120 protein-coding genes, 1 tRNA gene and 2 pseudogenes (1 of these 123 running past the window's edge) are annotated in these 115,343 nt (G+C 33.7%); 8 read left to right on the top strand and 115 right to left on the bottom strand.

Going from position 1 to position 115,343, the window contains the following annotated elements; all coding sequences use genetic code 11:
• The 58 genes and pseudogenes from ACY2U7_RS02710 to argS form a co-directional block, all read right to left on the bottom strand.
• Nucleotides 1–732, bottom strand: the 5' portion of a protein-coding gene (locus ACY2U7_RS02710; protein ID WP_461812029.1) for a segregation and condensation protein A. It extends 18 nt beyond the left edge of the window; 732 of the gene's 750 nt are visible here — the first part of the coding sequence; it begins with the start codon at nt 730–732; its stop codon lies beyond the left edge, outside the window.
• A 10-nt stretch (nt 733–742) separates the two neighbouring features.
• Complete coding sequence (locus ACY2U7_RS02705; protein WP_461812028.1) at nt 743–1,612, bottom strand: metallophosphoesterase; 870 nt, start codon at nt 1,610–1,612, stop codon at nt 743–745.
• A 54-nt stretch (nt 1,613–1,666) separates the two neighbouring features.
• The gene (locus tag ACY2U7_RS02700) at nt 1,667–2,824 is read right to left on the bottom strand and encodes a D-alanyl-D-alanine carboxypeptidase family protein (RefSeq protein ID WP_461815811.1); all 1,158 of its coding nucleotides are present in this window, start codon (nt 2,822–2,824) and stop codon (nt 1,667–1,669) included.
• Between the two features lie 114 nt (nt 2,825–2,938).
• Nucleotides 2,939–3,127: a hypothetical protein gene (locus tag ACY2U7_RS02695; protein WP_461813186.1), complete on the bottom strand. Its 189-nt coding sequence runs from the start codon at nt 3,125–3,127 to the stop codon at nt 2,939–2,941.
• Between the two features lie 12 nt (nt 3,128–3,139).
• The gene (locus ACY2U7_RS02690) at nt 3,140–3,727 is read right to left on the bottom strand and encodes a putative ABC transporter permease (RefSeq protein ID WP_461813187.1); all 588 of its coding nucleotides are present in this window, start codon (nt 3,725–3,727) and stop codon (nt 3,140–3,142) included.
• A 71-nt stretch (nt 3,728–3,798) separates the two neighbouring features.
• Nucleotides 3,799–3,975 carry a 30S ribosomal protein S21 gene (gene rpsU / locus ACY2U7_RS02685; RefSeq protein ID WP_006864570.1) on the bottom strand — a complete coding sequence of 59 codons (177 nt, stop codon included), beginning with the start codon at nt 3,973–3,975 and terminating at the stop codon, nt 3,799–3,801.
• 143 nt (nt 3,976–4,118) lie between these two features.
• Nucleotides 4,119–6,758 carry an alanine--tRNA ligase gene (gene alaS / locus ACY2U7_RS02680; protein ID WP_461815810.1) on the bottom strand — a complete coding sequence of 880 codons (2,640 nt, stop codon included), beginning with the start codon at nt 6,756–6,758 and terminating at the stop codon, nt 4,119–4,121.
• A gap of 148 nt (nt 6,759–6,906) precedes the next feature.
• Nucleotides 6,907–7,029 (bottom strand): hypothetical protein, encoded by a 123-nt coding sequence (locus ACY2U7_RS02675; RefSeq protein WP_459639590.1) that lies wholly within the window; start codon nt 7,027–7,029, stop codon nt 6,907–6,909.
• Nucleotides 7,030–7,091: 62 nt separating this feature from the next.
• Nucleotides 7,092–8,600 (bottom strand): 4Fe-4S dicluster domain-containing protein, encoded by a 1,509-nt coding sequence (locus ACY2U7_RS02670; protein ID WP_461813189.1) that lies wholly within the window; start codon nt 8,598–8,600, stop codon nt 7,092–7,094.
• A gap of 11 nt (nt 8,601–8,611) precedes the next feature.
• The gene (locus ACY2U7_RS02665) at nt 8,612–10,990 is read right to left on the bottom strand and encodes a homocysteine S-methyltransferase family protein (RefSeq protein ID WP_461813190.1); all 2,379 of its coding nucleotides are present in this window, start codon (nt 10,988–10,990) and stop codon (nt 8,612–8,614) included.
• 3 nt (nt 10,991–10,993) lie between these two features.
• On the bottom strand, nt 10,994–11,638 hold the full coding sequence (locus tag ACY2U7_RS02660) for a Vitamin B12 dependent methionine synthase activation subunit (RefSeq protein WP_461815809.1): 645 nt from the start codon (nt 11,636–11,638) through the stop codon (nt 10,994–10,996).
• Nucleotides 11,639–11,646: 8 nt separating this feature from the next.
• Complete coding sequence (gene metF / locus ACY2U7_RS02655; protein ID WP_461813192.1) at nt 11,647–12,513, bottom strand: methylenetetrahydrofolate reductase [NAD(P)H]; 867 nt, start codon at nt 12,511–12,513, stop codon at nt 11,647–11,649.
• 18 nt (nt 12,514–12,531) lie between these two features.
• Entirely contained in the window at nt 12,532–13,968 is a 1,437-nt protein-coding gene (gene glgA / locus ACY2U7_RS02650; protein ID WP_461815808.1) for a glycogen synthase GlgA, read from the bottom strand.
• Nucleotides 13,969–14,036: 68 nt separating this feature from the next.
• The gene (gene spo0A, locus ACY2U7_RS02645; protein WP_461815807.1) at nt 14,037–14,825 is read right to left on the bottom strand and encodes a sporulation transcription factor Spo0A; all 789 of its coding nucleotides are present in this window, start codon (nt 14,823–14,825) and stop codon (nt 14,037–14,039) included.
• A gap of 188 nt (nt 14,826–15,013) precedes the next feature.
• Nucleotides 15,014–15,526 (bottom strand): helix-turn-helix domain-containing protein, encoded by a 513-nt coding sequence (locus ACY2U7_RS02640; RefSeq protein ID WP_461815806.1) that lies wholly within the window; start codon nt 15,524–15,526, stop codon nt 15,014–15,016.
• Between the two features lie 151 nt (nt 15,527–15,677).
• On the bottom strand, nt 15,678–16,052 hold the full coding sequence (locus ACY2U7_RS02635) for a DUF3795 domain-containing protein (RefSeq protein ID WP_461815805.1): 375 nt from the start codon (nt 16,050–16,052) through the stop codon (nt 15,678–15,680).
• A 127-nt stretch (nt 16,053–16,179) separates the two neighbouring features.
• Nucleotides 16,180–16,740 carry a 50S ribosomal protein L25 gene (locus tag ACY2U7_RS02630; RefSeq protein ID WP_461813197.1) on the bottom strand — a complete coding sequence of 187 codons (561 nt, stop codon included), beginning with the start codon at nt 16,738–16,740 and terminating at the stop codon, nt 16,180–16,182.
• A gap of 193 nt (nt 16,741–16,933) precedes the next feature.
• Nucleotides 16,934–17,230 carry a DUF4298 domain-containing protein gene (locus tag ACY2U7_RS02625; protein WP_461813198.1) on the bottom strand — a complete coding sequence of 99 codons (297 nt, stop codon included), beginning with the start codon at nt 17,228–17,230 and terminating at the stop codon, nt 16,934–16,936.
• A gap of 105 nt (nt 17,231–17,335) precedes the next feature.
• On the bottom strand, nt 17,336–17,854 hold the full coding sequence (locus tag ACY2U7_RS02620; protein WP_461815804.1) for a ClbS/DfsB family four-helix bundle protein: 519 nt from the start codon (nt 17,852–17,854) through the stop codon (nt 17,336–17,338).
• A gap of 165 nt (nt 17,855–18,019) precedes the next feature.
• Nucleotides 18,020–18,286, bottom strand: coding sequence for a PH domain-containing protein (locus ACY2U7_RS02615; RefSeq protein ID WP_461815803.1), 267 nt, complete (start codon nt 18,284–18,286; stop codon nt 18,020–18,022).
• A gap of 154 nt (nt 18,287–18,440) precedes the next feature.
• Entirely contained in the window at nt 18,441–19,418 is a 978-nt protein-coding gene (gene rsgA, locus ACY2U7_RS02610) for a ribosome small subunit-dependent GTPase A (protein ID WP_461815802.1), read from the bottom strand.
• Nucleotides 19,411–20,667, bottom strand: a complete 1,257-nt coding sequence (locus ACY2U7_RS02605) for an MFS transporter (protein WP_461815801.1) — start codon at nt 20,665–20,667, stop codon at nt 19,411–19,413. The genes rsgA and ACY2U7_RS02605 overlap by 8 nt, the downstream gene beginning before the upstream one ends.
• 385 nt (nt 20,668–21,052) lie before the next feature.
• A complete protein-coding gene (locus tag ACY2U7_RS02600; protein ID WP_461815800.1) occupies nt 21,053–21,823 on the bottom strand; it encodes a nucleoside phosphorylase in 771 nt (256 codons plus the stop codon).
• An 87-nt stretch (nt 21,824–21,910) separates the two neighbouring features.
• Nucleotides 21,911–22,024 (bottom strand): annotated as a pseudogene (locus tag ACY2U7_RS02595) (SpoIVB peptidase S55 domain-containing protein); the annotation flags it as partial.
• Between the two features lie 66 nt (nt 22,025–22,090).
• Nucleotides 22,091–22,606 carry a DUF3841 domain-containing protein gene (locus ACY2U7_RS02590; protein WP_461812451.1) on the bottom strand — a complete coding sequence of 172 codons (516 nt, stop codon included), beginning with the start codon at nt 22,604–22,606 and terminating at the stop codon, nt 22,091–22,093.
• A gap of 129 nt (nt 22,607–22,735) precedes the next feature.
• Complete coding sequence (gene spoIVB / locus ACY2U7_RS02585; protein WP_461815799.1) at nt 22,736–23,791, bottom strand: SpoIVB peptidase; 1,056 nt, start codon at nt 23,789–23,791, stop codon at nt 22,736–22,738.
• Between the two features lie 89 nt (nt 23,792–23,880).
• Complete coding sequence (gene recN / locus ACY2U7_RS02580) at nt 23,881–25,557, bottom strand: DNA repair protein RecN (protein ID WP_461815798.1); 1,677 nt, start codon at nt 25,555–25,557, stop codon at nt 23,881–23,883.
• 9 nt (nt 25,558–25,566) lie between these two features.
• Nucleotides 25,567–26,019: an arginine repressor gene (gene argR, locus ACY2U7_RS02575; RefSeq protein WP_461812444.1), complete on the bottom strand. Its 453-nt coding sequence runs from the start codon at nt 26,017–26,019 to the stop codon at nt 25,567–25,569.
• A 5-nt stretch (nt 26,020–26,024) separates the two neighbouring features.
• Entirely contained in the window at nt 26,025–26,834 is an 810-nt protein-coding gene (locus ACY2U7_RS02570) for an NAD(+)/NADH kinase (protein ID WP_461812443.1), read from the bottom strand.
• A gap of 14 nt (nt 26,835–26,848) precedes the next feature.
• Nucleotides 26,849–27,658 carry a TlyA family RNA methyltransferase gene (locus ACY2U7_RS02565; RefSeq protein WP_461812442.1) on the bottom strand — a complete coding sequence of 270 codons (810 nt, stop codon included), beginning with the start codon at nt 27,656–27,658 and terminating at the stop codon, nt 26,849–26,851.
• A gap of 3 nt (nt 27,659–27,661) precedes the next feature.
• Nucleotides 27,662–29,527 carry a 1-deoxy-D-xylulose-5-phosphate synthase gene (gene dxs, locus ACY2U7_RS02560; protein ID WP_461812441.1) on the bottom strand — a complete coding sequence of 622 codons (1,866 nt, stop codon included), beginning with the start codon at nt 29,525–29,527 and terminating at the stop codon, nt 27,662–27,664.
• Nucleotides 29,528–29,539: 12 nt separating this feature from the next.
• On the bottom strand, nt 29,540–30,430 hold the full coding sequence (locus ACY2U7_RS02555) for a polyprenyl synthetase family protein (RefSeq protein ID WP_461812440.1): 891 nt from the start codon (nt 30,428–30,430) through the stop codon (nt 29,540–29,542).
• On the bottom strand, nt 30,420–30,623 hold the full coding sequence (xseB, locus tag ACY2U7_RS02550) for an exodeoxyribonuclease VII small subunit (RefSeq protein WP_461815797.1): 204 nt from the start codon (nt 30,621–30,623) through the stop codon (nt 30,420–30,422). Before xseB ends, ACY2U7_RS02555 begins: the two co-directional genes overlap by 11 nt.
• Nucleotides 30,592–31,827, bottom strand: a complete 1,236-nt coding sequence (xseA, locus tag ACY2U7_RS02545; protein WP_461812438.1) for an exodeoxyribonuclease VII large subunit — start codon at nt 31,825–31,827, stop codon at nt 30,592–30,594. Before xseA ends, xseB begins: the two co-directional genes overlap by 32 nt.
• Nucleotides 31,828–31,837: 10 nt before the next feature.
• On the bottom strand, nt 31,838–32,236 hold the full coding sequence (gene nusB / locus ACY2U7_RS02540; RefSeq protein ID WP_461812437.1) for a transcription antitermination factor NusB: 399 nt from the start codon (nt 32,234–32,236) through the stop codon (nt 31,838–31,840).
• 131 nt (nt 32,237–32,367) lie between these two features.
• The gene (locus ACY2U7_RS02535; protein WP_461815796.1) at nt 32,368–32,748 is read right to left on the bottom strand and encodes an Asp23/Gls24 family envelope stress response protein; all 381 of its coding nucleotides are present in this window, start codon (nt 32,746–32,748) and stop codon (nt 32,368–32,370) included.
• A gap of 73 nt (nt 32,749–32,821) precedes the next feature.
• On the bottom strand, nt 32,822–34,414 hold the full coding sequence (locus tag ACY2U7_RS02530) for a peptide chain release factor 3 (RefSeq protein ID WP_461812435.1): 1,593 nt from the start codon (nt 34,412–34,414) through the stop codon (nt 32,822–32,824).
• A 69-nt stretch (nt 34,415–34,483) separates the two neighbouring features.
• A complete protein-coding gene (locus tag ACY2U7_RS02525) occupies nt 34,484–35,086 on the bottom strand; it encodes a SpoIIIAH-like family protein (RefSeq protein ID WP_461812434.1) in 603 nt (200 codons plus the stop codon).
• 10 nt (nt 35,087–35,096) lie between these two features.
• Nucleotides 35,097–35,651 (bottom strand): SpoIIIAG-related protein, encoded by a 555-nt coding sequence (locus tag ACY2U7_RS02520; RefSeq protein ID WP_461812450.1) that lies wholly within the window; start codon nt 35,649–35,651, stop codon nt 35,097–35,099.
• Nucleotides 35,635–35,940: a stage III sporulation protein AF gene (locus tag ACY2U7_RS02515; protein WP_461812433.1), complete on the bottom strand. Its 306-nt coding sequence runs from the start codon at nt 35,938–35,940 to the stop codon at nt 35,635–35,637. Before ACY2U7_RS02515 ends, ACY2U7_RS02520 begins: the two co-directional genes overlap by 17 nt.
• A 10-nt stretch (nt 35,941–35,950) precedes the next feature.
• On the bottom strand, nt 35,951–37,096 hold the full coding sequence (locus ACY2U7_RS02510) for a stage III sporulation protein AE (protein WP_461815795.1): 1,146 nt from the start codon (nt 37,094–37,096) through the stop codon (nt 35,951–35,953).
• A 5-nt stretch (nt 37,097–37,101) separates the two neighbouring features.
• The gene (locus ACY2U7_RS02505; RefSeq protein WP_461812431.1) at nt 37,102–37,488 is read right to left on the bottom strand and encodes a SpoIIIAC/SpoIIIAD family protein; all 387 of its coding nucleotides are present in this window, start codon (nt 37,486–37,488) and stop codon (nt 37,102–37,104) included.
• A 10-nt stretch (nt 37,489–37,498) separates the two neighbouring features.
• Complete coding sequence (gene spoIIIAC / locus ACY2U7_RS02500) at nt 37,499–37,693, bottom strand: stage III sporulation protein AC (protein WP_461811278.1); 195 nt, start codon at nt 37,691–37,693, stop codon at nt 37,499–37,501.
• A gap of 12 nt (nt 37,694–37,705) precedes the next feature.
• A complete protein-coding gene (locus ACY2U7_RS02495) occupies nt 37,706–38,224 on the bottom strand; it encodes a stage III sporulation protein AB (RefSeq protein ID WP_461812430.1) in 519 nt (172 codons plus the stop codon).
• A gap of 14 nt (nt 38,225–38,238) precedes the next feature.
• Nucleotides 38,239–39,162 carry a stage III sporulation protein AA gene (gene spoIIIAA / locus ACY2U7_RS02490; RefSeq protein WP_461812429.1) on the bottom strand — a complete coding sequence of 308 codons (924 nt, stop codon included), beginning with the start codon at nt 39,160–39,162 and terminating at the stop codon, nt 38,239–38,241.
• Between the two features lie 110 nt (nt 39,163–39,272).
• Complete coding sequence (locus ACY2U7_RS02485) at nt 39,273–41,363, bottom strand: polyribonucleotide nucleotidyltransferase (RefSeq protein WP_461812428.1); 2,091 nt, start codon at nt 41,361–41,363, stop codon at nt 39,273–39,275.
• Between the two features lie 206 nt (nt 41,364–41,569).
• Entirely contained in the window at nt 41,570–41,980 is a 411-nt protein-coding gene (locus ACY2U7_RS02480; RefSeq protein WP_461815794.1) for a peptide deformylase, read from the bottom strand.
• Nucleotides 41,980–42,429 carry a YaiI/YqxD family protein gene (locus ACY2U7_RS02475; protein WP_461812449.1) on the bottom strand — a complete coding sequence of 150 codons (450 nt, stop codon included), beginning with the start codon at nt 42,427–42,429 and terminating at the stop codon, nt 41,980–41,982. The genes ACY2U7_RS02480 and ACY2U7_RS02475 overlap by 1 nt, the downstream gene beginning before the upstream one ends.
• Nucleotides 42,426–42,767: an arsenate reductase family protein gene (locus tag ACY2U7_RS02470; protein ID WP_461815793.1), complete on the bottom strand. Its 342-nt coding sequence runs from the start codon at nt 42,765–42,767 to the stop codon at nt 42,426–42,428. Before ACY2U7_RS02470 ends, ACY2U7_RS02475 begins: the two co-directional genes overlap by 4 nt.
• A gap of 95 nt (nt 42,768–42,862) precedes the next feature.
• The gene (locus tag ACY2U7_RS02465) at nt 42,863–43,249 is read right to left on the bottom strand and encodes a (deoxy)nucleoside triphosphate pyrophosphohydrolase (protein ID WP_461815792.1); all 387 of its coding nucleotides are present in this window, start codon (nt 43,247–43,249) and stop codon (nt 42,863–42,865) included.
• 14 nt (nt 43,250–43,263) lie between these two features.
• Nucleotides 43,264–46,215: a DEAD/DEAH box helicase gene (locus ACY2U7_RS02460; protein ID WP_461815791.1), complete on the bottom strand. Its 2,952-nt coding sequence runs from the start codon at nt 46,213–46,215 to the stop codon at nt 43,264–43,266.
• Between the two features lie 282 nt (nt 46,216–46,497).
• Nucleotides 46,498–47,418, bottom strand: coding sequence for a translation elongation factor Ts (tsf, locus tag ACY2U7_RS02455; RefSeq protein ID WP_461812423.1), 921 nt, complete (start codon nt 47,416–47,418; stop codon nt 46,498–46,500).
• A gap of 83 nt (nt 47,419–47,501) precedes the next feature.
• Nucleotides 47,502–48,248 (bottom strand): 30S ribosomal protein S2, encoded by a 747-nt coding sequence (rpsB, locus tag ACY2U7_RS02450; protein WP_459639553.1) that lies wholly within the window; start codon nt 48,246–48,248, stop codon nt 47,502–47,504.
• 165 nt (nt 48,249–48,413) lie between these two features.
• Complete coding sequence (locus tag ACY2U7_RS02445) at nt 48,414–49,643, bottom strand: C40 family peptidase (RefSeq protein WP_461812422.1); 1,230 nt, start codon at nt 49,641–49,643, stop codon at nt 48,414–48,416.
• A gap of 153 nt (nt 49,644–49,796) precedes the next feature.
• Nucleotides 49,797–50,861 (bottom strand): C40 family peptidase, encoded by a 1,065-nt coding sequence (locus ACY2U7_RS02440; protein WP_461812421.1) that lies wholly within the window; start codon nt 50,859–50,861, stop codon nt 49,797–49,799.
• A gap of 103 nt (nt 50,862–50,964) precedes the next feature.
• Nucleotides 50,965–51,816 carry a CPBP family intramembrane glutamic endopeptidase gene (locus ACY2U7_RS02435; RefSeq protein WP_461815790.1) on the bottom strand — a complete coding sequence of 284 codons (852 nt, stop codon included), beginning with the start codon at nt 51,814–51,816 and terminating at the stop codon, nt 50,965–50,967.
• Nucleotides 51,817–51,842: 26 nt separating this feature from the next.
• Nucleotides 51,843–53,006, bottom strand: a complete 1,164-nt coding sequence (locus tag ACY2U7_RS02430; RefSeq protein ID WP_461815789.1) for an alanyl-tRNA editing protein — start codon at nt 53,004–53,006, stop codon at nt 51,843–51,845.
• A 2-nt stretch (nt 53,007–53,008) separates the two neighbouring features.
• Nucleotides 53,009–54,775: an arginine--tRNA ligase gene (gene argS, locus ACY2U7_RS02425; protein ID WP_461815788.1), complete on the bottom strand. Its 1,767-nt coding sequence runs from the start codon at nt 54,773–54,775 to the stop codon at nt 53,009–53,011.
• A 182-nt stretch (nt 54,776–54,957) separates the two neighbouring features.
• Here argS and ACY2U7_RS02420 point away from each other — a divergent pair, with 182 nt between their 5' ends.
• Together ACY2U7_RS02420 and ACY2U7_RS02415 are read left to right on the top strand one after the other, a co-directional pair.
• Complete coding sequence (locus tag ACY2U7_RS02420; RefSeq protein WP_461812417.1) at nt 54,958–55,596, top strand: flavin reductase; 639 nt, start codon at nt 54,958–54,960, stop codon at nt 55,594–55,596.
• A gap of 16 nt (nt 55,597–55,612) precedes the next feature.
• Nucleotides 55,613–56,518, top strand: coding sequence for a deoxyribonuclease IV (locus ACY2U7_RS02415; RefSeq protein ID WP_461815787.1), 906 nt, complete (start codon nt 55,613–55,615; stop codon nt 56,516–56,518).
• A gap of 63 nt (nt 56,519–56,581) precedes the next feature.
• On the opposite strand, the gene pepV is transcribed toward ACY2U7_RS02415, so the two are convergent.
• The 3 genes from pepV to ACY2U7_RS02400 form a co-directional block, all read right to left on the bottom strand.
• Nucleotides 56,582–57,952, bottom strand: coding sequence for a dipeptidase PepV (pepV, locus tag ACY2U7_RS02410; protein ID WP_461812415.1), 1,371 nt, complete (start codon nt 57,950–57,952; stop codon nt 56,582–56,584).
• A 200-nt stretch (nt 57,953–58,152) separates the two neighbouring features.
• Nucleotides 58,153–58,224, bottom strand: a tRNA-Arg gene (locus ACY2U7_RS02405).
• Nucleotides 58,225–58,290: 66 nt separating this feature from the next.
• Nucleotides 58,291–59,166, bottom strand: coding sequence for a DUF5688 family protein (locus ACY2U7_RS02400; protein WP_461812414.1), 876 nt, complete (start codon nt 59,164–59,166; stop codon nt 58,291–58,293).
• A gap of 210 nt (nt 59,167–59,376) precedes the next feature.
• Between ACY2U7_RS02400 and ACY2U7_RS02395 the strand changes: the two genes are divergently transcribed.
• Nucleotides 59,377–60,156, top strand: coding sequence for a hypothetical protein (locus ACY2U7_RS02395; protein WP_461815786.1), 780 nt, complete (start codon nt 59,377–59,379; stop codon nt 60,154–60,156).
• A gap of 223 nt (nt 60,157–60,379) precedes the next feature.
• Here ACY2U7_RS02395 and efp read toward each other — a convergent pair whose 3' ends face one another.
• The 15 genes from efp to ACY2U7_RS02320 form a co-directional block, all read right to left on the bottom strand.
• Entirely contained in the window at nt 60,380–60,937 is a 558-nt protein-coding gene (gene efp, locus ACY2U7_RS02390; RefSeq protein WP_459639539.1) for an elongation factor P, read from the bottom strand.
• Between the two features lie 93 nt (nt 60,938–61,030).
• Entirely contained in the window at nt 61,031–61,531 is a 501-nt protein-coding gene (locus ACY2U7_RS02385) for a YqeG family HAD IIIA-type phosphatase (protein ID WP_461815785.1), read from the bottom strand.
• Nucleotides 61,532–61,533: 2 nt separating this feature from the next.
• A complete protein-coding gene (locus tag ACY2U7_RS02380) occupies nt 61,534–62,502 on the bottom strand; it encodes a carbohydrate kinase family protein (protein WP_461812411.1) in 969 nt (322 codons plus the stop codon).
• Nucleotides 62,503–62,528: 26 nt separating this feature from the next.
• Nucleotides 62,529–63,203: a peptidoglycan recognition protein family protein gene (locus ACY2U7_RS02375; protein WP_461812410.1), complete on the bottom strand. Its 675-nt coding sequence runs from the start codon at nt 63,201–63,203 to the stop codon at nt 62,529–62,531.
• A 173-nt stretch (nt 63,204–63,376) separates the two neighbouring features.
• The gene (guaB, locus tag ACY2U7_RS02370) at nt 63,377–64,831 is read right to left on the bottom strand and encodes an IMP dehydrogenase (RefSeq protein WP_461812409.1); all 1,455 of its coding nucleotides are present in this window, start codon (nt 64,829–64,831) and stop codon (nt 63,377–63,379) included.
• Between the two features lie 133 nt (nt 64,832–64,964).
• Nucleotides 64,965–65,453 (bottom strand): DUF6106 family protein, encoded by a 489-nt coding sequence (locus ACY2U7_RS02365; RefSeq protein ID WP_461812408.1) that lies wholly within the window; start codon nt 65,451–65,453, stop codon nt 64,965–64,967.
• 114 nt (nt 65,454–65,567) lie between these two features.
• Nucleotides 65,568–67,190: a chaperonin GroEL gene (groL, locus tag ACY2U7_RS02360; protein WP_461812407.1), complete on the bottom strand. Its 1,623-nt coding sequence runs from the start codon at nt 67,188–67,190 to the stop codon at nt 65,568–65,570.
• A 30-nt stretch (nt 67,191–67,220) separates the two neighbouring features.
• Nucleotides 67,221–67,505: a co-chaperone GroES gene (locus ACY2U7_RS02355; RefSeq protein ID WP_461812406.1), complete on the bottom strand. Its 285-nt coding sequence runs from the start codon at nt 67,503–67,505 to the stop codon at nt 67,221–67,223.
• Nucleotides 67,506–67,585: 80 nt separating this feature from the next.
• Nucleotides 67,586–67,912 (bottom strand): hypothetical protein, encoded by a 327-nt coding sequence (locus ACY2U7_RS02350; RefSeq protein ID WP_461815784.1) that lies wholly within the window; start codon nt 67,910–67,912, stop codon nt 67,586–67,588.
• A 74-nt stretch (nt 67,913–67,986) separates the two neighbouring features.
• Nucleotides 67,987–68,769: a GTP-sensing pleiotropic transcriptional regulator CodY gene (codY, locus tag ACY2U7_RS02345; protein WP_461812404.1), complete on the bottom strand. Its 783-nt coding sequence runs from the start codon at nt 68,767–68,769 to the stop codon at nt 67,987–67,989.
• Between the two features lie 143 nt (nt 68,770–68,912).
• Nucleotides 68,913–70,979, bottom strand: a complete 2,067-nt coding sequence (gene topA / locus ACY2U7_RS02340) for a type I DNA topoisomerase (protein ID WP_461812403.1) — start codon at nt 70,977–70,979, stop codon at nt 68,913–68,915.
• A 33-nt stretch (nt 70,980–71,012) separates the two neighbouring features.
• On the bottom strand, nt 71,013–72,095 hold the full coding sequence (gene dprA / locus ACY2U7_RS02335; RefSeq protein WP_461815783.1) for a DNA-processing protein DprA: 1,083 nt from the start codon (nt 72,093–72,095) through the stop codon (nt 71,013–71,015).
• Nucleotides 72,096–72,100: 5 nt separating this feature from the next.
• Nucleotides 72,101–73,615 (bottom strand): YifB family Mg chelatase-like AAA ATPase, encoded by a 1,515-nt coding sequence (locus tag ACY2U7_RS02330; protein ID WP_461812401.1) that lies wholly within the window; start codon nt 73,613–73,615, stop codon nt 72,101–72,103.
• Between the two features lie 165 nt (nt 73,616–73,780).
• Nucleotides 73,781–74,818, bottom strand: coding sequence for a hypothetical protein (locus tag ACY2U7_RS02325; RefSeq protein ID WP_461815782.1), 1,038 nt, complete (start codon nt 74,816–74,818; stop codon nt 73,781–73,783).
• A gap of 2 nt (nt 74,819–74,820) precedes the next feature.
• A complete protein-coding gene (locus tag ACY2U7_RS02320) occupies nt 74,821–75,390 on the bottom strand; it encodes a YARHG domain-containing protein (RefSeq protein WP_461815781.1) in 570 nt (189 codons plus the stop codon).
• Nucleotides 75,391–75,525: 135 nt separating this feature from the next.
• Here ACY2U7_RS02320 and sigK point away from each other — a divergent pair, with 135 nt between their 5' ends.
• A complete protein-coding gene (gene sigK, locus ACY2U7_RS02315) occupies nt 75,526–76,146 on the top strand; it encodes an RNA polymerase sporulation sigma factor SigK (protein WP_461812398.1) in 621 nt (206 codons plus the stop codon).
• Between the two features lie 16 nt (nt 76,147–76,162).
• On the opposite strand, the gene ACY2U7_RS02310 is transcribed toward sigK, so the two are convergent.
• From ACY2U7_RS02310 to mtaB, 8 genes are read right to left on the bottom strand one after another with little or no spacing between them, the layout of a single operon-like run.
• Nucleotides 76,163–77,392 (bottom strand): peptidase U32 family protein, encoded by a 1,230-nt coding sequence (locus ACY2U7_RS02310; protein ID WP_461812397.1) that lies wholly within the window; start codon nt 77,390–77,392, stop codon nt 76,163–76,165.
• 14 nt (nt 77,393–77,406) lie between these two features.
• Nucleotides 77,407–78,048 carry an O-methyltransferase gene (locus ACY2U7_RS02305; RefSeq protein WP_461812396.1) on the bottom strand — a complete coding sequence of 214 codons (642 nt, stop codon included), beginning with the start codon at nt 78,046–78,048 and terminating at the stop codon, nt 77,407–77,409.
• A 56-nt stretch (nt 78,049–78,104) separates the two neighbouring features.
• The gene (locus ACY2U7_RS02300; RefSeq protein WP_461812395.1) at nt 78,105–79,772 is read right to left on the bottom strand and encodes a ribonuclease J; all 1,668 of its coding nucleotides are present in this window, start codon (nt 79,770–79,772) and stop codon (nt 78,105–78,107) included.
• A 13-nt stretch (nt 79,773–79,785) separates the two neighbouring features.
• Nucleotides 79,786–80,262 carry a Fur family transcriptional regulator gene (locus tag ACY2U7_RS02295; protein ID WP_461812394.1) on the bottom strand — a complete coding sequence of 159 codons (477 nt, stop codon included), beginning with the start codon at nt 80,260–80,262 and terminating at the stop codon, nt 79,786–79,788.
• A 23-nt stretch (nt 80,263–80,285) separates the two neighbouring features.
• On the bottom strand, nt 80,286–80,546 hold the full coding sequence (locus ACY2U7_RS02290) for a DUF1292 domain-containing protein (RefSeq protein ID WP_461812393.1): 261 nt from the start codon (nt 80,544–80,546) through the stop codon (nt 80,286–80,288).
• A 20-nt stretch (nt 80,547–80,566) separates the two neighbouring features.
• Nucleotides 80,567–80,995 (bottom strand): Holliday junction resolvase RuvX, encoded by a 429-nt coding sequence (ruvX, locus tag ACY2U7_RS02285; RefSeq protein WP_461812392.1) that lies wholly within the window; start codon nt 80,993–80,995, stop codon nt 80,567–80,569.
• 4 nt (nt 80,996–80,999) lie between these two features.
• Nucleotides 81,000–81,263 (bottom strand): IreB family regulatory phosphoprotein, encoded by a 264-nt coding sequence (locus ACY2U7_RS02280; protein WP_461812391.1) that lies wholly within the window; start codon nt 81,261–81,263, stop codon nt 81,000–81,002.
• 56 nt (nt 81,264–81,319) lie between these two features.
• Nucleotides 81,320–82,612, bottom strand: a complete 1,293-nt coding sequence (gene mtaB, locus ACY2U7_RS02275) for a tRNA (N(6)-L-threonylcarbamoyladenosine(37)-C(2))-methylthiotransferase MtaB (RefSeq protein WP_461815780.1) — start codon at nt 82,610–82,612, stop codon at nt 81,320–81,322.
• Nucleotides 82,613–82,743: 131 nt separating this feature from the next.
• Here mtaB and ACY2U7_RS02270 point away from each other — a divergent pair, with 131 nt between their 5' ends.
• Nucleotides 82,744–82,974, top strand: a complete 231-nt coding sequence (locus ACY2U7_RS02270) for an HPr family phosphocarrier protein (RefSeq protein WP_009757235.1) — start codon at nt 82,744–82,746, stop codon at nt 82,972–82,974.
• A 51-nt stretch (nt 82,975–83,025) separates the two neighbouring features.
• Here ACY2U7_RS02270 and thiI read toward each other — a convergent pair whose 3' ends face one another.
• The 23 genes from thiI to ACY2U7_RS02155 form a co-directional block, all read right to left on the bottom strand.
• Nucleotides 83,026–84,210, bottom strand: a complete 1,185-nt coding sequence (gene thiI / locus ACY2U7_RS02265) for a tRNA uracil 4-sulfurtransferase ThiI (RefSeq protein ID WP_461812389.1) — start codon at nt 84,208–84,210, stop codon at nt 83,026–83,028.
• A 35-nt stretch (nt 84,211–84,245) separates the two neighbouring features.
• The gene (locus ACY2U7_RS02260) at nt 84,246–85,403 is read right to left on the bottom strand and encodes a cysteine desulfurase family protein (protein WP_461812388.1); all 1,158 of its coding nucleotides are present in this window, start codon (nt 85,401–85,403) and stop codon (nt 84,246–84,248) included.
• A gap of 43 nt (nt 85,404–85,446) precedes the next feature.
• On the bottom strand, nt 85,447–86,184 hold the full coding sequence (locus ACY2U7_RS02255; RefSeq protein ID WP_461815779.1) for a 16S rRNA (uracil(1498)-N(3))-methyltransferase: 738 nt from the start codon (nt 86,182–86,184) through the stop codon (nt 85,447–85,449).
• 10 nt (nt 86,185–86,194) lie between these two features.
• Nucleotides 86,195–87,148: a 50S ribosomal protein L11 methyltransferase gene (gene prmA, locus ACY2U7_RS02250; RefSeq protein ID WP_461812386.1), complete on the bottom strand. Its 954-nt coding sequence runs from the start codon at nt 87,146–87,148 to the stop codon at nt 86,195–86,197.
• A 36-nt stretch (nt 87,149–87,184) separates the two neighbouring features.
• A complete protein-coding gene (locus ACY2U7_RS02245) occupies nt 87,185–88,462 on the bottom strand; it encodes an L-cysteine desulfidase family protein (protein WP_461812385.1) in 1,278 nt (425 codons plus the stop codon).
• A 72-nt stretch (nt 88,463–88,534) separates the two neighbouring features.
• Nucleotides 88,535–89,689 (bottom strand): flagellin lysine-N-methylase, encoded by a 1,155-nt coding sequence (fliB, locus tag ACY2U7_RS02240; RefSeq protein WP_461812384.1) that lies wholly within the window; start codon nt 89,687–89,689, stop codon nt 88,535–88,537.
• A gap of 9 nt (nt 89,690–89,698) precedes the next feature.
• The gene (locus ACY2U7_RS02235) at nt 89,699–92,425 is read right to left on the bottom strand and encodes an AAA family ATPase (RefSeq protein WP_461815778.1); all 2,727 of its coding nucleotides are present in this window, start codon (nt 92,423–92,425) and stop codon (nt 89,699–89,701) included.
• 3 nt (nt 92,426–92,428) lie between these two features.
• Complete coding sequence (locus tag ACY2U7_RS02230; protein WP_461812382.1) at nt 92,429–93,559, bottom strand: exonuclease SbcCD subunit D; 1,131 nt, start codon at nt 93,557–93,559, stop codon at nt 92,429–92,431.
• Nucleotides 93,560–93,573: 14 nt separating this feature from the next.
• Nucleotides 93,574–94,101 (bottom strand): hypothetical protein, encoded by a 528-nt coding sequence (locus tag ACY2U7_RS02225; RefSeq protein ID WP_461812381.1) that lies wholly within the window; start codon nt 94,099–94,101, stop codon nt 93,574–93,576.
• A gap of 22 nt (nt 94,102–94,123) precedes the next feature.
• Nucleotides 94,124–95,173 (bottom strand): 16S rRNA (cytosine(1402)-N(4))-methyltransferase RsmH, encoded by a 1,050-nt coding sequence (gene rsmH, locus ACY2U7_RS02220; protein ID WP_461812380.1) that lies wholly within the window; start codon nt 95,171–95,173, stop codon nt 94,124–94,126.
• A gap of 19 nt (nt 95,174–95,192) precedes the next feature.
• The gene (locus tag ACY2U7_RS02215) at nt 95,193–95,594 is read right to left on the bottom strand and encodes a hypothetical protein (RefSeq protein ID WP_461815777.1); all 402 of its coding nucleotides are present in this window, start codon (nt 95,592–95,594) and stop codon (nt 95,193–95,195) included.
• On the bottom strand, nt 95,566–95,856 hold the full coding sequence (locus tag ACY2U7_RS02210; RefSeq protein ID WP_461812377.1) for a hypothetical protein: 291 nt from the start codon (nt 95,854–95,856) through the stop codon (nt 95,566–95,568). Before ACY2U7_RS02210 ends, ACY2U7_RS02215 begins: the two co-directional genes overlap by 29 nt.
• 256 nt (nt 95,857–96,112) lie before the next feature.
• Nucleotides 96,113–96,352 carry a hypothetical protein gene (locus tag ACY2U7_RS02205; RefSeq protein WP_461815776.1) on the bottom strand — a complete coding sequence of 80 codons (240 nt, stop codon included), beginning with the start codon at nt 96,350–96,352 and terminating at the stop codon, nt 96,113–96,115.
• A 136-nt stretch (nt 96,353–96,488) separates the two neighbouring features.
• Nucleotides 96,489–96,887, bottom strand: a complete 399-nt coding sequence (locus ACY2U7_RS02200; protein WP_461815775.1) for a hypothetical protein — start codon at nt 96,885–96,887, stop codon at nt 96,489–96,491.
• A gap of 83 nt (nt 96,888–96,970) precedes the next feature.
• Nucleotides 96,971–97,438, bottom strand: coding sequence for a hypothetical protein (locus ACY2U7_RS02195; RefSeq protein WP_461815774.1), 468 nt, complete (start codon nt 97,436–97,438; stop codon nt 96,971–96,973).
• 40 nt (nt 97,439–97,478) lie between these two features.
• Nucleotides 97,479–97,961 carry a hypothetical protein gene (locus ACY2U7_RS02190; RefSeq protein WP_461815773.1) on the bottom strand — a complete coding sequence of 161 codons (483 nt, stop codon included), beginning with the start codon at nt 97,959–97,961 and terminating at the stop codon, nt 97,479–97,481.
• Between the two features lie 113 nt (nt 97,962–98,074).
• Entirely contained in the window at nt 98,075–99,439 is a 1,365-nt protein-coding gene (gene rlmD, locus ACY2U7_RS02185) for a 23S rRNA (uracil(1939)-C(5))-methyltransferase RlmD (protein ID WP_461815772.1), read from the bottom strand.
• Nucleotides 99,440–99,459: 20 nt separating this feature from the next.
• Nucleotides 99,460–100,026 (bottom strand): CDP-alcohol phosphatidyltransferase family protein, encoded by a 567-nt coding sequence (locus tag ACY2U7_RS02180; protein WP_461815771.1) that lies wholly within the window; start codon nt 100,024–100,026, stop codon nt 99,460–99,462.
• 55 nt (nt 100,027–100,081) lie between these two features.
• The gene (locus ACY2U7_RS02175) at nt 100,082–100,324 is read right to left on the bottom strand and encodes a DUF4366 domain-containing protein (RefSeq protein ID WP_461812175.1); all 243 of its coding nucleotides are present in this window, start codon (nt 100,322–100,324) and stop codon (nt 100,082–100,084) included.
• Nucleotides 100,325–100,474: 150 nt separating this feature from the next.
• Entirely contained in the window at nt 100,475–102,700 is a 2,226-nt protein-coding gene (gene pcrA, locus ACY2U7_RS02170; RefSeq protein ID WP_461815770.1) for a DNA helicase PcrA, read from the bottom strand.
• 77 nt (nt 102,701–102,777) lie between these two features.
• Nucleotides 102,778–103,299 carry a cysteine hydrolase family protein gene (locus ACY2U7_RS02165; protein WP_461812177.1) on the bottom strand — a complete coding sequence of 174 codons (522 nt, stop codon included), beginning with the start codon at nt 103,297–103,299 and terminating at the stop codon, nt 102,778–102,780.
• Nucleotides 103,300–103,307: 8 nt separating this feature from the next.
• Complete coding sequence (locus ACY2U7_RS02160; protein WP_461812178.1) at nt 103,308–103,628, bottom strand: hypothetical protein; 321 nt, start codon at nt 103,626–103,628, stop codon at nt 103,308–103,310.
• Nucleotides 103,625–104,554, bottom strand: a complete 930-nt coding sequence (locus ACY2U7_RS02155) for a PH domain-containing protein (RefSeq protein ID WP_461815769.1) — start codon at nt 104,552–104,554, stop codon at nt 103,625–103,627. Before ACY2U7_RS02155 ends, ACY2U7_RS02160 begins: the two co-directional genes overlap by 4 nt.
• Before the next feature lie 122 nt (nt 104,555–104,676).
• Between ACY2U7_RS02155 and ACY2U7_RS02150 the strand changes: the two genes are divergently transcribed.
• The 3 genes from ACY2U7_RS02150 (at nt 104,677) to ACY2U7_RS02140 (ending at nt 106,425) form a co-directional block, all read left to right on the top strand.
• Nucleotides 104,677–105,282: a DUF1836 domain-containing protein gene (locus ACY2U7_RS02150; RefSeq protein ID WP_461812180.1), complete on the top strand. Its 606-nt coding sequence runs from the start codon at nt 104,677–104,679 to the stop codon at nt 105,280–105,282.
• Nucleotides 105,283–105,342: 60 nt separating this feature from the next.
• A complete protein-coding gene (locus tag ACY2U7_RS02145) occupies nt 105,343–106,068 on the top strand; it encodes a phosphatase (RefSeq protein WP_461812181.1) in 726 nt (241 codons plus the stop codon).
• Between the two features lie 69 nt (nt 106,069–106,137).
• Nucleotides 106,138–106,425, top strand: coding sequence for a YerC/YecD family TrpR-related protein (locus ACY2U7_RS02140; RefSeq protein WP_459639488.1), 288 nt, complete (start codon nt 106,138–106,140; stop codon nt 106,423–106,425).
• Between the two features lie 64 nt (nt 106,426–106,489).
• Here the strand turns inward: ACY2U7_RS02140 and ACY2U7_RS02135 are convergent, their stop codons facing one another.
• The 8 genes and pseudogenes from ACY2U7_RS02135 to ACY2U7_RS02100 all read right to left on the bottom strand — a co-directional run.
• Complete coding sequence (locus tag ACY2U7_RS02135) at nt 106,490–107,044, bottom strand: ABC transporter substrate-binding protein (protein ID WP_461815768.1); 555 nt, start codon at nt 107,042–107,044, stop codon at nt 106,490–106,492.
• A complete protein-coding gene (locus ACY2U7_RS02130; protein ID WP_461815767.1) occupies nt 107,034–108,983 on the bottom strand; it encodes a recombinase family protein in 1,950 nt (649 codons plus the stop codon). The genes ACY2U7_RS02135 and ACY2U7_RS02130 overlap by 11 nt, the downstream gene beginning before the upstream one ends.
• A 160-nt stretch (nt 108,984–109,143) precedes the next feature.
• Entirely contained in the window at nt 109,144–109,341 is a 198-nt protein-coding gene (locus ACY2U7_RS02125) for a hypothetical protein (RefSeq protein ID WP_039930522.1), read from the bottom strand.
• 39 nt (nt 109,342–109,380) lie between these two features.
• Nucleotides 109,381–110,223, bottom strand: coding sequence for an ATP-binding protein (locus ACY2U7_RS02120; protein ID WP_461815766.1), 843 nt, complete (start codon nt 110,221–110,223; stop codon nt 109,381–109,383).
• Nucleotides 110,220–110,747 carry a replication initiator protein A gene (locus ACY2U7_RS02115; protein WP_461815765.1) on the bottom strand — a complete coding sequence of 176 codons (528 nt, stop codon included), beginning with the start codon at nt 110,745–110,747 and terminating at the stop codon, nt 110,220–110,222. Before ACY2U7_RS02115 ends, ACY2U7_RS02120 begins: the two co-directional genes overlap by 4 nt.
• Before the next feature lie 633 nt (nt 110,748–111,380).
• Nucleotides 111,381–114,536 carry a type I restriction endonuclease subunit R gene (locus ACY2U7_RS02110; RefSeq protein WP_461815764.1) on the bottom strand — a complete coding sequence of 1,052 codons (3,156 nt, stop codon included), beginning with the start codon at nt 114,534–114,536 and terminating at the stop codon, nt 111,381–111,383.
• A gap of 21 nt (nt 114,537–114,557) precedes the next feature.
• Nucleotides 114,558–115,151: a restriction endonuclease subunit S gene (locus ACY2U7_RS02105; RefSeq protein ID WP_461815763.1), complete on the bottom strand. Its 594-nt coding sequence runs from the start codon at nt 115,149–115,151 to the stop codon at nt 114,558–114,560.
• A gap of 2 nt (nt 115,152–115,153) precedes the next feature.
• Nucleotides 115,154–115,343, bottom strand: a pseudogene (locus ACY2U7_RS02100) (restriction endonuclease subunit S); the annotation flags it as partial.

The raw sequence follows: 115,343 nt of genomic DNA, 5'->3' as shown, positions 1-115,343 counted from the left end.
TGTAATCATAATTTCAGAAAAAGTATCTTCTTGCACAACTTGTATTTCTCCTGTTTTCATCATTTCAAGCACAGCTAAGAATGTAACGATAATATGTATTTTGGATTTCTGTTTTTCTAAAAGTTGACGGAAACTAAACCTTTTATGCATTTTTGCATATTTCTGCAAAAATGACATCTTTTCTGGCAATTCTACTTCTTCTTTTTCTATTTTCCCAAACTTACTTCTTATCGGATCAATTTTACTTTCCTGACGTTTTAAAACCTCATTATATACTAATTTCAATTTTGCTAATGTCGTTCCATCTAATAATGCATCTAAATCTACCGGCTCAGAATACGCCAATACTTCTTGTGGAATATCAGGTTCTCTAAACATCAACCTTTCTCCTTCTATTTGGCGATCACGCAGTTCATATGACATATATTTATACATTTTATATTGTAACAACTGTTCTACTAATTCCTGCCGAGGATCTTCTTCCTCTCCTTCTTCATTCACTTCTTTTGGTAGTAACATTCTACATTTTATATCTAGCAAAGTGGATGCCATTAACAAAAATTCACTCATTATATTTAGATCTTTTGTTTCCATTTCACGAATATAATCCATATATTGATTTGTAATTTCTACAATCGGAATGTCATAAATATCTATTTTGTTTTTTTCAATCAAATGCAGAAGCAAATCCAAAGGACCCTCAAACGCTTCCAATTTTATAGGTATTCCCATATTATCCCCTTTATCCTTTTCCCTTTATATGAAGCACAATAACTTCTGCTTCATTGAACAATCGTATAGGAATCGAATGAATTCCCAAGCCTTTACTAACAACTATTCTTTTTTCACCAATTTCATACAATCCACCTGAATATTTAGGAAAGAAACACATCTGCGGCGTGATAATTCCACCCAAAAAAGGAATGCGCACTATTCCTCCGTGAAGATGACCTGATAAAATTAAGTCTGCTCCCCATTCGGCATAAACCTCTGCGTGGACTGGATTATGCGCTAACAAAATTTCAAATACATCTTTATTCGATTTTCCCAAGCAAACTTCTATTTCTTTCAAGCTTAACTTTTTTCTAGAAAACTTTCGGTAATATGACAACGGAATCTCAAGACCGTTAATTCTCACTTTTTTCCCTTCCCATTCAAGCAAAACAGAATCATTTTCCAATAAATTTACCCCTGATTTTATTATACTTTCTCGATATTCTGCGTATTTTTTCCCGTATACCTCCATTTCCTCTTTCATTCTTTGCTCATGATTTCCATTTATGCAGTATATTGGAAATCTTTTTGCTAAAGATTCAATGAATTCTTCCGCTGGTTTTGTCGATTTATTTTTCTTTCCCACAAGCAAATCACCTGCCGAAAAGATTATATCTGGATTTTCTTGTTCAATTGTCCCAATTAATTTATTATTCCTTTTCCCATAAGAATAATTATGTAAATCACTTATAAAGACAATTTTTTTCTCTTTCATATTCTTGCTCAATTTCCGAGAAATAATTTCATAATGAGTGACTTTAAATGTACTAATTTCTCGAAGAATTTCTAAAAGAATTAGAAAAAAAACAATACTACATATAATAATTAAATTCTTCATTTCTTTACATCCTTTTTCGTCTTTCCGTATTATTATATAGTTTTTCCAACTTATTTACAAGAAAAAGCTTTTTAACACAAAAGAGGCTGCATAAAAATAATCTATCTTTGCAATTTTTTCTTTGGCTAAAATTGGAAGATAACCGATTTCTTTCTTATTTAAAGAATACGAAATTTTTCCTAGCTTCTCCCCCTTTTTTATTGGTGCAGTTATTGTTTTCTTTATCTCTATTTTTTTCTTTATATTAGAAACATCTTCCCCTGATACACTCACATACTCAAATCCCTTTTTCACATATACCTTTACTTCTTCCTTTTTTCCTTTCTCCACTTTTATTTTTCTTTCCTTCATTGGCATTTCATCTTCGTATTTTTTACATTTTCCAAAACCATAATTCATTAACATAACCGTATCTTTTACTCGTTGTTTTGCATTTGGCGAAGACATTACAACCGAAATTAATTTTATTTTTTCTTTTTCTGCTGTAGCTGACAAACAAAATTTTGCTTTTCCTGTCGAACCCGTTTTTAACCCTGTTGCATATGGATATTGTCGAATGAATTTATTTGTATTTGTCAATCCAAACTCGGATACTCCTTTTTTCGTTTTGTGTGTAATATTTTCCTGCCATATTTTTGTATATTTATATATTTCTGGATATTTGGAAATTAATTCTTTTGACATGATAGCTATATCTCTAGCTGTTGTTAAATGATCTTTTTCGTCTAAGCCATTACAATTCACAAAATGTGTATTCCTCATTCCCAATTTCTTTGCTCTTTCATTCATTTGATGAACAAAAGTTTTTTCGTCACCACTAATATATTCTGCCATAGCTACACATGCATCATTCGCAGACGAAACTATTATACACTTCAACATAGTTTCCACTGATTGTGTTTCTCCTGGCTCTAAAAAGACCTGAGATCCTCCCATGGATGCCGCAAACTCTGATACAGTAACCGTATCTTCTAATTTGATTTTACCAGCATCAATAGCATCAAAAATCAAAAGAATCGTCATCACTTTCGTAACACTAGCTGGTGGCAATTTTTCATCTGGATTTTTCTCATAAATTATTTTCCCTGTAGATTCCTCCATCAAAATTCCAGATTTCGCCTCAATTTCTATTGTATTTTTGGGGGCTGGGGCTGCAAAAACACACTGTCCAAACAGGAGAAAACTCATCAATACAGATATAATCCCTTTCATCATCTTACTCCTTATCTATATTCTGTTATCATTATAAGCAAGAAAATCCAGAATTATGTCATCTGTTACAAAGCAAAAAGCATAGTCATCCTCTCCAATAACTATGCTTTCTTTTTATTTGTCTTTTTTGTTTCCACGTCTTGATAATATATCTGCCGGAAATGCTGCCCCTACAAGAATAATATAGTATAACATCGTATTATCCTTAACCCATTGCGGGAACATCTTTCCGAAAATAATAATAATAATCGACATAATTCCATAATATATCAAAAATTTCTTTACGTCCATTTTTGAGTCCATTCTGCTCACTTCCTATCTTCGTATTCTGAATGAAATATTTTCTTTTATCTCTAATACACGCTTAGAAAAACTTTCTTTCTTTTGTTTATACATCACAATTGTATAATCCACTGCCACTAGTGCTAAGATAATTGTTCCTACTGTTCTTCCTACACTAAAAGGAATACGGTTTACCAACCCATCCACAAAGCCATGCAAAAATGTAAATAAAATAACTGTATAAAATCCCCACGCAATCGAACTTTCCAAACAAAGAATTCCTTTATAATTAAACGGCTTATCGGTATAATCCCACCAAATCTCTCCAAACATCTTATTCATAATAATTGCTGTTATATATTCAAGAGTAGTTGCCAACACTGACCCTAACAAGAAAAGTAACAACAAACTATGGCTATATGGTCTCAAAATAACAAACACTGTCAATGCACCTACTCCGTAAATCGGACAAATAGGCCCTTTTGCAAACCCTCTATTTGTTAATTTGCGATTACAAATAGACATATAAATAGATTCGACTATCCATCCTAAAATACTGTAAGTCAAAAACCATAATATCATCTTATAACTTTCAATTCCAAATAACGTTGCATTCCACATTCATCTTATCCTCATTAATACTAGTATAAAAAGGGAGCATTTTTCAATACTCCCTTCACTTTTTGCACATATTAGTTAAATTTACGTTTTCTAGCAGCTTCAGATTTCTTTTTACGTCTTACGCTTGGTTTTTCGTAATGTTCTCTTTTACGAATTTCTTGTTGAATACCAGCTTTTGCACAGTTTCTTTTGAATCTGCGTAAAGCACTATCTAACGTTTCGTTTTCTTTTACGATTACATTTGACATAGTCTCACACCTAACCTCCCCTCCAGCCCTATATTGTGCATCATACGACTGTTCGGGTATTTTTATTGCACTACACTGTATTATAGCATATTTTATCGTTTCGTCAACTGTTTCTTACCAAAAAAAACATTTTTTTGATTTTCTTAAGAAATTTGTTCTTCTAACACTTCCTGCACTTTTGCAATTGCTTCTGGAATTCCCGCCGGATTTTTTCCTCCTGCCTGTGCCATATTTGGACGACCTCCTCCGCCGCCACCTACAAGTGCTGCAATCCCTTTAATCAAATTACCAGCATGAGCACCCTTTTTCATTGCTTCCTCAGTTGCCATAGCAATCAAGTTCACTTTTCCATTTGATGATGACGCAATAACAACTACACCTTCTCCTAATTTTTCTTTTAACTGATCTCCTAAATCACGAAGGCCGTTCATATCTACATCTTCAACTGCAGTTGCAAGCAATTTAATTCCTTTCACATCTACAATCTGATTCATAACATCTCCAAGTGCATCTTTAGCAAGTTTACTCTTCAATGCTTCCACTTCACTCTGTAACGCTTTAATTTCAGATAACATATGTTCTACTTTATCTTTCAACTGTGCCGGTGTTGCTTTTGCCACTTTTGCTACTTCATTTAATTCTTTTTCTATCTCACGATAATACGAAAATACTCCATCACCTGTAATTGCTTCTATACGGCGTACACCGGAAGCAACTCCTGATTCTGAAAGAATTTTGAATGTTGTAATCATACCAGTGTTAGCAACATGTGTTCCACCACAAAGTTCTTTTGAAAAATCTCCCATAGATACAACACGAACATCTTCTTCATATTTCTCACCAAACAACGCCATTGCTCCTGTTGCTTTTGCCTGTTCAATATTCATCACTTCTGTAATGACCGCGCTATTTTTTGCTATCTCAGCATTAACTAACTCTTCTGTTTTTAAAATCTCTTCTGGTGTCATTGCTGAAAAATGTACAAAGTCAAAACGAAGTCTATCTGGTGTAACTAAAGATCCTTTTTGCTCTACATGTGACCCCAAAACAGTTTTTAGTGCTTTCTGAAGTAAATGTGTTGCACTATGATTTTTACAAGTATTAACACGTCCACTTTGTTCTACAGAAAGTGTTACTTTTTCTCCAACTGCAAAGCTTCCTTTTGTGACCTTTCCAACATGACCTATTTTTCCGCCCAACAGTTTAATTGTTTCTTCTACAACAAACTCTGCATTTTCTGTCTTAATAACACCTTTATCTCCTTCTTGTCCACCCATTGTTGCATAAAATGGTGTAGCATTTACAAGAATCGTTCCTTTTGTACCTTCTAAAAGTGTATTTACAATTTCATTTTCTGTTGTTAAAACAGTAATTTCTGAATCATATGATAAATGATCATAACCAACAAATTCTGTTGTAATAGAAGGATCAATTTCATCATAGACAGTTGCATCTGCACCCATATAGTTACTTACACCACGTGCTTTTCTTGCTTTTACACGTTGCTCTTCCATAGAAATTTTAAAACCTTCTTCATCTATTGAAAATCCCTTTTCTTCTAAAATTTCTTTTGTTAAATCAAGTGGAAAACCATATGTATCGTATAATTTAAATGCATTATCTCCAGATAATGTTGTTTCATTTTTGTCTGTCATTTCTTGAATCATTTCAGACAAAATACCTAATCCCTGATCAATTGTTTTATTGAACTGTTCTTCTTCTTGACGAATCACATTGAAAATCATGTCTTTTTTCTCTTCTAATTCTGGATAACCGTCTTTAGATCCATTGATAACTGTTTCGCACAATTTTGTTAAAAATTGTCCCTCTATACCTAAAATACGTCCATGACGACAAGCTCGACGAAGTAGACGGCGAAGTACATATCCTCTTCCATTATTTGAAGGCATAATTCCATCTGAAATCATAAATGTCACAGAACGAATATGATCTGTTACAACACGAATAGATACATCTTTGCTATATTCTTTTCCATATTCTGTTCCTGCAAGCGCACAAATATGTTCACGAAGTGCTTTCAATGTATCCACATCAAAAATAGAATCTACATCCTGCACAATCGATGCAAGACGTTCTAATCCCATACCTGTATCAATATTCTTTTGTTCTAACTCTTCATAATGTCCTTTTCCATCATTATCAAATTGCGTAAATACATTATTCCAAATTTCCATATATCTATCACATTCACAACCCACTGTACAATTTGGATCACCGCAACCGTATTTTTCTCCTCTATCATAATAAATTTCTGAACAAGGACCACAAGGACCTGAACCATGTTCCCAAAAATTATCTTCTTTTCCAAATTTAAAAATACGTTCTGCTGAAATACCCATTTCTTTATTCCAAATCTCATAGGCTTCATCATCTTCTTCATATACAGATGGATAAAGTCTATCGGCATCTAATCCAACAACTTCTGTAAGGAATTCCCACGACCATTGAATTGCTTCTCTTTTAAAATAATCACCAAACGAGAAGTTACCTAACATTTCAAAAAATGTGCCGTGTCGTGCCGTCTTTCCAACATTTTCAATATCTCCTGTACGAATACATTTCTGACAAGTTGTCATACGATTTCTTGGTGGAATCTCCTGACCTGTAAAATATGGTTTTAATGGTGCCATTCCTGAATTAATTAATAAAAGACTATTATCATTGTGTGGCACTAACGAAAAACTCTTCATTGCTAAATGTCCTTTGCTTTCAAAGAAATCAAGGAACATTTTTCTCAATTCATTTACTCCATATGGTTGCATTATTGTCCTCCTGCTCATAAAATATTAACAATCATTTCTGATTAATTTGCTAACAACTAATTATAAAGTTACTTTCTCCTTTTGTCAAATAAGTTTCTCCCCTTCTTATACGAAAAAACGAGATGGAAAATCCATCCCGTCCTCACGACTATTTATCTTTTTCATTCTTTCTTTTGCGTAACGTTTTTCCTAACATAATGCCACCAAAGGCTGCCGCACCAACGATGACCATCTTTATAATAGTTTGAATTAATGTTGCCCAAAATGCCATAATTTATGCACCTCCATACATTAAACTTATCACTTTTCATCTATCATAACACAAAAAAAGACTTATTTCAATTCTATTTCTTCTAGTTCTTTTGCCGGTAAATTTTTTGAGGATTTTGCCACAAAATCACCTAGCGCTTTTTTTGCTTTTGGAATTTCAATGTTCGTTCCTGCACCAGCTATACACCCTCCAGGACATCCCATTCCTTCAATTAAACATCCGTTCATTTTCCCGGCTTTTGCTAGAACAAGCATCTTTTTACATTCTGCAAGGCCTTCTGCATGTTCAATGTTCACTTCCACATCTGGATAATATTCATTAATGCATTTTTCAATTGCTGCTGCAACGCCACCTGCTGCTGCATACCCTCTTCCTGCTCCTGTTGCATCATGGAAAGAAGATTCCGCTTCATATTTCTCTAAATTAATTTCTTTTGCATCAAACATACCTTGTAATTCTTCAAAAGTAATAACAAAGTCCACATCGCTTCTTACTGTTCTTCGTGATGCTTCTAATTTTTTAGATGCACACGGTCCAATAAATACTACCTTTGCATTCGGGTGTTCCTGTTTAATTGTTCTTGCTGTAGCAACCATAGGTGTTAATTCTTGTGAAACCTGATCTACCAAATCAGGAAAATATTTTTTTGTTAAAACAGACCAGGATGGACAACATGATGTTAACAAGAATGGTAATTCTCCAGTAACGACTTTTTCCACATAATGATGGGCTTCTGAAATCGCCCCTATATCAGCACCAAGTGCAACCTCATACACTTCTTTAAATCCTAATTCATGTAATGCTGCCTTAATATTTCTTGGAGTAATATTCGGTCCGAATTGTCCTACAAACGCTGGTGCAATTTCTGCTATAATTTCTCCACCTTCTCTTAATGCTCTAGCCAATTGAAAAATCTGAGATTTATCAGAAATCGCTCCAAATGGACAGGAAACCATGCACATCCCACAGGAAACACATTTATCATTATCAATTTTAGCACGACCATATTTATCTGAAACAATCGCATTTACACCACATGATTTTTGGCATGGACGCTCTTTTTTTGCAATTGCATCATATGGACAATTCGCTTTACATTTACCACATTTAATACATTTACTTTGATCAATAAACGAATGACCGTTTTTCATCGAAATTGCACCAACGGGACAGACTTCTTTACATGGATGAGCTAAACATCCTTTACACATATTGCTAACCTCATATTCTTTTTCTTCACACGAAGCACAAGCAGATGGAATCACTTGCATAAGAGGTGGCTCGTAATATTTAGCTGAAATATTGCTTTCTTCAATTCCGGCTGTTAAATGAACCGGTTTATCTTCTGGACGAAGCGACATCCCCATCGCAAGACGAAGTCTCTCTCTTACAATTGCCCGAGAACGATATACACTTTCCCTAAATTTTTCTGTATCTTCATTTACAAGACGATATGGAATTTCTTCAATATCCTCAATCAATGTTTCTGGCGTAGAGGTAAATCCTACTCTTGCCACTTCCTCAAACACTTTTCTTCTAATGTATCTTACAGGTGTTTTTAATCCTCGCATTTTTTCTCCTCCTAATGTTTTAATACTTTCTGTGCATAATATACTGACTGCATCGCATCTTTTCCATAAAAATCTGCCCCTATCATATCTGCATATTCTTGATTAAGGACAGCACCTCCTACCATTACTTTGCAATCTGGCACTTCTTTTCGCAACCGCTTTATAGTTTCTTCCATACTAACTACAGTTGTTGTCATTAATGCACTTAATCCCACTAATTTTACCTTCTGTTTTTTTGCTGTTTCTACAATAAGTTCAGGGTCTACATCTTTTCCTAAATCAATTACATCAAAAGCATAATTTTCCATGAGAACTTTCACTATATTTTTCCCAATATCATGAATATCACCTTTGACAGTTGCTAAAATAACTTTTTCTTTTTTATTATTATTTTGTCCTGACTTAGATAACTCCTCTTTCAAAATAGAAAAAGCTTCTTTCGCCGCTTCTGCACTCATTAAAAGTTGTGGAAGAAAAACGGTCCCTTTTTCAAATCCTTTTCCTACTGTGTCCAAGGCTGGTATCAAATATGTATTAATAATATCCAATGGTTTCTTTGTTTTTATCAATTCTTTAACAGATTGCGCAGCTTCCTCTCGCAATCCCTTTTCAATTGCTGTTTTAAGCGTAACTATTGAAATTGACTTTTTTTCAGTTTCCTTTGGCATACAATTTGTTATGTATTGTTCACAATTTTTATCTAAATTCATCAACGCACAAAAAGCATAATACGAATTCATCATTGCCTCAGAAGAAGGATTGATTATCCCTGCACTTAATCCTTTTTGCATTGCCATCGTATAAAAATTTGCATTAATAATCGGTCTTGTAGGTAATCCAAAAGAAATATTAGACACGCCCAAAATTGTATGTACTCCACACATTGTTTTTACCATTTCCAATGCATCTAAAGTTGTTTTTGCTCCTTCTGGCTCTGAACTAATTGTCATTGTCAAGACATCAATAATAATATCTTTTTTTTCTATTCCATATTTTTTCGCTTCACAAATAATCTTTTTCGCAATTTCTACTCTTCCTTGTGCTGTTTTTGGGATCCCTTGTTCATCAAGTGTAAGCCCTACTACAACTCCTCCATACTTCTGGATAAGCGGAAACACTTTATCCATGGATTCTTTTTTACCCGTAACCGAATTTACCATAGGTTTTCCATTATATAAACGCATTGCTCCCTCTAAAGCAACTGCGTCCACAGTATCTATTTGAATTGGAAGATTTGTTACACTTTGAATCTCTGGTATAACTTTTTTCATCATCTCAGATTCATTTATATCCGGAAGTCCAACATTCACATCAAGTATATCTGCACCTTTTTCCTGTTGCATAATCGCTTCTTTCAAAAGATAATCTAACTGATTTTCTTTCAGTGCCTGTTTCATCTTACTTTTTCCAGTTGGATTAATTCTTTCCCCAACAATAATCGGTTTTTGACCAAAAACAACCGCCTTTCCATAAGAAGATACAATTGTATCACTTTTCTTTTTCAAAGGTTTTATGTCTTTATTTTTACATATATTTTTCATCTCAAAAATATGCTTTGGTGTTGTCCCACAACATCCACCAATTACACATCCGCCTTCGTCCACAATTTTTCCCATTGCATCCGCAAATTCTCCAGAAGATACATCATAATATGTTTCTCCATTTTTTTGTTTAGGAAGTCCTGCATTCGCTTTAACAATAATAGGAAGGGATGTATATTTTTTCATTTCTTTTAAGATAGGAATCATTTGTTTAGGTCCCATTCCACAATTCATTCCAATCGCATTGACGCGTAAACCTTCTAGCATTGCAACTACCGAAGGAACATCTCCTCCTGTTAGAAGTTTTCCATTTTCATTGAAAATCATCGTTGTAAAAATAGGTAAATTCGTATTTTCCTTTGCAGCAAGAACAGCAGCCTTCAACTCATATGTATCACTCATTGTTTCAATATATATCAAATCAGCCCCTGCATTCTCTCCATAACGCATTACTTCTGCAAAAGCATTGTACGCCTCTTCAAATGGTAAGTCACCCATTGGTTCTAAAAGTTTTCCAGTAGGTCCAATATCTAAGGCAACACAATAATCATTCCTGTCCCTATTACATTTTTTAGCTCCTTCGTGTACATTTGCCACTGCCTCTTCTACAATTTGCTTTAAATTATAAGAATCATCATGAAATTTAATTGCATTTGCACCGAATGTATTCGTTAGGACAATATCGCTTCCCGCTTCAAAATATTTACGATGAATATCTATCACAATTTCTTTGTTTTTTATATTCCAAGTTTCCGGAAGTTCTCCTGGTAAAAGTCCTCTTTCTTGTAAAAGTGTCCCCATACCACCATCTAAAAAGAGTAATTCTTTTCCTAAACGTTCTAATACCATTGTCTATCCCCTTCTATAATCGCAATCTGTTTTTTCACATAGTTCACACCCTTCTCGATGGCAGAATATGTTTTTATCACTTATTCCTATTACAGCCGTAATGGATTTTATTGGTGTCAACATACCTCCCTTTGTCATAGTAAGTCCAATTTTCTTGGATGAATCCAACATATTTAAAATTTCTCCTTGATGTGAAATAGAAAAGTCTCCATATCCAGGACTAAATCGTGGACGCAAATATAATTCACTCTTTTTTAATTCCTCAGAAATCGCACCGACACATTTATCACAAAACTCTTCTAATATCGCTGCTGCACACGCTTGCAAAACAACCACACTCGCCATATCTGTAATTGCTCGACGTTTCATTAACATATCCACACCCGTACCTAATGTTGCCCCAAAAAGAATAACTTCCTGACATCCTTTTAAGTTTTTGCTTAATGCGGCACTATTTATTACCATATTTCCAATTGTTATCTGATTCGCCGCTTCTGACTTCAATGAAAAAATACGATATATAACTCGTTCATCTGCCACCTCTTCCAATTCTTTGAAAGAATTTATAACAAGAGCAAATGTACGGTCATCTACCGTATTCTTACCAAAACCAAGATAACGAATTGCTTCTTTTATTCGTTTCTCCATACTTTCTCCTACTTTATAATTTCTTTCAAATTCGACATAATTGCCTTTGCAACTTCTGGTTTATTCATGGAGTAAATATGAATATTTTCAATACCATTGGCAATCAAATCAATAATTTGATCAGTTGCATAGGCAATTCCGGCTTGTTGCATCGCCTTTGGATCATCTCCAAATCTATCTACAATCGCCTTAAAACGTTGTGGCAACACTGTCCCTGATAATGCACAAATACGCTTCATCTGTTTACCATTTGTCACTGGCATAATTCCAGGTAATACTGGAACTGTAATATCTTGCTCGCGAATTCTATATAAAAAATTATAAAGAATACTATTATCAAAAAACATTTGAGTTGTAAGAAAGTCTACACCACTATCCACCTTCTCTTTCAAATACCTTATATCATCTTTTTTGTGTTCATTTTCCACATGACCTTCTGGATAACAAGCTGCTCCAATACAAAAATCACCATTTGCTTTTATCTCTTGAATAAGTTCACATGCATATTGATATCGACTTATAGTAGGAAATGTTGTTTCATTTGGAATATCTCCTCGAAGTGCTAATATGTTTTCAATGCCATTTTCCTTTAATGTAGAAATAACTTGTTGCACCTCTTCCTTAGTTGAAGAAGCACATGTTAAATGTGCTAAACTTTCCACCTGCAAATCATGTTTAATATGAGAGGCAATGTGAACTGTATTGCTACTAGTGCCACCACCAGCACCATAAGTCACACTAATAAAAGCTGGTTTTAGCACTGCCATCTCATTTACTGCATTTACCACACTATCAAATCCTGCTTCTGTCTTAGGCGGAAAGACCTCAAAAGAAATATTTATTCTGTCTTCCTTTAATCTGTCGATAATCTTCATGTTCTACTCCTTTGTCAATTACATTTCTTCGTATAGTTTTTCATATTGTTTAGCAGAATTTTTCCAAGAAAAATCTTTTCTCATTCCACGTTCAGCAATTTTATTCCATTCTCGTTTTCTTTCATAATAAATCTTTTCCGCATAACGAATGATGCCTAACATTTCATGCGCATTATAATTTGAAAAACTGAACCCTGTACCCGTTTTTTCAAATTCATTATATGGTTCCACAGTATCTCGAAGTCCACCTGTTTCACGCACAATCGGAACAGTTCCATATCTAAGACTCATCAATTGACTCAACCCGCAAGGTTCAAATAAAGACGGCATCAAAAATGCATCACAAGAAGCATACACTTTATGAGACATTTCTTCTGAATAATAGATATTTGCAGAAACTTTTTTATCATATTTCCAAGCAAAATGCCTAAACATATTTTCGTATCGTTCTTCTCCCGTTCCTAAAACAACAAGTTGAATATCATCTTGACATAATTCATCCATAATATATGCAATTAAATCAAAACCTTTTTGATCTGTAAGTCGAGATACAATTCCAATCATCATCTTCTTTTCATTTACTTCCAACCCTAATTCTTCTTGAAGAGCAAGTTTATTCTTTTTCTTATCTCTTCTGAAAGTATCTACAGAATATCTCTTGTGAATCATTTTGTCTGTTTTCGGATTATAGACTTGATAGTCAATTCCATTCACAATTCCTGATAAGCAGTTTGCCCTCGCATTCATTAAGCCATCCAACCGTTCTCCATAAAATTCCGTTTTAATTTCTTCTGCATAAGAACAACTAACTGTTGTCACCTTATCTGCATAAACGATACCACCTTTTAAGTAGTTGGCATCCTCATAAGCCTCTAACTTATCAGAAGTAAAATAATAATCTGGCAATCCCGTAATATCCTGAATTGTCTTCTTATCCCATACTCCTTGGAATTTTAAATTATGTATAGTCATTACCGTCTTAATTCCTTGATAAAATTCTCCACCAAAACGGAAGTTATCTAAATATACAGGAATTAACCCTGTTTGCCAATCATGGCAATGAATAATATCCGGTCTAAAATCAATTAATGGCAAAGCACTTAAAACAGCTCTAGAAAAAAAGGCAAATTTTTCTACGTCTTCATAAATATTGCCATATGGTGTTGAACCTGCAAAATAGTATTCATTATCAATAAAATAAAATGTAACACCATCTAATTTCATTTCCAAAATGCCCACATATTGTTTTCTCCAGGATAAATCCAAATAAAAGTGAGTCTTGTATTCCATCTTATCTTTCCATTCCTGTTTCATACACATGTATTTAGGTAGCATTACCCTAACATCATATTCTTTTTTATTGAAATACTTTGGTAAACTTCCTACTACATCTGCCAATCCACCTGTCTTGATAAACGGAACACATTCCGATGCTGCAAATAAGATTTTTCTCATACTCGTTTCTCCACCTTTCATATAATAACTCTATTATAGCGCAATTACATCTCAATGAAAAGGATTTATCAGTGTTTGTATTTTAATTGAATTGTATCTGCAATCAGCGCAATAAACTCAGAATTTGTTGGTTTCCCCTTTCCGTTACTAATTGTATATCCAAATAACTCTTCTAATGTGTCCAATTTTCCTCTTCCCCATGCAACTTCAATTGCATGTCGAATCGCTCTCTCCACACGGCTTGCTGTCGTCTGATGTTTTTTTGCTACTGATGGATACAGAATCTTTGTAATTGCATTTAATACATCCATATCCTCTACCGCCATAATAATAGAATCGCGTAAATAGTGATATCCTTTAATATGAGCAGGAATTCCAATTTCATGGAGCATATCCGTTACACACTCCTCCAATCGTTCTTCTGGCAAAATTTGTGGTTGTGAAACAGATAATACCTGTTGTTTACCCGTCTTTATTTGTCTTCCTGCAGTACTCTTTATTCGATTAATAATCATTTCATTATTAAACGGTTTCATAATATAATAGTTAGCGCCTTTCCTGAACGCATCTTCTGTAATTCTTTCTTGTCCTACTGCTGTAACTACAATAAAATCTGGTTTCTTCTTTATACTCACATCTGTATTTATTTTCTCCAGTACGCTAATTCCATCCATTTTAGGCATAATCAAATCTAATAACACTACATCCGGTTCTTTATTTTTAATAATTTGACACATATCTTCCCCATTGTTTGCTTTTCCAACAACAGTAAGCTCATTATCTGTACTTATAATTTCATCTAAAAGTTCCAAAATTCTCTCATTATCGTCAGCAATTGCTACATTTAAGTTTCCCATAAATCGAAACCTCCTATTTTTATGACCCTCTAACTACCCGCACATTATATCCGACTCATTTTGCAGATACAAGAAAATATTGTCGGACGATTTCGACATTTTCCTCCTTATTTTACATTTCTCATCATATAAAAACAGATGATATAATTTTATTCCATTACATCATCTGCTTAAAAATATTTTTTTAATTATCTTCTTTTTTCTTTTGTCAAAAAGAAACCAACAATCCCACCAATCAAAACAAATGGGGCCACTCTAACAAACACCCATTCAAACGTATGAAAACCAACACCGATTATGGCTGTTTCGATATCATTATAGTTCCAATTTAAATACGGACTATTTAATACAATTGTAATAGCAAAAATAGTTGCTACAATTGCACATATTGAAATAAAAAACCAATGTAATATCTTTTGTTTTACTACTTTCTTTTGTGCCAACTGCAAATTAATAATCTCTAGCTTTTCAGAAATTACTTTTAAATCATCCACCGTATTTTCTACAATAGTTTCTCCCAACAGCGTACTAACAGGTGTTTCCAATATTTCTGATATAGAAAGCAACATATCAGAATCAGGCACCGACAACCCCGTTTCCCATTTCGAAATCGTTTGACGAACTACATTGAGCTTAATTGCAAGTTCTTCTTGCGAAAGTCCTTTTGACTTTCTAATTGCTTTGATATTTTCATTTAACATAACATGCACCCCTTTCTTTTCGTACCTACATGATATGATAACCTCCCCGTTGCTACAAGCAACGCATAATAACAATTATCCAATCATACATAGACCCTTGGCAATTTTTCCCTTTTTTAAATCATAACTCCTATATTTATTTCATCAGTACTTATCGTACTCCAGTTAGAATAAATTCCATCAACTTTTCTACATCATCAAATTCATCATAATCTCCATTTATTCCATCACGATGATATACAACTCCCTTTTCTTCATTCTTCTCTAAACAGTCTAATAATTTTTCCTCTCCATATTTTTTAGCAAATAAAGTAAATGTATATGGTTTGATTTTTTTCAATAGTCCTTTTTTGCAATCCTCTTCACATTTATAGCAATGTGTCAGCTCTTTTGAAATCGAACATTTTTTATTCTCACAATACTCATTGTCTGGGCAACCATTTGAACCACATCCATTACATTCCACATTTTCCGAGCATAAACAACACGCAAGACCACATCTAGCAATTCCCAACTCTCGTTTCATAAACATTTCCACTCTTTCTAATTTTCTGAAAAACTTTTTTATCTAACAAAATTATATCATATACACTCAAAAACGGTAGAGAAAATCTTCCTCTACCGTTTTTTGTTATGTTCTTATATCTTTACACCTATTCATTGCTTACAACAGTATGTGGCTCTACGATTCTTACAACAGACTCGTTCAAGTTTGTTTTTAAAGTAATCTTTTTATTTGATGCAATCGGAAGATCCTTAACTAGAATCTCATCCCCCACTCTCATCTTTTCCAAATCAATTTCAATTTTTTCTACCAATGCCTCAGGAGTTGCTACATAAGCGATTTCTGGTAGATCCAATTCAACAATTCCATTGACAACTTTATCATGATTTAGCAAAACAATCTCTGCTACAGAATGTACCTGTTCCCCTTTTACAAGCATCTGAAAATCAATTTCAAGAATCTGATGTTTCATGGAGTCAATATCAATTTCCTTGATTAAAACATTCCTCTTTTCACCTTCCAACTCCATAATAACTTGGCTTCCTTTTTGACAATTTTTCAATAATTCTTCTGCATCATGTTTGCCCATCTGAATTGGAATAGAATTTTTTAACTCTTTGCCAAATACATTTCCAGTAACAAATCCTTCTCTTCTCAGTTTTTTAGTTTTTGTCTGCATGTTTCTTTTTTCAACTTTTAAAGTATTCATATATCTTTTCCTCCAAAAATCATTATTTAACATGCTTAGCGGACTTTGCTTTCGTTGGTCTGTTAAGTAGTTATTTTGTTCTACAATTATTATAACACATATATTAAAAAATAATTCAACAAACAATCCTACTTCTTCACTTAAAAATATGTGCATTTTTTAAAGATAAGTGTTCTTTTACCCTTTATTCTCTTTATGCCTTTAAACCTTTCAAAGCTATTTCCATCATATGTATCATTAAATCACGATTGTCACAAATAACATCATAAAGTTCATCTTCTGATAACGCCCCTCTATTTAGTGATGTTGGAATATTGCCTTTTTCATCCTCTTCAATGTCCTGCATCCTCTGTTCACTTCCGAAATATTCATTAAGAATTTCAAAGTCTTTTTGTTGTAAATCCAATTCATTTAATAGTGCTTCCATATTTTCTATCAATTTTCTACGGTTTGCCATTAAATTTGACATCTGTTCTACATGTTCGTACAATCATCTTCACCCCTTAGCTTTATTTTTATAAAATAATAAATTTTATCCAAAAATATCTCCATTATTAGTAATATCAGCAGTAGATCCATCAATATCAATACTACTTTACATCATGAACTTCTTCCACTTTCTAATCTTTGTTCGAAAAGTACCGAAGGGAGCCACTGTGTTGACATGAATAAATTTATAAACCTCCCAAACAGCAGATTTAGTAGCATCATCTGCCCACTTTCGTCTGTGTGGAAGAAAAATATCTTTGTCAGACATAGAATCAATCATCTCGTAAATCTTTTGAATATTCATGTCTAGTGTTGTCCTAAGTTCCTGGAGAGATAATTTAGCATAAGTATCTGTAAACCATTGATACAATTCTCTGAGCTGATTCCATTTAAACTGATCTGAAGGCGTTTTTACTTCTAGACCATTTCTTTCATCCTGCTCCCACTTGAGAACAAGAGTAGTCCATCCTACTTGGTACGCTAAATTCTCTGCCGGGGTGCGATCAATCTCTTCTGCACGAAGATCTTTCATATCTTCTGGGATATTATCAAACTCAGCAATAAACTTAGTATAGGTTTTCTGAATTTCATCTTTCAACTCTTCTTTGCTAGTATATACTTTCATAAATTACCTCTATTAGATTTTCTTTTGTATTTCCCGAATAAGTTCATCTCGATTTTTAGGTAATATCCCAACTAAATTTGTCATGCTGCAATCCTTATACTTGATGAATACCATTTTTTCGCTTAATGCTGGATATCTTCCAAAAGACTTCTTATAATACCACCTCTAAATATCATGAAACGCAATCTCATTCTTATATATACCACAATGAATGACTAATCTATCTGTTTCAAGGACATACTTCGTAATAATTACAGGATATATTAATACAAAATAATGTATTGCTGCAGCAACTATAAATGCTATAGAAGTCACAATCACATTTCCATTGTCACGTGTATATAGAAATGAACCAATTAATATCGCCGCAATAATAAGTGACACAAGAAAATACATTAAGCCTACATTACTTTTATACACTTTTTTGTCCATCCTATTCTTTCCCACAGTATGTGTGAATATATTATACTGAAAATTTTTAGAATGGACAAGTACAACTACGATGAGAGCAACAGAGGTACGTCCCCTTTTTAATTGAAGTCACGTCTATATTAAAAATTCCAGTGGAATAGACAATAGTATCATCTCATTTTTTGTTCTTACGTGAACGGCATTGCTGTACTTTTCTAATTCTTTTTCTTTCATGCTCTAGTTTAATAAATTGTTTGTATTCTTCCTGGGTAATTTCCCCCGTATAAAGTGCCGCCTGTATTCGACAGTACGGTTCTACTGTATGTGTGCAATTTGAAAATTTGCATTCTTCTGCCAATCGATAAATCATTCCAAATGCCGAATTTTCTTGGTTCATGTCCCAAATCCCCAACTCTCGCATACCAGGAGTATCGATAATCCAGATTTGAGATTCATTACAATAGTGCATGGATCGTGAAGTAGTTGTATGACGTCCTTTGTTGCTTTTTAGACTAAAATGCGAGGTTGCCTGTTGTTCATTATCCACGAAACAGTTAATCAGAGTCGATTTGCCAACGCCTGACGGTCCTACTAATGCAAGAGTTTCTCCTGGCTTAAAGTAGGAGTATAATTCATCAATATCATCGTGAACTGCTGAAATAGTAGCCATTTGTATATGCGGGAACGCACAGCGAATTTCTTTCAATTTTTCGTCTGCATTCGGACACAAGTCTTTTTGTGTAAATAGCAATAACTGTCGATAATTTCCTGATAGTACAAATATGTATCGCCCTATGACACTTGGGCGAATGGTTCCTCGCATTGATAAGCAAATGCATAAAAGATCAATATTAGATGCAATCATTTGCTTTCGCAATTGTGTTCCAGAAACTTTTCTAGATAAACTACTTTTCCGCGGCAAGCATTCGTTTATCCTCATATTTTCAGCATCCCGACTAATTTTGCACCAATCTCCAACAGCCAATTGCAATTCGCTTTCAATAAGGTGTGAGGCTAAGTGTGCAGTAAACTGCCCTTGGGCATTCAAAACGGTTGCACTTCCACGTTGTAGTTCCACAATGCGTCCAACATCACTTGGCAGTTCCGAAGTTTCTGCATATTTCTTGTAAGATAGTAAGAGTTCTTCATTCATCTATTTTTCTCCTTTTCTGTATCTTGATTACTCGATAGGTTTTATTCATTACTACAAACGTAATTACAAGTCCAATAGCAGAAGCCAAATAAACTATTGTAACTGGAAGCTTATCTGCACAGAAGCCATAGAACATCTGTCCGATAGGTACAGAAATTGTAGCGCTCAGCTGAATCATAGAAACTACTCTGCCAATGATTTGCTCTGGAATATATCTTTTTATTGTAATGGATGTAGCAATATTCATTATGGTTACGATTGCTACAAGCAACGCCATTGTTGCAGTCACAATATATAACGACGTAGTCGCAGGAATAGCATTGTTACCGAAATATAAAATACAACTCAAACACAGCAAAGCTACAGCTGCAACAGACGTTCCACCCTTATTTGCTTTGTATTCATCTTCATCATTAATGAAACTCATAGCAAGGAACGGCGCAATTAAGCCAGCGATTCCCAACACCATATTGAACATGGCGTATAAATCTACATTGGCTTGCATTGTGATGCGAAAATAATGTGGTGCAGTAACTGAAAACAGAGGACCAACAAAAAAATTAAAAAGCGGTGCAAACAAAATAATTCCCCAAATATAAGCATGATCTTTCAAACATAGACTTGCCTCCTGATAGGCTTGAAATGTGTTTCTTAAGGAAAATATCGGGGACTTTTCGGTGTCATTACTTATAGATGTATAGGCGAATCTACAACGAATTACTAAGGTCATAAGGAATGCAATCATTTCCAGTGTAAGAGCAATTCCCAAAACGCCAACAAGCCTAAAATATCCGTAAAATAGGGCTGCTATAACGGGTGAGAGAATTTCAACAATGCCATCATCCAAAGCTGAAAGTTTACTTGCAGGAGCAATTTCCTCTTCGGCTACGATACAAAGTAGCACCTTTGCTTCTGTAGGACCAAGAAATGTCTCACATAATTCAAGCGTAATCACCAATACATAAATGAGTGGGAGGTTTAGTGGAATTACAAACCCATGGATTACGAAAAAGCAAGCCATTAAGACAGTTAATCCAAGCGTACCACAACGCAAAATTTGTATACTATCCTTATAATCTGCTAAATATCCGGCAAACGAACTACAAAGAATACGTGGAAGGATAATAATAGACAGGACTGTGGAGTAAACAAAAGCTGATCCGATGAGATCAAGCACATAAATTGCCAAAGCAAACTGTAAAATATTGGAGGCTAGACGCAGCAAAGTTGTCGACCCCCAAAAAGCCATGAAACTTTTGTGCTTCAAAAGATGAACATACATATTTTCTTTCATAAAAGTACCTCTTTCTTATAAAATTAGAAACAAAAAAAGCCTCTGATAAAATCAGAGACGCAAATTTAACCACACAAAAAGGTACTTATACAGCGGACAAAATGATGCTTGATTTTATCAGAATAAATTTTTTCATTTTGTCCACCTGCCTTTCTTTACTTAAAGTAATCATATTGTATCAAGCTAGTTCTGCTGTGTCAATATATTCTGTACCATTTAAGAGAAATAATACCTATTCACTGTATAGTGACTTAAATCATTCATCTAAATTTAGAATACCACTCACGAGTGATTTCTATTAGGGACAACAACTTTATCGTAACAATGCTTCATCATACAATTAGAGGCTATTTTTTTCTACCGCCTCTGCAATCATTTTAGCCCTCTCAAATAAATTGTAGCGCATTTCATGTGTCACATTCCATGTCCATTTAGGAGCATTGCTATTTTCCGGGTGTTTATCGGAAGCCATCAGAACTGATGCTGCTTTTATTCCCAGATATTTGCTTACACTCAACACAGCCGATGTTTCCATATCAACACCTACAGCACCTTTTTCTCTCCATAGTTGCTCTTTATAGAATGTTTGTCGATATACACCATCTGTTGAAACGATGGGTACTGATTTCCCAGAAGTGAGAGAGCCGGCAATTTCTTTGATACGCTCATCTGGCTCCGCATACTCAATGGAACTATAATAGTGTAAGGAAGTTCCTTCTTCTACAAAAGCCTTCGCAGGAACAATCATGTCACCAAGAGCCACTTCACTTCTAAATGTCCCAAACATACCGACAGAAAGAATTGTTTTTACACCTAAGGCAGAAAGCGTTTCTATCGTATCAACAGCCTGAGGTGCACCTCGTCCACCATCCAGAAAGCAGATATTATCATTTAACTGATAAACTGGGCAGCCTCGCAAGAACCGAGGAAGTTTTTTTAGAATCAATGGGCAATCATATTTTTCTACCAAATAGTCCACTCCACTGTGCATAAAAAAGAGGATGGCTATATGCGGCAATTTAAGGATGGTTGTAGCATTATGGCTACTCGCTATATTCTCTTTTGCTGTCAAAACCGGTTTTGTAACATCTCCTTCGTATTTCCATTGCATAATATCTCCCCCTTGATGTTAGTTTGAGTACATTATATCATATAAACCTCAAAAGCGACAAGGGTGAACTCCTCTGCCACTTTTCCTTTACGCCACTGCGTCCAACATACTCTCAATAAAAATATCGTAGCCTCTTGTTGGGTCATTCACTAGAACGTTGGTCACTGCTCCCACCAGTTTCCCGTCCTGAATAATGGAACTGTCTCTCACAAGCGCTTTCTATTAGAGGCAACAACTGTTACCTAAATCGGATTAGGTATAGCCCCTTTACCCAGATACAAAAAATTCTGAACGAACAACCCATTCTTTCCTAACTTCCCAAAAAACCGCTTGTGTTGTTTTCGGCTCCGGCCAATATGCATTCTTTTGGTTCCACTTGAAAATATTGCTCCAGCTTTCCCGAATTTCTCGTTCGGAATATATTTTTTCAATATCTCCAGAAAAGCTCACTTCACCATGATTCAGAACGCAGTGCCACATATCATAATCTGACAGCAAAACAAACTGGTCTGGAATTTCAAGTGTTAACAGTACAATAGGCGTACCTTTTACATACCAGCGGCGATGGGTTCGCATATCCAGCCGTTTATGTCTTCCTTCCCATTGATACCAAGCCCAAATCGGATAATGTACTCCACTCGGTGCTTTTCCAACTTTCTGTGCCAATTGTTCAGCCATCCAATCATAAGCAAATCTCAAATCATCTTCACAAAAGAGATGGTTTTCATTAGCATGAAGAACACCCTCTCTTTGAAGTTGATTGTAAGCAGACTGATGCTGAATACTCCATAGTTTTATTCTAATCCACCTACCTTCTACATTTTATCTGTTCACTAAAATGTGATTTCTCTATCACAATTATACCACATCAAGCGAAAAAGAAGCAGAGGGAAATTCCCTCTGCCACAATTTTTATGCCGCTGCGTCCAACATATTCTCAATAAAAATACCGTATCCCCTTGTTGGGTCATTCACTAGAACATGAGTAACTGCTCCCACCAGTTTCCCGTCCTGAATAATTGGGCTACCCGACATCCCCTGTACTATCCCACCTGTTTTTTTCAACAGTTCTTTATCAGTCACTTCAAGAACAATCCCTTTATTTACTTCTCTCTCATGCAAATCCACTTTAGTGATACGCACAGCATATTCTTTTAACTTTCCATCAACTGAACATTTAATTTTCGCATCCCCTTCCTTAATCTCTTCTTTTTTTCCAAATCGCAACGGTTGTTGTTTCATCAACTCCATAGGAATCACATCCATTTTCCCATATATTCCTTCTTCCGTATTTTTCTCAATACTTCCTAAGACATTATACTGATTGTAAACAATAAGGCCTTCCATTCCACCCGGTTCACCATGCACGCCCTTTTTTATATCTTGAATACTTGTTTCATAAAGCCTTCCTGTAGACATCTGCAAAAGTTTTCCTGTATCTATATCATGTATTCCGTGTCCAAGTGCTCCAAATTCACTATTTTTATTTAAAAACGTGATTGTTCCAAGTCCTTGTGTATTATCTCTAATCCATATACCCAATTTATAAGATTTTCCCTTGCATTTTATTGGATGAACTTTTACAGACACATTTTCTTTTCCTCGTCTTAATTTTAAAACTGTTCCTGAAGGGTTTAAGTGTGACATTTGATTCAGAAGTTCTTTTTTGTTTTTCACCTTCACTCCATCTATCTCTTGAATATAATCACCTTTTCTAACTAACCTTTTCGCAGGCTCATAATTTCCACCATCAACCGATTTTATTTTTTCTGTTCCCAACACCATAACTCCCGCTGTTTCCATATAAATTCCCACAGGAATCCCACCCGGAATAAGTAAATCATCAGATATAGATTCTACACTTACTTTTTGTTTTCGCTCCTGTTCTTTAAGTAACATTCCTCCTTCTATAGTTATCATAAATACAAGAGCAATGACTAGATATCTACGATACCAATATTTTCTCACCACTTATACCTCCCAAAAATAATATAAAAACAGATATCCAAAAGGATATCTGTTTTAGTATGTGAATCTATATTCATTTTACACTGGCATTATTTTACATTTAAAGCAAGGTTTTTCATCTCTATCGCATTTTCAATCACTTTATCTGTAATTTGAGCCCCTCCAAGAATTCTGGCTAATTCCTGTATTGATTGCTCTTCATTGAGTTTACTAATTTCCGTTTTCGTCTTCCCATCATTTACCTTTTTCTCAATAGCAAAATGTGCGTCTGCCATAGCTGCAATTTGTGCTAGATGTGTAATACAAATAACTTGATGCTTTCGCCCAATAACACACATTTTTTCAGAAACTTTCTGTGCTGTGCGACCACTTATTCCCACATCTATCTCATCAAATATCAATGTCTCTATTGCATCTTTATCGGCAAGAACTGTTTTGATTGCAAGCATAATTCTAGATAACTCACCACCAGATGCCACTTCACCTAAAGGTTTTACTAATTCCCCTGGATTCATGGAAATCAAAAATTCAATCTCATCTTTTCCATTTGCAGTAAACTCTTCCAATTGATTAAAAGAAATTTCAAACTGTACTTCCAAAAAATTTAATTCTAAAAGTCCTTCTTTAATAACATCTTTTAATAAAATTGCTGCTTTTTTTCGCCCTTCTGATAATTGTTTTGTTACCTCTTTTAAGTTTTCTTCTGCTACACAATATTTTTTTTGTAATTGTTCTACATAGGCATCATAATCATTTAATTTCTCCAAGCGTTCTTCTTTTTCCTCACAATAGGAAAGAATTTCTTCTATAGTTTGTCCATATTTTGCTTTTAATCTATTTATTTCATTTAGCCTTGTTTCTGTTTCATAAAATTCTTCCTCAGAAAATTCTAGCGTATGTCTATATTCTGAAAGTTCTCGATTAAAATCATTTAACAAATTATCTACGTCTGAAAGTTGTCCATGTAAAGCACTGATGGAATGATCCATATGAGAAATTTCTCCTATACAGCGGATAGCTCTATTTAACATATCACCAATTCCATTTCCACCATATTCCCCCATATACCCGGAAACTTCTTCTAGATTTTCCACAATCCTTTTACTATTGATCATTTTTTTATATTGCTCTTCTAAATCTTTATCCTCACCAAATTTAAAATTTGCCTCACGAATTTGGTTTACTTCAAACTGAATAAAATCTATCTCTTTTTCTCTATCTGTCTCGTCAATCTTTGCTTGCTTCAGTTCCTCTTTTATTTTTTTATAAATTGTATATTTTTCCTTTACTTGCGTCTTCATTTCCGAAATTTGTTCTTTTGCAAAAGCATCTAATATATCCAAATGATTTTTCTTATATAATAAAGACTGATGTTCATGTTGTCCATGAATATCAATTAATATACTTGCAGCTTCTTTTACTTTGTTTATAGAAACCGTTTCTCCATTAATTCTACTAACACTTCGTCCTTCCATTAGTTTGCGACTAAATACAACTTCATTTTCTTCTGGAAATATGTCCAATTTTTCCAAAGCCTTTTTTATTTCTTCTTTTTCTATCCGAAAAGTAAGCTCCACTAATCCATATGAAGCGCCTTTTCTTAACATGTCTGCATTATACTTTCCGCCTAGCGCCAAATGAATTGAACCTAAAATAATAGACTTTCCAGCTCCTGTTTCCCCAGTTAGTATATTTAAACCTTTTTCAAAATCAACTTCAATCTCATCAATCAGTGCGAGATTTTTTATATGTAAGTTTTGTAGCATTCTTTTCTCCTATTGAAAAACAATTTTGCTGATTTTTTCCATAACCTCTGTGGTTACTTCTTCATTTCGTATTGCACACATAATCGTATCATCTCCCGCTATACATCCTACAACTTCATGCCATTTCATAGCATCTAATGCCGCTGCAACAGCCATAGCCATTCCAGGAACCGTTTTTATGACAAGAATATTCTGTGCTTTATCCATAGATAAATATCCATCTTGCAAGACTCTACGATATTTATCTTTTAAATCTTCATCTGGAGTACGAAGGACAATATATTTCTGTTTTCCAGTACTTGTTGGTACCTTTGTCAATCTCAAATCTCTAATATCTCTGGAAACTGTTGCCTGTGTTACTTGAAATCCAGCTTCATTTAAATAATCTGCCAATTCTTCTTGTGTCTCAATATCATACTTATGAATTAGTTCTACGATTTTTGCATGTCTGTTTACTTTCATTTTAGTTAGTTTCCTTTCATTTTTCTTCTAAGTGTTTCCAAAAAACTCACTCGATTTATTTTCATTAGTTTCATTGTTTCATTTGCTTTTTTTATTACGATCTTGTCCCCTGTGCGTATTTTTAATATATCGGTTCCATCAAAGGCAACAACCGACTCATCTTCCTCATTTTCTCTTCTACTTCCCATTTCGATTACAATTTCATCTTCCACAGATAAAATAATACTACTTGTATTTAGCGCATGAGAGCAAATAGGAGTAAGTATCAGTATGGATGCTGTCGGTTCTACCACTGGTCCTCCTGCTGACAGATTATAGGCTGTAGAACCTGTTGGCGTAGAAACAATCATTCCATCTGCTTGATATGTGTTTAATAATTCTCCGTTTACATACACACGAAAAGAAATCAAGCGTAAAGACCCATACCGTGTGACAACAATATCATTTAACGCCACATTCTCTACACCATTTGGTAGACTTCCTTTCAACATCATTCTCTCTTCTACTGTATACTCGTCAGCAAACAAACGATCCAACGCAGGATAAATTGTCTGCATTTCAATTTCTGTCAAATATCCAAGTGTACCTAAATTAATACCAATAAGTTTTACATTTTTACCTAAAAGTTCCCTTGCAGCCTGTATAAGTGTTCCATCACCACCGATTACAAGTACACCTTCTGTATCATTTGGAATTGGTTGTTCACTTTCCAAAATACATTTCTTTCCATTTTCTTCTATGTATTTTTTGATTGCCTTTGTAACTTCATACTTTTCATCTTTAGTATGATTTGTAATAACATAAAATTTATCCATGACTTTACACGCCCTTATTTTGCTAATGTATCAAACGCATTATCTACAACACTTTTTAGATCCACTTCAACATTTTCTAATGTTCCAATTGTGTCTGTTTTTTGAATATGAAGCAAATATTCAATATTCCCTTCTGGACCTTTAATTGGTGAAAATTCAATATTTAATACTTTAAATCCAATCGAAACTGCATAAGATACAACTTTTTCAATCACTTCATGATGAGTACTCTTTTCCCGTACAACTCCTTTTTTCCCAACTTTCTCTCTTCCAGCTTCAAATTGTGGTTTGATTAACGCTACAATTTGACCATTCGATTTCAAATAGTTACGAATTGGTAATAATACTTTTGTTAAAGAAATAAAGGAAACGTCAATTGAAGAAAAATCAATTTCTTCACCTAAATCTTCTGGTGTCACATATCGAATATTTGTTTTTTCCATACAGACAACTCTATCGTCTTGACGCAATTTCCATGCTAACTGTCCTCTTCCTACATCAATAGCAAAAACTTTTCTTGCACCATTTTGGAGCATACAATCTGTAAATCCACCTGTTGAAGAGCCAACATCTGTACATACTTTTCCATCCAAATTTACATCAAAATTTGCAACCGCTTTTTCTAATTTCAGTCCCCCACGACTTACATATGGAAGTGTGTGGCCTTTGATTTCAATCTGCACTTCATCAGAAAAAGTTGTTCCTGCCTTATCCTCTCGTTCTCCTTCCACAAATACGTTTCCAGACATAATAATCGCTTTCGCCTTTTCTCTAGATTCTACTAAATTTCTTTTTACCAGTAATACATCTAAACGTTCTTTCATTTTTTATCTCCCAATATATTGTGCAATAATTTGTTTCACAATAGATTCATCATCTAACATAATTTCTTTTCTTAAAACATCAATGTTTCCATGTTCCACATATTCATCAGGAACTCCTATCTTCAGTACATCCACTGCAAGATGATGTTGCATAACATAATCTTGCACTTTTTCTCCATAACCACCCGATAAAACGTTCTCTTCGATAGTCACAAACAATGTATGTTCTTTTGCCATTTCTTCCAAAATATTTTCATCAATTGGTTTTACAAATCTACTATTGATCAAACTACAATTATAACCAATTTCTTTTAATTTCTCTCTTACCTTTTCTGCAACTTCCATCATATGTCCGACAGAAAATAAAGCAATTCCATCCTCTTCGTAAATAGTTTCACTTGTTTGAAACTTAATCGGTTTCCGATATTCTTTTAATCCCATATACGCATTGCCTCTTGGATAACGAATTGCTATTGGTGCTTCATAGCTAATTGCATAACGAATCATATCTGCCAATTCCCAACGATTTTTTGGAGAAATAATTGTCATATTCGGAATACTTGACAAAAATGATAAATCAAAAATTCCTTGATGTGTCTCACCATCATTTCCTACAATACCAGCTCGGTCTACCGCAAATACAACAGGTAAATTCTGTAATGCAACATCATGTATCACTTGATCATATGCTCTTTGCAAAAAAGACGAATATACCGCAAACACTGGTTTTAACCCACCGGCTGCCAAACCTGCCGCAAATGTAACCGCATGCTCTTCTGCAATCCCTACATCAAAAAATCTTTTTTTGTATCTTTTAGCAAATTCTGCAAGGCCTGTCCCATCTGACATTGCTGCTGTAATTGCTACAATTTTATCATCTTTTGCTGCTAAATCACACATTACTTTTCCAAAAACATCTGTATATGTGTCCTTCTCTTTTTTAGCCAATGCTTCCCCTGTTTCAATTGCAAATGGACCGGTTCCATGAAACTTGGATGGAAATTCTTCAGCTGGAAGATATCCTTTTCCTTTTTTAGTAATAACATGTACTAATACAGCATTATTTAATTTTTTTGCTTCCATAAATGTTCTATATAAAGCTTTCACATCATGTCCATCGATCGGACCAAGATAAGTAATTCCCATATCTTCAAAAAACATTCCTGGCACAAAAAGTTGTTTGATACTACTTTTCGTTTTCTTTAAATGTGAAACTAACGGTTTACCAGCTACTGGAATCTGTCTTAATGTTGATTCAACCCCCTTCTTAAGTCCTGTGTAAGCATCAGCTGTTCGAAGACCATCCAAGTACTTAGACATTCCACCTACATTTTTCGAAATAGACATATTATTATCATTGAGAACAATAATAAAGTTACTGTTTAAATGTGAAGCATTATTTAAGGCCTCATATGCCATTCCTCCAGTAAGAGAACCATCACCTATTACTGAAATCACATGATGTTTCTCTCCCAAAATCTCTCTTGCCTCTACATAACCTAGTCCTGCTGATATAGATGTAGAACTATGTCCTGTATCAAACGCATCACAGTCACTTTCCTTTCTTTTTGGAAATCCACTCATGCCTCCATGTTTACGCAAGTCATCAAATCCTGCTTTTCTTCCCGTTAACAACTTATGCGTATACGCTTGATGCCCAACATCCCAAATCATTCTATCTTGCGGAAGTTCAAATGCAAGGTGCATTGCCATTGTAAGTTCAACTACCCCTAAGTTAGAAGCAAGGTGTCCTCCAGTCACACTTATCTTTTCAATTAAAAATGTACGAATTTCATCTGCTAAAACAAAAAGTTCCTGTTCATTCAGTTTTTTGATATCATTTTCTTTTTGAATTCGTTCTAGTACCATATATGTACTCCTTTATTTTTCTCTGTAAATCAATTTCTCCAAAAGAGCTATTAAATATAGATTCTCCCTGTTCAATCCTTGTAGCATCGTAATCGCCTCTATCGAAAGTTTTTCAACCTGCTCTTTCGCTTTTTCAAATCCTTCTAATGTCACATAAGTAGTTTTTTCATTTTTTTCGTCGCTACGAATTGGTTTACCAAGCACTTCTTCTGTACTTATTACATCTAAAATATCATCCTGAATCTGAAATGCAAGCCCAACTTTTTTTGCTGAATTCTCAACAATCATCACTTCTTTTTCTGTAGCACCTGCTAAAATCGCCCCTATCATCATCGAAGCTTCTATTAGCGCACTTGTTTTTAAATCATAGATAAAATCTAGCACATCTTTATCTACTCTTGTTCCCGCTGCCGTTACATCAACTACTTGACCACCTATCATCCCATAAATCCCCGATTTCTTTCCGAGAATCTGAAGTGCTTTTCCAATTAAATAACTATCTTCCTTCTTCATATCAAATGCTTTTGAGGCGGTTTCAAAGGCATAATTTAGTAACGCATCTCCTGCTAATATTCCCATAGCTTCCCCATAAACAATATGCGTTGTCTTTCTTCCTCTTCTATAATCATCATTATCCATGGCTGGAAGATCATCATGAATAAGAGAATATGTATGAATCATTTCTATTGCTACCATAAACGGTTCTATAATCTCTTCCGTTCCACCAAACATTTCATATGTTTCTTTCATTAGCATAGGACGCACTCTTTTCCCACCTGCCATAAGATTATATTCCATTGCCTCCATAATCTTTTTTTGATGTCCTGATGCGTTTGGCAAATATTTTTTCAGAACACCTTCTATTTCCGCTACTTTCGCTTCTCTTAACTCATTAAAATTCATGTTCTGCTCCTTCTCCGTCCAAAATCAACATTTTTTTCTCAACCGCGTCTATCTTTTCGTTACATATTTTTAGCATCTGCATACCTTTATGATACAGCTGAAAAGAATCCTCTAAAGAAATGTCTTCTCTTTCCATATCCTTTATAACCGTATCCAGTTGGTTAAACACTTCCTCCAGTGTCTTCTCTTCCATTTTCTTCCTCCTTAATTCTATCTATCACTTTTGTATAAACCGTTCCATCTTTTAACTCTATTTTTAGTGTATCATTTATTTTTACTTGTTTTACACTTTTAATCGCCGTTCCATCTTTTCGAGTTATATAGCCAAATCCTTTGCTCAATTTTTCTAAAGGGGATAGTGCTTTCATACTTTCTAAACGCACAGAAAATTCATACTTTGCTCTTTCTAGCTTTTTTTCCATAAGAATACGAATTTTTTCTTCCATACCAATTAAACGTTGTTTTTGCTCGCGCAATCGATTATATGGTTGTAAATACTTCATCCGAATTTCATACTGCTTAAGAAATGTACGTTTTCTAATAATAACTTGTCTTAAATTTCTTTTCAATTGTATCTCACAATCATACATCTTTTCTTTTAACTGGCTGTACTCTGTAACAGCAAGTTCTGCAGCTGCAGAAGGTGTTGGTGCTCTCAAATCCGCTACATAATCTGCAATTGTTGTATCTGTCTCATGGCCTACTGCTGAAATAATAGGAATAGAACAATCAAAAATTGCTCTAGCTACACTTTCTTCATTAAACGCCCACAAATCTTCTATCGAACCGCCTCCTCTACCGACAATCATCAAGTCCACTTGCTTTTCTTCTAATATTTTAATCCCCTTTACAATACTTTCAGGTGCATCTTTTCCTTGTACTAAGGCTGGATACAAAATCAATTGTACATAAGGATTCCTTCTTGATGCAATATTCATAATATCTTGTATTGCTGCCCCTGTAGGTGCGGTAACAATTCCTATTCTTTTTGCATAAAAGGGAATAGGCTGCTTATATTCTTGGGCAAACATACCCATTTCTTCTAATTCCCTTTTTAATGTTTCAAATTTCTCATATAATAGCCCTGCACCATCTAGAATAATTTCTCTGGCATAAAGCTGATATTTTCCATCTCTTTCATAAGTTGTGATATTGCCCAGAACGACGACTTGCTGACCTTCTCGCATACGAAAAGTAAGCCCCGCCCGTTGTCCTGCAAACATAATGCAGGCTAACGTTCCGGACTCATCTTTTAAAGAAAAATAGATATGACCCGATGTATGATATTTACAATTGGATACTTCCCCTTTTACATAAATACGGTTTAACATAAAGTCCTGTGTAAACATATTTTTGATATATGAATTGACTTGTTTAACCGAATATACATTACGCATTGGACTACTCCTAATTTACTAATTTCCCAAGTACACCATTTACAAAAGAAGCCCCTTCTTCACTGCTGTACTTCTTAGCAAGTTCAACCGCCTCGTTAATAGCAACTCCTACCGGAACATCTTCATCCCACTTAATTTCATATGTTGCAAGACGAAGAATTGTTAAATCTACCTTATTCATTCTAGTCGTTTTCCAGCCTGTTGTGTTTTCATTCAAAAGTTGATCAATTTCTTCTACTTTCTCTACAATTAGCTGATACTTATTCTCTATATATGCTCTGTCTTTCTCCGACAAATCTTCTATATTCTCTAAATAAAGTTCTATCTGTTCGGACATCTCATCTTTCCCATTAAATTCTATTAAAAATAGCATTTTAAAAATATGCTGTCTTAATTCTGTTCTTCCCATTTTTTATCCTCTCTATCATCTTCTTCATTTAGTATCTTTCTAATTCGTATATTATACTACATTTTATAAGGAAATCCAATGCTGAATACTTATTAAAAAAGGAAAACAGAAAAACTGTTTTCCTTTCGCGTTTACTGTGTATCCATTTCCACTCCTGCAATACGAATATTCACGTCCGCCACGGTAAGTCCTGTCATATTCTCAATTGCAGTCTTCACTTTTTCCTGTACTCTTCCTGAAATTTCTTTGATGCTATATCCGTATTTTAAATTCAAGTTCATGCAAACAGTAACAATCCCTTCTAACACGTCCACTTTAACACCTTTAGACAGTGTTTTCATTCCAAGTTTGCCAATAAGATCTCTTGTTGCATTACCTGCCATAGAAGCAACTCCGTCCACTTCCATTGCTGCTAATCCCGCAATAATTGCCACTACTTCGTCAGCAATTTTTACTTCTCCTAAATTTTCATCTGATTGTATCGTATAAGCATTTCTTTCTTCTTTTCCCATATCTTAAACCTCCTAACTGGTTTGTTATCTCTTGTTATTATAACAAATTTACTACAGTTTGCAAAGACAAAGTTTAAGAACGTCCAAACTCAGATAATTTTAATCCTTCATTTCGTTCTTCTGTCATACGAATACTCCAACTGTGTACAAATAATAACAACGGTCTATCTTTTAGATCTTTAATTTTCTTCATATCTGAAGTTCCAACAAGTCTATCTAAATCCAATTCTTCATTTTCAATCCAACGAATATGTTCATATGGAAGTCTTTCCATTCTTATTTCTACATTATATTCATTTTCTAGACGATATTTTAATACATCAAATTGCAGTTCACCTACAACACCAACGATAATCTCCTCCATGCCCGTGTTGTATTCTTGAAAAATCTGAATTGCTCCTTCTTGCGCAATCTGATTAATTCCTTTAATAAACTGTTTTCTTTTCATTGTATCCACCTGACGTACTCTTGCAAAATGTTCCGGCGCAAATGTTGGGATACCTTCATAAGCAAATTTTCTAGGTGACGTTGTAAGCGTGTCTCCAATAGAAAAAATTCCAGGATCAAACACACCGATAATATCTCCACCATATGCTTTTTCTACCATTTTTCTTTCACTTGCCATCATTTGCTGTGGTTGTGATAAACGAACTTTTTTACCACCTTGTATATGAAACACTTCCATACCAGCATCAAATTCTCCAGAACAAATTCGCATAAAAGCAATTCTATCTCGATGGGCTTTATTCATATTCGCTTGAATTTTGAAAACAAATGCTGAAAAATCTTCTTCTTTAATAGGGTCAATTTCCCCTTCATCAGATTTTCTTGGCAAAGGTGATGATGTCATTGCTAAAAAATGCTGTAGAAATGTTTCCACACCAAAATTTGTCAATGCCGAACCAAAAAATACTGGTGAAAGTTCCCCTTTATTTACTAATTCTTGATCAAATTCAGCACTTGCTCCATCTAATAACTCAATTTCTTCTTCCAACTGCATTCTCTGATCCTCACTAATTAATGTTTCCACACAAGGATCATTTAATGCAACTTTCTTCACTTCTCCTATACTTGTTCCTTTTTTTGTATCTGAAAACAATTCAATCTCTCTATGTTCTCTATCAAATACCCCTTTAAATTCCTTTCCAGACCCAATTGGCCAATTAATCGGACAAGTTGCTATTCCCAATTCTTTCTCTATATCATCTAACAATTCAAATGTATCCCTAGCTTCTCTATCCATCTTATTAATAAACGTAAAAATTGGAATATGACGCATTACACATACTTTAAATAATTTTCTTGTCTGTGCTTCGACACCTTTTGATGCATCAATAACCATAACTGCTGAATCTGCTGCCATTAATGTACGGTATGTATCTTCCGAAAAGTCTTGGTGTCCAGGTGTATCCAAAATATTGATACAATAATCATCATAATTAAACTGAAGCACTGATGAAGTTACCGAAATACCTCTTTCCTTTTCTATCTCCATCCAGTCTGATACCGCATGTTTTGCTGTCGCTTTTCCTTTTACTGAACCTGCTTGATTAATCGCTCCTCCATACAATAAAAATTTCTCTGTTAAAGTTGTCTTTCCCGCATCCGGATGCGAAATAATCGCAAAAGTTCTTCGTTTTTTTATTTCATTTATTCTATTTGACATTTGTATTCTCCTCTTTTCACAATCGCAGTCTTTATGATACCCTCTTTTGTTACTTTTTTCAAGGATAAACTATTTTTTCTCTTTAATAGGAGTGATAACGATATTCGCTGGAGCAACATCTGTCTTTCTCGTTACTATATCCTCTATTTGCGCTCTATTTGCATCTGTTAATTCTGATTTTCCAACAACAATATCCGCTGAATCTTTAGTTAAACTTACCACCGCCTCTTTAAATCCTTTTGAGGCTAATAATGTTTCTACTGCCGCCTCTTTTTCTGCAAGTTCAGTCATTTCTACCATTTGAGCAACAGCATCTTTCTTTTGTTCTTCACTTATATTTTTATTATCAATAATCCCTTGCAAAGTTTCTTTGTTTTTCGCTCTTACTTGTTCTCTTGTCACTTTTGCTTCTGCTACAACTCCACTAGTCAAAACTGCTTCTCCTGGAGTTCCATCTACGCTTCCATCTGCTACTTCTCCATCATGACTTTCGATATCTCCTGTTGATTCTTCTGAAATATCTAGTAAATCTTTGTTTGAAAGTTCTCCATTTGTTTCCTGTACAGAATTCTCCCCAAAACTTTTACCAGAATAATTTAAATATCCTGCTATTGCAATCATAATTGCCAATGTCGTAATAATAATTTGATTTTTCTTAAATAGACGTTTCAAAATATTCCTCCTATTTTCTTTGATTCATTTTCATTATCTTAATTTTATGTGTGTTTACATCAAATAATGCCAAAACTGCTTCAGTAATATTTTTAACAATCGTTGGATTCCCACCACCTTCTGCAATCACAATAATTCCTTCTATCTCTGGTGTCATTTCTTTTTTTACATATGGTTTCTGCTCTTCATTCCCCCCTTCATAAATTGTTGTTTCTTTTTTATTATAATCTTTTGTTTTTCTTTTTCCTCCTTGCGCATCTTCTTCCTCTATAGACTGATCCGTATTTTCATTGTCCTTCTCAATTACTTTTTCCGCAGTAGACTTTAATGTAATCATCACTTTTGTTTTTCCCACTCCAACCACCTGTCCCAATACTTTTTCTAATCTTGTTTCCAATTTTGTTGTATAAGACGAAATAGTAGTTTTTTCAGACACTTTTTCTATTGGTTCCTGTCTATCCTTTTTCTTTTCTGAAGGAATTGCAATTACCATAAGTAATATACCTACAAGAAGTACAATAAGCCACTGATGTTTTTTAGATAAAATTTCATTTATTCGCTCCACCAATCTTTATATCCTCCACTTCTATACGTTCTCCTTGCAAATATTCTTTTTCTTTATTAATTTCTTCCATCTTTAATTTTAATCCTTCCTTCTTCCATAAAGGATCTGACAAATTTTCCATTCCTAATATTTTTAGTATTGGAGTCATTAAAAGCAAAATCAAAACTAAACCTGTAAAAAAATGAATATATTTTTTATAAGTATCATTTGGAAGAATTTGAATAATCGCCGTAATTATCACCAAATAAAACGCAATATTTCTAATCCATTCATATAAAAAAACAAACATTTCTCCCCTCCTAAGTCGTTGTTGCTGTAACAATAGCAATTGTCAAAAAAAATAACATTCCCGTTGTAAAAATGACTCGTAAAAGAATTTGACATCCCTCTCCCATACTAGAAACACATCCAACAATCCTTTTATCTGAAATAGGTTGTATCAATGCAGAAACCAGTTTATACAAAAAAGTCATAACAAACATTTGCAAAAGCGGAACAATACAAATAGCAATACAAATAACTGCCCCTGTTACTCCTATACCATTTTTCACTAAAACCGCTGTCCCCAAAACAATTTCTGCCGTTCCTCCCAATGCATCTCCAATCGCAGGAATTGCTTCTACACTTTTTGTCAATACGCCCCTCTTCAAAGTGTCTATTGCTGGACTTATCAATCCTTGTATTACATTCAATCCAACAATCGCTGCAAGAAGCGTCTTCAATGTCCATGTTACAATAAATTCAATTAGCTCAGCAAATTTAGATAAATACTCCTCTGAAGAAAGATTATTCAACACCCTAATTACCATATAAATATGCAAAAGTGGAAGTAAAAAATTCAAAATAAGTAATTCAACAATATAAATTAAAAATAAAAGTAAATTATAAAAAATAATAGATGTTCCACTTCCTGTTGAAATGGCAACTGCCAAAAAATAAAGTGGCCCTAAAACACGCATAAATGCTGTTAATTTTTCTAAATTACCTCCTACTGCGTCAATAAGAATTTGGAAAGTACTTAAACAAATCGTAATTAGCAAAAGATACAACACATAAAAACTAATTTCTCCAATTTGCTTATTTTGAAATACATTTGAAAAATTTGTAAAAATTGCAGCAATAATAGCAAGAATCAAGATATGTACTATCGTTTTTTTGTTTTCTCTAAACTCATATAGCAGCTTCTCTGAAACAAGTTTTTCCAATAATTTTACAGAAATTTTCATATCACCTTTTATGATTGCACATACCGTTTTTCTAAAATCCAACTTTTCTTTTGGCAAAATATCCCGCAGTACTTGATTTACATCTCGAAAATCAAATGTTTCTAATATATTCTCCTCCACTTTTTTCTGTTCATTTCCTATATCTGTTATTTCAGATGCCTTGACAGATATACAAAAACAAAAAAGAAACAAAATGATACCTAATCCTATTTTTTTCATTTCGATTACCCTAAAAACGCCTGTATAGTTTCCAACAACGCTAATAAAATAGGCATACTCAACGCCAAAATCGTTAATTTGCTAAAAATTTCTATTTGTTGTGCGATCGTCTGATATCCTGCATCTCTACAGATTGCAGATGAAAATTCCGCCACATAAGTTACACCTAACATTTTCAATAATGTTAAAATATATGTATTTTTTATTTGTATTTTTTCTCCTATAGCTCTTATCGCTTGTACAATCATTTCTAAACGACCTACAATACTGAAAAAAATAAGAATACTCAATGCAATACTGATGTAAATCCCATACTCAGATCTTCCATTTTTAAACTGAATTGCTAAGATTGCTCCTAAAACTCCAATTGCTCCTATTTGTATAATCCCCATATTTTACCTCTCACAAAGAAAACAACCTTTTAATTGATTCAAACAGTTCATAAATATATGGTAATATCCAGAACAACACAAGAAGTAACCCTGCAAAACTAGTTAAAAACGCATGTTCTTCTCTTCCACTATGCTTTAATACTTGACTAAGAACAGAAACCAATATACCTACTGCTGCTATTTTAAATATCAAATTTACACTCATTTTTTCCTCCTTTTATATCAGAATGACTGCTAAAAAGATTCCCCCCATAATCCCCAGACAATGATATAATCTTTTTTCTACAACAAATTCTTTTTGTAGGCATTGTATTTCTAGCTCTAATTGTTTCACATACAAATCAATTGTTCCTATCTGCATTTTTTCATCTAAATATCCCATATTTTCTCCTACTGACTTTAGTTTTTCTATATCTTCATTTGTTAAATAACTTCTCCTCCAATATTGTTCAATAGACTCTGACCACAATTCTAGAAAATTTACTCCTTTTTTTTTAATCATTTGCTCTGATAGATTCAACAACCAATCTCGAAAAATCCCTCCCATTCTTTTTCCAATATGTCTAAATGCTTCTGGAAGAGGAGACTTTATATATGCTATTTCACTTCTTAACATCAGAAACATTTTTCTCATATTTTCTACCTCTACTAAATGTTTCTTTAGTTCTATTCCTTTCGACCATCCCATTGCCGAACTTGCAAAAACAATCAATATACATCCAAATAATTTTTGCACATTTCATCCGCCTTTCAGACCAATGTATTTTCAAAAATATCCTTTCCATTTTCATCATAAATTCCTACTATTTCACCAATATGATGTTCATTTCCTAAAACAACATATCGTTCAAACCTTTTTTCTTTTATGATTTGTTCAAAGAATGGTTTTCTTTTCATTTCTTCCATAGAAACACCATGAGCAGTCGCAAGCATTTTGCATCCACAATGAAGTGCGTATTCAATCGCACATATTTCTTCTCTCTCCCCGATTTCATCTACAGCAATAACTTGTGGGGACATAGAGCGAATAAGCATTAGCATTCCATCCGCCTTTGGACAACAATCCAAAATATCTGTGCGTATACCTAAATCATTCTGTGCTATTCCCATATAACACCCCCCTAATTCAGACCGTTCATCCACAACTCCTACCGGAACTCCTTTTACCCACTTATTTCCATCAGATATTTGTCTTATCATATCCCTTAAAAGTGTTGTTTTTCCACAGCGAGGAGGAGATATAATCAACGTGTGATAAATCTGTCTCTCTTTTGTAATATATCGAAATATTTCATTAGCACATCCCTTTACTTCATGGGCAATTCTTATATTAATAGAAGAAATATATTTCAAATTTTTTATTTTTCCTTCCTCTAACACCACTTTCCCAACCATACCTACTCTATGTCCTCCTTCAATCGTAATAAACCCTTGACGCATTTCATCTTCATACGCATATAAAGAATAATCACTTATATACTCAACAGTTTCTCTAAGGTCTTCCGGTTCTACTGTGATTAAAAGTTTCTCTCGACCTTTGTACAAAACTGTCAAGGGTTTCCCTATTCGCAATCTTATTTCCTGTAAATGCGAAAAATCAAACTGTTCTTTTTCTACTACATATCGAATTTTCTTACCTAACACTTGTAAAATTTGTCTTTTCTGCTCTTTCATCTTGTCCACCTCTTTAGACAGTATATGAACGCTTTATCGTTTTAGAACAAAAGCAAAAAAAAAGTGCTGAAAACAACTTTTCAGTCATTCTCAACACTTTTCTTTTAATCTTATTCTTCTACAACATCTTTCATGCTGAAACTAATTCTTCCCATTTTATCTTTTCCAAGACAAACAACTTTTACTTTGTCGCCCAAAGTAAGAACATCTTCCACATGGTTGATTCTTTCTTTTGAAATTTTAGAAATATGAACCATTCCTTCTTTACCAGGTGCAAATTCGAGGAAAGCTCCAAATTCTTTAATGCTAATTACTTTTCCTTCCAAAACTTGTCCTGCTTCAAAATCGGTTACAATAATAGCAATCATCTTCATTGCCTCTTCCATTGCTTTTGCATCAACACCACAAACAGACACTGAACCTTCATCAGTAATATCAATTTTAACTCCTGTTTGTTCGATAATCGCATTAATTGTTTTTCCACGCTGTCCTACAACATCACCAATCTTCGCTGGATCAATCTGCATCTGACGAATCTTTGGTGCGTATGGGCCAACTTCTGCTCTTGGTTCTGAAATTGCATTACGCATAACTTCGTCCAAAATATATGTTCTAGCCTGTTTTGTGCGAGCGATTGCTTCTTCAATAATGTTTCTTGTCAATCCGTGAATTTTAATATCCATCTGAATAGCTGTAATACCTTTATGTGTTCCAGCAACTTTAAAGTCCATATCTCCAAAGAAATCTTCAAGTCCCTGAATATCTGTTAACACTAAGTAGTCGTCATCTGTATCACCTGTTACAAGCCCTGCTGAAATACCCGCAACCGCAGATTTAATCGGTACACCTGCTGCCATAAGTGACATACTAGATGCACAAATACTCGCCTGCGATGTGGATCCATTTGATTCAAATGTTTCTGATACAGTACGAATTGCATATGGAAATTCTTCTTCCGTAGGAAGTACAGGTACAAGTGCTCTTTCAGCTAATGCACCATGTCCGATTTCACGACGTCCTGGTCCTCTTGACGGTTTTGTTTCTCCTACAGAATATGAAGGGAAATTATAGTGATGCATATATCTCTTAGATGTTTCTGATTCATCTAAACCGTCAATTCTCTGTGCCTCAGATAAAGGTGCTAATGTTGTCACTGTACAAATCTGTGTCTGTCCACGTGTAAACATTGCTGAACCATGAACTCTTGGAATCAAGTCAATCTCTGCTGCAAGTGGTCTGATTTGATCAATTGCTCTTCCGTCTGGACGCTTATGATCTTTTAAAATCATTTTACGAACTGTTTTCTTCTGATACTGGTATAATGCTTCTCCTAAAATCTCCAACCATTCTTCATTATCTGCAAATGCTTCTTCTAATTTTTCTCTAATCACACGTAGATTTTCTTCTCTAACTTGTTTTTCATCTGTAAATACTGCAACTTCCATTTCTTCTGGTGTTACAATTTCTTTCATTGCTGCAAATAACTCTTCAGGCACTGCACAACTTGTATATTCATGTTTTGGTTTTCCACACTCTGCAACAATTGTATCTATAAACTGAATAATTTGCTGATTCACTTCATGTGCCGCAAAAATCGCTTCAATCATTTTATCTTCAGGCACTTCATTCGCACCTGCTTCAATCATAATAACCTTATCTCTTGTAGATGCAACAGTTAATTGTAAATCCGAAATTGCTCTTTGTGCTGCATTTGGATTAAATACAAACTCTCCATCAATCATTCCTACTTGTGTTGTAGAAGTTGGTCCATCAAACGGAATATCAGAAATCGCTGTAGCAATAGCTGAACCTAACATTGCGGTTAACTCTGGACTACAATCTGGATCTACTGACATAACTAAGTTATTCAATGTTACATCATTTCTATAGTCTTTTGGGAAAAGCGGACGCATTGGTCTATCAATTACTCGTGAAGTTAAAATTGCATTTTCTGATGCTTTTCCTTCTCTTTTATTAAATCCACCTGGGATTTTTCCTACTGCATATAATTTTTCTTCATATTCTACACTAAGTGGGAAAAAATCAATTCCTTCTCTTGGCTTTTCTGATGCTGTTGCAGTAGATAATACAACCGTTTCTCCATAGTGCATAAGCGCTGCACCATTCGCCTGTGCGGCAACCCTACCGATATCAACACGAAGTGTTCTTCCGGCTAATTCCATTTCAAATTTTTTAAACATATTGTTCTCCTTTTTCATATCGTTCAGTTGGTTTCCGAAACTACTGAAAAACTCACTTATACAAATGTTCTTTTCAGTGGTCTCGGCTTTTCTTCCAACCGTAATCCTTTATATTGTACCATATTCGCCTACTTCTTGCAATTATTTCCGTATGTATTCACAAGAAAATAAGCAGCAATCCTTCTTCATTTTACTACCTTTTCCATCTATATAATGATACCTTCTAAATGATCTAACTCATGCTGACAGATTTGCGCTGGCCAATCGGATAATTTCTTTCTTTGCTTCTTCCATGCAAAATCAAAATATTCCACTTCAATATGTTTATATCTTGTAGTCGGTCTTACTCCATCCAAAGATAGACAACCTTCTTCTGTCTGATATGGTGTATCTTTTTGAATCAATACTGGATTAAACATAACAATGTCCATAATTCCAAAATTCACAATAATCACTCGTTTCTTCACACCAATCATATTGGCTGCCATTCCTACACAACATTCTCTATTTGCATTAAGAGTATCCTGTAAATCTTTTCCCACTTGCAAATCATCTTTTGTAGCCAACTCTGATTTTTGTCCTAAAAAAAATATATCTCTCACAATCTCTTTTACCATTATAATTCCAACGCCTTTCTAATTATTTTATCAAACGATTCAGCAAAATAAATATCATCTTTTTCCGTTCTCTTTACTGGTCCTTTTAAATGGTTTTTGCGTGAACTTCTCCTTGCCTTTTTTGTTATATGACGTTGCATCAATAATTCCTCAATATTATTATTTGTATACCAACGTCCACTTTGATGAATACAATATGCGCCTTTTCCCAAAGCCATTGCTGCTACCCCATAATCCTGGGTTACAACAACATCACCTTTCTGGCATAAATTCACCAGAGCAAAATCCACCGCATCCGCACCAGCTCCAATGATCTTGACTTCACTATAGTCGGAAGTCAAAACATGATTCGTATCACAAAGCAATATACACGGTACTTCATACCGCCTTGCCAGTCGTTCTACAATAGAAACAACTGGACAGGCATCTGCATCAACATAAATCCTTATTTCCAATTTTTCCAAACCTCCGGCTGATAACCAACAGTTGCCTGTTTTCCATTTCGTACAATCGGAATCTTGATTACATTCTGATTTTCTAAAATTTTCTCTGCTTTATCTTCTTGAGAAATATATTGAATCAACAACAATAACTCTTTCTCCTTACAATTTGGATCAATTAATTGTTCCATGCTACCTATCGCTTGACAAACAGAATTAAATTCTCCTTTACTTAGACCTTTTTCCTTCATATCAATAAATTGATATCTTATTCCACGTTCTTTAAAATATCTTTCTGCTTTCTTTGTATCAAAAGACTTTTTCGTCCCGAAAATTTGTATATTCATTGATTATTCTCCTAATTTATCATGTAATACAGCAACTGTAGTATTTCTCCCTCACTCACACATGTTGCATCTTGTATTTATGTTTCTTTACCTTTTTATACTAATTCTTTTAATTTTTCTACCAACCCTAAATCAGCCGGTAACCATTCCACGCTATCTAGCGTCTCCTTAGTCAGCCATTTTGCTGCTTCATGTTCTTTCAATACTAACTTTCCTGACTTAATCTTACATATAAAACAATCCATTGAAAGATGAAAATTTGGATAATCATATTCCACTGTATCAAAAACTCCTCTTATTTCTATCTCTATATCCAATTCTTCTTTTATTTCACGAACCAGTGCTTCCTGTGATGTTTCTCCTTCTTCAATCTTTCCACCAGGAAATTCCCATCCATCTTTAAATTCTCCATACCCTCTTTGAGTTGCAAATATTTTTTCGCTATCTATTATTATTGCAGCTACCACTTTTACTATCTTCATTTTTTCTCCATTTCTCAACTATTTACAATATACTCATATAAATCTTCTCTTACTGGCGTGTCCAACACCCATTCTATTTCTACCGCTTTTTTATCTGTATTCGCCATGATAATCTCTTTCGTTCTTCCTGTTGCTGTCATTCTACCTAAATAATAAAATTCTTTCGAAATTTTATCTTCTTTATTTTTTCTCACAAAAAGTTGCACATCGATTCCACGTTCTTTTGCATGAAGAAAATTCTGAACATCTTCTGACTTCAAACTTCTTCCACCTTTAGAAATCGCAATTAAATGATTTCCATTTATAAAGCGATCCTCATACTTGATTGTTTCACTGATTTTTTCACTTTTATCGTAATTAATAAATACGGGCAATGTTTTTGTTTTCTTATCATATTTATAACCACTGATATTTAACGGAACTTCATTTTGCTCCCAACACAATAAACGACAAACATCTTCATATGTATATTTCTGATATAGCACAAAAGTCGTATCTTGATATGTATTACTATAATCAATTTTATATCTTGAAATACCAAATTCCACTAACTCTTTCAAAATTTTATAAAAATCTTCATTTTTCAGCATTTCAGAAAACGTCCTTGAAATTTGATAATCGTCCCCTTCTTTTTCTAGAAAAACACATTCTTTATATGTTTTTTGTGCCGTCTTTGTAGGAAATGTATTCGTCATCATATTTACTACATTTTCCAATGCATTTGTATCTAAATCACATGCATAATTTTCTTTCAACGATTTTTTTAGTAATTTTAATATTCTATGCTGACATTTTAATAAACGACGCAACAATTCCAATTCATAAACTCTTTTCCCATTTGCTAGTTTTTTTGACACGAACTCAATTACTTGTTCTTCCCCTTTTGACAAACGAATTTCATATTCTTTTTCATATTTTACGAGAAATTTATAATAAGAACCAAGGCTACTATTATCAAAAATTCTCAATATATCCATCTCACCATATTTATCAAAATCTGCAAGTGCAGGAATGTATCCTAATTTGTTTTTTAAATTAAAATAGTTTTCCTTAATAAGTTTAATATCATTAAAATTGGCATTATCAATCGCTTGATAAATTCGTTTTCTCGAAACTTCATCAAAATGAATAGTACTTTCTCCTGGTATTATACGTCCACCTTCTGTAATATATCTTCGAATATTATCCTTGTTATAACTTCGATCACCAGACAACGCAATTGGAATCATAAAGTTATTTTTATAATTCCCTATAAAGTCTAATATAACAACATATTCCTTATCTTCTGCTCTTCGAAGACCTCTCCCCATCTGTTGAATAAATACGATTGGTGATTCTGTCGGTCTAAGCATAATCACTTGATTAATTTCTGGAACATCTACTCCTTCCGAGAATATATCAACAGAAAGAATATAATCTAATGCCTCTGGTCTATCTTCTCCTGCAAGACGCTCTATAGCTTCTGTTCTCATCTCTTCGTTATCACTTCCATCTAGCGCCAATGTTCGTAGACCTTTTGCATTAAATTTCTCAGATAATGCTTTTGCTTCTTCAATTCTACTACAAAAAATTAAGCCCTTTACACGTTCCCCACTATATCCAAAATATTCTGCCTGTTTTATTACATTTTCAACACGTTCATCAGAAGTTAAATAACGAAAATTTTCAAATTTTTCTTCTTTTGTTTTCCCTTCATCTTGTATGATTTCAAGATCTGTAATGCCAAAGTAATGAAAAGGACACAATAAATCTTGCTCCATCGCATCTTGTAAACGTATTTCTAATGCTATTTGATGATTGAAAATTTCATAGATATTCCGACCATCCATGTTATCATCACGGCGATCTGGCGTTGCTGTCATTCCTAGCCAAAGTTTTGGCTTAAAATAATCCATTACCTTTGTATAGCTATTAGCCGCACTATGATGTGCTTCATCTATAATAATTGCATCAAAGTGATTCGGCTGATATCTTTTCAATGTATCTTCTTTGCTAAGCGTTTGTATTGTTGCAAATATAAAATCTTTCTCATAGTCTTGATGCTTTCCTGAGACAAGCCCCATAGAAACTTTTCTACCAAAGACTTTTCTAAAAGAGTTCATAGCCTGTTTTGCGATTTGATTTCTATGTACCAAAAATAAAACTCGTTCAAATCCCAATTCTCGCATTGCAAATGCTGAAGCATAAGTTTTTCCAGTAGCTGTACTACTCACTAAAAGTGCTCTGTCTTCTCCAGATTTATATATTTGTTCTAAATTGTTTACAAATTCTACTTGCATAGAGTTTGGTTGCAATCGGTATTCTTCTATAGAAGGCACTGATTCTTCTCTTGCAATTTTTTTCTGTTTCTCTATAATCTTGTTTTTTACATATGCAGCTGTATAACTTTCAATAACTTCCTCAAAACTATATGTCGCATCCGAATTCCATAACGCATTAAATTCCGTAAGAATATCTTTTGCATATTCGCCCTGATCAGTAGAAACAATTTTAGTGTTCCACTCTTTGTTTATAGTAAGTGCACTTAATGTCATATTAGCGCTTCCAACAATAATATTGTACATTTCTCCTTTTTTAAAAATATATCCTTTTGTATGAAATCCTTCTTTGGACCGATTCGTTACATACATTTTCAATTCAATATTTTTCAACTCTGCAAGTTTTTTTAAAGCTCTTGGCTCACTAAACGTCAAATAATCCGTGGTAAGTATTTTCCCAGAAATATTCCTCTTCTCTAGTTCTTTTAATGTTTGAAGTAAAGGAGTAAGCCCACCCATTGTGATAAACGCTACACTAATACAAAATTTTTCGCATGACAAAAGTTCCTCTTCAATAGATGAGATAACTTTCTTTCCCTCTTTATAATCATTTGAAATGAATTGAGGTTTATATGCCAAATTTGACGATACCTCACTTGTAATAAAAGCAGATGTCAATCCTCGTTTCAACAATTCCATTTTATCCATAAAATTCCTCCGAAAACTTCTTGATTTATATTATAATTCATCACTTACTTTTTCTCAATAACACAATCTTCATCCAATGGATAACTTTTGAAGGTGATACCCCAAACCTGCTTTAATGTACTTACTAACTATTCTTATCACTCTTAGTTCTTTTCACTTGCATAAAGGAATGGAAACTCTACAATAATGTAAATGTCTTCAAACACAAAAATGGAGTGGAATTTTAAAAATTCCGCTCCATTTTTTGTCTTAAAACTTTTATTCAATTCCTATTGATTTTGATTAGCCATTAATCTGTGCAGCTACTTCAGCAGCAAAATCTTCATTCTTTTTCTCAAGTCCTTCACCTGTTTCAAAACGAACGAATTTTTTAACTGTTACATTAGCACCATTTTCTTTAGCAACTTTTTCTACATATTTAGAAACTGTGTAATCGCTGTCTTGTACATATACTTGATCTAATAAACAAATTTCTTTTAATTCTTTATTTAAACGTCCGATAATCATTTTTTCAATGATATTATCTGGTTTTTCAGGATTTTCTGTTTTTGCCTGTGCTAATAAGATTTCTTTTTCATGTTCTAAATAATCTGCTGACACTTCATCACGAGAAACATATTTTGGTGACATAGCCGCTACTTGCATTGCTACATTTCTTAAACATCCTTTAATTTCATCATTGATAACGTCTGTATCTGCTTCAATTAAAACACCAATTCTTCCGCCACCATGGATATATGATACTACACAACCTTCTGTTTCAACTTTTTCAAATCTTCTAATATTTAAGTTTTCTCCGATTACAGAAATTTTTTCTGTCAAAACTTCTTTCACAGTTTTTGAGTTATCAGCTACCCATGCTTCTTCAAAAAATGCTTCCATATCTGTTGCATTTGTATTTAAAGCCTGATTAGCAACTTCTTCTACATATGACTGGAAGTCTGCATTTTTAGCAACGAAATCTGTTTCAGAGTTTACTTCAACGATTGCTGCTACTTTATCATCTTTAACGATAGCTTTTACAATACCTTCTGCTGCAATTCTTCCTGCCTTTTTGTCAGCTTTAGCCTGTCCATTTTTTCTTAAGAATTCAATTGCTTCATCCATGTTGCCGTTTGTTTCATTAAGAGCTTTTTTACAGTCCATCATACCTGCACCTGTCATTTCTCTTAATTCTTTTACCATACCTGCTGTAATTGCCATGATAATTTCCTCCATATAAATATTTTTGTTTCTTTAAAAAATGCTTCAACCTTCGTTAGGCTGAAGCATTTATGTTTAAATTCTTACGCTTCTTCAGCTGCTTCTACTTCTTCTGCAACTTCTTCGTATACTTCTTCAACACCTGTTGTTCCCTGATTTGCTTCAATAACAGCATCTGCCATTTTTGCTACGATTAATTTAACTGCTCTGATAGCATCATCGTTACCAGGAATTACATAATCTAATTCTTCTGGATCACAGTTTGTATCAGCAATACCGATTAATGGAATACCAAGTGTATGTGCTTCCTGAACACAGATTCTTTCTTTTTTAGGGTCAACTACAAAGATTGCATCTGGTGCTTTCTTCATATCTTTAATTCCACCTAAGTTCTTTTCAAGTTTATCCCATTCTTTTTTGATTTCGATAACTTCTTTCTTAGGTAATACGTCGAATGTTCCATCTTCTGACATTCTTTCAATATCTTTTAAGCGGGCGATTCTGCTCTGGATTGTTTTAAAGTTTGTAAGCATTCCACCTAACCATCTTTCATTTACATAAAACATTCCACAACGTTCTGCTTCAGTTTTGATAGCGTCCTGAGCCTGTTTTTTAGTTCCTACAAAAAGAATTGTTCCACCTTCTGCTGCAATATCAGAAATTGCTTTGTATGCTTCATCCACTTTCCCTACAGATTTCTGTAAGTCGATAATATAGATACCGTTTCTTTCTGTGTAGATGTACTCAGCCATTTTAGGGTTCCATCTTCTTGTTTGATGTCCAAAGTGAACACCTGCTTCTAATAATTGTTTCATTGAAATAACACTCATGTTTTTTCCTCCATTGGTTTTTACTTCCGTATGCTTCTACTCCTTAAGACCGACTGCAAGCAGTTTTGGCACCGTTAAGGCTCACCACATACGTGTTTTTTGCGACTATCACAGTATAGCATATGAAATTTATAGGTGCAAGCAATTTTTCAAAATAATTATCCCTTACCAATATCTTCTGATTGCAAGAATAGTGCGGTACGTTGCAGTTCCCGTCTTAATGCCACCTCTTGGATACGGACTTGGATTTGAAGCGTGTACAATTCGTCCTCCCCCAATATAAATTGCAACATGTCCTTCATAACAAATAATGTCTCCTGGCAAAGCATTAGATAAGCCATTTACTGCCTTTCCTCCATATCTTTGCTCTCTAGAATTTCTTGGAACACCAGGCACTCCACAAATAGAATGTATTTTAGTAGTAAATCCCGAACAATCGATTCCATTGTACAAATCATTTCCACCCCACACATATGGATTTCCAACATATTTCAAACCTTCATTTGCTATCTGTTCTCCTTTTGACACATCTGATGGTTTCTCACTTACATCTGGCTTTGTTGGCTTCGATGGTTTTGTCGGATGTGGATTCGATGGTTTTTCTGGTTTTACAGGAGTTGGATTCGATGGTTTCTGTGGTTTTTCTGGTTTTACAGGATTTGGTCTAGCTGGTTTTTCAGTTTCATTCTTATTCCCATTTGTCTGTGGTTTAGATGGCTTATTAGTTGGTTTTGCACCAGATAAAGTTGCTTCCATTTGCTGTGTTTGTTGTTCTAGTCGTTTTGCTTCTTCTTCTGCTTTTTTTTGTGCTTCTGCCAATTGAACATCAAAATTCGCAACTTGAGTTTTCATTGTCTCAACAGTTGTCTTTAGCTCTTTTTCCTGTCTTTCATATGTATCAGCCATAAACTCCATATCCGCCTTTCCGGATTCCAAGTCTTTCTTAATTGACACAACCTTTTCTTTAGATTTTTTATACTCGTCAAGCATTTTTCTATCATATTCGTGTATATTTTTCATATACTCAACTTGATTGATCATCTCTCCAAAATTTTCTGCACCTAATAAAGCTGAAAGCTCACTTCCATTACTATTTTCATATAGATATTTAATACGAACAAGCATTTCTTTATATTGTTTTTCTTCTTTTTTCTTTGCTTTTTGTAAATCTTTATCAGCCAAAGCAATCTTTGCTTCTTGATTTCTAATATCTGCCTTTAGTACTTCAAAGTCAGTCAAAAGCGTAACTAATTTGCTATTAGCATCTTCTAGTTTCTTTTCCGCTTCTGTCTTATTTTGTTCAATCTGATTAATACTCGGAGTTGCCAATACCGGAACTACAATTAAAGAACTTGTAATAACTGTTACTACGAATAATTTCTTAATTATCTTCATCATATTCCTCCCAAATATGAACCTTTTTCCTTTTACATACATTTTTAACATACTACACTTTTTTGTATCTTTCAACACTTTTTGACAACTTTATGTCAACATATTCACCTGTACAATAACAAAAGGGACTGCTTACGCAATCCCTCCTTACTTTTACCAATATCTTTTAAACCATGGTGAACCATATACTTTTGCAACTTTAACATGATCTCCTGGTTTTGGTGCATGAATCATCTGTCCTCCACCAATATAAATTGCAACATGTCCACTATAACATACTAAATCTCCTGGTAATGCACTTGCCATATTTGCAACTCTCTTTCCTCCAGCACCTTGTGCTCCTGAAGAATGTGATAAACGAATACCAGCTGCTTGATGTGCTCTCATAGTCAATCCCGAACAATCAATTCCCGATCTAGATTCTCCTCCCCATACATATGGTGTTCCTATATAGCTATATGCTGTACTTACAATAATTGATGCTTTACTTGAATCTGATGGTATATTGATTTCTGGTGCATCATTATTTGAAGAATGTCCATGACTGGCATTTCCGTGTCCAGAATTTCCATGACTACTATTTCCTCTATGACTCTCTCTCTCAGCCGCTTTTCTTGCTGCCTCTTCTCTTGCCGCTTCAATCTGTGAATCAAAGTTAGCAATCTCACCTTGTTTTTCTTTAATTGTATTATCTAATTTTTGTTTATCTTTTTCGAAATCTTTCTGCATTTTTTCAATACTAGAAAGTTCTTTTTCTAACCCTGATTTTAACTTTGTAATCTGTTTCTTTGTTTTTTCATACTCAGTTAACATTTTTCTATCGTATTCATGTACATCTTCTACATATTCTGCTTCACTTAATGCTTCACCGATACCATCTGATGATAAAAGTCCTTCCATGAAACTTGTCTCACCTGACTCGTACATATACTTAATACGATACAACATTTTTTCATATTGTTCTTTTTCTTTCTTCTCTGCATCTTTTAATTTAGCAGTAGCTTCTGTTACTTCTTTTCCTTTTGTAATCAAATCTTCCTCAACTTTATTAATCTTATTCATTAAGGATGTTAATTCTGATTGAAGTGAATCCACTTCTTTCTGAGTTTGTTTTTTATTCTGCTCTAAATCATTCACACTTGGTGCAGCTAATATAGGTGTCACTATTAATGAAGCTGACAACACAGATACGCCTAAAACTTTTGCAAATCTTTTCATGATTTAACCTTCCTATTACATTATTATTAAACTTATCATAGTGATTATACTTCATCTATTTTGTTTTTTCAACACTTTTTTAACATTTTTGTAACATTTTCTTTTAACCCTCTGTTTCTATATCTTTTTTGAACTGTTTTTGCATAACTACAAAAAAGCTAGATGCCACCGCTCCACATAAAACCGTAACAATTCCAACACGCAAAACATTTCCAAATATCCAGGTATACAAACCACATTCAGTTCCAATTACACTTGTTAGATTAATAACTGAATGGAATAAAATTGAAGCTTTTAAACTACCATATTTTTCATAAATATATACAGCAAGATATCCTAATACAAATCCGTAGATTGCCTGTACAAGATTCCCATGATATAACCCGAACATCAGAGCACTTAACACCATCGCTTTGCTTTTTCTTGTAATAAAAGATAATCTTCTATAAATAATTCCTCTAAACATAAACTCTTCTGCAATTGGAACTAAAATTCCCAATCCAATAATCTGCGTCCAGAAGTTCTCTTTATATAATGCCGTTGCTATTTCTTCGTATGCTCCACTATACGCTGCTACATTTCCAAGAACAATTAAGTTATTCATTCCGATACAAGATACAATCGCCAAACCAATTATAACTGCATATTTCCATATAGGAGCTTTTTCTTCTTCGACAATTCCCAACGCTTTTTTGTAAGTAGAATCTTTTTTATACATCAACCAAAAAAACGGAATAACAAAAAGTGCTACTGCAGAAGTAATTAAAGTCAAATGAGACATAAATACATTCATCACATAACTTGCAGTTTCTTCTACATTTAATGTACTACTCTTTTGCATTTGAGGAACCATAATGAAAATTGATACGATTACTTCCACAACAAGCGACACAGCATAATACACTAAAAACGGAGAAATTATGGCAAATACTCCGATTTTTCTTTTTCTCTCCATATCTCTTTCCTCCCTTTCTTCTCCACTTATTTTTCAAATAAATCATAGGTGAAAAATTCATAAATCTCTTCTTTTGTTCCCGTTAATGACCCTTGTACCATTTCCGACTTTCCTCCACCTCTACCACCAAATTTTTCATTTAAACTTTTTGCAATTGGTCGAGTATCAACATAATGGCTTCCTATTACATAACGATAGTTCTCTTTATCATTTCCGAAAAATATACAACAAATTTTAATTTCTTTTTCTAATAGCAAATTAACTAATTCTCTAGGTGCGTTACCTTCTAATTCTGATTCAAACAAGCATACTCTTTCTTGTTTTTCTGCAATTTGACTTGCTTTGCTTTTTAACAATTTATCCTGCAATAACGCAATTTCAGCTTTTAATTGTACTTTTTCTTCTTTTAACTGTTCTACAGCTTCGACTATTTCCGTTTCTTTTGCCGACATTGCAACAGAAACCTTCTTCACACTCATTTCTTTTTCATTATAATCTGCCAATGCTCTAAAACCACAGAGCATATTGATTCTTACACCACCTTTATAATTTTGTATATTTGTTAGTTTTATCAGACCTATTTCTCCTGTTTTTTTTACGTGTGGTGCACAACAAGCACAAACATCATATCCTTTTATTGTAACTATACGAATTTGTCCTTTAATCTCTATTTTACTACGATATGAAATTTTATGTAATTGTTCCTCTGTTGGATAATCAACTTGAATGTCTAAATTTTTTGCAACACCTTCATTTGCTAAAAACTCTATTTGTTTCAATTGATCTTTTGTGAGAATCCCATCAAAATCCATTGTAACCACATCTTTTCCCAAATGAAATCCAACATTATTATACCCATACTTCTGATGAATCAGCCCAGATACAATATGTTCTCCCGAATGCTGTTGCATTTTAGAAAATCTCTCTTTCCAATCAATTTCCCCTGTTATATCTTTTCCCACCTCTAAGGGTTCTTCTGTCATATGATAAAGTATGCCATCTTTTTCTTGAACATCAAAAACTCTAACTCCATCAAGAAATCCTGTGTCTGACTTTTGTCCACCACCCTCAGAAAAAAAGGCAGTCCTATTAAGAACTACCTTGTAATATTTTCCCTCTTGCTCACAGGATTCTACCGTTGCTATGAACTTTGCCAAATGACTATCTTGATAAAATAACTTTTCTGTCATTTTTACATCCTTTCTGGAGCTTCAAATCCAAGCATATCAATACACGCCTCAAATATTTCTTTTGTTAAAAGTAACATAGAAATAAAACTCTTTTGTCTTTCTTCATTCTCTTCTGCAAGAATTTTTGTTTCATGATAAAAACGATTAAACGCATTTGCTAATTCATATACATATGCGCAAATTTTATGAGGTGCTTTCTCTTCATATGCATTTTCAATCACAGAATTAAATTTTGTTATTTCAAGCATCAATGCTTTTTCACTATCTGACACTGCTTTTTTTACAACTGCTCTTATCGGACTTGTCTTTGTCTCCGCATATTTTGCAAGAATCGATTTAATACGCACAATTGTATATAAAATATATGGTCCAGTATTTCCTTCAAAAGAAGTAAATCTATCTATATCAAACACATAGTCTTTCGAAGCCTGATTTGATAAATCTCCATATTTAATCGCAGACAAACCAACAATTTTAGCTATTTTTCTTGCTTCTTCTTCCTCAATAGCACGGTTTTCCATGATTTTCCCATACATTCTTTCTTCAATATCACCGATAAGATTTTCAAGGCGCATAACGCCTCCTTCTCTTGTTTTAAATGGTTTTCCATCTTTACCATTCATTGTTCCAAAACCAATAAATGTAAGTTTTGTATCTTCTTTCACAATATGTGTTTTTCTTGCACTTCTAAACACTTGTACAAAGTGTAATTCTTGACGTTTATCCACAACATAAATAACTTCATCTGGATTATATAATTTTTCACGTTCAATTAAAGTTGCTAGATCTGTGGTTCCATATAATGAAGCTCCATCAGATTTCAATATCATACATGGTGGAATTTCCTTTGTATCCGTCTCTTCTTTAACATCAATTACCAATGCCCCATCATCATATCTTGCATAATTTTCTTTTTTCAAATATTCTACCATCTCAGGAATATATGGTTGTGCATCAGACTCTCCTTTCCAAAGATCAAAATCCACATTTAAATTCGCATAGTTTTTCTTTAAATCTGCAACTGACACACGCATAATATGTTTCCATATTGCTGTATATCCTTTATGACCATTTTGTAATAAATATGTGGCCTGAAGAGCTTCTTCTTTGTAATCATCATGTTCTTTTGCATAAGCGCTTGCTGTTGGATAAATTTCTTCTAATTCATCAATTGTAAATGGTGCTTCTTCTGGATATTCTCCTGCAAATTCTTCATCAAAATATGGAAGTTCTGGTTTTCGTTTCTTCAATTCTGTAATAATCAACCCCATTTGGTATCCCCAATCACCCAAATGAACATCGCCTATAACTTTATCTCCCATAAACCGTGCAATACGTTTAACACTTTCACCAATAATCGCTGTGCGAAGATGACCTACATGCAATGGCTTTGCTACATTTGCTCCGCCGTAATCAATTACAATCGTTTTAGGCTCTGCTTTCTGCTCTAATCCCAAATGTTCCTCTTCACTCATTTCATTTAAGTAATCCGCAACAAACTGTTCACTCAATTTAATATTAATAAACCCTGGATTAACCGCTTCTACATCAGAAATTGCTCTACTGTTTTGCAATTTTTCAACAACATCTCCCGCAATCATAATCGGCGCTTTTTTATATGCTTTTGCCGCAGCCATTGCACCATTACATTGGTATTCACATAAATCAGGGCGGTTTGATAAAGTTACCTTCCCAAATTTTGCTTCATAGCCCGATTCCTCAAAAGCCTTTTCTAATTCTTCACTAATAATATCTGCTATCTTCTTCATAGTGCCTCCTTGTATATGTAACTCTTCTACTATATATATAGTAAGTAATACTTGTTATACTTTGTATATTTTATCATATGAGGTAATGAACAACAACCATATATTTTTAAAACCTTTCTTGCTTTTTTATCGTATCTATGTTACTATATCAGTAACAATTACTATTATTAAGGAGGATTATTATGAATAAAAATGTATTTCGCAACTTCTCTTATGGAGTTTACCTTGTATCTTCTTTAGACGGAGAACGACCAACTGGTTGCATTGCAAATAGTGTCATGCAAATCACTTCCAGTCCTGCAACTATCGCTATCAGTATAAATCATGATAACTTTACTAATTTTTGCATCAGTCAATCTGGCCAATTTGCTGTTTCTATTTTATCGCAAAACACTTCCCCTGACCTAATCGGACAATTCGGCTTTCAATCTGGAAAAGATATCAATAAATTTGAAAATATTCCTTTTCAAACACAGGCAGGACTTCCTATCCCTAACAACTGCTGTGGATATATCATCTGTAAAGTAATAAATACAATGGAAACCTCTACTCACACCGTTTTTCTTGGTGAAGTTATAGATGGAGACGTAATAAATACCGAAATTCCGATGACTTATTCTTATTACCATCAAGTCATTAAAGGAAAAAGCCCAAAAACTGCTCCAACTTATATAGACGAAGATTCTACTTCTTCCAATAAACATTGGATTTGTAACGTATGTGGATATATTTATGATGGAGACACTCCTTTTGAAGAATTGCCAGATACATATCAATGTCCTATTTGCAAAGTAACTAAAGAAAACTTTATTTATAAATAATCAGAAAGGATATACTATGTTAAAAATAGGTTCTCATGTAGGAATGAGTGGAAAAGAAATGTTACTCGGCTCCGCTAAAGAAGCCGTTTCTTATGGAGCAAATACTTTTATGTTTTACACAGGTGCACCACAAAATACAAAACGAAAAGAAATTTCCGAATTAAATATTGAACCAGCATGGGCATATATGAAAGAACACGGGATTCATGAAATTGTCGTACATGCACCTTATATTATCAACCTTGCGAACACGATCAAACCAGAGACGTTTGAACTTGCAGTAGATTTTCTTCGTTTAGAATTGGAACGTGCAACTGCTTGTAAAAGTAATACTTTAATTTTACATCCAGGTGCCCATGTAGGTGCTGGAACAGAAGCAGGTATAGAACAAATCGCTAGGGGAATTAATGAAGTGTTAACAAAAGATATTAGTTGCAATATTGCCCTTGAAACAATGGCTGGAAAAGGAACTGAGATCGGAAGAACATTTGAGGAACTTGCCCAAATTTATGATAAAGTAATCTACAATGATAAACTCCGTGTTTGTTTTGATACTTGCCATACAAATGACAGTGGTTATGATATTGTTAACAATTTTGATGGTGTAATACAAGATTTTGACAAGTTAATCGGCAAAGACCAAATCGCTGTTTTTCATATCAATGACAGTAAGAATGTTCTTGGTGCTAAAAAAGATCGACATGCTAATTTAGGTTTTGGAGAGATTGGTTTCGATGCAATTTCATATATTGTACATCATGAAGATTTTATCAATATTCCAAAAATTTTAGAAACACCGTATATTCCCTCTCCAACAAAAGCAAAGAAATCCTATGCACCGTACAAATATGAAATCGAAATGCTTCGAGCAAATGATTTTTGCCCCAACATCGCAGATACTATTCTTCAAGATAACGAATAAAAAAACACCTTGCATTGTTCCATTCCATTTTTGGAAAATTAATCAATGCAAGGTATTTTTTATTTATTTCTGAGCAAGTTCATACATTGCTGTAGCAACAATCTGAAATGATTTCATTAATTTATCAATTTCCCCATATTCATTTGGCTGATGAATAACATCATCATCACCTGGGAAAATAGGTCCAAATGCCACCATGTTTTCAAATGCTTTCGCATATGTACCACCACCAATTGCAATTGGTTCTTCATTACTTCCTGTATATTCGCGATACACATTCATCAATTTCTGTACTAATTCAGATTCTTTAGATACATACAAAAGGTTTCCTGTTTGTTCTACTTCTGCAGTTAATCCATACTCTTTCGCTGATGCTTTAATTGTTTCTATCATTTTCTCATGATCCGAATTATTTGGATAACGAACATCTAATGTAAAGAACAATTTATCTTCTGTACAGTCTACAACACCAAAGCATACTGATGTTTCTCCTGTTTCTTCATCATTAGAATATACTCCTAATGTTTCTCCCTTTGTTTCTAAATTGATTTTATCCAATACAAAATCAATCATTTTCTGTAAATCTCCACCTAAGTCAATTCCATTTTCTTTTAATGCAGTAAATAATTGAATTGCCGCATTTTTCCCTAAGTGTGGAAGGCTTCCATGTGCTCCTTTTCCTGAAGACACAATCACTGTATTTCCATTTTCTTTTGTCACAGAAATATTTTCTGATGCAGGGAAGTCAAAATCTCCTTCTACCACCATTGTGCATTTTGGTGTGACAACATTTTTTGCTGTACCTCCTTTAATAGAAAGCACTCTTACTGTTGAAGGATTTTCAACTTGTTTTGTTACTTCCCAAAAAATTTGACCTTTTTCACAGAAAATTACAGGATATTCTGCATCTGGAGTAAATCCAATCGTTGGTTTTTCTCCGCCTACTTTAATATAATGTTGTACACATGAAGAACCATTTTCTTCATCTGTTCCAATCATTACACGAATTCTTCTATCAATCGGAAGGCCTAAATCTTTAATGGCTTTCATTGCATAAACAGCCCCAATTGTTGGCCCTTTATCATCTAAAACTCCACGACCAAACATTTTCCCGTCATGCACTTCACATCCAAGTGGGTCATAATCCCAACCTTCTCCTAATGGTACAATATCAACGTGTCCTAAAACACCTACCATTTCTTCACCTTCACCATATTCGATCCAACCAACTCTGTTATCCACATTGCCCGTCTTGAATCCTAATCGTTCACCAAGTGCAAGTATATGATCCAATGCAGCCTTTGGCCCCTCACCATAAGGTGCATTTTCCTTCGCTTCACTTTTCACACTTTCAATTGCAACACTTTCACGGATAGATGTAAAAATATCCTCTTTTAATTCCAGCATTCTCTCGTCAAGTTTTTCATTTCTCATGTTGTTGTGCCCTCTCTTCCTGTTTAATTAATTATCTCTAGTTTATACTGAACATTACAATAAATCAAGCATTCTTTAACTTATTTTCACAAAAATCAACAAAATTTTTATTTTTTTCATTTATATAAAAAAAGACTTTTGTGATAAACACAAAAGCCCTTTAGGAATACAAATCTGCTTTCAAAAATTATATTAAGCTACACATCTAGGCGGATTCGAACCGCCGCTCATGCCTCCGGAGGGCATTGCTCTATCCCCTGAGCTATAGATGCATATTGCATTTGGTTTAACCCCAAATGCTTTTTCAGTTTAACATATATTTTTTTAAAAGTAAAGAATCAACTCATTCTCTTTTCTTGAATATTATAGAAATAAACATTATTTGATAAAACTTCCTCATTCTCTACTTGCGTTTCATTTATTTCTTTTACCATTTCTTCAATCTCTTCTTTTTTAGGCGCTTTACTTTCTGGCACAATTATCATCTCATGAATACTGCTTGGTATAATATAATAATTTTCTTTCAATTCTTCCCCAATCAATTCAAGTATGCCATCATATATAATGCAAATCGCACCAAAACTTCGTATATCATTACTAAGTACATACATAACCTCTTCATCATCTTGAGGCATATCTATCCCTAACATTTCTGCAATAACCTCTTTCATTTGGCGTAATTCAGCAGGGAACTGTTTCTGAACATTTTCTTTTGCTACTTGAAACAATTCTGTTTCCTCAATCCCCCACATTTCCAATTGTGAAAACTTCACTGGCATTGTCACAATACCATTTTCCTTCAATTCGATTAACACATAGCAAACAATCGCCAAATCTAAAAAGGAAATGTATGGCGTATCCTCTAAAAATTCTTTATTTTTTTCTTGATTAATAAGTTTACACAATATCTTTTTCCGTGTTTTTGCAAAATCATTTAGACTTTCTATTTCCCACTTTTGGGAAACTCTTGTACTTCCATATACTTCTAAAATATCTTGCACAATCTCATCCAATTTTTTTCCTTCTTGAAATTCTTTATATATTTCTTCTAAATAAATTGTTGGGGAAATATTTATTCCTTCTTCTACAAAAGCAAGTCCTCTCCTTTCTGTATTATTATTTTTCAATGCAATATGAACATCTATCTTCGTATTCTTCTCCAACTTGCATTCTAATTCTTTTTTTACGGCTGCAACAAACTGACTATATGTCATGCTTTTTTCTCCTCCTTGCAGTCCATCTTTTGTTATTATTAGGCGAACATGATGCGAAGTGCATCTTTGATTTGAATAATAGAATATTATGTATTTCTATTATAGGAGAATATAATCTTTTTTGCAATACTTTTTATTTTTTTACTCGCATTCTTTTTCTATCTTCGCTATAATACATACTGTATGACATAATCAAAGGAGGAAAAGAAAATGAAATGTTCGCGTTGTGGCTCAGAAATGAAAATCAAGAACATAAAAGTAGATACAGATATTTACGGAAATCCAATTTACCATAAATACGCTTATTGTTACAGTTGTAAAATAAAAAGAAACTTAGGAGAACAGAAAGTATTAGCAAAGCCTACTCATAGAAGTTCATCGCATCGGGCAAAAAAACGAAGAAAAACTAAAATTTTAATTACCATTTTACTGCTCTTATTGTTTTTAGTTGGAATTTCTATCTTTCTTTTGAATAAATCGTTTATGCAAAAGAAAACCGAAAATAAAACTGTCGCTAATACAGTAATTGTAAAAAATACGATTTCATCTGATGCGTTAGAACAATTAAAAACCGGAATGACTTACGAAGAAGTAAAAGATCTTATTCGTAACGAAGGAAACAAACTTTTAGAAGTTGACTCTAACAAAATCCCAGCAAAACGTTATCAATGGGCAACCGAAAATGGAAAAGGAACGGTTCTCCTTTCTTTTCAAGACGAAAAGTTGATTAGCATTTCCAAAACAGACAGTTCATCTGTTAAATCTGTAGATTTTACAGATAAAATAAAAAAAGAATTCAAATTCGATATGACTTATAACGAAATAATTTCCCTTCTTGGAAATGAAGGATCGTTATTATCCGAATCTTTACAAGATGGAATAATAAGTAAATTATACATATGGAAAGACTCAAATTCAAAACAATATTTTTCAGCTATTTTCGTTGAAGATAAGCTTCAATCTTATCACTTTTATGACAACCAAAAATAATAAAAATGGGCTCTATACTAACTGTTGGGGTAGATGATTTTAAATTTATCATCTATCTCAACAGTTTTATTTATAATAAAAAACACTTCCCAGTTCCAGTTATCACCCTAGACACTAAGAAGTGCACATATAATACCTTCAAACGAAAAAATGGAGTAGGATTTTTAAAATCCCACCCCAACTATTAACCTATAGTGTGAATAAATCATATTCTCCACTTTTATTATACTCTTGATAAGTATTCCCCTGTACGTGTATCAATCTTAAGAACATCTCCCTGTTCAACAAATAATGGTACATATACAACAGCTCCTGTTTCAACTGTAGCAGGTTTTGTAGCACCTTGTGCTGTATCGCCTTTAAATCCAGGTTCTGTATCTGTAATCTGAAGTTCTACAAATAATGGTGGTTCTACTGCAAACACATTTCCATTATGTGAACAGATTTTAACCATTTCATTTTCTTTTACAAATTTAAGTGCATCACCGATTGTTTCTTCGTTCAATGCAATCTGATCATATGTTTCTACATCCATAAAGTGATATAATTCACCATCTGTGTATAAATACTGCATATCTTTTCTTTCGATATGTGCTTTAGGGAATTTTTCAGTTGGTCTAAATGTTTTTTCAACAATTCCTCCACTGATAATATTTTTTAATTTTGTTCTTACAAACGCTGCACCCTTTCCAGGTTTTACATGTTGAAATTCTAAAATCTGATAAATGTTCCCTTCAATTTCAAGAGTAACACCATTTCTAAAATCTCCTGCTGAAATCATTATAATCCTCCTTAATAGTATGTCTAAGACATATGCCATTTCTTTTTACTGCATATAATTCTATAATAATTTTCACAGTTTTTCAACCTTTTTTTACTTTTTACGCTCTTTCTTATAGAAATATAATACTATTTTTTCTAAATATCTCTTTAAAACAATCTGTATTTCTTCTTTAGGATGAATTGGTTTTACCAAAATATTTCGTATTCCAGTACGTTTTGCCCCATATACATCAGTAAACAATTGATCCCCTATAAATATTGTATTATGCACATCTGTTCCCATAAGTTCCATTGCCTTCTTATAATTTTTTTTAGAAGGTTTGTGAGCATTATAAATGTAATTTACCCCAATCTCTTCATTAAATTTCTTTACTCGCTCTTCTTTATTATTAGATAAAAGACAACATTTAAATCCTATTTCCCTTAAACGGGAAAACAATTTTTTTGCTCTATCATCAGCTGGCTTTCCATGCGGTACAAGCGTATTATCTATATCAAATATTAATCCTCTATACCCTTCTTTATATAACTCTTCAAATTCAATAATATATGTGGATGCTTTATAAGCATCCGGGAAAAATTTTTCAAACATCTCTATATCCTTTTCTCTTTCTTTATTAATTCTAATATCTCCTGCTGCGTTGGCATAGAACAAAGTGCTCCTTTTCGAGTTGTTACTATTGCTGCTGCACTGTTCGCAAAAGTAAGTATTTCACGAAGTTTCTTCTCCGTAAGATTTTCTATTCCATATTGCAATACATAATGTATAACATTTCCACAAAATGTATCCCCTGCTCCAGTTGTATCTACCGTTGGCACATTATACGCCTTTTCTTCTACACATATGTTCCGATAATATGCTCGACTTCCTCCTTTACCAAGAGTTAAAAAAATAAGTGGGATTTTATATTTCTCTTGTAGACACTTTATCCCCTCATTATAATTTTCTTTTCCAGATACAAACTGTAATTCATTATCCGAAATTTTTAAGACATCACATTTTAAAAAGCCATAATTCATTTGCTCTTTTGCATCTTCCAAACTTTCCCATAAAGGAGAGCGTAAATTAGGATCAAAGGTAATTAATAATCCGTTTTTCTTTGCCAACTCTACTGCTTTTTTTGTTGCCCTCTTAACTTTCTCATGAGTCATAGAAAGAGTGCCAAAGTGAAATACCTTTGCTTGACAAATATATTCTTCAAAAACTTCTTCCTCCACAAGCATCATATCTGCACCTGGATTTCTATAAAAAGAAAATTCTCTATCACCTTCCATGAGAGTATGCACAAAAGCAAGGGTCGTAGGCACAAGTTTATCCTCATATAAACACGAAGTATCAATCCCTACATCTTTTAATCTATTTCTCAACTGTCTACCAAAGAAATCTTGTCCGACTTTACCTAAAAATGACGTCTTTCTTCCTAACTTACTCAACATCGCAAGTACATTACACGGTGCTCCCCCTGGGCAAGCTTCAAAAATAGTATTTCCTCTTTCATTTTTTCCATTCATTGTAAAATCAATCAACAATTCTCCCATTGCAATTACATCATATTCTTTCATATATTCCCTTCTCTTCGACCAATTGATTAGTTCATTGCATTTCTAACATCTTGCTTAAACTTTTTCCATGCTTTTTCATCTTCCACAAAATATTTGGGACAATTTTTCCCTGTAATATCATAATGGCGTATCACATCTTTTTCCGTTAAATCAAATTTTTTACATAACCATGCAGTTAATTGTACCATAGATTTGTATGTTTGCCGAGTATATTTCCCATCAGAATTTTTATGACATGTTTCAATAGAAATCGTATCTTTATTACGTGTATTTGATGCATATGCTTCTTCCCATGTAGGTACACACTGTACAATTTCGCCTTTTATTCCAACAACAAAATGACTACTTGCCTTTGTCTGATGGCTATCTTTTAAGCCCTCAAAATAATTTCTATTCTGTACTGCAGTCGATCCAGGATTTGCCGTATAGTGGATTACAATTCCTTTTATTTTCTGAGTATTCGTTCCGGGCCTTGAATACATATTTGGCGTAAGTAACTGCACATCTATATCAGGCTTATTTTTATCAATTTCTTTTCCTACTTCTTCAACATACTTCGCCTCACTACTAAACACTCCAAAACGAAATATTTTCATTATACTTAATCCCACTAGAATCAGAACCAGAAGTCCAATTCCCATCCTTGTGTATAATTGTATTTTTCTTTTTCGTTTTCGCTTTGTCATTCGTCTCTTTTTCATCTTTTGTATCTTCCTCATTTTTACTAAGTGCAATTCTAGCATACTTTTATTCATTTTTGGTGAAAATTTGCTTACAAATTTCTTAAGATTATTCCTTACTTTTTCCATATCTATATTGTAAAAAAATAGAGCATATCACTTCAAGATGATACGCTCCATTTCTTATCTTATTTTTATTCATCTACACTATAGTTTGGTGCTTCTTTTGTAATATGAATATCATGCGGATGACTTTCTTTTAAAGATGCTGCAGAAATTTTAACAAATTTTCCTGTTTCCTTTAAAGTCTCAATTGTAGGTGCTCCACAGTATCCCATACCTGCACGAAGTCCACCCATTAACTGAAATACAGTATCTTCTACAGTTCCTTTATAAGCAACTCGTCCTTCAACACCCTCTGGAACTAATTTCTTCGCATCTGCCTGGAAATAACGATCTTTACTTCCATTTTCCATCGCTGAAATAGATCCCATTCCACGGTATACTTTATATTTTCTTCCTTGGAACAATTCAAATGTTCCTGGGCTTTCATCACATCCTGCAAAAATACTTCCCATCATACATACATTAGCTCCAGCTGCAATTGCTTTTGTCATATCACCGGAATATTTAATACCACCATCTGCAATAATTGGAATATTATATTCCTTCGCCACTTCGTAACAATCCATAATTGCAGAAATTTGCGGAACACCAATACCAGCAACAATACGAGTCGTGCAGATAGATCCTGGTCCAATACCAACCTTAACAGCATCAACCCCTGCTTCAATCAAAGCTCTTGTTGCATCACCTGTCGCTACATTTCCTGCAATTACAGGCAATTCAGGATATTTTTCTTTCACCATTCTAACTGTTTTTAATACATTCGCTGAGTGTCCATGTGCAGAGTCCATGACAACAACATCTACTTGTGCTTTTACAAGCGCATCTACACGTTCTAAACAATTTGCAGTAATCCCTACAGCAGCACCACATAATAGACGGCCCTTTTCATCTTTTGCTGATAATGGATACTTAATTTGCTTTTCAATATCTTTAATTGTAATTAATCCTTTTAAATTGAAATCTTTATCTACAATTGGAAGTTTTTCTTTTCTAGCTTTTGCTAAAATCTGTTTTGCTTCTTCTAAAGTAATTCCTTCTTGTGCAGTAATTAACCCTTCCGAAGTCATGGATTCTTTGATTTTCTTCGTAAAATCTTCTTCAAATTTTAAATCACGGTTTGTGATAATTCCAACTAATTTTTTCCCTTCTGTAATAGGCACACCAGAAATACGGAATTTAGCCATTAATTCATTAGCATCTGCAAGTGTATGCTCAGGTGATAAATAGAAAGGATCTGTGATTACACCATTTTCCGAACGTTTTACTTTATCCACTTCATCCGCCTGTGCTTCAATCGACATATTCTTATGAATAATACCAATTCCACCTTGTCGTGCCATTGCAATAGCCATGCGATGCTCTGTAACCGTATCCATTCCTGCACTCATCATTGGTATATTCAAACGAATACTTTTTGTTAAACTAGTTGTCAAATCCACTTGGTTTGGAATAACCTCTGAATATGCAGGTACTAAAAGTACATCATCAAATGTAATTCCTTCTCCAATAATTTTTCCCATGATTTTCCTTCCTCTCTTTCGTTTCTTTGTTGCATTGTTACTTTCTTTTCTAAATATTAATAAGTATTACTTATTATATATCTTTTTTTATAAGGTAGTGTTATATTACATAAAACTTTTCCTTCTGTCAAGACTAAATAATGACTTTTCTTGATGCGAGTGTTTTGAACCCATTTAAAATGGTATCATTTGGCTCAAAAATCACCTTTATCTTTTGGCCTTTTTGAGAAACAATTAATTCATATGTTTTTCGATCTTGTACCATACTGCTAAAATTATAAGTTTTCTCCGCTTGTACTAGTCGAAGTTCGCTTGAACCTGTTGGTGCAAGAAGTTCCAATTCCTCCAAATTAGTAGAAAAAACTGTTTTTCTCTTTGAACGTGCTGTGATTTTATCTACATCTAATTCTCCATTTACGAATAAATATTCATATTCTAAATCCATATTTCTAAAGAAAAGTATATCTATTGCAATCAATACAGCCGTCAGAATAAATGCAAACGGAACTTTCAGCAAAAGTACAAGTGATAACAATGTAAGAATAATCAATGCTGCCTTTGCAAGCATTACCTTTCCTGTAGTTTTTCGTTTTACCAATTGTTCTGTGTAAAAATCATTCATATCTTTCCTCCATATTCTGATGTTCTTATTATTGTATCACATCGGAACAAAAAATGTCTACCTCAGATAAAAATATCTGAGGTAGACTTTTTGTTAAAATATGCCTCTATTAATTTACATCATACCCATTCCACCGGCTCCTGCTGGCATCGCTGGGGCATCTTCTTTAATATTTGCAACCACAGATTCAGTTGTTAACAATGTAGAAGCCACACTTGTTGCATTTTGCAATGCGCTTCTTGTAACTTTTGCTGGGTCAAGAATACCCACTTCAACCATATCTACATATTCTTCGTTATAAGCATCAAATCCAATACCAACTTGACTTTCTTTTACTTTATTAATAATTACAGACCCCTCTAAACCTGCATTTGCTGAAATATGGAATAATGGAGCTTCTAATGCTTTTAAAATAATATTTGCACCTGTTTTTTCATCTCCTTCAAGAGTTTCTGCAAGATTTGCAACTTTCTTAGAAGCATGAATATATGCAGAACCTCCTCCTGCTACAATTCCTTCTTCTACTGCTGCTCTAGCTGCTGAAAGAGCATCTTCCATACGAAGTTTTGCTTCTTTCATCTCTGTCTCTGTTGCTGCACCCACGCGAATAACAGCGACTCCTCCTGCAAGTTTTGCAAGTCTTTCTTGTAATTTTTCTTTATCAAATTCAGATGTTGTTTCTTCAATTTGTGCTTTTATCTGTGCTACACGCGCATCAATTGCAACTTTATCTCCTAATCCATCTACAATTACTGTATTTTCTTTCTGTACTTTTACAGATTTTGCACGTCCTAATTGATCCAATGTTGTTTCTTTTAAATCTAATCCAAGTTCTTCAGAAATAACCTGACCACCTGTTAAAATAGCAAGATCTTCTAACATTGCTTTTCTTCTATCTCCATAACCAGGAGCTTTTACTGCTACAACATTAAATGTTCCACGTAATTTATTTACGATTAATGTTGTGAGTGCTTCTCCTTCAATATCTTCTGCAACAATTAATAGTCTTGCTCCTGACTGAACAATTTGTTCAAGTACTGGAAGAAGTTCCTGAATATTAGAAATCTTTTTATCCGTAATCAAAATATATGGATCTTCTAAATTCGCTTCCATTTTCTCCATATCTGTTGCCATGTATGCTGAAATATACCCACGATCAAACTGCATACCTTCTACAAGATCTAATTCAGTCTTCATTGTTTTAGATTCTTCAATTGTAATAACTCCATCATTTGAAACTTTTTCCATTGCATCTGCTACCATTGCACCTACTTCTGTATCTCCTGCAGAAATTGATGCTACATTCGCAATTCGATCTTTACTTTCTACTTTGCTACTCATAGATGCAATTGCTTCTACTGCAACTTCTGTTGCTTTTTTCATTCCTTTTCTAAGTACAATTGGGTTCGCTCCTGCTGCAAGGTTTTTGATTCCTTCATGAACCATTGCTTGTGCAAGAACTGTAGCTGTTGTTGTTCCATCACCTGCTACATCGTTTGTTTTTGCAGCAACCTCTTTGATTAATTGTGCACCCATATTTTCGAAAGCATCTTCTAATTCAATTTCTTTCGCAATTGTCACACCGTCATTTGTAATTAATGGTGCTCCAAAAGATTTATCAAGTACGACATTTCTTCCTTTTGGCCCTAACGTTACTCTTACTGTATTTGCTAATTGATTTACTCCTGATTCTAATGCTGCTCTAGCTTCTGCTCCGTATTTAATTTCCTTTGCCATTTCTATCAACCTCCTAAGAAATATTCAATACTATTTAATTACTGCCAAAATATCATTCTGTTTTACTACAATATATTCTTCATCCTCTAATTCTACTTCTGTCCCTGCATATTTAGAATAGATTACTTTATCTCCTACCGAAACTTGCATAACCACGTCTTTTCCATCTACAATTCCACCTGGTCCTACTGCAATAACTTCTGCTTGTTGTGGCTTTTCCTTTGTTTGTCCTGGTAAAACAATTCCAGATTTTGTTGTTTCTTCTGCTATTAACTGTTTTAATACAACTCTGTCTCCTAATGGTACTAATTTCATGTCAATTCCTCCTTGAATAATGGTTTCATGTTATTAGCACTCAATTAAAGCGAGTGCTAAATCGCTCTAGTAATAAAATATCACTCTGTTTCTGCTTTGTCAACATACTTTATATTTATTTTATAAAATCCTTTTTCTAGTCTCAAACATACAATCTGTTTGTCTTGACTCACATATCTTTCTTCAATACGTCCTTCACATTTGAGCCCTACATTTCCACGATAAATGACACATTCATAAATACTATCTAACGATATATTCATAAGATTTTCTTCTTTTAAAATCAAATATATGCTTTCTTCTTCTTTATCATACTTCATAATATCACAATAATATGTTTTTTCATCTACAACACTATTCAGTAAAAGACTTTTTTTCATTTTTATTTTCGCCTTCGATATTTCCATAGTAAGTCTCCTTTTCTTTTTAGCATACTAATAGACAAGGGTATCAGTCTACTTCTGATACCCTCTCCTGTTCCTTATTTGCTTCTGTTCTTTTTGATTTTTTCTAATTCTTCAAAGACATAATCATTAATAACTTTAATATAAGTTCCTTTCATACCTGACGAACGAGATTCAATCACTCCAGCACTTTCAAATTTTCTCAGTGCATTTACAATTACACTTCTTGTAATACCAACACGATCAGCAATCTTGCTTGCTACTAAAATTCCTTCTGTACCTTCAAGTTCATCAAAAATATGAACAATCGCTTCTAATTCAGAAAATGATAATGTGCTAATTGCTGATTTTACAATTTGTTCTTTTCTCGTTTCTGCTGCACTTTCTTCATTTACAGAACGTAACATTTCAAGACCTACAACAGTCGTTCCATACTCACTTAAAATAATATCATCAATTTCATATAAAGCATCTTTTTTATACATGAATAATGTACCAAGCCTCTCTCCAGCTATATTAATTGGAGTAATCATTGCTTGGTATCCTTGTACAATTTCAGGAGTAAAACCTAACGTTTGTAAATTTACATTCTCTTTTGTAGATAAAATATTTAATAATCTATCATTTAAAAGGGAATCAATATATGATCCTACTTCCTCTTGCACAAGTTCAGTAATTGGCATTACAACATCACATTCACTGACACCTAACACTTTTCCCTTTTTACTTATTACAAGTACTGTGGAGTCTAAAATTTCTGTTAGCACTTCACAAATATCATTAAATACAACTTTGCTAGAATTATTATTGTGAAGAAGTTTATTGATTTTTCTTGTCTTGTCTAATAATTGAACACTCATTTTTCTTTCCTCCGTATCTTTTTTGTTATTATCAACTGATTTACATGTTTTTATATATAAACTTATAAACATTCTATTACTTTTCTATATTATCATGCAATTCAATTTTTTACAAGAAATTTTCACATTCAACTACTAATTCTTTATTTTTTATCTGTGATATAACCACATTCCTTATCTCCACACAACAATTTGTTCCCTTTTTCTACCATATACCCATTGCATTTCGGACATTTTTCTTTTGAAGGTTTTTGCCATGACATAAAATCACATTCTGGATTATCCTCACATCCGTAATACTTTCTTCCTTTTTTTGTCTTTCTAAGTACAATCTCTTTTCCACACTTCGGGCACGGTACACCTATTTTTTCTAAGTAAGGTTTTGTATTTCTACATTCAGGAAATCCAGGACATGCAAGAAAACGACCATGAGGTCCATATTTAATAACCATGTTTCTTCCACATTCTTCACAAATAACATCCGTAACTTCATCTTCTATTGTAACACTTTCCAACTCTTTTTCAGCTCTTTCTACTGACTCTTCTAAGTCTGGATAAAAGTTACGAATAACGGATTTCCACTCTACAGCACCTTCTTCTACTCTATCTAGAAGTCCTTCCATATTTGCAGTGAAATTAACATCAACAATACTTGGAAAAGATGTTTTCATCATATTATTAACAACCTCTCCTATTTCTGTTAAATATAAATTTTTCTGCTCTTTCGATACATAACGACGTGCAATAATCGTTGAAATTGTTGGTGCATAAGTACTAGGACGTCCAATCCCAAGTTCTTCTAAAATTTTTACTAGAGATGCCTCTGTATAATGTGCTGGTGGTTGTGTAAAGTGTTGCTTTGTTTCTATATCTGCTTTTGTTAATTTTGTATCTTCCGTTATCGTCTTCACAAGAACATTATTTTCCGTCTTTTCCTCATCTGACTCAACATACACAGAACGAAATCCCTCAAAAACAATTTTAGATGCAGAAACATTAAATCTATAGTCTCCAGCCCCTATTTTAACCAAAGTAGTTTCATATTTTGCCGGTTTCATTCTACTTGCCACAAATCGTTTCCATATCAATTGATATAAACGAAACTGTTCTCTTGTTAATGACTCCTTTAATGTTGCTGGTGTTCTTGTTACATCTGTAGGGCGAATTGCCTCATGAGCATCCTGAATTTTCTTCCCTTCTTCTTTCTTCAATTCTACATTAGATACAAACTCATTCCCATATACATTTTCGATATATTCTCTCACACTATTTTCAGCTTCATCCGAAACTCTTGTTGAATCTGTACGAAGATATGTAATAACCCCCACAGTTCCTTGCCCTTTAATATCAATTCCTTCATACAGTTGCTGTGCAATTCTCATTGTTTTCTGCGTTGCAAAATTTAAAGCTTTTGATGCTTCCTGTTGCAATGTACTCGTTGTAAATGGAAGGGGTGCTTTTTTTACTCGCTCACTTTTCTTTACTTCTTTTACCCTATATTCTTCATCTTCTATCTGCTTAAGAATATCATCCAACTCTTTTTTAGAATGAATTGTAATTTTTTGTTTTTCTGTTCCATAGAATTTTGCTATAAGAGGACGTTTTTCTCCCTTAACATTAAGTACGGTATCGATTGTCCAATATTCTTCTGGAATAAAAGCATCAATCGCTTCTTCTCTATCAGCAATAATTCGAAGTGCTACAGACTGCACTCTCCCCGCACTTAGTCCTCTCTTTACCTTCGCCCAAAGAAGAGGACTAATTCTATAACCCACAATTCTATCTAATGCTCTTCTCGCCTGTTGAGCATCAACTAAATCCATGTTGATTTCTCTTGCTTCTTTAATAGCTGACTTTACAGCATTCTTTGTAATCTCGTTAAAACTGATACGGTATACTTTCTTCCCTTCCAATTTCAAAGCCACATATAAATGCCATGCAATCGCCTCTCCTTCTCGGTCGGGGTCAGTTGCAAGATATACTTTATCCGCTTTCTTTACTTCCTTTCTTAAACTGGCAAGAATCTCTCCCTTTCCTCTGATTGTAATATATTTCGGTTCAAAGTCATTCTCCACATCAATTCCAAATTGACTTTTGGGAAAATCTCTAACATGACCATTCGATGCCATGACTACATAACTGCTTCCCAAGAATTTTTTAATCGTTTTTACTTTTGCCGGTGATTCTACAATCACAAGATTTCGTGCCATAATTATATTCCTCCAAAATCAATTAGTTTTTATCTAATTGCTTTTCACATAATAATTTTTTGATATTTCTCTTATATATCCTTGCATTTCTAAAGATACCAACTGATTAATCAGCTGTGGAATCTCCATTTTTGTCTCTATCGTTAACTGATTTACATTCTTTGGATATAAATCAAGGCAACTATACACCATATTTTCTTCTGTTTCAAGACTTATTTTACTTTTTAACTTCTTTTTCACATCTTCTTTTGTCGAAATTCGTAGTTCATCTAACAAATCTTGTGGCGACAACAGTATCCCAGCACCTTGTCTAATGAGTAAATTGCACCCCTTACTCAACTCACTATTTACCGGTCCTGGAAGGGCATAAACATCTTTTCCCATTTCCAACGCAATATCCGCTGTGATGAGAGATCCACTCTTCTCTTTTGCTTCGATAACAATAATAACATCTGCCAAAGCACTGATAATTCTATTTCTTGCCGGAAAATTTCTCGCAAGAGGAGCCATTCCAATTGGCTGTTCAGAAAGTATTCCTCCTTTCTTTTGTAAATCCTCGTATAGCCCGATATGTTCTCGCGGATAACATATATCCACTCCACATCCTAACACTCCATAAGAACACCCATCTACATTTAATGCACCTCTCTGTCCTGCTCCATCAACTCCTCTTGCCATCCCACTTATAATATCGATGCCATTTTCCGCAAGTCTTTCCGAAAACTGAATCGCCATACTTTCTCCGTAAGGGCTACATTTTCTCGCACCTACTATTGCCACTTTTAATGTGTCTTTTCTGATTGGTTTCCCCTTTACATAAATAGCATAAGGAGGATTCTCTAAATCATTTAACATAGACGGATATTCCGGATGAAAAAATGGAATAAATTGTACATTTTTCTCTTTTAGTAGTACATACTGTTCTTCTATTTCCCAATTTTCTATACTTCTCCTTAAACAGTTTTCTATTTCTTCTCCTATATATTTTTTTCTCTCATTCTTATTCATATAATAGAATTCTTTTATAGATGTTATCTTTTCTCGTAGTTCTTTTTTCCTTCTTGCAGTAATTCCCTTTATATTTGCAAACCAATACTCAAATTTCTCATTCTCCATTACTCTTATCGCCTCTTTTCAAACATTCTATATCCTATCGCCTCTCGTAAGTGACAAAGTTGTATTGTCTCTTCCTCTGCCAAATCCGCAATTGTTCTAGCTACCTTTAACAATTTATGATATGTTCTCGCTGTTAATTCCATCTGCTCAAATATTTGCCCCATAAATTTCTTTTCCTTCTTCCCTAATACGCAATACTTTTCCACCTCTACTGATGATAATTCCGCATTTGCTTTTATTTCTCCATAACGCTCATATTGTCTTGTTCTTGCTTTACATACTCTTTTTCGTATTATCTCTGAAGTTTCTCCTTTATTTGCACCTTCCAAATCACTATATTGTACTTTAGCTAATTCTATAGACAAATCAAATCGATCTAAAAATGGTTGGCTAAGATGATTGTAATATTGCTGAATTTGAGCAGGTGTACAAGTACATTTATTCAAATCCGGATAATTTCCACATGGACATGGATTACACGAACCTACAAGCATAAAATTGCTTGGAAACACATAAACTCCTGATTTTCTGGACAACCGAACTACTCTTTCCTCCATGGGTTGACGCAATGCATCTAGCACTGGTTTTTGAAACTGGGCTAATTCATCTAAAAAGAGCACCCCATGATTTGCCATACTAATTTCTCCTGGCATCGCTATACTTCCACCTCCAATAAGTGATGCTTTTGTAGATGTATGATGTGGAGATCGAAAAGGTCTGTTCCTAATGATAGGATTTTCTTCATCAATCATTCCAAGAATACTATAAATCTTTGTTACTTCAATACACTCTTCTTCTGTCATTGGCGGACAAATTGTAGGAATTCTACTGGCAATCATCGTTTTTCCTACTCCAGCTGGACCAATAAGTAAAAGATTATGATTTCCTGCAACTGCTATTTCTGTAGCTCTTTTTAACATTTCTTGTCCATGGATTTCCGAAAAATCACCTTCTATCTTTACCTCTTTTTTTAATGAAATTTTTTTCTCATCTACCAACTCAATTTCATCATTCAAATACGCAACTGTTTCTTTAAGTGTTTTTACACCATAAATTCTTATTCCCTCTATAATGCTCCCCTCTAAAACATTTCCTTTTGGCACAATACACCCCTTATATCCCTGTTGTTTTGCTTCTATTATAATAGGTAGAATTCCTGTTACCTTATGTATTTTTCCATCCAATCCAAGTTCCCCAACAAACAACATATCTTTTAATTTTTTAGTAGAAACATATCCTAAAGATGCTAAAACTGAAACAGCAATTGGTAAATCAAATGCTGATCCTCTTTTTCTTACATCTGCTGGAGATAAATTAACAACTATCTTTTTAGGGGGCAACAAAAAGCCCGAATTATGAATAGCAGTTTTCACTCGTTCTCCTGCTTCTTTTACTTCTGACGACAAGTATCCTACCATATGAAATAGAGGTAGTCCATTGCTTACATCTGCCTCTACATGAATACACTGCACTTCTAATCCATGTATAGTCGCAGATAATACTGTACTATACAAGCACATCTCTCCTTTCATTCTATTATCTAAATTAAGTATTGAAAATTTGGCTGAAACGCCTATTGATTAAGAAAACAGACTGTTTTCTGAGTGTATTTATCATAACATAGTTTTTGTTTATATACAACAAGAAAGTTTCTCAACAAACAATGCCTGCGAGAAACTTTCTTATCATTTCAAAAAAGAAGTATTTATTTCTTTATTTTCTAATTTTAGTGCCCCTGATTGATAAGAAAAAGTACATTTATTTGTACATTTTCCACTATCAGTTTTATTTATATGAAAAAAATAAAATAGCTTTTGTTTATATCGATATTCATACTCCGATTCTATAGTCACTACTATATATTCCGGATTTTCTTCCGATGGTCTTACTTTTATTTGATTATTTTTTAATTGAAGATAACGCAACTCTTTGTCTTCTAGTGTATCTTTAGTTGCATTCTCATACTCTTTTCGAATTTCTCCTTGTGCTTGTTTTGCTGCCATCTCTAAAATATCTTTTCCGTACTGCATTGTCACTTGTACTGGTTTCCCTTTTTCAAAGCGAACTAAATCTTCATATTTTTCCATGTTTGCTTTTTCTAACACAATGTAATGCACACCTCTGAACAGTGTAGGAATTTCATAAAAGTCAGTATTTCCTTCTGTTTTCTTAAGATAAGCCGAATCTAATGCTACGTTATCTAAATTAATCTTGGTATCCTTTGGAACCTCTAAATATGCAATGTCCTCAACAAACTGCTTATATCCATCTACATACCATTCCCCTTTCTTCCTTACCATAGGAACAAGTATTTTCTTATTTTCTTTTTTATCACGATAGGTAACTTCAAACTGACGAGAATTTTTATCTTTACTTCCAACCTCTCTGATGTCACTAATACTCACTCTAAATATCCTTGTATCATTGCTCAATTCTTGCACAGATAGAAACATTTTTCTACTCAAATATACATTATCTTCCTCCGGAAAATATAAATAATCATACACTTTATTCCAATTTCCTTGCAATACATTCCTCATATATTCTTTTGCAATCTTTTTAGCATCATTCAGTTTAAAATATGTTCCCAAAACAAGAAAAATTAATAAAACTACAACAGAAAATTCCACTATTAGTATTTTTTTCCCATTTAATTTTGTTTTTTTAGATTCTTCTTCTAATTTTTCAAAAATATCCTCATCTTCATTCAACTCTTCGTACATCTCTACTCCTCTTTTTCTGTTGTTTCTGGTTTTACTGGCACTGATAACATAGACTTAATTAATTGCACATTTGCCTTTTCCACATCACTCAATATTGTCTCATACTGTGCATCAAACACATTCGTTTCTATTGTTCCTTGATACCAACTTTTACTTTCAAAATACATTTTCATTTTTTCATCTTCAAATTTTCTCCCATGTCTAGCAAAAATCTCGTTATTTGCAATTTGTAGTTCTTCTACAGTCAAGGCTGTCAATTCATTTGTTGTTAATAAACGCGTGTTACTATCTGCAATTATATAGTCTTTTGTTTGTTCTTGCTCTTTTTCTGGCTCTTTTGTTCCGATAAGAATATCTTCACCCTTCTTTTCCAATACTGTATTTTGAGCCGATTCCATGTTTTTTCTATCAATTTTCTTTGCTTCTTCTTGTGTTAAAATCGGTTTTTCTTCCTTTCGTGACTGATTTTTATTGGTCAATAACAAACTTTCTGTCACAAGTAAAATACAAATACTTACTGCTAGTACCAACTCTATAACACGTATTTTCTTATTTTTCTTTTCTTTTATCATAGTATCCCCCTAATTTCCCTGCTTCTTCTCTAATATACCATTATTTTTCCATTCACACCACCATTTTCTTTTGGAAAGGCACAAACACTTCACATTTGCATAGACTATAATAAAAATATGCTTAGAGGTCCATTCTTGAAAACATTTCCAGAACCATTGACCGCATCTGAAGAACGTTATTATCTACAAAAATACACAGAGGGCGACCTTGAAGCGAAACATATCCTAATTGAACGAAATCTTCGTCTCGTTGCTCATATTGTAAAAAAATATCAACATTTAGATGAAGACTCAGAAGATTTACTTTCCATTGGAACAATCGGACTAATAAAAGCCGTTTCTACTTTTAATACAGAAAGGGGAAATCGGCTCGCAACTTATGCTGCAAGATGTATTGAAAATGAAATTCTTATGATGTTACGTGGAAAGAAAAAAACTTCCAAAGAAGTTTCTCTTTATGAACCAATCGGTACAGATAAAGAAGGAAACGAAATTCAACTTTTTGATATTATGGAATCAAACGAAGAAGATACACCATCCAAAGTTGCTTTAAAAGAAGATATCAAATTGCTATATGAAAAAGTTTCTTCTTCCCTTTCTCCTCGAGAACGACTAGTTTTAAAGATGCGTTATGGTCTTTATGGTGGAGAAGAATACACACAACGAGAAATCGCTAAACAATTAGGTATTTCTCGTTCTTATGTTTCTCGCATTGAAAAAAGTGCAATAGAAAAACTACGGACTTTCTTTTCATAAAAGTCCGTAGTTTTTCTTATTTCTCTTCTTGTCTTCTTAATATATCATATTGATCTACAGAAATCCCCAAATCCACATATAAAATTTGTTTTGGATGTGGAGCACTCTCTTGCTCTTCTCCGTCTTCTGTTAAAATTCGTTTCACCGTTACTTCAACATTATCGCCGTTCGGTTTCATTACTTCTATTTTTTCTCCTACAGAAAACTTGTTTCTTTGTTCAATACGATATGTCCCTTCTCTTTCTTCGCCTATTATTCCAAGGTACGTATATTCTTTTACGTATGTATTGTTATCATAAATTTGTGTCGTTTCGTCTGGTTTTCCAAAGAAAAACCCTGTTGTAAACTGTCTATATGTACAATTTGAAATTTGTTCTAAATACCAAGGCATATTTTTCTGATATAATTCAGGATCTTTCTGATAATCATCAATTGCTTTTCTATATGTTCTTGCAACTGTAGCAACATATAGCGCTGTTTTCATACGCCCTTCGATTTTCAAACTATCAATTCCCGCTTCTAAAAGTTCTGGAATATGTTGAATCATACACAAATCTTTAGAATTAAAAATATATGTTCCTCTTTCATTTTCATACACTGGCATATATTCACCCGGCCTTGTTTCTTCTACTATAGAATACTTCCAACGACATGGATGTGTACATGCTCCTCTATTTGCATCTCTTCCTGTAAAATAATTACTCAACAAACATCTCCCTGAATAAGATATACACATTGCCCCATGTACAAATGTCTCTATTTCTAACTCTTCAGGAATATTTGCACGAATTTCTTTAATTTCTTCCAATGATAATTCTCGTGCAGATACCACACGAGTAGCTCCTAATTGATGCCAAAATTTATATGTTTCATAGTTTGTATTATTGGCTTGAGTACTAATATGTCTTTCGATATGAGGACACTCTTCTCCTGCAAGCATAAACATTCCAGGATCAGCAATAATCAATCCATCTGGATTCATTTCTCCCAATTCTCTAAAATATTCTCTTGCTCCTTCTAAATCGGCATTGTGCGCAAGAATATTCGCTGTTACATATACTTTCACATCATGCTCATGAGCAAATTTAATTCCTTCTGCCATATCTTCTTTCGAGAAATTCTTTGCCTTTGCTCGAAGACCAAAAGCCTCTCCACCAATGTAAACTGCATCTGCACCAAATATAACTGCTGTTTTCAATACTTCCAAACTACTTGCCGGAATTAATAATTCTGGGTGTCTTGCCATTTTCTTTTCCTTTCTTACTTTTTTGTACTAATTGCCACACCATCTCCTAACGGAATAATAGAAGTGAGCAATTGTTCTTCATGTTTCAATCTATATAAATACTCTCTCATACGACTGTGAATTGTTCGATTTCTTCTTTCCACCGCAAACCTCGATTCGATAATATCTCCATCTTGCAATACATTATCTGAAACAAGTACACCACCTTGTTCAAGTAACCGAAGGACTTCTGGCATATAGTTGATATACTGTGCTTTCGCAGCATCCATAAAAATAAAATCATATTTACCTTCCAAATTTTTTAAAATTTCTAAGGCATCACCCTCTAAAAGAGTAATTTGTTCTTCTTTTCCTGCTCGTCGAAAATTTTCTTTTGCTATAGGAATACGCTTTTCATATTTTTCAATTGTTGTGATTTTACATCCTTTTGGTGCATACTCACTCATCAAAAGTGCTGAAAATCCCACTGCTGTTCCAACTTCAAGAATGTGAAGTGGTTTTTTGACTGCTAAAAGCACTTTCATAAAACTTTGCATTTCCTTCCGAATAATCGGAACAAAAGTTTCCAACGCCTCTTTTTCTATCGTTTCTAAAATTTCACTATTTTCTGTTTCCAGAGAATTGATAAATGTAACCATGCGTTCATCTACAATCATGACCGTTTCCTTTCCTCAAGTAAGGACGGAAGAATTCTCATTCCCCGTCCCTATTTTTACACATCCATAATAATTGGAAGAATCATCGGTCTTCTCTTTGTTCTCTTCCAAATAAATTCATTCATCGTATCACGAATAACTAATTTAATTCTACTCCAATCTGCATTTCTATTTTGTCTTAAACAATTATCCAATGCTTCTGACAAAATTTGTCTTGCTTCCTCCATTAAACCTTCGGATTCTCTTACATAAACAAATCCTCTTGATACAATATCGGGACCTGCCAATACTTGATTTGTTCCTTTTTCCAATGTCAAAACAACTATGAGAATACCGTCTTCTGCCAAATGCTGTCGATCACGTAATACGATATTTCCCACATCGCCTACTCCTAAGCCATCAACAAGAATTGCGCCTGTGTGCACTTTATCTACAACTTCCGCACCATTCTTATCTAATGAAAGTACATCTCCTGATTGCAATAAGAAGATATTTTCTTTTGGTATTCCAAGACTTTCTGCAATTCCTGCATTGGCACGTAAATGACGATATTCACCATGTACTGGAATTGCATACTTAGGTTTCACAAGAGAATAAATTAATTTGATTTCTTCCTGACAAGCATGACCTGAAACATGTGTATCTTGGAAAATAACTGTAGCACCTTTTTGTGAAAGTTCATTAATCACACGAGAAACTGCCTTTTCATTCCCTGGAATTGGACTTGAACTAAAAATAACGGTATCTCCAGGTTTGATACTTACTTTCTTATGAATATCTGCAGCCATTCTGGATAAAGCCGCCATTGATTCTCCTTGACTTCCAGTTGTAATTAATACAGTCTTTTCATCCGGATAATTTTTTAACTGATCAATTGTAATCAATGTCTTGTCCGGAATATTTAAATATCCCAATTCAGATGCTGTTTCAATAATATTTACCATACTTCTTCCTTCTACAACAACTTTTCTGTCATATTTGTAGGCAGAATTAATAATTTGTTGTACACGGTCCACATTAGAAGCAAATGTCGCAATAATAATTCTTGTATTTCTATGTTCTGCAAAAATATGATCAAATGTCTTTCCTACCGTACGTTCTGACATTGTAAATCCGGGTCTTTCTGCATTTGTACTGTCAGACATTAAAGCCAATACACCTTTTTTACCTAATTCAGCAAACCTTTGTAAATCAATAGCATCTCCAAATACAGGCGTATAATCTACTTTGAAGTCCCCTGTATGCACAACAATACCCGCTGGAGAATAAATTGCTAATGCTGAAGCATCTGCAATACTATGATTTGTCTTAATAAACTCAATCCTAAACTGGCCCAAATTAATTGACTGGCCATGGCGAACTACTTTTCTTCTTGTACTACGAAGTAGATTATGCTCTTTCAATTTATTTTCAATGATTCCCATAGTAAGTTTTGTTGCATAAATAGGAAAATTCAAATCTTTCAATACATATGATAACGCACCTATATGATCTTCATGTCCATGCGTAATTACAAACCCTTTTACTTTTTGAATATTATCTTTTAAATAACTTATGTCAGGGATAACCAAATCAATTCCAAGCATATCATCTTCTGGAAATGCTAATCCACAATCCACTACAATAATACTGTCTTCATATTCAAACGCAGTGATATTCATTCCAATTTGCTCTAATCCGCCAAGAGCAATAATTTTCAATTTTGACTTATTCTCTTTTTTCAATTTTACACCTCCATCATTCTATATGTTTCCGCACATTCTTTTCTTTTTCTATACAATCCTTACATTTTCCGTAAAGTTTTAATTCATGGTCTAAAACACAAAATCCCAATGTTTCCTCGATATATTTTTCCAAATCTTCTAACAAATCATCATCAAAGGAAATAATTTTCCCACACTCTTTACAGATCAAATGATGGTGATAATGTTTCGTATCGCAAAAAAATTGATGCCCTATTTCATATCTCACATAGCCATCATTTAATTCAATACGGTCTATTAATTTCATTTCCAAAAGCAATTGAACCGTTCTATAAACTGTTGCAATTCCTATATCCCGAAACTCATTTCTAACTAAATCATATATTTCTTCTGCTGTCATATGTCTATCTTTATGCTCTGCTAAAACTTTTAAAACAACCAATCTCTGATTTGTCACTTTCAGCCCTTTTTCTTTTAACATCTCTTTAAACTTTTCTTGATTGATAGACATATCACACCTCTTAAATCTGTACGTTACATTTCTATAGCAATATCTTCTAATAACTCTTCAAATATTTTTAATATCGCTTCAAGTTCTGTGTCATCTTCTACTAATTCATAAACACTTTCACTATCTTCTGGTTTACTTGTATCCCTCAAAATCATGCATTCTGCATCGTCTTCTTCCGAATCCGTCACCAAAATATATGACACACCATTTACTTTTGTTTCTTCTAAAACAAAAAAATCCACAGATTCTGTTCCGTCTTCAAACATAAACTGAATTTTTTCCATCTATTCTACCCCGCAAGCACTTACTTTTTTAAATAAATTGAGTCCAAATATCCTTGAAGAATAAAAATCGCCGCAATTTTATCAATATATTTTTTGCGTTCTTCTCTTCGTACATTGCTTTCTATCAGTGTTCGTTCCGCTTCCACTGTAGTTAGACGCTCGTCCCACATAATTACCTCAAGTTGTGTTCTTCTTTCTAACATTTCTTTAAATGCCAAAGATTTTTCTGCACGATCTCCAATATCATTGTTCATGTGCTTTGGCAAACCAAGAACAATTTTCTCCACTTCATATTCATCAATTAATTGTTCAATACGAGCAAGTGTTTTCCTTAACTTATTCTCATCTTTTCTCTGAATTGTTTCAATTCCTTGTGCCGTAAGACAAAGGGCATCGCTAATTGCAACTCCCACTGTCTTAGACCCATAATCTAATCCCATAATTCTCATTATATTATTCCCATGAGTGATGCTCTATATACGTTTTGAGCATTTCTTCCACCAACTCATCTCTTTCTATTTTCATAATCAGACTTCTTGCCCCATTGTGACTTGTAATGTATGTAGGGTCGCCTGACATAATATAACCAACAATCTGGTTGACTGGATTGTACCCTTTTTCCCGCAAAGCCTGATATACAATTTCAAGAATATCTTTTGCTTGAATTTGCGGAGCAGGTTCTACACGAAAAAATTGTGTACTATTTAAATCTTTCATTTCACCACGTCCTTTACTTTATTTCAACTTTATTCTAATATAATTGCCTATAAAATTCAACGTATAATTTGTGAATGATTCTCAATTTTAATATTTACTAATTGATTTTGAAGTTTATTGTTACTTTCTAAAGAAACTTTTATATACTCTTTTGTATGCCCTATTTGATAAAGTTTTCCATCTTTTTTTATTTCTTCTTCCATCAACACTTCCACTGTCTTTCCAATGAATTTTTCTTCATATTCTTTTCGTTTTCTTTCATCTAATTCCAAAAGAAGATTGCTTCTTTTTGTTTTTGTTTGTTCTGGAACTTGATTTTCCATTACAGCGGCTTTCGTTCCCTCTCTTCTCGAGTACTTGAATATATGTGTTTCATAAAAATTCACTTTTTCTAAAAATTTTCTCGATTCTTCAAACTCTTCTTCTGTTTCTCCTGGAAATCCTACAATCACATCTGTGGTTAATGCTGGATTTTCAAAATATTCTCTAAGCAACTGACATTTTTCAAAATACTCTTCTGCCGTATATCGTCTATTCATTCGTTTTAAAGTTGCATTGCAACCACTTTGTAAAGAAAGATGAAAATGGGGACACATTTTTTCTAAACTAGAAATTGTTTTTACAAATTCTTCTGTAATAATTCTTGGTTCTAATGAGCCTAAGCGTATTCTTTTTAATCCTTCAATCTCATTTACTGCCAAAATAAGAGACAATAAATCTTCATTTTCTAAGTCCACACCATAAGAACTTAAATGTATTCCAGTAAGAACTACTTCTTGGTATCCATTTTGCACTAATTGTTTTACTTCCGCAACAACATTATCTTTAACTCTGCTACGCACTCGTCCTCTTGCATATGGAATAATACAGTATGTGCAAAACTGATTACATCCATCTTGTACTTTTAGGTAAGCTCTTGTATGTTCTGCTGTCTTACTTAAATGAAGTTCTTCATACTCTTTTGTATGATTAATATCAATAACTTCTTTTTGTACACCTTGATGTTCCTCTTCATATTGTTTCAAAATAGGAATCAAATCCTGTTTTTTGTTATTTCCGATCACAATATCAATGCTCTCGTCAATTTGTTCCTTCTCGCTTTTTGTCTGCACATAGCATCCAGTCGCAACTACAATTGCTTGTGGATTCATTTTCTTAGCTCTATGAAGCATTTGACGAGATTTTCGATCTGCCATATTCGTTACCGTGCATGTATTAATAATATAAATATCTGCTCCTTCTTTAAACGGAACGATTTGATATCCTTCTTTTTCAAGCAATTCTTGCATCGCTTCCGTTTCATAAGCATTCACTTTACATCCCAAATTGTGTAATGCAACTTTTTTCATTTTTTCCTCCTAAAATCTATGTATAAAATAACGAAAATTTAACTTTTTCTTGGGCATATTGTTCCTTGACTTTTCTTGTTATACAAATTAATATAAACATAGAACAAAAAACATTCAAGGAGGTTATTCCAATGAAAACAGTACAAATTTCTTTAAATTCAATCGACAAAGTTAAATCATTCGTAAATGAAATCACAAAATTTGATTATGATTTTGATTTAGTATCTGGTCGTTATGTAATTGACGCAAAATCTATTATGGGTATTTTTAGTTTAGATTTATCAAAACCAATCGACTTAAACATTCATGCTGAAGATGATGCTGAAACTGTTCTCGAAGTATTAAAACCATATATTGTATAATTTAATTTACGAGTTTAAATGCCCCACAAAATTTGTGGGGCTTTTTACTTCTTATGGTTTTACAACGATTGTTTCAACTGTCTGAATTGCCTGTTCAAACAATTCATCAATTTTCTCTGCTAGATTTTCTTCTGAACGTCTAATGATATTCAAATTCGGTTTCGTTACTGGATGTTTTGCAACAAAAATTGTGCAACAGTCTTCAAACGGCAAAATAGACGTTTCATAAGTATCAATTTTTTCTGCAATATCTACAATTTCCTGCTTATCAAATCCAATTACTGGACGATATACTGGTAATGAGCATACGTCATTTGTTGCCATAAGACTCTGCATTGTTTGGCTTGCAACCTGTCCAATACTTTCTCCTGTAATAAGCCCAAGGCATCCACTTTCCTTCGCAAAATACTCTGCAATTTTCATCATATATCTACGCATAATGATCGTAAGTTCATCATGTGGGCATTTATCATAAATATATAACTGAATGTCTGTAAAATTAACAATATTTAACTTAATTGGTCCTGAATATTTTGAAACAAGTTTTGCTAAGTCAATTACTTTCTGTTTTGCTCGTTCGCTTGTGTAAGGTGGTGCATGGAAATAAGTTGCTTCTAATCCAACTCCTCTTTTCGAAATCATATATCCTGCAACAGGACTATCAATTCCTCCTGAAAGTAATAGCATTGCTTTTCCATTTGTTCCTACTGGCATTCCTCCTGGACCTGGTATAATTTCTGAATAGATATAAATTTCTTCTCGCACTTCAATATTTAATTTGATTGCAGGTTTGTGAACATCTACCTTGATTTCAGGAAACGCTTCTAAAATTGCTTCTCCAATTTCACAATTGATTTCCATTGAATTCTTTGGATAACTTTTCTTTCCACGTCTCGCTTCTACTTTAAATGTTGTATTTTTATCTGGATACATTTCATCCATATAATTCACAACTACTTTTTTAAGTTCATCAAATCCTTTATCTTCTACATGGATCACAGGGCAGATTCCTACAATACCAAATACTCTTTTTAAGCCAGCAACTGTCTCATCATAATCAAATTCCCCATCACAGTCAACATACACTCTGCCCTGTGCTTTGTGTACATTAAATGTTCCCTCTACATCTTTCAACGCAAAACGTATCTGACGCATAAGTGCGTCTTCAAAAATATATCTATTTTTCCCTTTAATACCGATTTCACCGTATTTTATTAAAAATGATTGAAATTTCATGTATATTCTTACCTTTCTCTCTTTCAAAAAACTCTTTAATGTCTTGTATATCTTCTAAGCATTGGTATACAATTATATAATGTTTCTAAAGTATAGTCAATTTCTTCTTCTGTTGTAAACTCTGATAAGCTAAATCGAATTGTTGCATCTAAAAATTCATTTTTCGCTCCAATTCCTTTTAACACTCCACTGATTGCTGGATGATTCGATGCACAAGCTGAACCAGATGAAACATAGATTCCCTTTTCTTCTAATGTATGCAAAAGTACTTCACTTCTAATTCCAGCAATACCAACACTAATAATATGAGGGGCACTTGTTTCATCATATCTTCCATGAATAGTCGTATCTTCTATCTTCATTACTCCAGTAATAAAACGTTGTTTCAATTGACGCATATGAGCAACTTTTTCATCCAAATTTGTGTATATTTCTTTCGCTGCCATTCCCAAACCTGCTATTCCGGGAACATTTTCTGTTCCAGAGCGAATATTCTTCTGTTGCTCACCTCCAAAAATAATTGGTTTGATTTTTGTCTTTTCACTCACATAAAGCACTCCTATTCCTTTCGGACCGTGAATTTTATGCCCACTAATAGAGAGTAAATCAACCCCTAATTTTTTTGGATGTATCTTATATTTCCCAAATCCCTGTACTGCATCTACATGAAACAAAATATTTTTATTGTAATCTTTTACAATTTTCACCGCTTGATCAATAGGTTGCACTGACCCAACTTCATTATTCACATACATAACTGATACAAGAATTGTTTCGTCGCATAATGCCTCTTGTAGTGCGTCTAAACGAATCTTACCTTCACTATCTACTGGTAAATAAGTTACTCTAAATCCTTCTTCTTTCTCCAAATATTGCATCGTATTTAAAATTGCTGGATGCTCAATGGATGATGTGATTAAATGTTTCCCAGAACGATGATTTGCTCTTGCAGTACCTATTAACGCTAAATTATCACTTTCCGTTCCACCAGAAGTAAAATATATCTCTTTTTCTTGAACCTTTAATAACTTTGCAAAAATTTCTTTTGTTTCTTTTATATATTTTTCCGCTTCCACACCTTTTTTATGCATAGATGAAGGGTTTCCATAATCTTCACACATCACCTTTTGTACAATTTCTTTTACACTATCATAACATTTGGTTGTGGCAGAATTGTCCAAATATACTTCCATCTTTCTTCTCCTATGTTTCTCTTATTACTAATAAATTATGTATTTAGTTTTCTAGATGATACATTAAAATTGACAAAATAGTGAGTCCAGCCGTCTCCGTTCTCAATATACGTTTTCCCAATGTAATTGGTTCTGCTCCCATTTTCATTGCTTGTTCTACTTCCTCTTTTTCAAACCCACCTTCTGGACCAATAAAGATTCCAACAGACTGTCCTTTAGCTATTTTTTCAATCAATTCTTTTGTCCGCTCCATTCCTTCTGCTAATTCGTACGGAATAAACACAACATCTAATTCCTTGGCATAGGAAAGTGCTTCTTTGTATCCCATCACTTCTCGTACTTTCGGAACCAACGTACGTCCAGATTGTTTGGCACCACCTTCTGCAATACTATTCCATCTTTCTACCTTTTTGCTGGCTTTTTTTGCATCTAACTTCACTACCGCTCTCTTTGTCGAAACAGGAATAATTTCATACGCACCTAACTCAACCGCTTTTTGTACAATTAATTCCATTTTATCACTTTTAGGAAGACCTTGAAATAGATAAATTTTAGAAGGGAGTTCTGTATCCCCAATTTTTTCTTCCACAATCTGTAGAAAAACTTTTTCCACTGTTATTTCATCAATCTGACAGATATACTTTTTGTTATTTCCGTCACTAATTTGGAGTTTTTCTCCCTTTTTCATACGCAATACATTACAAATATGATTTACATCTGAACCATCTATATAAATTCTATCTCCACTAACCTGACTCGGTGTTACAAAAAAATGATGCATATTCTTTCTCCTAATTCTTTCTTGCTGTAACAGATACCCATTCTCCTTGATATGTTACTTCAAGCACTTCTAGTCCTGCTTCTTTTACAGCATTTACTACTGTTTCTTCTTTCATATCAATGATTCCACTTGTAATATAAATTCCACCTTTTTTTAATTGATTTACAATAACAGGGGTTAAAGGAACAAGTACATCTGCCAAAATATTTGCAACGACTATATCATACTTTTCATATCCAACTTTATCCTGCACTTCTTTATCATCGATAATATTTCCAATCATCACTTCATATTGTGACTTTTCAATGCCATTCACTTCCATGTTCTCATAAGTAGCATCAATTGCACATGGATCCAAATCTGTTCCTACAGAATATTCTGCTCCAAATTTTAATGCAAGCATCCCCAAAATTCCACTTCCACATCCTACATCTAAAATCCTTGTTTGTGGAGTTACATATTTTCTGATTTGTCTAATACAAAGTTGTGTAGTCTCATGCATTCCTGTTCCAAAAGCAGTTCCTGGATCGATATGAATAATCATTTTATCCTCATCTTCTGGTTTTACTTCTTCCCATGACGGAATAATAAGTACATCATCTACATAAAATTGATGGAAATATTTTTTCCAATTATTTACCCAATCAACATCTTCTGTTTGAGATTCTTCAATCGTACATTCTCCAATATCTAAGAAAGTTTTCATCTCTTCCAATTCTTTTTTCACATTTTCTAAAATGGTGTCTACATCTTCTCCATCGTCTAAATAAAAACTTAAGTAGGCAACTCCATCATCCGCTTCTATTTCAGGAAGGATATCTACAAACATCTGCTCTTTATCTGCTTGTGTAAGTGGAACCTTATCTTCAATTTCTACTCCTTCAATTCCCAAGTCCATCAGCATACTACTAACAATATCTTCTGCTGCTGTTACTGTTTTTAATCTAAATTTATTCCATTTCATCTTATTACCTCTTTTTTTCTATACTTCCAAATATGCTTACTCGCCTACCATAATACGAATAATTTCTTCATTTGTTTCTTTCATTCCCTCTTTACCTAAACGACCAACATTTTTTATTGTTGCTTCTACACCCTTTGTTACAATTCCATCTCCTTCACAGAACTGCTGTCCACATTTATACATATTATATCCTAAAATTCCTGCATCTACAGCAGATGCAATTTTCGCTGCACAAGATGCCTTTGCTCCATCACAAACAATTCCAGAAACAATTGCTAATGCATTTACAACTGTATGAATTATGTCATCATACGTTCCTCCAAGAAGGTATGCAATTCCTGCTCCTGCTCCTGCTCCTGCACTAATTGCTCCACAATATGCAGAAAGACGCCCAATCCCTGTTTTCTGATGAATCGTAACGAGGTTTGATAATGCTAATGCACGATACAATTTTTCATCGGATACTTCTAATTCTTTTGCATATTCAATAACCGGAAGAGATGCTGTCATTCCTTGATTACCACTTCCAGAATTAATCACTACTGGGAGCTCACACCCGTTCATTCTCGCATCCGATCCTGCTGCCGCTGCCGCTTTTGCTCTTGTGCGAATGTCATTTCCATATGTTTTCAAAAGAACACTTCCTATATTGGCTCCATAATCTCCACTAAGTCCTTCTTTAGAGATAGCTGTATTATATTGGATCTGTCTATCAAGCACATCCTTAATATCTTCCACATCTACGCTATCAGCAAAATCAACAATATCTTCTACATTTAGTAAAGAGCGATCCGTTAATCCTTCTTCTTTTTCTCCTTCCACAACTGTACTTTCTAATATTTCTCCATCTTTTTCTATAAGTACAATATTGGTGTGATAATTTGCAATACGCACTTTCGCATAAGATTCTCCCTTGTATACAGTAATCACAATATCAAATGTAATTCCAGAATTGATGTGTTCTACTGTAATTTCTGTATGTTCCATAAACTCACGCATCTGCTTAATCTGCTCTTTTGTAACTTCAGCAATAACTTCTAATTTCTTTTCAGCCTTTCCTGCAACAATCCCCGCCGTTGCTGCTGCTGGAATCCCTTTTAAATGATCTGTGTTTGGCACAATTACGCTCTTAACATTTTTAATAATGCTTCCACTCGCCTGAATTTTCACCTTATCCGGAAGAGTTCCTAAAACTTCTCTTGCTTTTGCCGCTCCATATGCAAGCGCTATTGGTTCAGTACACCCCATAGCAGGAACTAATTCTTCTTTCAAAATCTGAACATACACGCCGTACTTTATATCTGTTTTTTTCATTTCGTAATTTATCTCCTCTCTATCCATCTCGTCCATATTGCAAAATATTATAACATATTCTTAAAAAAATTCCTATTCCATTTCATTGATCACCACGAGTAAGTTTCTTAACCCAAAACAGTCTTTCTCTCCTACCAATTCTTCCAAACAGTTCAAATTAATATCCGAGTGTTCAAGTTCTCTTGAATATTTATGAGCAATATCCACAAATTCTAAAAATGATAATTTAAATCTATTTTGTTTCCATACTGCCATAGCTAATTCTTCAATCAAAAGTGTACTGACAAGGGCGAATTGCATTTTCGCATAAATTTTACCATCATAAACCGAACCACAAAAATATGTAAACACAAAGTATATCATCAATTGTTCTGACCATACTTCTTTTTCCAAAACTTCTTGCAAAAAACGTTTTCTGTTTTTCGTATATTCTTCTTCACTTTGTTCAAAAAGTATTTTTTGTAATTCTTGCACATAGGATGGCCATGTCGAATCTAACACTTCAAATTTTTCGAATACACCAAATATTTCTTGCATAGCATGTTTTCTATTTTCATCACAAGAACTACATTGTTGCACTTTCTTTTCAAATTTCTCTAAAGTCTGTACATCTGTATATCTTTGCAACACATCATCCACTTGAAAAAGTTGTTGTTTTTGCACTTTTATTTCCATATCATGTGCTAACGCTAATACCATTGATAAACGAAGTTTTATCGGCATTTTTCTGTTTTGCAAAATCTGAAAGATTGCTTCTCTTGTATCTATTAATTTTCCATATAATAAGAAGTCAAATGTTTCATCCTCTCGTTCAGGAACATTTTTTTCTATAGAAACAAACTTTACAGGTTCTTTACATCCCAAAATTAATTTCCCCGCCTCTATACAGGACAATGATAAAGAAATCTCTCTTTCCCCTTGAAATTCTTCTATATGTCTTGGGTACAAACGACAAGTTTTACAAAACATGTTTTCTCCAGCTTCTGTATAAATATCGCATAGATTTTCTTCATTCAAAAAAGCACATCTTCCATTATACTGTAAAAAGGTTTCTTCTTCCCAATCTATCGAATTATAAAGGCGATTTCCAAAAGCCCCTTCCATGTTTTTATATTTTTTCAACGTTTTTTTATCAATTACAATTTTCCAACCAGCGCAACAAGTATCTGGACAATCTGACGCAGTACATTGAAACTTGCAATAATAATGTGGTGCTGTATATCTCATTTTCCCTCACTATCCAATCACACGTACACTACTTCCATGCGATTTTTCTTTTTTCACAATAATTTGTTTTTCTATTCTTTCTTTTAATTCGGAAACATGGGAAATAATCCCAACCAACCTATTTCCATCAGCCAAACGATATAATGCTTTCATTGCCTGTTCCAAAGCCTCTTCATCAAGCGAACCAAATCCTTCATCTATAAACATGGTATCTAGTTGAATTCCTCCTGCTAAAGATTGTATTTCATCTGAAAGGCCTAATGCCAGTGATAAAGATGCTTGAAAAGCCTCTCCTCCAGAAAGCGTTTTTACATTTCTTATAGAACCATTATAATGATCAATCACATCTAACTCTAACCCCGTCTGGCTTCTTTGATCTTTTGTCTCTTCTCTTCTTTTAAGTTCATATTGTCCTCCAGACATAACCATAAAGCGTGTATTTGCACGAGCAATAATCCGATTAAAATAAGAAATTTGTATATATGTTTCCAACATAATTTTATCTTTTCCCAATACATTTCCATTTGCTGTATCAGATAAAGACTTTACAACAATCTGTTTTTTTTCTATTTCTTTTAATACACCCCATTGCTTCTCTACAGCTAATTTTATTTGTCCATTAGAATTATACGCAGAAACGATATTCTCTCTTTCTTTTGATAACTTTGCTTTCTTTTCTTGAAATTCCTTTTGTTCTGCCAGCAATTTAGGCAAAGAATATTCCATTTCATGTTCCAACTGACTTTTTAACGTATTTATTTTGGCTTTTTCTTCTTTTATTTTTCCAGAAATTTCTTCAATTTCCTGTTTTGCCTTTTCGTATGCATCTTTCATTTTTTTTCTTTTTTTCTGTTTTTCCTCAATATCTCTTACAATTTCTGCTTTAGAAGAAAACAAAAGACTTTCTTTCCATTTTATTAATTGCTGCTGCATACTTTCGCATTCTGTTCTATACTGAACTTGAAGTTTTTCCCACTCTTTTTCTTTTTGCTCTTCCTCTTTTTCCATTTTTTCTACTTGGGGCAATTGTTGTTCAAACTTGTTCTTTTCTGCTAACTGTCCCTCTAAAAGCACAAGTTCATTTTTCATTTTCTCATCAGCTTTTGCCAATTCATTGATCCATTTTTCTAATTCTATATAAACAGATTCCACTTGTTTTCCAAAAATCTGTTCTACTCTCTCCTCAATATTTTTTTTCGCAGTATCCATCTCACCTTTTGTTTTTCCAGCTTCTACACTAAGTTTTGTTGCCTTCTCCATAAGAACTGCACTCTGCTTTTTCGCTTCTCTTAACTCTTCTTCCGTACAAACTTTCTTCGTAATTTTTGCTGGATTCAAATGATGAATCGCTCCACATACAAGACATGGTTCTCCTTCTTTTAACTGTTGTGCCAAAAGTCCTGCCTGAGAATCCAAAAAATTTCTTTCCATCCTGTCATATTCTTGTTGCTTTTTCTGTCCTTTCTCTATAGCCGTTTGATATTGTTTATGTAATTCTAAAAGCCTATTCTCAAGTTTTTTGTATTCCACAAGCATCTTCTTTAATAAACGAGCTTGATTTTTCTTCTCTTCTAACAGTTCTCTTTCATTGTCCAATTTTACTTTTTCTGCACCCACAGATGAAAGTTGTTCCAGTCTTTCTTTCATTAAAACTATATTTCGATTATATTTTCCTTTTCTTTCTTCTGATTTGGCTAATTCATTTTCAATAGATTGTAAACGTTTCTCCAAAGATCCGCAATCTGTTTTTACTCTATCTACTTCATCATATAAAGGTAATTTTTCTTCACTTAAAATAATATCTGCACCTAGCTTCTCTATCTCTACTTCTTTTTGTTTTTCTTCTAAAAAACGCCTTTTTGCCAATACCAACTCTTCTTCCTGCTTACGCAGAGTTTCTTCTAAGTTTTGTAAATCTTTTCGATTCTTTTCCTCTGTTTCTGCTTTTCCTATATATCGATTTAAATTTTCCAATTTCTTTTCCATATCGTCTATTTCTTTTGTCATAGAGTTTATTTTCTCTTTATCCCTCACTAATAAGCAAGATAGCTTGTTCAAGAGAACCTCTACTGTTCCCTGCTCTTCCATTTCCCCTTGAACTCCATCTAAATATTGACGTATACTCCTAGAAATATCCTGATATTCTTTATCTAATGCATTCTTTTCTAATTTAAGTTTATCCTGTAAAATCTGATATTTTTTTGTATCAAAAATTTCTCGAAATATTTTACTTCTTTCTTCCGTCTTTGCAAAAAGTAATTTCAAAAAATCACCTTGTGCAATCATGGCAATCTGCGTAAACTGATTTCGATCAAGACCAATTAATTCCGTAACCTTTTTCGTTACTTCTTTTGTTTTCGTCACAATTTTTCCATCTGGAAAAGTAAGTATCGCATCTGCTTTTTCAGGTGTTGTACCACCACCTTTTTTAAATGGTCTCCTATATTCTGGATTCCTTCTAATCACATACTTTTGCTGTCGATATAAAAAATGCATTTCAACAAAAGTTGGCGTTCCGGCCTCAGCATACTGACTTCTAAGCATATTCGGATCTCGATTGTTTCCACTTGCCTCGCCATACAACGCAAATGTTATAGCATCAAAAATTGTTGTTTTTCCAGCTCCAGTATCACCTGTAATTAAATATAATCCTTTTTCTCCTAAAAGCGTAAAATCAATATGGATTTCATCGGCATATGGTCCAAATGCAGATATTTTCAATTGTAATGGTTTCATATGCTATTCCTCCCAAATTTTTTCAATCAAACGTTGTAAAAAATCATTCTGCTCTGCAGACATTTCTTGATTATTTTGTAATAGGTAAAGTTCCCCAAATAATTCAGATGGCGTCTTCTTTTCTACTTGGTTACTTTCTCCCACACACTGCTTATTTCTTGTCCTTATATTATCATAATCCATTTTCATAATATTAGGATAAATCACTCGAAGCCGGTTCACTGCATCTAATATATCTTCTTCATCTGTAAGTGTAATATGCAAATAATCATCTGTTTTACTCTCTCGATAAAATTCTAGTGCTGTAACTTCATCATACGTTCCTTTAATTTCTCGCATATCATGTTTAGGAACCACAGAAATTTCCCGAATATTTATCTGCCCTTTTTCTTTCATCTCCACAATAGTAATCGTTTTTTTCTGTTTACTCTCAGAAAAAGAATACTTTAATAATGTTCCACAATAACGTACTTCTTCTCTTCCCACGCTCTGTTTTCCATGCAGATGTCCAAGAGCCACATAATCAAATGGAGTAAAAACAGATGCATCCACATTGTCCATTCCACCTACTGAGATTTCTTCCGAATCACATCGGAATGCCCCTGTCACAAACTGGTGTGCTAAAATTACATTTCTCTTTTTTTCATCAATGTTCATTTGTTCAACAACTGCCTGTACAGCATCCTGATAAGTTTCTATAGGAATTTCTGGTAAAACCTGTTTTACATATGCAGGCTTAATAAATGGAAGTAAATATATATTTACTTCCCCATACGCATCATATAAAGTAATTGGACTTGGAATTTCTCGAAAAACAGGTGACACATATATTCCTGCACTCTTTAGTAATTTTCCTCCAAAAGCTAGTCGTTCTGGAGAATCATGATTTCCACTTATAATAAATACAGGAACATTTTCCCTTGCAAGTCCATTTAAAAACGTATCAAACACTTGCACAGCCTCTGCAGAAGGAATTGGTTTGTCATAGATATCACCAGCAAGAAAAACACCATCTGGTTTCTCTTCTTTGACAACCTCAATAACTTGCTGCAAAATATATCTTTGTTCTTCTATCATGGAAAATTCGTTAACTCTTTTTCCAATATGTAAATCTGACAAGTGAATAAATTTCATATATTCCTCCTACATCATTTCCATGTTACTCTGATTTTACAATCTTCGCTTAACTCACAATTTTCGAAAGTGAGAAAAATCCCCGCCTTTTTTAAACAAACAGATACTTTCTCAAAAATATCATATAAAAGATTATTCCACTTCATCGTTTCCTTATAAATTTTATAATATTCCTTATTTTTCAATCTCTCCAACGGCAAAAAAGTCTTTGTAATATCTCCTGTATAAACCTTTCCACAACCTAAAAACTCAAATTCATTGCAATTTTTATGTTCTTTACCATCTTCAAGATACGTTGGTATACCTTCCAATTTCTTTTCATTTTCCTGTATAATCTTAAACAGCTGATATATCTGCTCTTTCGTAAGCTTAAACATCTCTAGCGTATCAATTTCTTCAAACAATTTATATGTACAATATCTTAAGTTTCCATTCCCATATATTTCTATGGAAAATCCACCTTCATCTCCCTCTACTCCATAACTTGGACTTATGTGATAAGCAAATATTTTATGTTCTTTTCTCAACTCTTCAAATTCCATATAACCCTCTTCATATACACTTTTAAGCTTTAATCGCCCATCTCATTTTTGTTGACCTTGCACGGCTATTATAATTGCACTCCTCTATGGAAGGACGAATCACATCATTTGCAACATCGCTGTAAACACCTGCTCTTTTCAACTCTTTAAAAGCACGTTTTACAATTCGATCCTCTCCCGAATGAAATGTTAAAATAGCTACTCTTCCACCCTCATTCAATACATTAGGAAGTTTTTCCATAAATTCATATAACACTTCAAATTCACTATTCACATCGATACGTAAAGCTTGAAATGTTCTTTGACAAGACTTCTTCACCGCCTCTTTTCGTTCTTTCAACGGAATAAATTCTAATGCTTCTTCAATACTCTGCTGTAATTTTGTCGTTGTATCAATCGATTCACCTCGTCTTAATTTTGCAATTACTTTCTCTGCAATTTCATGTGCATAAGGCTCATCTGCATTTTCTACCAACATACCTTCCAATTCTTCTTGCGTCACTTCTTTTAGTCGTTCTGCTGCTGACGTTCCCTTTTTCTGATTTAAACGTAAATCTAATGGTCCTTCTTTTTTGTATGTAAATCCTCTTTCTGGATTATCAATCTGCATTGAAGAAACTCCTAAATCTGCTAAAACAAAATCGAATTTGCCAACTTCTTCGCATACTTTATCTATATCTCTAAAATTAATGTTTTTAATCGTCAAAATATCTTCGCCATATCCTAAATTCTGTAATCTTTCTTTTGTCTTAGCCGATTCTACTGTATCAACATCCAAAGCATATATATGCCCTTCTCCATTTAAACATTTAAGCATTTCCTTTGTATGTCCACCATAACCAAGTGTGGCATCTAAACCTTTCTGGCCTGGCTGAATCTGTAAAAACTCTAAAATTTCTTTCACACAAATAGAAATATGCATTCCTACAGGAGTACTTCCTTTACGAATCACTTTCTCTATCGTTTCTGGATATTTTTCTGGCTGCAACTCTTTATATCTTTCTTTATAATTTCTTGGATGTGTCCCCTTATATCTCACACGTCTTTTATGTTGTTTTTCCTGTTCTTTCATTATTTACCTCGTACTATTTTTAATTTTTTTCATCAATAAAAAACATATAAAAATGTTCCTCTTTTTTCTTATATAAAACACCATATTTTTCACAAATTTTCTTTACTTCTTCCTCAGAATAATCTCTCTCTTCTTTGGTGTCAAATTTTCGACTAACAGCATGATTTTTTTCACCTTCTGCCACCATTTCACAAAGACAATCTATCGCTCCTAATCGATAAGAATATTCATCAATCGGTCTACTTTCTCTTTCGCTTACTTCTTCATATTCATCTTGATCAAGAGATACGGGAATTCCTGACACTCCTCGTACGTTTACTCCTCCGTACCAAGTACTATCTATCTCAAAAACATCTCCGATCTGATATTCCATAGAAAACTCATCGTTTTTCTTAATTATTCGAATTTTTTTCTTGCTCATCTTGCTTCCTTCCCTCTGAAATACCATTCAGCCATTCTATTGCCTGACATATTCCTTCTGTATTAAATTCAAAATATTGTACTATTTTATCTTCTTTTGGAGTTACTTGCCAACAATATGGTGTAAACCAATATGCTGCCGCAAGTTTTGTTTCCTCCTCTACTTCTTCTTTATACAATCGGTAACGCATTTCCCCATCGCTTCCACAAAATGCTTCTTTTTTTAGTAGTTGTATACTAATCATGCCTTTTAAATCTATCATGATTTCACTTCCTTATCCTATATCATTCTTTTTATGTTATAGTTACAACCATATTTAAATTATACTATAGGATTAAAGTTTAGACAACGGGGACAAATCATCTAGAATAATTAATAGATTTTTTTATAAATGATAGATAATAAGGAAATGATTATAGAAACATATTTTAATAAAAACAATACCTTTAACTATATTATGCACAATCTAAAACAAGGTGCCATTGATAGCACCTTGCTTATTATTTTTTTGATTATTACTAATTTTTGAATAGCACTAAAATGAGTAAGATCAGATAAATAAATTTTATTAAAATAGATAAAAAAGTTGAGACTTTTTTAGTTTCTTTCCATACACGATAATCAGAAAATATTATAATTGGTAAAAGCGCTATGCACAGAATATTAATCGGAAGTATCTTATAAAACAAAAGCAATCCAATAACTATAAAAATCACAACATCACTGGCTATAAGTAAACTCTGTTTTTTATTTTTCATATCGCACACCTTCCTTTTTAACAAAAACTGCGCATTTATTTTTTCGATAATATTGCGCTGAATTATTTTATTTTCATTAAATTTAGTACATTATATATTATAAACAGAGAACAGTCAATGGATGATGAATAAATTTTCAGAAATTATACATATTTACCATTTTTATAATAGCAAACCAAACAACCACCGATAATATAGTAGCAATATTAATCAACGTATTACTCACTACCCTATTTTTACGATAATAAACTATGCTAATAAGCACACATACAATACTTATTAAAATAAAAATACAGTTTATTATACATAAATTATATATGTTATTTTTTAATGAGAAATATGTTTCCATATTACTAATCCCCACCCATAAAATAGATAAAGTACAAACTATATTAGCAATATAGGCAATAAAGGATATTCGTTTAAAATTCTTATACATCCAAATCATTGCTGAAAAAAGCAATACGAAAATAGGTGATGCAAAGATAAAAGTAAATAACCATACTAATCCTGTAGAAGAACTAATCGCATCCATTTATTTTCCCCCTTTCACCACTCAACCTTTTAAAATATCTTTAACAAGTCCAGCAATGTCCTCTCTTTCTGCTTTCAAATCTCTTAGTAATCCTTTTCGTCTATCATATCCCGTAAATATTTGCGATACAATATTCCTTTTTTCTCATATAGAAAATAGTCATAATCATCTGGTTCTAAAATATCTCTATCATGATATACTGTTAATTTCCCTACTTCATTCACAATATCCTTATCATTTATAACTGAAATTTTCACAAAATTCCATGTTAAATATAAAAAAATACTACCACTAAAAAAAATTAAGATAACATAATAAAATATACGAAACAGAAAAGTTTGTTTTGAAATAAATCGTTTCCCTAAAACTATTGTTCCAATGATTATTACTATTTGCCACAAAAAAATCAAGGTACGTCCAAAATCCACACTAAACCATGAGCGTAACTCAAGATTAGCCGGCACATGGTAAATTTCCCATATATAAAAACAAGATCCACCTAGTAAAATCATTAGAAAACAACTTGTTATTATGAATATACGTTTTTTCATTTTTCCCCTTTTCATAAAAAGTACAAACTCCACATCGGAACTATTTTTTATCCAAAGTATCTTCTACAATCTCAATGGCACGATTGACAAAACTGATTTTTCTTTTGCTAACAAGTTTTCCATTGTCCGAAATAGATACATAGGCTATACCTAACTGGTCCTCCTTTGTTGGAGTTGGTTTTTCCATTAATGTCGTCCATTCTATATCAACATCTTCTTTTGTAATATTGGTATCAAGTTTAAGTTCATATTGTAATGGTTTAAAAAATTCAGAATTAGATTTTGAATGAACCAAAATCACATTATCCTTATTTTGATACACTTCCACAGTATAATTTACAATATCTTCTTCTTTTTCGGCATATTCTTTATTTGGAGAAACTGTTTCTTCACATATTAATTCCATATCTGGAGTTATTATTAAATCATCCTTGTTTTCAGTATTTTTTGCTGAACAACTAGTCAGCCCAAATACTAATAAAAACATAAAACAAGCGGAAATCATTATATTTTTTATTCTCATTGCAAACACCTCAATCTTTAATTTCAAACACAGTTTGAAATTATGGCAATATTCCAAATTTTATATTTCTTGAACGCTCCTCGCATGGACTCCATAATCTACTTTCACTTCACTTATGCTCGTGACAAGAGTGCTACCGTCTCCACATGTGCAGTATTTGCAAACTGATCTACTGCCACACATTTCTCCACTCTATATCCTCTTTCCTGTATCATCTCCAAATCTCTAGCAAGACTTGTCACTTTACAAGAAATATACACAATTTTATCTACTTCGTAATCTAAAATCTTAGGCAATGCTTTTGGATGAATACCATCTCTTGGTGGATCTAGCACAATCACGTCTGGCTTTTCTTCAATCTCATCCAACACCTTAAACACATCGCCAGCTATAAATTTACAATTAGAAAGTCCATTGTGTTTAGCATTTTCTTTTGCTGCCTCAACTGCTTCTTCAACAATCTCCACACCAATCACTTCTTTTGCCACAGGAGCAAGTATTTGCCCAATTGTTCCAGTTCCACTAAACAAATCATATACTGTCATATCATCAATATTTCCAATATATTCTCTCACTGTACCGTATAAAATTTCTGCACCAACAGAGTTAGGTTGAAAAAAAGAAAACGGTGTAATTTTGAATTCCATGCCCAACAGTTCTTCATAAAAATAATCTTGTCCATATAAAAGAATTGTCTTATCACTTTGTACTACATCAGACAATGAGTCATTTAAAATATGAAGAATCCCCACAATCTTACCTTCCAACTGAAGATCAAGTAATCTTGCAACTAATGGTTGCATATCATGCTCTTCTTGGGTGGTTGTAACCAAATTAATAAGAATTTCTCCCGTTTTATCTCCACGTCTTAATAACAAATGACGAAGATATCCTATATGTTGCATTTTTTTATAATATCCCACATTCTTTTCCTGAAAATAAGTTAAAACGCAGTCCAAAATCTTAGTCATATCTTCGTGAACTAATTTGCAATCACTTGCTGTTAATACATCATATGTACTTCCTTTTTTATGTAAGCCAAGAGATAATGGTCCGTCTTTATATTCATCTCCAAAAGAAAATTCCATTTTATTTCGATATGCAAACTGCTTCGGACTTTTCTTTACTCCTTCAAATTTATATTCATTTTTTACTACAGCATCTAAAATTTCTTTGACCTGATTATTTTTCATTTTTATTTGCTCGTCATAAGACATCGTCTGATACATACAGCCTCCACATTGTGGAAAAATACTACATACCGGTTCATTTGTCTCCAATGGAGATTTTTCCAATACTTCTAAAAGTCTTCCCTCAGCCTTTCCTTTTCGAATTTTGTTTACACAAAACTTTACTTTCTGTCCAGGGATACCATTTTTTACAATCACCTTTCTTTCCTCAGATTCCACAGGTACAATTCCTTTATTCAAAAATTCTACCTTTTCGATAATCCCTTCATACACTTGTCCTTTTTTCATTTAGTCAAACCTCTCCGCTTCTATTCTTTTAATAATTTTCTATATTCCGGAATATAAAGAATCAATGATACTGTTAACAAAATACCACTGACTAAAATCATTCCGTTAGCAATATTCATATTTATATCTGGTATTAATATCAACGCAAACATAATGACATACAATACCGCTGTTGATACTTTTCCAAACCATTTTGCACCATTTAGCATTTTTCCCTTGCGAATTAGAATACATCCCATTATTCCCATAAACCCTTCTTTTACAATAAGAAGACAGGCAACAACTCCAAACCATTCAAACCGAACAGATAATGCACAAACAATAGCTATCTGTGTTAACTTATCTGCAATTGGATCTATTGCTTTTCCAAGTTGTGTAACCATATTAAATTTTCTTGCTACAAATCCATCTAAAAAATCTGTAATACCTGAAATCCCAATAATAAGCGCCGCTATTCTATAATCTGCAATTGACTCTGCTGTCAAATATCTCCATAAAATAATAGGAATTAATATCATTCTAAAATATCCCATCAAATTTGGAATTGAAAAAATCTGTTTCTTTAAAGGTACATTTCCTAAAACCATAACCTCTTCCTCCAAATAGATTAGGCAGGACCCTGTCCTGCCTAGTTGTTGCTAATTAAATTTCATCTTCTTCTCCGAAAAATTCATCTTCAAAGTCATCTTCAAAATCTTCTTCAAAATCCTCTAAATAATCCGGTGTAAAGAAACGATATACCGCATATGCAATTCCTGCAACAGCTGCAATCGCACCAACAATTGCAAGTACCCAAAGTACTGTATTTTTTGTCTTATCCTCATCCTTTTTGTGTAATAATTCATTTACTTTTGATGCTGCAATAATGTCTTCAAATTTACTCATAGCCACACGCCCTTTCTATATTGATTTTTCATATACAAGTATTATTTTCTTCATTATATCACTTGTACCAATAGATTTCTACCACTAAATTGGGATTTTCAACCTATGCTTCTGCCTATATATTATATGAAGGCACTGTTGTTTTATCCTCTAAATTTTCTGAAGTTTTGCGAAGGTTGCAAACATTTTTTTCACGCCTACAGTATCAAACTGTACAGTCACTTCATAATCTCTTCCACCTGCTGTAATTGCGGTCACAAGACCTTCTCCAAATTTCATATGTTTAACTCTATCTCCAACATCATATCCCGGACCTTCGCCTGTTCCCATTCCAAATTGTTTTATTGGTTTTGCTGTTGCAAAGGCTTTCGTTCGGAATGTTTCTTTCGCTTGCGCATAAGCTGTCTGCTTTGGTACTTCCATTGTGTTTTTTTCCACAATAGCCCCTGTATCTAACACATCCAATGGAAGTTCTTTTAAAAATCTAGATAATTTATTATATTGAGTTTGTCCATGTACCATACGTCTTCTTGCACTCGTCATTGTCAAATGTTTTTGTGCTCTTGTAATTCCCACATAACAAAGACGTCTTTCCTCCTCAATTTCCATTGGATCATCTGCTGTAATTGTCATATAACTTGGGAACAATCCATCTTCCATTCCTACTAAATATACATTTGGAAATTCTAGTCCTTTTGCACTATGTAATGTCATCAAAACTACATAATCACTGTTCTCATCTAACGTATCTATATCTGCCACTAACGCTACTTCTTCCAAAAATCCACTTAAAGTAGGTCTTTCTTCTTCACACGCTTCTTCATATGCAACAATTTTATTTTTTAACTCTTCAATATTTTCAATTCTTGATTGTGCCTCAATTTCATTCTCTGCCTCTAAGGATTCTATATATCCTGTCACTTCTATAATTTCTTCCATCAATTGAGAAAGCGAAATTTTCTCTGATTGTGCTTTAAAATGTTCTATCAACGCTACAAAAGACTCTATCTTTTGAATACTTCTTCCTATGTTATCAATCAAGTTCGCAGAACAAAGTGCATCGTAAAAACTAATACCTCTTTCAATCGCATTTTCCTGTACTTTATTCACTGTAGCAAGCCCAATACTTCTTTTTGGTACATTTATAATTCTTCTGATTGCCAAATCATCTTTACCATTATCAATTGTTTTTAAATATGAGAGCAAATCTTTTATTTCTCGTCTAGCATAGAAGTTTACACCACCGATAATCTTATATGGAATATTTGCTGCGACAAACTTCTCTTCAAACATTCTAGATTGAGCATTAGTTCTGTATAAAATCGCATTATCACTGTATGTATATCCTTTATCTGTACATCTCTTCCGAATATCATTGACAATATAATCCACTTCGTCAAATGCCGTGTCAAACTGTCTAAATCCAATTTTTTCTCCTTCTTCATTATCCGTCCATAATGTTTTATCTTTTCTTCCTGTATTATGACGAATCACTGCATTTGCTGCATTTAAAATATTGCCAGTAGAACGATAATTCTGTTCCAGTTTGATCACTTTTGCATGATCAAATACTTTCTCAAAATTTAATATGTTTTGTATATTTGCTCCTCTGAATTTATAAATGGACTGATCATCATCACCCACAACACATAGATTTTTATATTTTTCCGCCAAAATACGTATTAATTGAAACTGTACTGTGTTTGTATCCTGATATTCATCAACCATGATATAACGAAATCTTTCCTGATAATAGTCCAAAACATCTGCTTGCGTTTGAAAAAGTTGCACAGTTTTCAAAAGCAAATCATCAAAATCTAACGCATTGTTTGCTCGCAATTGTCTTTCATATTCGCGATATACTTTTGCTATTTTTTCTTTATTATAATCACCAGCCACATTTAACTCATATTCTTCCGGTGTAATTAATTCATTTTTTGCAGAAGAAATTTCACTGATCAACATTCTTTCTTTATATATTTTGGTATCAATTTGAAGCAATTTACAAACATCTTTCATCAATGTTTTTTGGTCATCTGTATCATAAATCGTAAAATTTGTATCATATCCTAACCGATCAATATGACGTCTTAAAATTCTTACGCACATAGAATGGAATGTACTTACCCAAATACTTTCTGAGCCGAATTCCACAATCTTATCTACACGTTCCCTCATTTCTCCCGCCGCTTTATTTGTAAACGTAATTGCAAGAATATTCCACGGATTCACTCCTTTTTCTTCAATTAAATATGCTATTCGGTGCGTTAAAACTCTTGTTTTTCCAGAACCTGCACCTGCCAAAATCAAAAGCGGTCCTTCTGTATGAAGTACTGCCTCTTTTTGCTCTGCATTTAATGTATCATAAATACTCATCTGTAACTTCCTTCTATTATTTTATTTTCATTATAGTAACTTATTTAGTATAACATTTAGCTTCTTCCTTTTCAACGCTATTGACCCACGACTTCGATTTGACACATTTTCATCGTTTCTAACGCTTGTTGGTGACTTTGCGGTGTCACTCCCGCACAACAAGAAGCATCAACAATTATAGCAGTTTCGGGAAAATATGTTTTTAATAATATAGCATTTGAAATAACACAAATATCTGTACATAAACCAACTAATGTTATGCTATCCAACTTTTCTTCTTGTGCATACTTTTGTAAAACAACAATCAACTCTCTACTCCCAAAAGTTCCTTTATCAATTGGTGCCTCTAAAAGTAGTTCCTGTATTTCCCTATTAATTTTCCATCCTTCTGTATTTCTTATACAATGCTTTATTGGTAATTTTCTTCCTTCTTGCGTTTCTAAATAATTTTCTTCATGAGTATCTCGAGTAGCCCATATCTTCCCATCGAATGTTTTTATTCTTTCTATTACTTTTGGCACGATTTTCACAGCCTCTTCTGTTCCTAATGTTCCATCAATAAAATCATTTTGCATATCTACTACAACTAATATGTTCATTTTCTTTCTCACTTTCTTCTATATTTTTCTTCAATTTTCATATAAACAATCATCACCCCAATGACTTCAAACATAATTCCGACTATGCTCAATAAAATTAGAGGTGAATTTTCTTCAGCGTATAACAACGGTAATCCTAACAAAATAAAAATCGTTCCAAAACAAAAAAACAATTTTCCTGTTGCTCGATTGTACTTTTTCACATCCTTTATCGGAACAGTTTTCGTGTTCGCCCAAAATCCTACTGGTTTTTCTGAAAAATAATCAAAAATTCCTATCACTATAAAACCTAAACCAGTACATACCCAAATTATAAATGCTATTTTCATTTTTCACACCTTCTTATTAATTCTTTTTTAAATTCTTTTAAATGTACAGGCGAAATCAATGTAAATTTATTTCTTTTCTCAATAGTATAATCTATCTCTATCCTGTTTAACGAACATGCTGGAGCTGAAAGAGGATTGTGAGTTTCTTTTATATTTGTTATATTTGAATAGGGAATTCTTTCTCTTCCAATCCATCCTACCTTAATCAAAAGATGTTCCGAATAAAAAATATACTGTATTCTTATAACATGAAGAATAACAAGCAGCAGAAATACATTCACCCCAACCATAACTAAATCTACTCTTTTTGCTACAAACAACTCATGTAATACTCCCCAGCCTTCCAGCCCAATGCATGAAACAAAAAGCAACGCTAACCACCAATCCACTGCTGTCCGATAAGAAACACCTTTCTCATTTCTTTCTTCCTGACAAAACTTCTTTTTTTCTTTTAAATTACTTTTAGTATATCTCCTCTCTTTTCTCCTATAAATAACAATAGGAACACATATTGCAATCAAAGTTATTGGTAAAAAGAAAATCCCTAAATTTCTTTCTAAAATAGAGTTAACAATAATATATGAGAGTATACAAATTACAATAAGAGAGATCCATGTGAAAATAGGATATATCGTATATAAACTTTCCGCCTCTAGTTCACTTGCATATTTAGATGCTCCACTTGTTTTTAAATAATACGCAACAATAGAAAATATACCTATTGATAGCCATAAAACAAAAAATAATAAAATCAATTCTTCCTTCCCACCAAATCTGTCTACTTTTCCTGAAATCCCATAATGTACCGGGATTTTATCTGGAATTTGTTTCCAAAATATTATAGCAACACTAGTAACTACTATTCCTATAAGAAGATCAATTTTTTGTATAATTTTACACATATGCATGATCTTTTTCTCTTTCATAGATACCACCTCCCAATTGATTTGCCCTCATTATACTCCTCTCTTATTCTTTTTCAATAGTTATTTTTTCTCCTTGTCATCTAGTTTTGATTACTATATAATAAATGTATCGAGGTGATAAAATGACAATTGATAAAAATGACTTTTTAAACAGTATTCTTTCGAGCCTTTCTCGAATTGATTACATAAAATTGGAGGATATTCCAAACATTCAACTATATATGGATCAAGTAACTACATTCATGGAGACACAACTTTCTTCATCTAAACGTTATGAAAATGATAAAATTCTTACTAAAACAATGATTAATAACTATGCAAAGAATAATCTTCTTCCTCCACCCAACAAAAAAAAATACTCAAAAGAGCATATGCTTGTGCTTATTTTTATTTACTATTTCAAGAATATTCTTTCCATCAAGGATATTGAAACACTATTAAACCCAATTACAGAAAATTATTTTCAAACCGATTCTGATTTTAATTTAACTACTATTTATGAAAAAATTTGCAAATTAGAAAAAGAACGTATTGATTTGCTACAAGAAGATATCAAAAACATTTACACAACTTCTACAGAAACTTTTGAAGAAAGTGACACAGAGCATAAAGACTTTCTACAACTTTTTTCTTTCATTTGTACACTTAGTTTTGATGTCTATGTGAAAAAACAATTAATTGAAAAGTTAATCGATTTACTTCCTGAACCTGACAAAAAGAAAAAATAATATACACTTTTATACTTTAGTATATTAGCGTTTAAAACATACCAGCGAAGGAGATTAAAAATGAATTTATGTATTGATACACATTCTCATACAATAGCAAGCGGTCATGCCTATAGTACCATACGAGAAATGGCTAAATCTGCTTCAGAAAAAGGACTTATTGCTCTAGCCATTACAGAGCATGCTCCAACAATGCCAGAAAGCTGTGGAAACTTTTATTTTTCCAATTTAAAAGTTGTTCCACGAATGATGTATGGAACAAACCTACTTTTAGGAGTTGAATTAAACATATTAGATGAAGAAGGAAATATTGATCTACCTCCTTCTTTATTACAAAGTGTAGATATTGCTATCGCAAGCATTCACACTCCGTGTTTTCAAAAAAATAATGGTATTGAAGAAAACACAAACGCATATATTCATGCTATGCAAAATCCATATATAGATATTATTGGGCATCCTGATGATTCGCGCTTCCCAATAGATTACGAAAAACTTGTATACACGGCTAAAGCAACTGGAACTCTCTTAGAAATAAATAACTCTTCTCTTTCCCCAAATAGTTTTAGAGAAGGTGCAAAAGAAAATATAAAAACTATGCTATCTCTCTGCAAAAAATATCATGTTCCTATCACTACCGGAAGTGATGCTCATGTAGATATTGATGTGGGTAATTTTACCTATATTGAACAATTATTAGAAAATTGTGATTTTCCTAAAGAACTTGTCGCAACAACAGATTTGCATAAATTAAGAAAATTTATGAAACGTAATAAAAAAATGTAGACTTCATAAATTTACTGTGCTAAAATAGAAAAGTAGTTTAGAAAATAAAGTTATAGGAGATTTAGAAATATGAGTAAAAAAATCAGAACAGAATCTGTTGATTATCTGTTTGATGCTATTCTAAGCCTAAAAGATAGAGAGGAATGCTATACATTTTTTGAAGATGTTTGCACGATTAACGAACTACTTTCACTTTCCCAACGCCTTGAAGTAGCAAAGATGCTTAGAGAGCAAAGAACATATTTAGAAATCGCAGAAAAAACAGGAGCGTCTACTGCAACCATCAGTCGTGTAAATCGTTCGCTTAATTATGGAAATGATGGTTATGATATGGTATTTGAAAGATTGCATAAGTAATTTAAAAATATAAGAAAGTCAAATGTCTTTTTAGACAAATGACTTTCTTATATTTTTTGCACAATTACTCTATTGTTTTTTTAGAAAATTCAGTAGTCACTAACTCTTTATATGGAACTCTTTTTCCCAACTCACCGGCACTTTCCAAAATGTCCTGTAATAGTTTGAAACTTTCTTTTTCAAAGATCAAATTTTCTTTCCATGTTTCTTGATTAGCATATCGTTTTACAATTGTTGTAATTGTTTCTACATTCGCATCTTTAAATTGTGGTTTTATCACTTTTGCAATTTCTTCTGGCGTATGTGATTTCACATAATCCATACCTTTCTGCAAAGCATTCGTAAATTTCTGTAAAACCTTTTTGTTTTCTTTTATATAACTTTTTTTTGCACAAAAAGCAGTATATGGAACATATCCACTATCTTTTCCAAGCGATGCAACAACATAACCTTTTTGTTCTGATTCAAGAAGTGTTGCACTAGGCTCAAATTCGATAGTAAAATCAGCTTTTCCCTCCGCAAAGGCTGGCGCTGTGGAACCGAAATCAATGTTTTGATTTATTTTAACATCTTTTTGTGGTTCTATCCCGTTTTTTTTCAAAATGTACTCAAATACCATTTCTGGCATTCCACCTGTCATCACCATTACAATGTAAACAAATGTCCGATAATTGTTCAGAAGTCATTTGAGCCGGTAAATCCGGTAGATATTGATGCATCAATACCGTAATCTCTTTTTTTGTTTTCATAATATTGTAAGGTTTCAGCGGATTATCCGTATCTTCCAAAATTCCCAATTCTTTCATCAAATTGATATAAGGTAAGATACTTTGTTTCGTTTTCTTAAATCCCAATGCTGTGATATGTTCTGACAAGTATTTTGCAGATGTATATCCACGTTCATCTTCTATAATCAGCTTCATTACAAGAGCGATTACAGTATTTTCCCGGCGATTCATCTCATCAGCAGGACTGTAATTGATTAAATCAGACAAACCATATTTTAAAGTGATTTCCGGCATTCCCTCTTTATCTACGTCAATTCTCTCAATCAACAATTCAATATCTCTTCGGTCAAGAGTTCCACCTGCAATGATTTTATCAACTACATCCAATGCATTTCTCAATTTGTCCTTTACATCCGGTGTTTCTATAGTAGTTTCGTTCAGTTCTTTTTCCTGTATCTCCAAACCATGAATCTGCGCCAGTAGATCCTTTTGCATAGAATCATAGGTTTCATGGATCAAATCCTCATTTTCAGATGCTATGGATAAATCTTTTATTTTTTGTGTTAAAAGTACCTTTAGTTGATTTTTTCGGTTTTGAATTTCTTCCTGAATGTCCTGTCGTCTTTCTGCCAGCGTTTTCTTTTCTGCCTCAAAGTCCCTCATATCATATGTGGAAATTACTTCACAAAGTGCTTCTCTGCACAGTTTAATATAATTCAGCACATCTTCCATCAAATCATTTTCCTCAATCAGATGCGCTTTCTCGCAATACCGCCTGCCTTTCGTATTATAGGTAGTACAAATATAATATTTTCTTTCTCTGCTGGATGTTTGACGCTTAATCGGTGTCAAACGACTTCCACAATCTTTACAAAACAAACAGCTTCCAAAAGGATTGGGAATTTCTGAACCGATCCATTCCCCCCTGCTTCCACGATAATTTGTGCGATTACGCTTTTCTTTTAATTCCTGCACAAGAGAAAAAGTGGATTTATCAATAATTGCCGGATGATGATCTTCAAAAATACACTGTTCTTCTTTTGGAACACGTTTATCCTTTCCATGTACTGTATTTCTGGCACGTTTTCTCAAACGAAAAGTTCCAATGTAAAAATCATTATCTAATAATTCCTTCACCATGCTGTCAGACCAAATGGTTGCAACTTTCTTTTTGCTTATGCGACCTTCTTCAATTTCTCGTTCTCGCTGTACCATAGAAGGCGTTGGGATACCCTGGTCAGTCAAATAATTTGCTATTTTGCGATAACCTGATCCTGAGATATAAAGATCGTAAACCATTTTGATAAATTCTGCCTCTTTGGGAACGATTTTGATGATACTTTTGTCTTTCGTATCCCGACAATATCCGAAAGGCGGTTTTGTCATAAGAGTGCCTTCTTTTTGTCTGGCTCCAATCGCTCTTTTGATTTTCTTACTGGTATCTTTTACATAACGCTCATTGAACCATGTTTTAATTCCAATGGTGTCATCGCTGGAATCGAAAGAATCGTAATTATCATCAATGACAATGAGATGTTTTCCCCGTTCCTGAAATTCATCCAAAAGCAAAAGAACCTTCGCATTATGTCTGCCAAGACGCGAGAAATCTTTCACATATACGGTATCAATATCTTTATCCAAATCAGCCATCATCTGTTGAAATCCCGGTCTGTCAAAAATATAACCTGATACTCCGTCATCTTCATACCATCGGTCAATAACCATTCCATGGTCAGATGCATACTGATTGATAATTAACTTCTGATTTTCTATAGAAACATAATTTCGCTTATCGTCATCTCTTGAAAGACGCACATATCCAGCATTCATGTCCTCATCCTTTCTGAAATATTATTTATAGAATAATGTAATATAATTATATATTGAAAAATCTTTTTCGTAAACGGATTCTCATATAATTTTACAATGAATTATATTACTGTGAACAGTAATATAATAAGGGCGAGAGAATGTCTCCCGCCCTTAGAAATTACTGATTGATTTCTTTTATATGGTTTCGAATCAACGCTTTTATTCCATTATGTATATTTTTATCCGGCTGCCCATCCGCAAACGTGACAACCCGAAAACCTATTTTCCTATATTTCTCCTTATCTGCCTCAAAGTCTTCTGAAGATGTATAATCTGTTCGCCACAAGTAATATGTAGGTTTCTGCAGAGCTATCACACTCTTTCTATTTCTGATGTCTATACTAAGATATAAACATCAGATTGTTTTTGTGCCTGTCTGCTCTATAATATTTTCAGTCTGACTTGATTCGGCAGTAGCAAAAAAGGTTTTCATTTTCCCCATTTTTTCATGGGCAATATCACTCCGATAGCTAGAACCGCCAACATATAACGGAACACACATTTCTAAAATACGATCATAAATTCGTTTCTTTTCTATGTTCGTTTCTTCTTTTAATTGTTTTATCGGAAGATTGGTAGTTACGATCAAAGGTCTGCCGGAGCGATATCTTCGGTCAATTACGCTGAATACAATTCCAAGAGCATACTCAGAATTTCGTTCTGTGCCAAGATCATCCAAAATTAAAAGTTCATATCGCGCCAGAGCATTGATATATTCTGTTTTATCCTCTAATGGAAACATATCATCAATAATTGTATTAAAATTTGTCATCTTCACAGTAATTTCCCGATTCAAAAGTGCGTTGGCAATGCAACCGGCTATGTAACTCTTTCCTGTTCCTATTGGTCCCCACAAAAGAAAACCAATATGATTTTTCTTCATATCATTCCAGTTTGCTGTGTATTCTTTGGCCTTCTCGATGGCGGTAGTCTTTTCCGCCAGTTCAAAATTCCAATCATACATTCGTGGTTCTTCAAAACAGATTTTTCTATTTCTTTCCACTAATTCTCGGTGTTCTCTTTCTTTATATGCCTTTTCTTCTACTTCACGTTTTTGACGGATACATGCACATTGTCTAAAATGTTTTTTCATACCAAGAATACTGTCTGGAGGGAAATATGCCTCTACAGGTTCTCCACAAATCTTGCAATATGCTAATCCATCTGCACCTAAATATGTGTTTTCCTGCTTTATCATAGACTATTGCCCTCCTCATATTCGTAATTTACTCCAATCTTATTACTAAAATTATATTTTTCTTTTACTTTACTAGGTGGCACATTTCCGACCATAGAAGAGGCTGTTTTCCGACTGAATGAAGGACAGCTTTTCATCCCAATGGAAGTTGTATTTTGGTCTGTCTGCTTTACATTTGGTTCAGAAATCAACTCTATACAGGGGATTCGCATATATAAATGATTTGGTTTTGAAAATCCTCCGGAACTGCGAATCAACAATCCATACTCATCTAATTCCTTCATGGCAGCTTTTACAGAAGTACAACATTTTCCCCATTTCAAAGAAATTTCTGTAATCGGAAAGACGAAATATACATATCCGTCTTCATTGAGCCAATGGTTTTTCTGTGAAATTCTGGCTCTGTCATATAACAGCATATAAAGTAATTTTGCATTTTGAGAGAGTGGTAGCTCTAACAAAAATTTAGGGAACTGATAATAGGGAAGTATCTTTTCCGTTTCCATCATATATTCAAATTTCATATTTTCTTTTACCTTTCTGAAAAATTAAGGAGACGGATGCCGGCTTTCCCAAAGAGATTTTTATGCTTTATTAAAATTCTCTTTTTATATCTCCCTATATAACGAAAGGAAAAAAGCTCATTTTACAGGGTGCGGAGAGAAAAAATTTTTAGATGAGCAAGATCCACCCATGTTTAACGTTATCGCGTTTCCGCCTCCGTTCATCTTATGGGTTTTCTCTTGATGGGGAGTGGCAATTCCCCATACCCTTGCTTATATAATTGGCTTACAAAAGAATTTGTTCGCATCACCATGTGTATTTTTAAATAGAAAAAGACATCCAGTTACTTACTGAATGCCTCAAAATAGAATTATGTTAATTATGATATTTTGCTGCATACACCTACGGTGTAGCTAATAAAAAAGTGGGTGTGGGGGAGGCAACAGTTCCCCAGCAAGATAAAACTCCGAAATATTACGTATATGGCAGAATGGCGATATGGTAATACCGGGGTGGATCTTGCTCTTGCTTACCTACATATTCTCTTAACATAAGAAAAAATACTTCCTTGCAAACTATCTCAACAAAATCCCATAAAAATAACCTCGGCTCACTAATAAGACGAAGTTATTTTATAGGATTTATTCTTTCATTTATTCTTTCATTTTTCCATACGAAACAGATTCTTCGGCTACCATCTGATAGGTTGGCTCGATTTCATAAATAACTGACTGCTCTTGTTCCTCAGCTTTCAATTCAGCAATTCCAAGACCAAAGTATTTTTCAAAGAATGCTTTCAGTTTTTCAATAACGCCCTGTTTCTTTTTTGCTCTGCCACCACCACCGAAGCGTGATACCGGAGGCATAAATTTATCAATCTCTATCCCTGTCGTTTTCAGCACTCCATCACGGAAAGCGTTGGCAACAAATTTTCTCGTTTCTTCCGGTTTGAGTTTCTCTGCTGTAATGATTTCAGTCAGGTCTTTTTCTTCCTGCTCCAGAACGAAATGCCGCCAGTCTGTAATAACTTTTGTATCTACATTGACTCGACTAATAAAGGCTTCAATCAGTTCTTTTTTGCTGCGGAGCTGCATACTTGCGTCAACCGCTTTTCGGATAGAAGAAAGGATTTCTTTATCCTCACAGTTGCCCTCATGGTATTTTTCAACCAACATCAATATGTAGTCGATATTGATTTCCACCTGTTTAATCAGCTCGATTTCAAATTCAATATCGTCCGTAATATCCTCTTTTTCGCTGTCCTCTTTTCTGCGATACTTGTCATAGAGATCAAGATAGACACTCTGATAATTTTGCAAATCTCTTACAGCAATCTTGTCCATTTCAGCAAACTGGTCAAAGGAGGTCAGAATATTTCTCATACTAAGAATACTTCCAAATAGTCTGATAAAATCTTTTTCCGCCTGCTCTCCGACACTCTGAGTGCCAAGAGGATATTCTTTTTCTAATTTTTCCAATAAGTCAACATACCCTGCATGATATTTTCCGTTGTTATCCTCATAGCCATTCCAGTAATCATTAAAACTTTTCAGAAGCACAATACCGCTTGCATTCTTATCTCCAAAGAGAGCAATCGCATCATCAGTGGCTTTTTGCAAATCACGGAAGCAGACAATGTTGCCGTAGGTCTTAACCGAGTTCAGAATACGGTTTGTTCTGGAATATGCCTGTATCAGACCGTGCATTTTCAAATTCTTGTCTACCCATAAGGTATTAAGTGTTGTAGCATCAAAACCTGTCAGGAACATATTCACGACAATCAGCAAATCTACCTCACAATTCTTCACTCGCATGGACAAATCCTTGTAGTAATTTTGAAACTTGTCTGAAGAAGTATCGTAATTGGTATTAAATGTTTTATTATAATCCCCAATCGCACTTTCCAGAAAATCACGGGAAGTCTGGTCGAGAGCATCTGTGTCAAAGCCTTCCTCTTGCAGAACATCTTCTGGATCATCTTCATTTGCAGAATAACTGAAAATCGTGGCAATTGTAAACTGACGATGACTTTCTGCAATCTGCTTTTGAAATTCCTTATAATATTTCATTGCCATTGGAATAGAGCTGACAGCAAACATGGCATTGAATCCTGCCATCCGTTTGCCTTTCAACGAATAGAAACTGTTCCGCTTCGTTTTCTGGTCAAAATGTTCCAAGATATACTGAACGATTTCCCGAATACGCTCCGGTGAACTCATTGCTTTTTCAATATCAATGGCAGATACATTTTTATCTTTAATATTCTCTTTTTCCTTAATGGTGTTCACATAGTCAATACGGAACGGAAGAACATTGCCGTCATTAATAGCGTCCACAATCGTATAGGTATGAAGCTGAACACCAAAGGTCTGCGGTGTGGTCAGCATTGCCATGTGCTTTCCTTTGTTTGCATTGGCAGCAAAAATCGGTGTGCCAGTAAAACCGAACAGATGATATTTCTGAAATGCCTTTACAATTTTGGCGTGCATATCTCCAAATTGACTGCGATGGCATTCGTCAAAAATTATCACACAATGCTTATTGAATACCTCATGCCCTTTATTCTTCGTCACGAAGTTATCTAATTTCTGGATGGTCGTGATGATGATTTTATACTGATGAAAACTACCTTTTTCATCTCTGTCTTCAAGTTGTCTTTGCAATATTTTTGTTGAAGCATTACTGTTAGCAGAGCCTTTTTCAAAACGGTCATATTCTTTCATGGTCTGATAATCAAGATCTTTTCTGTCTACCACAAATAAAACCTTATCCACATAGGGGAGAGCAGACGCAAGTTGTGCTGTCTTAAAAGAAGTCAACGTTTTACCACTTCCTGTGGTATGCCAGATATAACCTCCGGCGTCAATCGTTCCCATTTTCTTGTAATTGGTGGAAACTTCGATACGGTTTAGAATACGCTCCGTAGCCGCAATCTGATAAGGTCGCATAACCATCAGAATTTCTTCAGTGGTAAAAACACAATACTTGGTCAGCACATTCAGAATGGTGTGCTTGGCAAGGAATGTTTTTGTAAAATCAATCAGGTCTGCAATTACCTTATTGTTTCCGTCTGCCCAAAAGCTCGTAAACTCAAAGCTGTTGCTTGTTTTCTTCGACCTTTGTTTTGCAGATTCACCCATCTCTTTGATATGGCTGTTTCTTGTTGTATTGGAATAATACTTAGTATGCGTTCCATTGGAGATAATGAAAATCTGCACATACTCATACAATCCGCTTGCCGCCCAGAAGCTGTCCCTCTGATAGCGTTTAATCTGGTTAAAGGCTTCTCGAATAGCAATGCCACGGCGTTTCAGTTCCACATGGACAAGGGGTAGACCGTTGACAAGAATTGTTACATCGTAGCGTGTATCGTGCCTGCCCTCGGTTTCCTCGTATTGATTGATAACCTGTAAGCGGTTGTTGTGAATATTCTTTTTATCTATGAGCTGAATGTTCTTGGAAATTCCGTCGTCCCTACGCAATACCTTTACATGGTCAGTCTGAATCGTTCTGGTCTTTTCAACGATGCCCTCATTGGCATTGGCAAGGGTTTCTGTGAAAAAACGCTTCCACTCGCTGTCTGAAAAATTATAATCGTTCAGCAGTTCCAACTGCCGTCTGAGATTGGCAATCAGACCGTTTTCATCATGGATTGTAAGATAAGCATATCCCTGCGTAGTCAGCAGACGAATAAATTCTTTTTCAAGAGCCGCTTCACTCTGAAAGCTGTCAGATCGTGAGCTTTCCGGCGTATATTCAGCTACTACTGTACTTTCATTGCTTTCGGCAATGATGTTGTAGGTACTCATGCGGCTTCCTCCTTTGTTTTGTTACTGCTCTTTGAAAGTCAGCAGTTTATCTCGATAATATTCATATTGTTTTTGGCGTGCTTCGATTTCTGCCGGAAGTCCGGAAGAAATATCGTTGCACAGAGCATAAAACCGATCAAGTATTGATATAATTCTTTTTTGCTCTTGAATAGACGGAACAGATATTTTAGCTTTACTTATATTATCATTATAAAGCCTTGCAATCGTTCCACCTGTCGATACATTCCACGGCTGTAACTGATAACAGTAATATAAATAACGATTCAGTACAATGCTCTCATCATTATCTATCCAGACGATATTGGAATCCTGATAATAGGCGTCTTCACCGTCAAACACAACCGTTCTTCCGATTGTACCAGCCGCCGAAATGAGAATATCGCCTTTGTTCGGATAAGAGTATGCCGCTTTATATTCCTCGAATTTCTCCCTGGATATATAGGCATCTGGTTCTTTTCCAAATGTTCCAATCTTAAAAAATGGAACATCTCCAGTCTCACTTGTTTCGGCTTTCATTATGCGTTTGCACATAGAAACCTTTCCAATAAATCCAAGTTCAACAACAACAGCCCCAAAAACATATTGACAAAGCAAAATTAAGCCATTAAGCTCGTCTGTCTGTCTGTCTGTCTGTCTGTCTGTCTGTCTGTCTGTCTGTCTATCAAGATTGTCTTGCCAGTTGCAGCATAAGTCAATAGAGCGTCACGATAAAACTCATATTGCTTTTGCCTTGCCTCAATTTCAGCAGGCAGACCTATTTTAAGGTCAGAACAAATGGCTTCAAAA

The sequence above is a fragment of the Faecalimonas sp. genome, from assembly GCA_029264305.1.
Lineage (GTDB): Bacteria > Bacillota > Clostridia > Lachnospirales > Lachnospiraceae > Faecalimonas.
The sequence above is the reverse complement of the archived record's forward strand: the minus strand, read 5'-3'. Positions and strand labels throughout refer to the sequence as shown.

Coding starts and splice junctions, on each gene's coding strand:
- ACY2U7_RS02195 (WP_461815774.1), bottom strand. CDS start 97,438: ATGAAAAAACGTATATTCATAATAACAAGTTGTTTTCTAATGATTTTA.
- ACY2U7_RS02670 (WP_461813189.1), bottom strand. CDS start 8,600: ATGCGAGGATTAAAAACACCTGTAAGATACATTAGAAGAAAAGTGTTT.
- ACY2U7_RS02445 (WP_461812422.1), bottom strand. CDS start 49,643: ATGAAGATAATTAAGAAATTATTCGTAGTAACAGTTATTACAAGTTCT.
- ACY2U7_RS02245 (WP_461812385.1), bottom strand. CDS start 88,462: ATGAAAAAAACAGATATAAAGTACGGCGTGTATGTTCAGATTTTGAAA.
- ACY2U7_RS02310 (WP_461812397.1), bottom strand. CDS start 77,392: ATGGCAAGACACCCAGAATTATTAATTCCGGCAAGTAGTTTGGAAGTA.
- ACY2U7_RS02665 (WP_461813190.1), bottom strand. CDS start 10,990: ATGGTATTAGAACGTTTAGGAAAAGAATTACTCTTTTTAGATGGTGGT.
- ACY2U7_RS02235 (WP_461815778.1), bottom strand. CDS start 92,425: ATGAAACCATTACAATTGAAAATATCTGCATTTGGACCATATGCCGAT.
- mtaB (WP_461815780.1), bottom strand. CDS start 82,612: ATGAAAAAAGTTGCATTACACAATTTGGGATGTAAAGTGAATGCTTAT.
- spoIIIAC (WP_461811278.1), bottom strand. CDS start 37,693: ATGAGTGTAAATTTGATATTTAAAATAGCAGCAGTAGGTATATTGGTT.
- ACY2U7_RS02565 (WP_461812442.1), bottom strand. CDS start 27,658: ATGAAAGAACGTTTAGATGTATTACTGGTAAAAAGAAATTTAGTAGAA.
- ACY2U7_RS02210 (WP_461812377.1), bottom strand. CDS start 95,856: ATGATAGATTTAAAAGGCATGATTAGTATACAACTACTAAAAAAAGAA.
- ACY2U7_RS02290 (WP_461812393.1), bottom strand. CDS start 80,546: ATGGAAAAAATTCAGTTTATGTTTGAAGACGGAACAGAATCTGTGGAT.
- ACY2U7_RS02375 (WP_461812410.1), bottom strand. CDS start 63,203: ATGAAAAAGAGACGAATGACAAAGCGAAAACGAAAAAGAAAAATACAA.
- efp (WP_459639539.1), bottom strand. CDS start 60,937: ATGATTTCAGCAGGAGATTTTAGAAATGGTGTTACTCTTGAAATTGAA.
- ACY2U7_RS02640 (WP_461815806.1), bottom strand. CDS start 15,526: ATGTTAAATGAAAATATCAAAGCAATTAGAAAGTCAAAAGGACTTTCG.
- ACY2U7_RS02190 (WP_461815773.1), bottom strand. CDS start 97,961: ATGAGAATAAAAAATATAATGATTTCCGCTTGTTTTATGTTTTTATTA.
- ACY2U7_RS02180 (WP_461815771.1), bottom strand. CDS start 100,026: ATGGTTTTAGGAAATGTACCTTTAAAGAAACAGATTTTTTCAATTCCA.
- ACY2U7_RS02505 (WP_461812431.1), bottom strand. CDS start 37,488: ATGGGGATTATACAAATAGGAGCAATTGGAGTTTTAGGAGCAATCTTA.
- ACY2U7_RS02705 (WP_461812028.1), bottom strand. CDS start 1,612: ATGAAGAATTTAATTATTATATGTAGTATTGTTTTTTTTCTAATTCTT.
- argS (WP_461815788.1), bottom strand. CDS start 54,775: ATGAAGAAGATAGCAGATATTATTAGTGAAGAATTAGAAAAGGCTTTT.
- ACY2U7_RS02460 (WP_461815791.1), bottom strand. CDS start 46,215: ATGGATAAAATGGAATTGTTGAAACGAGGATTGACATCTGCTTTTATT.
- rsgA (WP_461815802.1), bottom strand. CDS start 19,418: ATGAATGAAGAACTCTTACTATCTTACAAGAAATATGCAGAAACTTCG.
- topA (WP_461812403.1), bottom strand. CDS start 70,979: ATGGCACGAAATCTTGTGATTGTAGAATCACCGGCAAAAGTAAAAACG.
- ACY2U7_RS02485 (WP_461812428.1), bottom strand. CDS start 41,363: ATGTTTAAAAAATTTGAAATGGAATTAGCCGGAAGAACACTTCGTGTT.
- rpsB (WP_459639553.1), bottom strand. CDS start 48,248: ATGAGTGTTATTTCAATGAAACAATTATTAGAAGCAGGTGTTCACTTT.
- argR (WP_461812444.1), bottom strand. CDS start 26,019: ATGAAAGTAAACAGACATGCAAAAATCGTAGAACTAATTCATAAGTAT.
- rsmH (WP_461812380.1), bottom strand. CDS start 95,173: ATGAAAGAACAGGAAAAACAACATAAAAGACGTGTGAGATATAAGGGG.
- ACY2U7_RS02355 (WP_461812406.1), bottom strand. CDS start 67,505: ATGAAATTAGTACCATTAGGAGACAGAGTTGTATTAAAACAGTTAATA.
- ACY2U7_RS02115 (WP_461815765.1), bottom strand. CDS start 110,747: ATGAAATTTGAATATATGATGGAAACGGAAAAGATACTTCCCTATTAT.
- ACY2U7_RS02155 (WP_461815769.1), bottom strand. CDS start 104,554: ATGAAAGAGAAAAAGATCATGCATATGTGTAAAATTATACAAAAAATT.
- codY (WP_461812404.1), bottom strand. CDS start 68,769: ATGAGTGTTCAATTATTAGACAAGACAAGAAAAATCAATAAACTTCTT.
- ACY2U7_RS02660 (WP_461815809.1), bottom strand. CDS start 11,638: ATGGAGAAACGAATAAAAGAAGCAATTCGTTATCTTGGTTTTGGTAAG.
- ACY2U7_RS02260 (WP_461812388.1), bottom strand. CDS start 85,403: ATGGAAGTATATTTGGACAATTCTGCCACAACCAAATGTTATGATAGT.
- prmA (WP_461812386.1), bottom strand. CDS start 87,148: ATGAAATGGAATAAATTTAGATTAAAAACAGTAACAGCAGCAGAAGAT.
- groL (WP_461812407.1), bottom strand. CDS start 67,190: ATGGCAAAGGAAATTAAATACGGAGCAGAAGCTAGAGCAGCATTAGAA.
- ACY2U7_RS02690 (WP_461813187.1), bottom strand. CDS start 3,727: ATGTGGAATGCAACGTTATTTGGAATTGAAAGTTATAAGATGATATTA.
- guaB (WP_461812409.1), bottom strand. CDS start 64,831: ATGGGAAAAATTATTGGAGAAGGAATTACATTTGATGATGTACTTTTA.
- ACY2U7_RS02635 (WP_461815805.1), bottom strand. CDS start 16,052: ATGAAACGAGAGTTGGGAATTGCTAGATGTGGTCTTGCGTGTTGTTTA.
- ACY2U7_RS02420 (WP_461812417.1), top strand. CDS start 54,958: ATGAATAAAAATGTATTTCGCAACTTCTCTTATGGAGTTTACCTTGTA.
- ACY2U7_RS02555 (WP_461812440.1), bottom strand. CDS start 30,430: ATGAATTTTAATGAGTTAAGAGAAGCGAAAGTAGCGGAAATAGAAGGT.
- ACY2U7_RS02385 (WP_461815785.1), bottom strand. CDS start 61,531: ATGTTTGAAAAATTTTTCCCGGATGCTTATAAAGCATCCACATATATT.
- ACY2U7_RS02200 (WP_461815775.1), bottom strand. CDS start 96,887: ATGGATGCGATTAGTTCTTCTACAGGATTAGTATGGTTATTTACTTTT.
- ACY2U7_RS02430 (WP_461815789.1), bottom strand. CDS start 53,006: ATGACAGAAAAGTTATTTTATCAAGATAGTCATTTGGCAAAGTTCATA.
- spoIIIAA (WP_461812429.1), bottom strand. CDS start 39,162: ATGAAAGAGCAGAAAAGACAAATTTTACAAGTGTTAGGTAAGAAAATT.
- ACY2U7_RS02150 (WP_461812180.1), top strand. CDS start 104,677: ATGACAATTGATAAAAATGACTTTTTAAACAGTATTCTTTCGAGCCTT.
- ACY2U7_RS02320 (WP_461815781.1), bottom strand. CDS start 75,390: ATGATAAAAGAAAAGAAAAATAAGAAAATACGTGTTATAGAGTTGGTA.
- ACY2U7_RS02270 (WP_009757235.1), top strand. CDS start 82,744: ATGAAAACAGTACAAATTTCTTTAAATTCAATCGACAAAGTTAAATCA.
- ACY2U7_RS02510 (WP_461815795.1), bottom strand. CDS start 37,096: ATGAAAAAAATAGGATTAGGTATCATTTTGTTTCTTTTTTGTTTTTGT.
- ACY2U7_RS02305 (WP_461812396.1), bottom strand. CDS start 78,048: ATGATTGTAGATGAACGCATGGTTACATTTATCAATTCTCTGGAAACA.
- ACY2U7_RS02295 (WP_461812394.1), bottom strand. CDS start 80,262: ATGTCTATCAATCAAGAAAAGTTTAAAGAGATGTTAAAAGAAAAAGGG.
- ACY2U7_RS02620 (WP_461815804.1), bottom strand. CDS start 17,854: ATGAAAGTATATACTAGCAAAGAAGAGTTGAAAGATGAAATTCAGAAA.
- ACY2U7_RS02395 (WP_461815786.1), top strand. CDS start 59,377: ATGAAATGTTCGCGTTGTGGCTCAGAAATGAAAATCAAGAACATAAAA.
- ACY2U7_RS02120 (WP_461815766.1), bottom strand. CDS start 110,223: ATGATAAAGCAGGAAAACACATATTTAGGTGCAGATGGATTAGCATAT.
- ACY2U7_RS02535 (WP_461815796.1), bottom strand. CDS start 32,748: ATGGGAAAAGAAGAAAGAAATGCTTATACGATACAATCAGATGAAAAT.
- ACY2U7_RS02365 (WP_461812408.1), bottom strand. CDS start 65,453: ATGAATGATTTTTACACAGAACAATTGGTAAAACGAAAAACTACAGGA.
- pcrA (WP_461815770.1), bottom strand. CDS start 102,700: ATGAGTATTTATGATACATTAAATGCAGAGCAAAAAGAGGCAGTACTT.
- tsf (WP_461812423.1), bottom strand. CDS start 47,418: ATGGCAATTACAGCAGGTATGGTAAAAGAATTAAGAGAAATGACAGGT.
- ACY2U7_RS02695 (WP_461813186.1), bottom strand. CDS start 3,127: ATGGACTCAAAAATGGACGTAAAGAAATTTTTGATATATTATGGAATT.
- ACY2U7_RS02600 (WP_461815800.1), bottom strand. CDS start 21,823: ATGCAATGGAAATACGAAGGAGATGTTACAAAACCGGTTTTGACAGCA.
- fliB (WP_461812384.1), bottom strand. CDS start 89,689: ATGAGATATACAGCACCACATTATTATTGCAAGTTTCAATGTACTGCG.
- rpsU (WP_006864570.1), bottom strand. CDS start 3,975: ATGTCAAATGTAATCGTAAAAGAAAACGAAACGTTAGATAGTGCTTTA.
- ACY2U7_RS02165 (WP_461812177.1), bottom strand. CDS start 103,299: ATGAACATATTAGTTGTAGTAGATATGCAAAATGATTTTATTGATGGA.
- ACY2U7_RS02700 (WP_461815811.1), bottom strand. CDS start 2,824: ATGAAAGGGATTATATCTGTATTGATGAGTTTTCTCCTGTTTGGACAG.
- rlmD (WP_461815772.1), bottom strand. CDS start 99,439: ATGAAAAAAGGACAAGTGTATGAAGGGATTATCGAAAAGGTAGAATTT.
- ACY2U7_RS02205 (WP_461815776.1), bottom strand. CDS start 96,352: ATGAAAAATAAAAAACAGAGTTTACTTATAGCCAGTGATGTTGTGATT.
- xseB (WP_461815797.1), bottom strand. CDS start 30,623: ATGGAAGAGAAGACACTGGAGGAAGTGTTTAACCAACTGGATACGGTT.
- ACY2U7_RS02325 (WP_461815782.1), bottom strand. CDS start 74,818: ATGTACGAAGAGTTGAATGAAGATGAGGATATTTTTGAAAAATTAGAA.
- ACY2U7_RS02140 (WP_459639488.1), top strand. CDS start 106,138: ATGAGTAAAAAAATCAGAACAGAATCTGTTGATTATCTGTTTGATGCT.
- ACY2U7_RS02440 (WP_461812421.1), bottom strand. CDS start 50,861: ATGAAAAGATTTGCAAAAGTTTTAGGCGTATCTGTGTTGTCAGCTTCA.
- thiI (WP_461812389.1), bottom strand. CDS start 84,210: ATGAAATTTCAATCATTTTTAATAAAATACGGTGAAATCGGTATTAAA.
- ACY2U7_RS02225 (WP_461812381.1), bottom strand. CDS start 94,101: ATGGAATTTGAAGAGTTGAGAAAAGAACATAAAATATTTGCTTATCAC.
- ACY2U7_RS02400 (WP_461812414.1), bottom strand. CDS start 59,166: ATGACATATAGTCAGTTTGTTGCAGCCGTAAAAAAAGAATTAGAATGC.
- ACY2U7_RS02135 (WP_461815768.1), bottom strand. CDS start 107,044: ATGGTATTTGAGTACATTTTGAAAAAAAACGGGATAGAACCACAAAAA.
- ACY2U7_RS02130 (WP_461815767.1), bottom strand. CDS start 108,983: ATGAATGCTGGATATGTGCGTCTTTCAAGAGATGACGATAAGCGAAAT.
- ACY2U7_RS02515 (WP_461812433.1), bottom strand. CDS start 35,940: ATGTTTGTTTTTTTATATGAATGGATTAGAAATATTGCGTTTTATTTG.
- pepV (WP_461812415.1), bottom strand. CDS start 57,952: ATGAGAAATGAAAAACTTGACGAGAGAATGCTGGAATTAAAAGAGGAT.
- ACY2U7_RS02435 (WP_461815790.1), bottom strand. CDS start 51,816: ATGGAGAGAAAAAGAAAAATCGGAGTATTTGCCATAATTTCTCCGTTT.
- ACY2U7_RS02605 (WP_461815801.1), bottom strand. CDS start 20,667: ATGGCTTTTTGGGGGTCGACAACTTTGCTGCGTCTAGCCTCCAATATT.
- ACY2U7_RS02465 (WP_461815792.1), bottom strand. CDS start 43,249: ATGAAGATAGTAAAAGTGGTAGCTGCAATAATAATAGATAGCGAAAAA.
- ACY2U7_RS02350 (WP_461815784.1), bottom strand. CDS start 67,912: ATGGAAATATCGAAGGCGAAAATAAAAATGAAAAAAAGTCTTTTACTG.
- ACY2U7_RS02675 (WP_459639590.1), bottom strand. CDS start 7,029: ATGGCATTTTGGGCAACATTAATTCAAACTATTATAAAGATGGTCATC.
- ACY2U7_RS02530 (WP_461812435.1), bottom strand. CDS start 34,414: ATGTCAAATAGAATAAATGAAATAAAAAAACGAAGAACTTTTGCGATT.
- ACY2U7_RS02145 (WP_461812181.1), top strand. CDS start 105,343: ATGAATTTATGTATTGATACACATTCTCATACAATAGCAAGCGGTCAT.
- glgA (WP_461815808.1), bottom strand. CDS start 13,968: ATGAGAAAAATCTTATTTGCAGCATCGGAATGTGTTCCGTTTATCAAG.
- ACY2U7_RS02215 (WP_461815777.1), bottom strand. CDS start 95,594: ATGAGCAAGAAAAAAATTCGAATAATTAAGAAAAACGATGAGTTTTCT.
- xseA (WP_461812438.1), bottom strand. CDS start 31,827: ATGCGTAATGTATATTCGGTTAAACAAGTCAATTCATATATCAAAAAT.
- ACY2U7_RS02480 (WP_461815794.1), bottom strand. CDS start 41,980: ATGGTAAAAGAGATTGTGAGAGATATATTTTTTTTAGGACAAAAATCA.
- ACY2U7_RS02380 (WP_461812411.1), bottom strand. CDS start 62,502: ATGAAAGAATATGATGTAATTGCAATGGGAGAATTGTTGATTGATTTT.
- metF (WP_461813192.1), bottom strand. CDS start 12,513: ATGAAGATTATCGACAGATTAAAGGAAGACAGAATAAATATTTCTTTT.
- spo0A (WP_461815807.1), bottom strand. CDS start 14,825: ATGGGAAACTTAAATGTAGCAATTGCTGACGATAATGAGAGAATTTTG.
- ACY2U7_RS02160 (WP_461812178.1), bottom strand. CDS start 103,628: ATGAAAATAGCATTTATAATTTGGGTATGTACTGGTTTAGGTTTTATA.
- ACY2U7_RS02255 (WP_461815779.1), bottom strand. CDS start 86,184: ATGCATCATTTTTTTGTAACACCGAGTCAGGTTAGTGGAGATAGAATT.
- ACY2U7_RS02615 (WP_461815803.1), bottom strand. CDS start 18,286: ATGGACAAAAAAGTGTATAAAAGTAATGTAGGCTTAATGTATTTTCTT.
- ACY2U7_RS02415 (WP_461815787.1), top strand. CDS start 55,613: ATGTTAAAAATAGGTTCTCATGTAGGAATGAGTGGAAAAGAAATGTTA.
- ACY2U7_RS02330 (WP_461812401.1), bottom strand. CDS start 73,615: ATGTGCTTGTATAGTACAGTATTATCTGCGACTATACATGGATTAGAA.
- ACY2U7_RS02570 (WP_461812443.1), bottom strand. CDS start 26,834: ATGGATAAATTTTATGTTATTACAAATCATACTAAAGATGAAAAGTAT.
- ACY2U7_RS02470 (WP_461815793.1), bottom strand. CDS start 42,767: ATGAATATACAAATTTTCGGGACGAAAAAGTCTTTTGATACAAAGAAA.
- recN (WP_461815798.1), bottom strand. CDS start 25,557: ATGCTACAAAACTTACATATAAAAAATCTCGCACTGATTGATGAGATT.
- ACY2U7_RS02110 (WP_461815764.1), bottom strand. CDS start 114,536: ATGAGTACCTACAACATCATTGCCGAAAGCAATGAAAGTACAGTAGTA.
- ACY2U7_RS02175 (WP_461812175.1), bottom strand. CDS start 100,324: ATGAGTAAATTTGAAGACATTATTGCAGCATCAAAAGTAAATGAATTA.
- ACY2U7_RS02230 (WP_461812382.1), bottom strand. CDS start 93,559: ATGAAATTTATTCACTTGTCAGATTTACATATTGGAAAAAGAGTTAAC.
- ACY2U7_RS02630 (WP_461813197.1), bottom strand. CDS start 16,740: ATGAATACTTTAAAAGTTGAAAAAAGAAACATGCAGACAAAAACTAAA.
- nusB (WP_461812437.1), bottom strand. CDS start 32,236: ATGGGAAGAACAGAATTAAGACAGCATATTTTTAAAATGCTATTTTTA.
- ACY2U7_RS02280 (WP_461812391.1), bottom strand. CDS start 81,263: ATGAAAGATTTAAATAGTACACAATTTTTTCGTGTAGAACCTGCTCCG.
- dprA (WP_461815783.1), bottom strand. CDS start 72,095: ATGGAGAATGAGAAATTTGAGTATTGGTTTGCAAATATAAAGGGAATT.
- dxs (WP_461812441.1), bottom strand. CDS start 29,527: ATGGTACTAGAACGAATTCAAAAAGAAAATGATATCAAAAAACTGAAT.
- ruvX (WP_461812392.1), bottom strand. CDS start 80,995: ATGAGAATTATGGGATTAGATTATGGGTCTAAGACAGTGGGAGTTGCA.
- alaS (WP_461815810.1), bottom strand. CDS start 6,758: ATGCAACCATATGGAGTAAATGAATTGAGAAAAATGTTCCTTGATTTC.